The following is a 112,617-nucleotide window of genomic DNA, read 5'->3' as shown; positions in this document are numbered from 1 at the left end:
GTTCGTCTCAGTCACAGTCTTCTCGCTCATCAGACGCTCTCCACCGTCTCGATGCCCAGCTCGCGCTCGCGCATCAGGGTGTAGATCCGGGCGATGTCCTTACGGACGGACTTGAGCCGGCCGTGGTTCTCGAGCTGTCCGGTCGCCGCCTGGAAGCGGAGGTTGAACAGCTCTTCCTTGGCCTCGCGGAGCTTGTTGAGCAGCTCCTCGTTGCCCAGCTCGCGCAGCTCGGACGCCTTGGTTCCGGCCGACATCACGCCTCACCTGCCTCGCGCCGAACGATGCGGCACTTCATCGGAAGCTTGTGAGCAGCGCGGGTAAGCGCCTCACGAGCAATCTTCTCGTTCGGGTAGGACAGCTCGAACATCACCCGACCCGGCTTGACGTTCGCGATCCACCACTCGGGAGAACCCTTACCGGAACCCATGCGGGTCTCGGCGGGCTTCTTCGTCAGGGGACGGTCCGGGTAGATGTTGATCCAGACCTTGCCGCCACGCTTGATGTGACGGGTCATCGCGATACGAGCTGCCTCGATCTGACGGTTCGTCACATACGCCGGGGTCAGCGCCTGGATGCCGTACTCGCCGAACGCAACCTGCGTGCCACCCTTGGACATACCGCTGCGCTTCGGGTGGTGCTGCTTGCGGTGCTTGACCCTACGGGGGATCAGCATTTCGGTCAGGCCTCCGTTCCGGTGCTCTCAGCCGGAGCAGCGGCGGCGGGAGCGTCGGCCTTGGGGGCCTCGGCTGCCGGCGCGGACTGCTGCGGCTTGCGACCGCGACCGCCACGCTCGCCACCGCGGCCACCACGGCCGGCCGGGCGGTCAGCGCCGCCACGGGCCGGGCGGTTGCCAGCGCGGGCAGCAGCGTTCTCGGCGCGGACCTCGGCGATGTTCTTGACGTCGCCCTTGTAGATCCAGACCTTCACACCGATGCGGCCGAAGGTCGTCTTGGCCTCGAAGAAGCCGTAGTCGACGTTCGCGCGGAGCGTGTGCAGGGGCACACGGCCCTCGCGGTAGAACTCCGAGCGGGACATCTCGGCGCCGCCGAGGCGGCCACCGCACTGGATCTTGATGCCCTTGGCGCCGGCCTTCATCGAGCTCTGCATGCTCTTGCGCATGGCACGACGGAAGGAGACGCGGGAGGAGAGCTGCTCGGCGACGGCCTGGGCCACCAGCTGAGCGTCCACCTCGGGGTTCTTGACCTCGAGGATGTTCAGCTGGACCTGCTTGCCGGTCAGCTTCTCCAGCTCGCCACGGATGCGGTCGGCCTCGGCGCCACGGCGACCGATGACGATGCCCGGGCGGGCGGTGTGGATGTCAACGCGGACGCGGTCGCGGGTGCGCTCGATCTCGACCTTCGAGATGCCGGCCCGCTCCATGCCCTTCGTCATCATGCGACGAATGGCGACGTCTTCCTTGACGTAGTCCTTGTACAGCTTGTCGGCGTACCAACGGGACTTGAAGTCCGTGGTAATGCCGAGCCGGAACCCGTGCGGGTTTACCTTCTGGCCCATTACCGGGTTCCTTCCTTGCTGCTGACGACCACGGTGATGTGGCTGGTCCGCTTACGGATCCGGTAGGCACGGCCCTGAGCACGCGGACGGAACCGCTTCAGGGTCGGGCCCTCGTCCACGTACGCCTCGCTGATGACCAGCGAAGAGGCGTCGGTGTGGTCGTAGTTGTGTGCGGCGTTGGCGATGGCGCTGTCCAGCACCTTGCCAACCGGCACGCTCGCGGCCTGCGGGGCGAAACGCAGGACCGCCTGAGCCTCCGTGGCGTCCATGCCACGGATGAGGTCCACCACGCGGCGGGCCTTCATGGGCGTGACGCGGATGTACCGCGCCTGGGCCCTGGCTTCCATGGTTGTCCCTTCGGTGTAAGTCATAGTCGTTTCCACCCCGCGGTTAGCGGCGCTTCGACTTCCGGTCGTCCTTGACGTGGCCGCGGAAGGTGCGAGTCGGCGAGAACTCGCCGAGCTTGTGGCCGACCATCGACTCGGTGACGAACACCGGGACGTGGATCTTGCCGTTGTGCACCGCGATGGTGTGACCCAGCATGGCCGGGACGATCATCGAGCGACGGGACCAGGTCTTGATGACGTTCTTGGTGCCTGCCTCGTTCTGTACGTCCACCTTCTTGATGAGGTGGCCGTCGACGAAGGGCCCCTTCTTGAGACTGCGCGGCATCTAAACCCGCTCCTAGCGCTTCTTGTTCGTCTTGCGGCGGCGGACGATGTACTTGCTCGATGCCTTCTTCGGCGAGCGAGTACGACCCTCCTTCTGACCCCACGGCGAGACCGGGTGGCGACCACCGGAGGTCTTGCCCTCACCACCACCGTGCGGGTGGTCAACCGGGTTCATCGCGACACCGCGGACGGTCGGGCGAACGCCCTTCCAGCGCATGCGGCCGGCCTTGCCCCAGTTGATGTTCGACTGCTCGGCGTTGCCGACCTCGCCGATCGTGGCGCGGCAGCGGGCGTCGACCAGGCGGATTTCACCCGACGGCATACGAAGGTGGGCCATGGTGCCCTCCTTCGCCAGCAGCTGCACGGAGGCACCCGCGGAACGGGCGAACTTCGCGCCGCCGCCGGGCCGCAGCTCGATGGCGTGGATGGTCGTACCGACCGGGATGTTGCGCAGCGCCAGGTTGTTGCCGGGCTTGATGTCGGCGGCCGGGCCGTTCTCGACACGGTCGCCCTGCGTCAGGCCACGCGGCGCGATGATGTAGCGCTTCTCGCCGTCCGCGTAGTGCAGGAGTGCGATGCGCGCGGTGCGGTTGGGGTCGTACTCGATGTGCGCGACCTTGGCCGGCACGCCGTCCTTGTCGTGACGACGGAAGTCGATCACTCGGTAGGCGCGCTTGTGGCCACCGCCCTGGTGGCGAACGGTCACACGACCGGCGTTGTTACGGCCGCCCTTGCTGTGCAGGGGGCGGACCAGCGACTTCTCCGGCGTGGACCGCGTGATCTCGACAAAGTCGGCGACGCTGGAGCCACGACGGCCCGGGGTCGTCGGCTTGTACTTGCGGATACCCATTTCTCAGTCCTCGTCCGATTCCGGACGATCCAGACCGCCCTTAGGCGGTCGGACCGCCGAAGATGTCGATACGGTCGCCCTCGGCGAGGGTCACGATGGCGCGCTTGGTGTCAGCGCGCTTGCCGAAACCGGTCTTGGTGCGCTTGCGCTTACCCTGCCGGTTGATCGTGTTGACCCCGGTGACCTTGACCGAGAAGACCGCTTCCACGGCCTGCTTGATCTGGGTCTTGTTGGAGCCGGGCGCGACGATGAACGTGTACTTGTTCTCGTCGAGCAGCGCGTAGCTCTTCTCGGAAACAACCGGCTTGACGAGAACGTCGCGCGGGTCCGAGTAGGTCTTGCTGGTAACGGTCGCCTCGCTCATCAGGCGTCGCTCCCTTCGGTCTCAGCGGTCTGGGGGCCAGACACGAAGGACTCGAAGGCGGCCTGGGTGAAGACCACGTCGTCAGAGACGATCACGTCGTACGTGTTCAGCTGGCCCGGCTCCAGGATGTGCACCTGGGGCAGGTTGCGGGCGGACAGCCACGCGGCCTCGTCGGCGCGGTCGACGACCAGGAGCAGGTTCTTGCGCTCCGAGATCTTGCCGAACAGCGTCTTCGCGGCCTTCGTGGAGACTGCACCGTCGACCACGCCGGTGACGACGTGGATGCGGGAGTGGCGCGCCCGGTCGGAGAGGGCACCGCGCAGGGCGGCGGCCTTCATCTTCTTCGGGGTCCGCTGCGAGTAGTCACGCGGCTGCGGGCCGTGGACGACGCCACCGCCGGCGAACTGCGGCGCACGGGTCGAACCCTGGCGCGCGCGGCCGGTGCCCTTCTGGCGGTACGGCTTGCGGCCACCGCCACGGACTTCGCCGCGGGTCTTGGTCTTGTGCGTGCCCTGACGGGCAGCTGCCAGCTGTGCGACGACGACCTGGTGGATCAGCGGAACGCTGGTCTTCGCGTCGAAGATCTCCGAGGGGAGCTCGACGGTACCGGCCTTGTCGCCTGCCGGCGAAAGGATGTCAATGGTGCTCATTACCTCAAGCCCCCTTGGCCGCGGTACGGACCAGGACGAGGCCGCCGTTCGGACCGGGGACTGCGCCCTTGATGAGGAGCAGACCCTTCTCCGCGTCAACCGCGTGGATGGTCAGGTTCTGGGTGGTGACACGCTCGTTGCCCATGCGACCCGCCATGCGCATGCCCTTGAAGACACGGCCGGGGGTGGCACAGCCACCGATGGAGCCGGGCATGCGGTGCACACGGTGGGCACCGTGGGACGCCTTGCCACCCTTGAAGTTGTGACGCTTCATCACACCGGCGAAGCCCTTGCCCTTGCTCTTGCCCGTGACGTCGACCTTGACGCCGGACTCGAACACCTCGGCAGTGACCTCCTGGCCCAGCGTGTACTCGCTGGCGTCAGGGGTGCGGAGCTCCACCAAGTGGCGGCGCGGGGTCACGTCGGCCTTGGCGAAGTGGCCCTTGAGGGGCTTGTTCACCTTGCGCGGGTCGATCTCGCCGAAGGCGATCTGGACCGCCTCGTAGCCGTCGCTGTCGTTGGTGCGGACCTGGGTGACGACGCAGGGCCCGGCCTTGACGACGGTCACCGGGACGACCCGGTTGTTCTCGTCCCAGACCTGGGTCATGCCGAGCTTCTCGCCCAGGACGCCCTTAATGTTCTTAGCCATCTCGCGCGTCACCTCAGAGCTTGATCTCGATGTCGACGCCCGCCGGCAGGTCGAGACGCATCAGCGAGTCAACCGTCTTCGGCGTGGGGTCGAGAATGTCGATGAGGCGCTTGTGCGTGCGCATCTCGAAGTGCTCGCGCGAGTCCTTGTACTTGTGCGGCGACTTGATGACGCAGTACACGTTCTTCTCAGTGGGCAGCGGCACCGGGCCCGCGACCGACGCACCAGTGCGGGTCACCGTCTCGACGATCTTCTTCGCCGAGGAGTCGATGACCTCGTGGTCGTAGGCCTTGAGCCGGATGCGGATCTTCTGTCCCGCCATGGCTACTAGTAGTCCTGTCTCTCGTAACGCTCTGGAACCCGGGGGTTCTCAAGACTCCGTCTCCGACCCACGCGGTCGGGCGTGTCGCATCCCCTCTACGCAGATCTCCCGAAGGATTTCCCAACCAAGGGGGTGCGGGCCCGAGGACCGCGAGACCGGGGGCGGAACACCCACCGGGTGCCTGGCCGGTGCCCCACTGACGCTTCCCGGAAGATTCCCGTACGTCCGACCCGCAGGGGGTCGACGAGTACTGTGGGACTCGCTTCCGGTCCTCCCGGCGGGAGGCGCGCAGCATTGACACTCAACCGAGCAACCTGGTCAGTGTGCCATACGGGGTGTGAGCCTGGCCAATCGGGCGGAGGATCTTACCCCGCGTGCTCGCTCGGTCAAACGCGGGCGCGCAGCGGGAGCAGTGCCGGGCACCGCTCATCGTAATTCGGTCGAGCGTCGTACAACCCCACCCCTACAGTGACCGACCGGGCACGCCGTCGTCATCAGGGGCATCGATCATGCGTACGCACTATCCGCGCACCCCGCATCTGCCCTGGTCCCCGGGGGCCGCCTCGGACGACGTACGGATCGCGGACCTCTCCGGGCTGACCGGTCGCGAGATCGTCGTCACCGAGAAGCTGGACGGCGAGAACACCACGCTCTACGCCGACGGTCTCCACGCCCGTTCGCTCGATTCCGCCCATCACCCCTCGCGGGGGTGGGTGAAGGCGCTGCAGGGCCGGATCGGGGCCCGCATACCCGAGGGGTGGCGGGTGTGCGGGGAGAACATGTTCGCGCGCCATTCGATCCCTTACGACGGCCTGGAGAGCTTCTTCTACGGCTTCTCCGTCTGGGACGGGGAGCACTGCCTGGACTGGGACCGGACCGTCGCCTTCCTGCGCGAGCTGGGGATTCCCGTGCCGCCGGTGCTGTGGCGCGGAGTGTTCGACGCGCGGGCCGAGAAGGCGCTGCGGGCGTTGCGGCCGGACACCGGACGGCAGGAGGGGTACGTCGTACGGCCCGCGGGCGGCTTCGACGCGCCGGACTTCGGGCGCCGGGTGACGAAGTGGGTGCGGCCCGGCCATGTACGGACCGATACGCACTGGATGCACGCCTCCGTCGTGGAGAACGGACTCGGCCCGGCCGCCGCCCTGTGGGCCGTACGGTCGGGGGCACCGGTCGACGCGGCGGCACTGGCCGACGCGACGGGCACGGAACCTGGGGACGCCGGGGCTGCTGTCGCGATGGGTGATTCCCTCGACGCGTTGGGCCGGACGGGCGACGACCGGCTGACCGGCGTACTGGCCGCGCTGCTGCACCGCGGACGGCGTACCGAGCTGGCGCCCGCGCTGGCGGGTGCGCTGGGGATGCCATCGGCCCGGCGCATCGCGGATCTCGTCGGACTCCACCCCGCGCTGCATCGCCCGTACCCGGACGAGGAGCGCAGGACCGGCCTGGTCCGGATGTCGTTCGCCGCCGATCTACCGCTGCTCCACGCGCTGGCCGCCGCCGTGGCGGACACCGAAGGGACGCGCGAACAGGTGGAGTGGTCGGCGCTGCACGCACAGGACGTACGGGAACCGGACGGGCTGCACGAGGCATTCGCGGATCTGGAGCCGGCGGCCGCCGACCGCTGCCGGGCGCAGGCACGTGAGGCCTACGCCCTGAGCCGGGTCACCACAGCCGAGGAGGCCGTCGCCGCGACGTGGCGGTGGCGGACCGGGGACTTCCCGCGGCTGGTCCATCTGGTCGGCCCCTCCGGCAGCGGGAAGAGCACCTTCGCGCGCGCTCTGCCCGGTGTCGACACGTATCTCTCGCTCGACGATCTGCGGCTGGCCCGGGGATCGCGCGCCGACCAGAAGGCCAACGGGGAGGTGTTGCGCGAGGGGCTCGACCGGCTGGACACCGCGCTCGCCGCAGGTGGCACGGTCGTCTGGGACGCCACCTCGCTCAACGCGCACCAGCGCTCCCTGGTGCATGCGGTCGCCCGGCGCAGGGACGCGCTGCTCACCCACGCCGTGGCCCTGGTCGACGAGGCGGAACTGATCCGGCGCAACGGACGCCGCACCCACCCGGTGCCCCCTCAGGTGCTGACCTCGCAGCTGCACCGGTTCGTGCCGCCGTACCCCGGCCAGGCGCACCGCACCTGGTACATCGGCGCGAGCGGAACCGTGGAGGACAGGGCGTAGATGCGTACCAGCGAGGAGATCTACCACCGGGTCCGCTGGGACGCCCGGTTCGACCCGGCGCGCTTCGTGATGGGCGTGGCGCAGCGCGGGACCGTGCCCAAGCGGTTGCCGCTGCCCCGGTTCACGCCGGGCGGGGACATTCCCTGGCACCGGGTGCTGTTCTTCGAGGCCGACGGGGAGGTGGTGTGGGACCGGTCCTCGGGCGTGGACCGGATCGACGCGACGGACGCCGGACGGGTACGCACCCCGCGGCGGCTGCCGTCCCCGTACTTCACCTCTCTTACGCCGCACGCGTACCGCGTACCGGAGGCCGCCTGGTCACCCGTGCCCGGGGACGCACCGGCGCCCGCGCGGTCCGCTTCCCTGGCGCTGCTGACCTGGAACACCCTCTGGGACCGCTACGACAGCGACCTCATCGACACCGCCCGGCGGCGGCCACTTCTCCTCGACGCCCTGCGCGCGGCGGACGCGGATGTCATCGCTCTCCAGGAGGCCGAACCCGCTCTGCTCGGCCTGCTGTTGGCCACGCCCTGGGTCCGCGAGAGCTACATCCTCTGGACCGACCCGGCCGGCCGGGATGTTGCCGACTGCGGTCTGCTGCTGCTCAGCAGGGTCCCCGTGCGGGAGGCGGGCCTGCATGTCCTCGGCCCGCACAAGGCGGTCGCCGCCGTGGTCGTGGAGACCGCGGAAGGACCGGTCACGGTCGCCGTCACCCATCTCAGCAGCGACCACTCGGCGAACGGCGCCGCCCGGCGCGATGCCGAACTGGCCGATCTGGCAGCGGGGTTGGCCGCGATCGAGGGCGATGTGATGCTGCTCGGCGACTTCAACGACGGCGGCGACACTCCGCAGGACCGGCTGGGGATGGCGGACGCCTGGAGCCGGGTGCACGGCGCGGGCGACCGGACGCCGACCTTCGATCCGTCCGTCAATCCGCTGGCCGCCGTCTCCTCCCTGACGGGGCGTACGTCCCGGCTGGACCGGGTGCTGGTCCGCTCGGAGCGGCTGCGGCCCGTGTCGGCGGCGCTGCTGGGCGACGTACCGACACCGGACGGGCTGTACGTGTCGGACCACTTCGGGGTACGGGTGGCGCTGACCGGGGCGGCGGAGGACGGATCGGAAGCCGACGCGGCGGAGATCGTCCGCCGGGTGGCCGCGGCCCTGCCCGAGGGCCGCGTCCATCCGGTCGGCTCGCGGCGGATGGGCTGTGCGCTGCCCGGCGCCGATGTGGACCTGGTCGCGGCGCTGCCCGGTGACGGGGATCTCCCGGGGGTACGGGAGCGGCTGTCCGCTGCCCTGCCGCAGGCCGTCGATCTGCGCGAGGTGACCGGTGCGCGCGTACCCGGTCTGCGTTTCTGCCTCGACGGGCTCCGGGTGGACCTGGTGACCGTCGCGACCGGTGGCCTCTCCCCGGACGTGGCGGTCGCCCGCCGTGCCGAACTGGGCGAGGCGGCGGCCACTGCGCTCAGCGCGGTGAGCGACGCGGACGCGGTGCTCGCGGCGGCGGACCCGCACCGGGCCGCGTTCACCCGCCTCGCGCGCGAGGTGAAGGCCTGGGCCCGGGCACGCGGCCTGGACTCCGCACCGTGCGGCGGGCTGCCCGGCCTCGCCTGGTCCGTACTGGCGGCCCGCACCGCCCACGAGGCCGGTGATCTGCCGCCGCTCCCCCTGCTCCGGCACTTCTTCGCGACCTGGGCCGCGTGGGACTGGAACCGGCCGGTCGGCTCCGGGGAGGCGGGCGAACTCCCCCTCACCGTGCCGACCCCGACCGCCCCCGTCCGCTCCTGCACCTCACAGGTCTCCCCCGCGGGCCGCGACCTCATCGCCGAGGAACTCTTCCGCGCCTGGGAGATCCTGGAGTCCGCCGCCGTCTCCGACCCCGTACCCCACGCCCTGCTCTGCGCCCCGCCGCCGCTGCACCTCCGTCACGCCGCCTGGGCGATCGTCTCCGTACGCCCCGGCCCCGACGAGGGGCGGCTGCGCGGCCGTCTCCTCGCCCTGGCCGCCGCCCTCGCCGGGGCGGGCGCCCCGGGCTCCCGTATCTGGCCGCGCCCGCTCACCGCCGACGGTCTGGCGGGATACGCGATCGGCCTGGGCACTACGCCGCCCGACGGGCACCGGCTGGCGGAGATCGGGGCGGAGATTCTGCGCGGCATCCCGGACGCCTCGCTGGCCCGGGTCGAACTGTCCGATCTCCGGACGGCAGGAGACCCGGCGTTCGCCCTCTGACGGACTGGACGACGTCCCCTCGAACAGCGCAACGGCCGCATCGACCGGCACGGCCAGCGGGCGGACCAGCTGGAGGAGCCGCTGCTCCGGCGCGCGTTCGCCGCCCTGCTGCATGCCCGCCGGGCCGCGCTCCCCGCGCTGGACGCCGAGGGGAAGCACACCGCGGCGGAGGGCATCTCCGACAAGGAGGCGTCCGACCTCACGGGCGAGGAGAAGGTCGGCGGCAAGCGGGGCGCCGCGCAGTTCCGGGACGCGAAGGAGAGCGCGAAGGAACGGGCGTACCGGAACCGGCTGGAGTCGGTGGCGGGGCTGGTCGCCACGGCGTTGGAGGAGGAGCGGGCCGAGGACAGCCCCGGGGTCGGTTGGTCGTACGAGGGCCAGCAGGCCCGGGAGGTGGTGGACCGCTGGCTCACGGGTGAACGGGCTGCTGCGGTAAGGCCGTTGCACTGGCCGCTGGAGTTCCCGGAGATCATGGGGGTGGGGGGCGCGTCGGGGTTCGACGCGATCGTGGGGAACCCACCGTTCATCGGGGGCCAGAAGCTGACGGGTGCGCTGGGCACGGACTAGCGCGAGTACCTGTGGAGGCTGGGCTTCACGTGCCAGGAGCGAAGAAGAAGGCCGCCTCCAAGCGGGCGCCGAAGCCGAAGGCGGAGCCCAAGCCGGGGGACGGCATCCAGGACGGGTTCTTCTGACAGCAGCGCGCCCCCGGTCCGGCATCGGCCGGGCCCGGGGGCGCGACTACGCGCAGGGTCAGCGCCTGGCCGCGTACGAGACGAAGCCCGCCCAAGCACCTCGCGCGAAGGCAACCCGAGCTCCTTGCATGTTCTTCGAGTCGCGCACGAACACAGCGTCGGGGGCCGCCGCGACCTCGACGCAGTCACCTTCGTTACCGTCGCTGCTGTAGCTGCTCTTGAACCATGCCAACTCGGAAACGTTCTGCGCGGAAGTCCTGCGGATCATGTCTCTCCCAGCATTCGCTCGATGAGGGCCAGAGTCTCTCGGGGCGTAAGCGCCTCGGCCCGGATGATGCCATACCGCAGTTCAAGGGTGCGGAGCTGTTTCGGGTCGGTCACCCCGCGCCCATTGAACGCCCCGTGCGAACGCCCCACTGCCGAACCGTCCTTGAACTTCAGCACTCTGATGTCCCCGTCCATGCCAGGATGCGCCTCGCGATGGGTAGGCATCACCTGGAGAGTGACATTGCGCAACTGCCCGATCTCCAAAAGGCGTTCGAGCTGCCGCCGCCACTCCATTGTGCCTCCGATGGGCCGCCTGAGCGCCGACTCCTCTTGTACGAATCCGAGAGCAGGCGCGGGGGACCGCTCGAAGATCGACTGCCGCGCCATGCGCGCGGCCACCATCCGTTCCACCTCGTCCTGCGAGTACGGGGGTTGCCGAGCCTCGAACAGCGCCCGCGCGTGGCCCGGCGTCTGCAACAGTCCATGCAGGCCGTGCGCCACGTAGGCCGCAATCTCGACCGCCTTCGCCTCCAGCTTCGACAGATCCCGGATCTTCTTCGGGTACCGGACCTCCGCCACGTCCTGCTTCATCGCGGCGATCTTCCCGCCCGCCCCGAGCACCTCGTCCGCCCTGTCCAGGAGCTCCGGGCGGGGGATACGGCGACCGCCCTCCACCTTGTAGACCTGGTCCTCCCCGTACCCGATCGCGGCCCCGAACTCGCCGGCCCGCAACCCCGCCGCCTCCCGCCACGCCTTGATCTGGCGCCCCACCGCCGCGACCACGGCCGCCCCCGACTCGTCATCGGGATCGACGTCCCAGCCCGGCTCGTCCGCCCCGGCGTCCCCGCGCTCCGTTCCGGCCTCATCCACGCTCATCCGTGCCCCACTTCCGACGCGCTTACCGTTCTCGACCCAACCCCTGGCGTCCCCAACACGTCACCCGGACAGCCGGGACAACACCGGACAAGCCCCGGACAACACCCGTACACACAGGGCTCATCGCTCTTCACGGTACGCAGCTACGACCACGCTGAGCGGCGCCACCCAACACATCACCCGAACCGGATATTCCGCTCCCGCCCGGCACCGCCCCCGCCACCCCGAACTCGCCCCGCGCAACGCGATCCGTGCCGAACTCAACCTGGCGCCGAGCCCGTTCCACCGGGTCGCGGGAACCCGCGACCCGGTGAGCCACGTCCTCGTTTTCCGCGACGCATAAAGCTTTAAAGGACTTGGGGAAATTACTCTCCCCACCCAAACCCGACCCCGCCCCGCTCTCGTCACTCACTCGGGTGACACAGGGCAACTGGGCTGGATTTCACGCGGGTTGGCTGGCATATGCTCGCCGCGACAACTCCAGACATGCGACGGCCCCCGACCGAGATTCACAGTCTCAACCGGGGGCCTGACCACCGAGGAAGAAGAGACCTTCCCGATGGATACCCCGCAGATTACCGCGCCCCCGTGCGCCCCGCCCCCGTACCCGGAGACACCACACCGTCATCCGGTGTCATCCACATCAACTTCCGGCATGCCGCAGGCTTCACCGTCATCGGCAACCACCTCGCCCAGCACCGCGGACTCTCCCTCGCGGCGATCGGGCTCGCCGCCCACATCCAGTCGCTCCCCGCCGGAGCCAGGATCGGCATCAAGCGCCTCGCCGAACGCTTCCCCGAGAGCGAGACCCGCATCGCCGCCGCCCTGCGCGAACTCGAAGCCCACGGCTACCTCCACCGCAGCCGCGTACGCCTCGCCGACGGCCGCATCATCACCCGCACCGTCTCGTACAACCAGCCCGGCACGGTCGCACCCATCACCCCAACGCCCCGGCCCCAGACCAGGCACAGCAAACCGACAGCCCCGCTCCCCACCCCACCCCCGCCCTCGCCCTTGCCCGCTCCAGCCACCCCGGCACCCTCGCCGCCCGTCGAGGCCCCGCAGCCGCCCGCCCCACAGCGAACGACCACCCCGGCACCGGTACCCGCACCACCGCCCGCGTACATCTCCGTACCGCCACCCACGGCGCCCAGGACACCGCCCCCACCGCTTCCTCAGCCATACGCGCCCACCGAGGAACTGCGCCGGACGGCCGCCGCACTTCTCGCCGACCTCCGCCGCCACGCACCCGGGCTCACGCTCTCCGAAGGCGATGTCGCCGCCCTCACCCCCGGCGTCGCCACCTGGCTCGAACGCGACGCCCACCCCGACACCATCCGCCACGCCCTCACCACCGACCTCCCCGTCCCCCTCAAGCACCCGGCAAAGCTCCTCCGTCGCCGGATCACCACACTCCTGCCACCCCCGCTCCCCGGCACCGCGGACCTCACCCCGCCCCGCCGCAGGGTCGTCGTCATCCCGCTCCAGAACTGCGACACCTGCGACCGCGCCTTCCGCGCCGCCGACCCCGGAAACTGCCGCGAGTGCCGCGCCGAACAGGCAGCCCCGCACCGGGCGGCCTGACGTCCACCGAGCGGAAGACCCAATCGACTCGGGCACCAAATCTCATCGCTCAGACTCCCCAAGGAATGAGCCATTCCGTGATCACAATCAGCCTATGAGCGGCCACTACAGGAACTTACTCTTGCGTGACAGATACAAATGACACTGACCAGTCATGTTCAAAATCAGGGGGAACTTCCATGCGAACCGCCTACAGGAGACGGATAGTCGCCGCAATCACCATTGCGGCTGTGAGTGGAATATTAGGAGCAGCCCCGGCCTCGTCCCAGGACGACTCTCAGCCGGTCGGACTATCCGCGAGTGAGGTCGACGGGCTTTCGCAGCTTGCAGGGGGATATCTTCAAGCACGCGCAAGTATGGTCACCACCACTCCTCCCCAGGCAAGAATGTCGGTCATTTCCGCCACCCCGGCCATGGCGAATCGCACCTCGGATGAATTCGCCCTGCTCGCAGCAAAGGGCAAACGGTACGAACAGGTGGACGGCGGCTACACAAAGGCCGTCGTGGATGTGACCGTCACGGACTCATCACTGGAAGGTGCCACCGCCACTCTCCAACTCGCCGAGGACACCCGGCTCTACATGCCGTTCACGGCCGCAGAAGTCGCCGAGGGAGCACCCGAGTACGAAGAGTTCTCCCTCCCACACACGGTGACGTTCGACCGAACCGCCGACGGTACGTGGCTGCTTGCCTCGGACAAGGCCGACACAGGATCAGGCCCCGCGCCCAGTACACAGTTGACCGAACCCGATGCGACAGAAGACACGGGTGGCGGCACACCGGACGAGGAAGAAGGCGCCAAGGACACACCATCCGGCACGGACGAACTGCCGGACGGCAGCACAAAGGATGTGAAATTACAGGCCGGGTACGACTACGGAAAGATCGTCGCCTACGCCGATAAGTACTGGAAGAACCCCAACAAGGGCTCTTACCGCACATACGGCAACGACTGCACGAACTTCGTCTCGCAGGCAATGAAGGCCGGCGGCTGGGGTATCGTCGGGCCGACCGATGCCGGACAACGGTCGAACAACAAGAAATGGTTCTACACCATTTTCGTGGACAGAACGAGCTACACCTGGGCCGGGGCAGAGAATTGGTACTGGTTCGCGATAAAGCACTCGAAGCGGACCAAGGCACTCGACAACGTGTACAAGCTCGCCAGTTCCGACGTTCTTCAGGCCGACTGGGACCGTAACGGGAACATCAACCACACCATGGTCGTCACCAAGAAGTACAACGGAGTCCCGTACCTCACGTACCACACCACCAACACGCACAACAAGAGCCTGAAGAAGCTTGTGGCCGATCACGGGCGTGCCTGGTGGTACGCACACCGCACATGACAGGTTCGCCACGGGGGCCTCGCGTGACATTCCGGGGAGGAACAATGCAGCGACGGCAGCTCGTCACCGCGATATCGGCAGCACTGCTTTTGTCCGCGTGTGGCTCCAGTAACGGTTCAGACAGCATCGAAGAGGCCAAGAAAGGCGCCCGCAACGCGGTCGAGTCCTACGTGGATGCTTTGAATTCACGCGATGCGGATCACCTGATCGAAGTAGGTGGCGTTCCTGACGACTCCCGGGCCCGCCGGGAAGCCGGTCGGATCCTCGCCGACAAGGGCGGTCGAGGACTCTCGATCACGGAAGTTCAGATCGACCTCGACATGGGGCCAGATGCCGGATCGGCAAAGCTGACAGCGAAGGAGAAGTCCGGCAGGACAACGCAGGACTCCTTCAGCGTGGTGAGAGTGCACGGCACGTGGCACCTGACCGTCTTCACTGACAGGCCGGCTCCATCCGGCAAGTCGACATCGTCGACGGAGTAGCCGTACCGGATGCGCCGGAGTCGCCTCCCAGGGAGCCCTGCCCTGGGAGGCGACGCGGTGAGGGCCCGCTCTGCCACTGGGGTACTCCGCCCTCGACGACAAAGGGCTGACGCCGCACTGCGGTACCGCTCTCAGCCGAGTGGCCGGCCCTGTGTGTCCAGGATCGACCGCCACCGCTCCCGCACCGGCTCGGCCCACGCGGACTCCGTGCCGAGCGCGTAGGCGATGAGGCCATCGACGTGGTGCACCAGGCCCGCGAGGGACGCGAAGTCGCGGTGTTGCTGGTGGGCACGGAGCCCGAACTTCTCGATGCCGTACAGGTGGCCGAGGACCCGTGACTTGAAGTCGGGAGTGAGGCGCAGAGTGTCACCGTCGACCAGAATACCGAGCACCGACCGGCGGGCACCCGGCGGCACGATCCGGGTCTTGCGGACGTTGACGGTGAATCGGTACGCCTGCACGGCATAGCTGAGCGCTGAGACGGCCGACGGCCGTGAACAAGGGGTGCCCGCAGAGAAGACCACGTCGTCCGGTGGACGGACGGCACGGTCAGGTGTGCTTGAGGTTCGACGGATACACCTCGTGGAGCGGATCCCACCACAACACGTGGAAGATGTTGCCGGTCAGAAATCCGTATAACCGCTGGGTGCCGGTGAACCGCAGACGCTGGATCTTCGACGCGTCATCGAAGCCGATGGCAGCCAGCCGCGCCACGGCCTCCTTGCACAGGCCGCCGGGCAGTTCGTACTCCTTGAAGAAGTCACCAGTCCTGCGTAACTCGTTGAGAGTCATCGTCTCGCAGTCCCGAAGCTTGGCCAGCACCTCACACAACGTGGCCGAATCCATCCGGTCGAATCCCCAGGGACCGCCGTGGTCGACGTGGCTGAACCGCCAGCACACCCGGTCGTCCGAAGTGGCCGCGCCCGACAGAAGTAACCGGACACCACCGATCCGCTTCTCTCGCGCCGCCCCGCTGGGCGGGAGCGCCAATTTCTTCTTGGCCCCCCCCCCTTGGGCATCAGTCGTTGTGCTCCTCGTGCTCGGCCAGCGCACCGAAGAAGTCGGCGATGTCCTCATCGAGCAACGTCTCGTTGCTCCGCTCCAGATCCGGCGCCTGGGCCCGGCCGCGGGCCTCGACCCACGGGCCGGTCCGATGCGTCATCTCGGACAGCTCATGCGCGGAGTACACGCGCATGTTCTCCAGCACGATGTCGACCGATTCCTTCTCCTGGTTGTCCAGCTCGGCCGGATCACCCTCGATGTCCCCGCGCTTCAGCTCGAAGCGGCCGCGGTGCTTGCTGTACAGCTCCGGCGCGACCGGCCCGTTGGCCCACGCCTCGAAACGCTCGGCAAACAGCGGGCGGTCCTCCCAGGCCAGGTGATAGCCGTAGGAGAAATAGCAGAGTTTCTGCAGCTTCATGGCCGACATCGGTGCGGCCTTCAGCAGGATGTACGCGGCTACGTCGTGCACGGTTGCCATGGTCGGTCCCCTCTGGTCCTCGTCGCCACCCTAGAGCCGCACGCCCGCATCGACATCCTCGGAGCTCCCGGGCGGTGAGGATCCCCCCTGTCGGTCCAGCGTACGGGCGAGGTCGGACAACAGGAACGGAACGAGCCCGCCGTCTCACTCGGACACATGGTGCACCGTGAACGAAACGATGTTCTCCATCCCGGCGACCCCGCTCTGGGCCGTGACGTCACCCCGCACTATGACCTCGTCACCCCGGCGGTGGGCCTCGGCCGCCTTGCCGTAGTCGCGCTCGTCCAGGGACATCCTGACCCTGCGCGCCCTGCGGCCGTCCCGGTCGTCGAAGTACCCGGCGACGGTGACCGCGCCGGGCCCGTACGGAAGCTCACGGTGCAGGCGGACCACCGACCCCAGCAGTGCCATGTCCCTGTGCCCCAGCCGGGCCCGCAGGTCCTTGGCCCCGGCATCCAGGACCGCGAGCTGCACCTTCGCTGGCTGACCGGGCCCCGAGGGACTTCTCCGCAGATCCTGAGCCTGCCCGGTCAGTGCCCCGAATCGGCCCCAGCGTTCAGCCTCTGACAGACTCCGGCCATGCCCGCACGTACCACCGCGGCCTGGGCCCTGCGCCCCGCCCGGCTCAAGGACATCGAGGCGATTGCCGAGCTGAGGGCCACCGTGATGCGCCCCGACCTGGAGCGACTCGGGCGCTACGACGAGCACCGCGTACGGCAGCGGCTGCGGGACGTCTACGCACCGGAGCACACCTCGGTCGTCGTCGCGGACGGCGAGTTCGCGGGCTGCGTCACCCTGCGGCCGGTCGAGGACGGGCTGTGGCTGGAGAACTTCTACCTCTCCCCCACCCTCCAGGGCCGTGGCATCGGCACCGCCGTGCTGCGCTCGCTGCTCGCGCGGGCCGATGAGGAGGGCATGGCCGTCCGCCTGGACGTGCTGCAGGGCAGCGCCGCCCGCGCGCTCTACGAACGGCACGGGTTCACCGAGGAACGACAGGACCCGATCGACGTGTTCATGGTGCGCACGCCCACACGCTAGGCCGTCCGGGCCCTTCGGCCCACACCCGTAGAAACCCAGGCAACCCACCCCTGGGAATCTCCGTCTATCCCCCCGCAGCAGCGGCCGGCCCCCGCCGCCGTCTGCACGCATTCGGTACGCAGCACAGGGCCGCACCGCCGCCCGCTGCGGGGGAAGTGGACGGAGCACGGTGTGACGGATCGACCTGCGTTGCGCGCATCTCGCACAGGAGTGCCGCGGCGCACTCTGCTGACGGCGGCGGCCGTCGCAATGAGCCCGGCAGCCCTCAGCGCCTGCACCGCGCCTTCGCCGCCACGCCGCCGCAATCCCACCGCGGACCCGACGCCCGGCCTGCCGATCAGCACCTCGCACCGGGCCCTGATGATGCAGATCCTCGCCCACCCGGACGACGACCTGTACTTCATGAACCCGGACACGCAGCAGGCCCTCGACACCGGAACGCCGCTGGTCTGTGTCTATCTGACGGCGGGCGAGGCCACCGGCATCAACCGTGCGCCCGGCCGCCCGCAGCCCGCCCCCGACAAGGCCGCGTACTCCTCCTCCCGCCATCAGGGGCTCCGGCAGGCGTACGCGACGCTGCTGGGCCTGGGCAGGTTCACGGACTGGCAGAAGTCCGTCATCGGCCTGCACGGCAACCACCGCGCCGAGATCAACAGCCTCAGCAACGGCGGCCGCGAGGTGCAGCTGATCTTCATCAACACGGCCATGCACACCTCGTACGGGCGTCTCGGGCTGCCCAGCCTCTGGCAGGACAGGAGGCTCGTCCTGCCGACCGTCGTCGCCGACGGCTCCCCGTTGCAGCGGGTGGGTTCGTACACCTACGACGGGCTGATCGATGTCCTGGTCGGGCTGTTCGACCGGTTCCGGCCGACCGCCGTGCACACCATGGACCCGGACCCCGACATCCAGCACAGCAGCGAAGTCGTCCGCCGCCGGGACAGCGAGCAGCAGGGCTACTCCGACCACCCCGACCACACCGCGACCGCGCTGTTCACCTGGACGGCGCTGATCCGGTGGGTGGCGCGGGCCACCGAGGACGGTGGCGGGGTGCCGAGCTTCGCCACCACGGCGTTCCGCGGCTACTACAACCGGCACTGGCCGAAGAATCTGCCGCCCGCCGTGCTGGCGGAGAAGGCCTCGCACCTGGTGCCGTACGGGGGTTCGATCGACTGGCGCTGCGGCAACCCCGCGGGCTGCGGGGACTACGGCGTGGGCGGCAACCGACCGCTCACCAACCGCAAGGGCTGGGTACGGTCCACCCACTATCGCTACCCGGGACCCCGGCCCGCCGTCGGCGCCGAAGCGGACGGCAGGCTCGTCGCGTACGGGGTGCTGGGGCTGAGGGCGGTGCGCTGGCGCGAGAGCGCGCCGGACAGCGGGGTGTGGGACACGCCGGACGACCTCGGCGGCGGCCCGCTCGCCCCGATCCTGGGCAGCGCGACCCTGCCGGACGGGCGGCAGTTGCTCTTCGGTCTGCGGTTCGCGGCGCTCAGCGGGCACGGGGCGGACAACGAGCGCGAGATCGTCGCCCTGGAGCAGCGCTCTCCGGGCGGCGGTTTCCGTGCCTGGCAGGGCCTGGGGAACCCGGAGCGCGCCCATGACGCCGGGCGTCGGATCGGCGTCCCGGTCGCGGTCGCCGCCCCCGACGGGCGCGTCCATCTCTTCGTACGGAACGCGGAGAAGGGCCTCAGTACGCGGGTACGGGACACGGACGGCCGGTGGAGCGGGTGGCGGGACACGGGCGGGGGCGAGGTCCAGGACGGGCTGACCGCCGTGGTGGACGACACGGGGTGTGTCCATGTCTTCGCAGCGGGCCGTTACGCGGTGCATCACTGGACGCAGGACACGCCCGGGGATGAGGTCACCGCACGCACACAGATCAGCGGGGTACCGGTGCCGGGGGACGGCCCGGCCGCGCTGCCCGGTGCGGACGGGACCGTCGAGCTGTTCTACCGCGCGGCGGCGCAGGCCCGCCTGACGACCGTCATGACCGGGGAGGCGGCTGACGAGACCGGCATCGACGGATACGGGCGACTGGTCAAGGACCGGCCGGGCTTCGACGGGTACGGGCCGGTGTACGCCGCCGGGTCGCCGCACGCCCCGGTGCTGCTCGGCCGCACCGAGAAGGGCCGGATCCAGCTCCGTACGTCCGAGCGGCTCTCCGTACGGAAGCGGGGGTCGGTGGCGCTGGACGGGCCCGCGCTGCATGTCGGCAGGGACGGGCGGCCGACGGTGGTGGCGCTGGGGGTCGACGCCCTGCCGTGGCTCTGGCGCCCCTGAGAAGTCTCAGAACATGCCGAAGGGCCCCGGTCCACCGCTTGCGCGGCGGGCCGGGGCCCTTCTTGGTGCTCTGTGCGGAGCAACCAGGTCAGACAGTCAGGTAATTACTTGACGATCTTGGTGACCTGGCCGGCGCCCACGGTCCGGCCACCCTCACGGATGGCGAACTTCAGGCCCTCTTCCATGGCGACGGGCTGGATCAGCGAGACGTTCATGACGGTGTTGTCGCCCGGCATGACCATCTCGGTGCCCTCGGGAAGGGTCACAACGCCCGTCACGTCCGTGGTACGGAAGTAGAACTGCGGGCGGTAGTTGTTGAAGAAGGGGGTGTGACGGCCACCCTCGTCCTTCGACAGGATGTAGGCCTGGGCCTCGAACTCGGTGTGCGGCGTGACCGAACCGGGCTTGATGATGACCTGGCCGCGCTCGACGTCCTCGCGCTTGATGCCACGGAGGAGCAGACCGACGTTCTCACCGGCCTGGCCCTCGTCGAGCAGCTTGCGGAACATCTCGATGCCGGTGACCGTGGTGGTGGTCTTCTCGGTCTTGATACCGACGATGTCGACGGTCTCGTTGACCTTGAGGACACCACGCTCGATACGACCGGTGACGACGGTGCCACGACCGGTGATCGTGAAGACGTCCTCGATCGGCATCAGGAACGGCTTGTCGACGTCGCGCTCGGGCTGCGGGATCGACTCGTCGACGGCCTTCATCAGGTCGAGGACGGTCTGGCCCCACTCCTTGTCGCCCTCAAGAGCCTTGAGCGCCGAGACCTTGACGACCGGAAGGTCGTCGCCCGGGAACTCGTACTCGGAGAGGAGCTCACGGACCTCGAGCTCGACGAGCTCCAGGATCTCCTCGTCGTCCACCATGTCGGCCTTGTTCAGGGCGACGACGATGTACGGAACGCCGACCTGGCGGGCCAGGAGCACGTGCTCCTTGGTCTGCGGCATCGGGCCGTCGGTGGCGGCGACCACGAGGATGGCGCCGTCCATCTGCGCCGCACCCGTGATCATGTTCTTGATGTAGTCCGCGTGACCCGGGCAGTCGACGTGCGCGTAGTGACGCGACTCCGTCTGGTACTCGACGTGCGCGATCGAGATCGTGATACCGCGCTGGCGCTCCTCGGGAGCCTTGTCGATCTGGTCGAAGGCCGAGGCCTCGTTCAGGTCCGGGTACGCGTCGTGCAGCACCTTGGTAATGGCGGCCGTGAGGGTCGTCTTACCGTGGTCGATGTGACCGATGGTGCCGATGTTGACGTGCGGCTTAGTCCGCTCGAACTTCGCCTTCGCCACTGGGTCCTCCTGTGGAGTGGTTCTGTACGCCTTGCTTCATCGGCGCCAGGTGATCTTTGCTGGGATGCCGGGGCCGGGGGCATTCACCGCATTGCTTGCGCTCTGCGACGAATGCCCCACCAGGCTCCGGTGACAAGCCTAAAGCGTGAGCTCGGGAGAGTTACTCGCCCTTGGCCTTCGCGATGATCTCCTCGGCGACGTTCCGCGGAACCTCGGCGTAGGAGTCGAACTGCATCGAGTAGCTTGCGCGACCCGAGGTCTTGCTGCGGAGGTCTCCGACGTAGCCGAACATCTCCGAAAGGGGCACGAGGCCCTTCACGACGCGAGCGCCGCTGCGCTCCTCCATGGCCTGGATCTGGCCACGGCGGGAGTTGATGTCACCGATGACATCGCCCATGTAGTCCTCGGGCGTGGTCACCTCGATGGCCATCATCGGCTCAAGGAGCACGGGGGACGCCTTGCGGGCACCCTCCTTGAACGCCTGCGAACCGGCGATCTTGAACGCCAGCTCGGAGGAGTCGACCTCGTGGTAGCCACCGTCGAGAAGGATGACGCGGACGCCCACCATCTCGTAGCCGGCCAGGATGCCGAACTGCATGGCTTCCTGAGCACCCGCGTCCACCGAGGGGATGTACTCACGGGGGATGCGGCCACCGGTGACCTTGTTGACGAACTCGTACGAGGTCTCGCCGCTCTCGATGGGCTCGATCGCGATCTGCACCTTGGCGAACTGACCGGTACCACCGGTCTGCTTCTTGTGGGTGTAGTCGATACGCTCGACGGCCTTGCGGATCGTCTCGCGGTACGCGACCTGGGGCTTGCCGACGTTGGCCTCGACGCGGAACTCGCGCTTCATGCGGTCGACGAGCACCTCGAGGTGGAGCTCACCCATACCACCGATGATGGTCTGGCCGGTCTCCTCGTCCGAGTGGACCTGGAAGGAGGGGTCCTCCTCCGAGAGACGCTGGATGGCGACACCCAGCTTCTCCTGGTCACCCTTGGACTTGGGCTCGATGGCGACCTGGATGACCGGCGCCGGGAAGTCCATGGACTCCAGGATCACCGGGTTCTTGTCGTCGCACAGCGTCTCACCGGTGGTGGTCTGCTTCAGGCCCATGACGGCGATGATGTCGCCGGCGCCCACCGACTCGATCTCCTCACGCTTGTTCGCGTGCATGCGGTAGATCTTGCCGATGCGCTCCTTCTTGCCCTTGACGGAGTTCAGCACGGCGGTGCCGGACTCCAGGCGGCCCGAGTAGACCCGGACGAAGGTGAGCTTGCCGAGGTGCGGGTCGCTCATGATCTTGAACGCGAGGGCCGCGAGCGGCTCGTCGTCGGACGGCTTGCGCTTGACGACCTCCTCCGGGTCCTTGACGCTGTGGCCCTCGATGGCCTCGACGTCCAGGGGGGAGGGGAGGTAGCGCACGACGGCGTCGAGCAGGGGCTGGACGCCCTTGTTCTTGAACGCGGTGCCGCAGAACACGGGGGTGACGGTCGTCTCGCCGCCCTTGCCCGAGTTGATGGTGATGCGACGGATGCCCTCGTAGAGCTGCTCCACGGAAGGCTCTTCGCCCTCCAGGTAGAGCTCCATGAGCGCCTCGTCGTTCTCCGCGGCGGCCTCGAGGAGCTTGGCGCGCCACTCGTCGGCAGCCTCGGCCAGGTTGGCCGGGATGTCGACGATGTCGTACGCCTCGCCCTTGGTCGCCTCGGCGGGGTAGACGAACGCCTTCATCGTCACGAGGTCGACGACACCCGTGAAGTCGGCTTCGGCACCGATGGGGAGCTGCATCACGATCGGGGTCGCGCCGAGGCGGTCCGTGATCATCTGGACGCAGCGGAAGAAGTCGGCACCGGTGCGGTCGAGCTTGTTGACGAAGCAGATACGCGGCACGCCGTAGCGGTCCGCCTGACGCCAGACGGTCTCGGACTGCGGCTCGACGCCCGCCACACCGTCGAACACGGTGACAGCGCCGTCGAGGACGCGGAGCGAACGCTCCACCTCGACGGTGAAGTCGACGTGACCCGGGGTGTCGATGATGTTGATGGTGTGGTCAACATCATTGAGCGGCCAGTGACAGGTCGTCGCGGCGGACGTGATCGTGATGCCGCGCTCCTGCTCCTGCTCCATCCAGTCCATCGTGGCAGCGCCGTCGTGGACTTCACCGATCTTGTACGAAACGCCGGTGTAGAACAGGATCCGCTCAGTGGTGGTCGTCTTGCCCGCGTCGATGTGGGCCATGATCCCGATATTGCGGACCTTGGCCAGGTCAAGCGAAGTGGTGGCCATAAGGCTCAGTCTTCTCTCGGTCTCGATGTGGGTAGCGACTACCAGCGGTAGTGCGCGAAGGCCTTGTTGGACTCGGCCATCTTGTGGGTGTCCTCACGCTTCTTGACAGCAGCGCCAAGACCGTTGGAGGCGTCGAGCAGCTCGTTCATGAGGCGCTCGGTCATGGTCTTCTCGCGGCGGGCGCGGGAGTAACCCACGAGCCAGCGCAGCGCGAGGGTGGAGGCGCGACCGGGCTTGACCTCGATCGGCACCTGGTAGGTGGCGCCACCGACACGGCGGGACTTGACCTCGAGCGAGGGCTTGACGTTCTCAAGCGCGCGCTTCAGCGTGATGACCGGGTCGTTGCCGGTCTTCTCGCGGAGGCCTTCCATGGCGCCGTACACGATCCGCTCGGCAGTGGAACGCTTGCCGTTGAGCAGGATCTTGTTGATCAGCGAGGTGACAAGAGGAGAACCGTAGACCGGGTCGATGATGACCGGGCGCTTCGGGGCGGGGCCCTTACGAGGCATTCTTACTTCTCCTTCTTGGCGCCGTAGCGGCTGCGGGCCTGCTTGCGGTTCTTGACACCCTGGGTGTCAAGGGAGCCGCGGATGATCTTGTAACGAACACCCGGCAGGTCCTTCACACGGCCACCACGCACGAGCACGATGGAGTGCTCCTGCAGGTTGTGTCCCTCACCCGGGATGTAGGCCGTGACCTCGATACCGGAGGTCAGACGCACACGCGCGACCTTACGGAGTGCCGAGTTCGGCTTCTTCGGGGTGGTCGTGAACACACGCGTGCAGACGCCGCGGCGCTGGGGCGAACCCTCGAGTGCGGGCGTCTTGTTCTTCTCGACCTTGTCCTGCCGGCCCTTCCGGACCAGCTGCTGGATCGTAGGCACTACTTCTCCGGTTTCTGTGTGCCGTTCGTGAAACTAACCTGGAACGTCACCGACCCACGCGGTCGGGTGTGTCGAATGCTGCGGGCTCCTGCCGCAAGGCAGAAGGGAGCGCAGATTGCGGTGGCCACTGACGGACTCGCCATGCGGTTGAGGACACGCACACGAGCCCAGGCACACCCCAGGCACAAGGTCTGAGCGTACCTACCTCGTCGACTCCGGTCAAAACACATGCTGTCCACGGCGACACGCCGTGCGTCGGCGGCCTCAGCGCGTGACGAGTACCGCTGTGACGAACGCTGCCAGGAGCAACGCCCAGCCGACGATCGACACCCAACCCAGCACGAGCCCGGCGACCGCCAGGCCGTCGCCCTGCTCGTCGCCGCGGCGTATCTCCTTGCGCGCCATGTGCCCGAGAACCACCGCGGGCACGCCCGTCACCACGGTCACCGGAGCCAGTACGCCGAACATCATCGCACCCTTGGCCTTGCCGTTCGTCCTGGGCTGCGGCGCGGGCAGGAAGGTCGCCGGCACCGCGGCGCCGGAATATCCGGCGGGCGTGGGCTGGGCGAACGCGGGACCCTGCGGCAGGTCTCCGACGAGAAGGGTCAACTCCCCCACCGTACGAGCCGCGTGGGCCCGCGCGACCCGCTTCTCCAACTCGTCGCTCTCAAGACGCCCCTCCGCGAAACCGGCCCGCAGCACATCGACAGCGCGCTCGCGCTCCGCGTGCGAGGCCAGCATCGATGGGCTCTGCGCGGACAGCCGGTCGGGCTGCCTCGACGGATACGACACAAGCATCTCCCCCGGACGGTCGTTAATCCCCCATGCTCCGTCACCCATGCGTGACGGAATCGACTTTACGCCTGCTCGCACACGCCGAAGGGCGGCCACCCTGTGCATACGGGGTGGCCGCCCTCCGGTCGATCAAGCGACTCGCTTACTGGTTGTACGGACCGTAGTCGTAGTCCTCCAGCGGAACGGCCTGGCCGGAGCCCGTGCCGAACGGCGAGTAGTCGATGTCGTCGTAGCCGACGGCCGAGTACATCGCGGCCTTGGCTTCCTCGGTCGGCTCGACCCGGATGTTGCGGTAGCGGGACAGACCCGTACCGGCCGGGATGAGCTTACCGATGATGACGTTCTCCTTGAGGCCGATCAGGGAGTCCGACTTGGCGTTGATCGCCGCGTCGGTCAGAACCCTGGTCGTCTCCTGGAAGGACGCCGCCGACAGCCACGACTCGGTGGCGAGCGAGGCCTTGGTGATACCCATCAGCTGCGGACGGCCGGAGGCGGGGTGACCGCCCTCGGTGACCACACGACGGTTCTCGGTCTCGAACTTCGAGCGCTCGACAAGCTCGCCCGGCAGCAGCTCGGCGTCGCCGGACTCGATGATCGTCACGCGGCGCAGCATCTGCCGGATGATGATCTCGATGTGCTTGTCGTGGATCGACACACCCTGCGAGTTGTAGACCTTCTGGACCTCGCCGACCAGGTGGACCTGGACCGCGCGCTGACCGAGGATCCGCAGCACGTCGTGCGGGTTGGTGGCACCCACGGTGAGCTTCTGGCCCACCTCGACGTGGTCGCCCTCGCCCACCAGCAGACGGGCACGCTTCGAGATCGGGAACGGCGTCTCGTCGCTGCCGTCGTCCGGGGTGACGACGATCTTCTTGGTCTTCTCGGTCTCCTCGATCCGGACGCGGCCTGCCGCCTCCGAGATCGGGGCGACACCCTTGGGCGTACGGGCTTCGAAGAGCTCGACGACTCGGGGCAGACCCTGGGTGATGTCGTCACCGGCCACACCACCGGTGTGGAAGGTACGCATCGTCAGCTGGGTACCGGGCTCACCGATGGACTGGGCGGCGATGATGCCGACCGCCTCACCGATGTCGACCAGCTTGCCGGTGGCGAGCGAGCGTCCGTAGCAGAAGGCACAGGTGCCGACCGCGGACTCACAGGTCAGGACCGAACGGGTCTTGACCTCCTCGACGCCGGCGCCCACCAGGGCGTCGATCAGGACGTCACCGAGGTCGACGTTGGCAGGCGCGATGACCTTGCCGTCGACGACGACGTCCTCGGCGAGCATGCGGGCGTAGACCGAGGTCTCGACGTCCTCCGTCTTGCGGAGCACACCGTCCGCACCCTTGACGGCGATCTTCAGCTTGAGGCCGCGGTCGGTGCCGCAGTCCTCCTCGCGAATGATCACGTCCTGCGAGACGTCCACCAGACGACGGGTCAGGTAACCCGAGTCGGCGGTACGCAGGGCGGTGTCCGCCAGACCCTTACGGGCACCGTGCGTGGAGATGAAGTACTCCAGAACGGTGAGGCCCTCACGGAAGGACGCCTTGATGGGACGCGGGATCGTCTCGTTCTTGGCGTTGGACACCAGACCACGCATACCGGCGATCTGACGCATCTGCATCATGTTTCCTCGGGCACCCGAGTCAACCATCATGAAGATGGGGTTCGTCTTGGGGAAGTTCGCGTTCATCGCCTCGGCAACCTCGTTGGTCGCCTTGGTCCAGATCGCGATGAGCTCCTGCGTGCGCTCGTCCTTGGTGATCAGACCGCGCTCGTACTGCTTCTGGACCTTCTCGTCCTGCGCCTCGTAGCCGGCGACGATCGCCTTCTTGGCCTCGGGGACCACGACGTCGGAGATGGCCACGGTGACACCGGAACGGGTCGCCCAGTAGAAGCCTGCCGCCTTCAGGTTGTCGAGCGTCGCCGCCACGATGACCTTGGGGTAGCGCTCGGCGAGGTCGTTGACGATCTCGGAGAGCTGCTTCTTGCCCACCGAGTAGTCGACGAACGGGTAGTCCTCGGGCAGCAGCTCGTTGAAGAGCGCGCGGCCCAGGGACGTACGCAGCCGGAACGTGTCGCCCTGCTGGTACTCCTGCTCGCCCTCCTCGGCGACCGGCGGCACCCAGCCACGCGGCGGGATGGTGCCCACCGGGAAGCGGATGTCGACCTTGGCCTGGAGCGACAGCTCGCGGGCGTCGAAGGCCATGATCGCCTCGGCCGTGGAACCGAAGGAACGGCCCTGGCCGACGACCTTGCGCTCCTCCTCGTCCGTGGTGAGGAAGAACAGGCCCAGCACCATGTCCTGGGTCGGCATGGTGACGGGACGACCGTCGGCCGGCTTCAGGATGTTGTTCGAGGACAGCATCAGGATGCGGGCCTCGGCCTGCGCCTCCGCGGAGAGCGGCAGGTGCACGGCCATCTGGTCACCGTCGAAGTCCGCGTTGAACGCGGTGCAGACGAGCGGGTGGATCTGGATGGCCTTGCCCTCGACGAGCTGCGGCTCGAAGGCCTGGATGCCGAGGCGGTGCAGGGTCGGTGCACGGTTCAGCAGCACCGGGTGCTCGGCGATGACCTCTTCGAGGACGTCGTACACCACGGTGCGGCCACGCTCGACCATGCGCTTCGCCGACTTGATGTTCTGCGCGTGGTTCAGGTCGACCAGGCGCTTCATCACGAACGGCTTGAAGAGCTCCAGCGCCATGGCCTTGGGCAGACCGCACTGGTGCAGCTTCAGCTGCGGGCCGACGACGATCACGGAACGCGCGGAGTAGTCCACACGCTTACCGAGAAGGTTCTGACGGAATCGACCCTGCTTGCCCTTCAGCATGTCGCTGAGGGACTTGAGCGGACGGTTACCGGGACCGGTGACCGGGCGACCGCGGCGGCCGTTGTCGAACAGCGCGTCGACGGCCTCCTGCAGCATCCGCTTCTCGTTGTTCACGATGATCTCGGGGGCACCGAGGTCAAGGAGACGCTTGAGGCGGTTGTTGCGGTTGATCACACGGCGGTACAGGTCGTTCAGGTCGGAGGTCGCGAAGCGGCCACCGTCCAGCTGCACCATCGGACGCAGGTCCGGCGGGATGACCGGCACGCAGTCGAGCACCATGCCCTTGGGCTTGTTGCTGGTCTGCAGGAACGCGGAGACGACCTTGAGGCGCTTGAGCGCACGGGTCTTCTTCTGGCCCTTGCCGGTACGGATGATCTCGCGGAGGCGCTCGGCCTCCTCGTCGAGGTCGAACGACTCCAGGCGCTTCTGCAGAGCAGCGGCACCCATGCAGCCGTCGAAGTACGTGCCGAAGCGGTCACGCAGCTCGCGGTAGAGCAGCTCGTCGCCCTCCAGGTCCTGGACCTTGAGGTTCTTGAAGCGGCTCCACACCTCGTCGAGACGGTCGATCTCGCGCTGCGCACGGTCGCGCAGCTGCTTCATCTCACGCTCGGCACCTTCGCGCACCTTGCGGCGCACGTCGGCCTTGGCACCCTCGGCCTCGAGCTCGGCCAGGTCGGTCTCGAGCTTCTTGGCGCGGGCCTCGAGGTCGGCGTCGCGACGGTTCTCGACCTGCTGACGCTCGACGGAGACGTGCGCCTCCAGCGAGGGCAGGTCACGCGTACGGCGCTCCTCGTCCACGAACGTGATCATGTACGCGGCGAAGTAGATGACCTTCTCGAGGTCCTTCGGCGCCAGATCGAGCAGGTAGCCGAGGCGCGACGGAACGCCCTTGAAGTACCAGATGTGGGTGACGGGAGCGGCAAGCTCGATGTGGCCCATGCGCTCACGACGCACCTTGGCGCGCGTGACCTCCACGCCACAGCGCTCACAGATGATGCCCTTGAAGCGGACACGCTTGTACTTGCCGCAGTAGCACTCCCAGTCCCGGGTCGGACCGAAGATCTTCTCGCAGAAGAGTCCGTCCTTTTCGGGCTTGAGCGTGCGGTAGTTGATGGTCTCCGGCTTCTTCACTTCGCCGTGGGACCAGGTCCGGATGTCGTCCGCGGTGGCAAGGCCGATCCGCAGCTCGTCGAAGAAGTTGACGTCGAGCACTTGTCGTCAATCCCTCTTTCGGGGGTTCGAGCCCCCTCGCGTCACGCGAGAAATCGGGGCACTTCAGCAATGGTCTGAACGGGTCCGGGGAGAGCCGGCCGGATCACGGGGATCCGGCCGGCCAACCCGTCAGACCTCTTCGACGCTGCTCGGCTCGCGCCGGGACAGGTCGATACCGAGCTCCTCCGCCGCGCGGAAGACGTCCTCGTCCGTGTCGCGCATCTCGATGGACATGCCGTCCGAGGACAGCACCTCCACGTTGAGGCAGAGCGACTGCATTTCCTTGATGAGCACCTTGAAGGACTCGGGAATGCCGGGCTCGGGGATGTTCTCGCCCTTGACGATCGCCTCGTAGACCTTCACGCGGCCGGTCACGTCGTCGGACTTGATCGTCAGCAGTTCCTGGAGGGCGTATGCGGCGCCATAAGCCTCAAGGGCCCACACCTCCATCTCACCGAAGCGCTGTCCACCGAACTGAGCCTTACCACCCAGCGGCTGCTGGGTGATCATGGAGTACGGACCCGTCGAACGAGCGTGCAGCTTGTCGTCGACGAGGTGGTGGAGCTTGAGGATGTACATGTACCCGACCGAAACCGGGTCCGGGAACGGCTCACCGGAGCGGCCGTCGAACAGCTTGGCCTTGCCGGAGGGCTGGACCAGGCGGTCGCCGTCGCGGTTCGGGATCGTGGCCTCGAAGAGACCGGAGATCTCGTCCTCGCGCGCACCGTCGAAGACGGGGGTGGCGACGTTGGTGCCGGGGGCGACCTGGTCGGCGCCGATGGCCTGCAGGCGCTTGGCCCACTCGTCACCGAGGCCGGAGACGTCCCAGCCGCGGCTGGCGAGCCAGCCGAGGTGGATCTCCAGGACCTGTCCCGGGTTCATTCGGGACGGGACACCCAGCGGGTTGAGGATGATGTCGACCGGGGTGCCGTCCTCCAGGAACGGCATGTCCTCGATCGGGAGGATCTTCGAGATGACGCCCTTGTTGCCGTGACGGCCGGCGAGCTTGTCACCGTCGGTGATCTTGCGCTTCTGCGCGACGTAGACGCGGACCAGCTGGTTCACGCCCGGCGGCAGCTCGTCGCCCTCTTCGCGGTCGAAGACGCGGACGCCGATGACCTTGCCGATCTCACCGTGCGGCACCTTCAGCGAGGTGTCGCGCACCTCGCGCGCCTTCTCACCGAAGATCGCGCGGAGCAGGCGCTCCTCGGGGGTCAGCTCGGTCTCACCCTTGGGCGTGACCTTGCCGACGAGGATGTCACCGGCGACGACCTCGGCACCGATACGGATGATGCCGCGCTCGTCGAGGTCGGCGAGGACCTCTTCGGAGACGTTCGGGATGTCCCGGGTGATCTCCTCCGGGCCGAGCTTGGTGTCACGGGCGTCGACCTCGTGCTCCTCGATGTGGATCGAGGAGAGGACGTCGTCCTGCACGAGGCGCTGCGACAGGATGATCGCGTCCTCGTAGTTGTGACCCTCCCACGGCATGAACGCCACGAGCAGGTTCTTGCCGAGGGCCATCTCACCGTTCTCGGTGGCCGGACCGTCGGCGAGGACCTGGTCGGCGACGACCCGGTCGCCCTCGGAGACGACAACCTTCTGGTTGACCGAGGTGCCCTGGTTGGAGCGCATGAACTTGGCGATGCGGTACGTGGTGTACGTGCCGTCGTCGTTGGTCACGGTGATGTAGTCCGCGGAGACCTCCTGGACCACACCGTCCTTCTCGGCCTTCAGTACGTCACCGGCGTCGGTGGCGCAGCGGTACTCCATGCCGGTGCCGACGAGCGGGGCCTCCGACTTGATCAGCGGCACCGCCTGACGCATCATGTTCGCGCCCATGAGGGCACGGTTGGCGTCGTCGTGCTCCAGGAAGGGGATCATCGCGGTGGCGACGGACACCATCTGGCGCGGCGAGACGTCCATGTAGTCGACGTCCGTGCCGGGCACGTAGTCGACCTCTCCGCCACGGCGGCGGACCAGGACGCGGGGCTCGACGAAACGCAGTTCCTCGGAGAGGGTCGCGTTCGCCTGAGCGATGACGTAGCGGTCTTCCTCGTCGGCCGTGATGTAGTCGACCTCGTCGGTGACCTGGCCGTCGACGACCTTGCGGTACGGCGTCTCGATGAAGCCGAACGCGTTGACGCGGCCGTACGAGGCGAGCGAACCGATCAGACCGATGTTCGGGCCTTCAGGGGTCTCGATCGGGCACATGCGTCCGTAGTGGGACGGGTGCACGTCACGGACCTCGAAGCCGGCCCGCTCACGGGACAGACCACCGGGACCCAGAGCCGAGAGACGACGCTTGTGCGTCAGGCCCGACAGCGGGTTGTTCTGGTCCATGAACTGGGACAGCTGGCTGGTGCCGAAGAACTCCTTGATGGAGGCGACGACCGGCCGGATGTTGATCAGGGTCTGCGGCGTGATCGCCTCGACGTCCTGAGTCGTCATGCGCTCACGCACGACGCGTTCCATACGGGCCAGACCCGTACGGACCTGGTTCTGGATGAGCTCGCCGACGTTGCGCAGACGACGGTTGCCGAAGTGGTCGATGTCGTCGGTCTCGACGACGATCGAACGACCGGACTCGCCGACCGTCTCGGTCTCACCGGCGTGCAGCTTGACCAGGTACTTGATGGTCGCGATGACGTCGTCGGTGGTGAGAACGCCGGCGTCCAGCGGCTCGTCGGCGCCGAGCTTCTTGTTCACCTTGTAGCGGCCGACCTTCGCGAGGTCGTAGCGCTTCGGGTTGAAGTAGAGGTTCTCGAGCAGCGTCTGAGCGGCCTCGCGCGTGGGCGGCTCGCCCGGGCGGAGCTTGCGGTAGATGTCGAGCAGCGCGTCGTCCTGGCCCTGGGTGTGGTCCTTCTCCAGGGTGGCGCGCATGGACTCGTACTCGCCGAACTCCTCGAGGATCTGCTCGGTGGTCCAACCGAGAGCCTTCAGGAGAACGGTCACGGACTGCTTGCGCTTGCGGTCGATACGGACACCGACCATGTCGCGCTTGTCGATCTCCATCTCCAGCCAGGCACCCCGGGACGGGATGATCTTGGCCGAGAAGATGTCCTTGTCGGACGTCTTGTCGATGGAGGAGTCGAAGTAGACACCCGGCGAGCGGACCAACTGCGACACGACGACACGCTCGGTGCCGTTGATGACGAAGGTGCCCTTGTTGGTCATGAGCGGGAAGTCGCCCATGAAGACCGTCTGGGACTTGATCTCGCCGGTCTCGTTGTTGGTGAACTCGGCCGTGACGAAGAGCGGGGCGGCGAACGTGAAGTCGCGCTCCTTGCACTCGTCGATCGAGTTCTTCGGGGGCTCGAAGCGGTGGTCGCGGAACGTAAGCGACATCGACCCGGAGAAGTCCTCGATCGGTGAAATCTCCTCGAAGATTTCCTCCAGGCCGGACTTGGTGGGGACGTCTTGTCCACTGTCCAGAGCAGCCTCGACGCGAGCCTTCCAGGCGGCATTGCCGAGGAGCCAGTCAAAGCTCTCGGTCTGCAGCGCGAGGAGGTTCGGAACCTCGAGGGGCTCCTTGATCTTTGCAAAGGAGATGCGCAGCGGGGCGGTGCTGGCACCGTTGTTCGTATTCGCGGTCGAGGCGTTGCGCGAGGCGGCCAAGAGGGGGTCCTTCCGAGGGCTCGGACTCACTACGCGCGTACCGGTCCCAAGTTGGACACGGAGACAGAAATCCCAGGTCAGGGAGGATCGGCCATCGGTGCTCAAGCGTGGGCATGCCCCTGGTGACGGGCAGGAGGCAGCTAACAGGCAGCGCAAAGGGTCAGTGTAGCCAAACGGCACACTGATGTCCAGTCGGGGTTCTCAGAGACCCACGTTGCTCTCAACAGCTGTTCTCAACACCTATGGCTAGCCCTTGCGCGTGGTGCGCTCTTCTTTACTGCCCTCTTCGCCCACGATCCATGCCTCGGATTCGGATCGATGTGGCGACGCGTCCTGAGAATTGCGCGCCGCGTGCGGTTCGTCAAGGCCCCCCTGCCGGGACAACGCCTCGCGGCCCTCACCCGACCGCCTCCCGGCGCCGGCCGGCCGCCCCCGAGAGGCAACGGCGAAGATCACCATACTCGTCGCCACCGGAAGAGCAAGGCAGCCGCCGCGGGTACGCCGAAGGGCGACCACCCGGATGGGTGATCGCCCTTCGCGTTTTGACGTCCGTGCCGTGCGGCACAGGCAGTCAGAAGGAGTCAGCAGACTCCCTGAGTCACTTGACCTCGACGGAAGCGCCGGCGGCCTTGAGGGACTCGGCAGCCTTCTCGGCGGCCTCCTTGGCGACCTTCTCGAGAACCGGCTTCGGGGTGCCGTCGACGAGGTCCTTGGCCTCCTTCAGACCCAGCGAGGTCAGCTCACGCACGACCTTGATGACCTGGATCTTCTTCTCGCCGGCGCCGGTGAGGATGACGTCGAACTCGTCCTGCTCCTCGACGGCCTCAGCGGCGGCACCGGGGGCACCCGGGGCGGCAACGGCGACCGCGGCGGCGGCGGTGACGTCGAACTTCTCCTCGAAGGCCTTCACGAACTCGGAGAGCTCGATGAGGGTCATCTCTTCGAACTGCGCGAGCAGGTCGTCCTGGGACAGCTTCGCCATGATGGCGTCCTTCCACTAATTCGGCAGGTGCCGGAGTTACATGTAGGCGGGCGTACATTCGGCCCGCTGCGACCGTCGCCCTAGCGGGCGGCGATCATTGCGCGAGCCGAATTACTCGGCACCGCCCTGCTCGGCCTGCTTGGCACGAAGCGCCTCCGCGGTGCGGACGAACTTCGACGGGAGCGCCTGGAAGACCTGAGCAGCCTGAGTCTGCTTGCCCTTCATGGCGCCCGCCAGCTTGGCGAGCAGAACCTCGCGGGACTCGAGGTCCGCGAGCTTCTTGATCTCATCCGAGGTCAGTGCCTTACCGTCAAGGACACCGCCCTTGATGATGAGGTTCGGGTTCTCCTTGGCGAAGTCACGAAGACCCTTCGCCGACTCCACCGGGTCACCGGTGATGAAGGCAACCGCCGTCGGACCAGTGAACTGGTCGTCCAGCGAAGTGATCCCGGCCTCGTTGGCCGCAATCTTGGTCAGCGTGTTCTTCACCACGGCGTACTGGGCGTTCTCACCGAGCGAACGGCGCAGCGTCTTGAGCTGTGCCACGGTGAGACCCCGGTACTCGGTCAGCACGGCGGCGTTCGAGCTGCGGAACTGATCCGCGAGCTCGGCTACCGCGGCAGCCTTGTCGGGCCTTGCCATGAGCGTCGGCCTCCTTCCGGGTGATGAGGACCGCTCAGAAGGGGCCGGGAAAGACGAAACGCCCCGGCGCAGGCGCCAGGGCGTAGCTCGACCGAACGAAGTCCGGGAGCTTTCCACAGTCACCTGCGCAGGTCGCCCGTACTCAACGGATCCTTCGGTCGCTGTTCCCTCTTGCGAGAGCGCAGCAACGACCAGCGGTCTTTGGCTTCTGTAGGAGAGTACGCGACCGGGGTCGCGCCGAGCAAATCCGTCCCGCTTCGGGCGGTGCGGGAGGTTCAGTTCGTGCCCGAACCGGTCCGCTGCTGCTGCTTCACGAGATCGGTGAAGTCGACCGTGTCGCCGGCCGGAGGCTTCTCGACCGAGACGTCGGTGCCGTAGTCGCTGTAGTACACCGTCGAATTGAGCTCGCCTGTCTTCATCTGGCCGCGCTCGGTCTTCTTGACCAGCAGGTTGTTCTCGTCGACCCAGATGTCGACCTTCTCCGTGGTGATTCCGGCGGCGCTCAGCTGCTTCTTCAGCTGGTCGAGCTGGTCGGCATCGAGCGCGGAGTTCTTCGCGGTCAGTTCGGCGACGTCGAAGGTGCCGGAGTAGTGCGTGGCGGAGACCCCGCGTACGTCCTCCTGGCCGACCTTCTTCACGTCACCGGAGGCCAGCAGGGACTTCACGCCCTGGTCGGGGGTGGTGTTCTGCATCTGCTGCTTCATCGCCTCGCCGGAGGCGCCCGCGAGCTTGGCGAGGTCGGCGTAGCCGTAGCTGATCCAGTGCTTGCCGCCGGCCTGCCTGGCGAAGGTGTCGCCCATGTTGACGGCGTAGCCGTCCTTGAAATAGCGGGCCTGCGTCGTGCCACTGCCACCGTTCTGCTTCATGACGTCCGCCATGCTGCCGCCGGTGTACGTGATCTCCATGGTGCCGGTGAGACCGTCGGTCCAGTCGATGGTGCCGCTCTGCTTCATGGACATGGTGCTGCCCATCCGGATGGTGCCCTCGACCTTCGCCGAGCTCTCCCCACCGGTCTTCTTCTGCACGTCGCGCAACGCGGCGATGGGGTCGGCCTTCACCACGGCGCTGCCGCGGTTGTCGCCGCTGCCGTCCGATCCCCCGCAGGCCGCGACCGACGTCAGCGCCGCCGCCACCGCTATCGACAGACTCAAACGCCGCACGGTACTGGTCCTCATGTCCGCTTCCACCCCTCGTTCGGCTCTCGGAGCCTCACGCTAACGCACAGCTCCGACACAGCCACCGATCACGTACGGATACGAGGACGGGCCCCGCACCTCGAAAGGTTGCGGGGCCCGTCAATGTCACACGTGACGCGGCTTGCTGCCGAGCGCTGGGGCTCAGACGGCGGCCGGGTCCTCCTCGACGAGGAGGTTGCGGGTGCGGTTGGCGTCCAGCGGGATGCCGGGGCCCATCGTGGTGGCCAGTGCGGCCTTCTTGATGTAGCGGCCCTTGGCGGCGGACGGCTTCAGACGGAGGACTTCCTCCAGCGCCGCGGCGTAGTTCTCGACCAGCTTCGTGTCATCGAAGGAGACCTTGCCGATGATGAAGTGCAGGTTCGAGTGCTTGTCGACGCGGAACTCGATCTTGCCGCCCTTGATGTCGTTGACAGCCTTCGCGACATCGGGGGTGACCGTACCGGTCTTCGGGTTCGGCATCAGACCACGCGGACCGAGCACGCGGCCGAGGCGGCCGACCTTGCCCATGAGGTCCGGGGTCGCGACGACGGCGTCGAAGTCCAGACGGCCCTTCGCCACCTCGTCGATGAGCTCGTCGGCGCCGACGATGTCGGCGCCCGCGGCTTCCGCGGCCGCAGCACGGTCACCGGTCGCGAAGACCAGGACCCGGGCGGTCTTGCCGGTGCCGTGCGGGAGGTTCACGGTGCCACGGACCATCTGGTCGGCCTTGCGCGGGTCGACACCCAGACGGAAGGCGACCTCGACAGTGCCGTCGAACTTGGTGGTCGCGGTCTCCTTGGCGAGACGGACGGCCTCGAGCGGGGCGTAGAGGCGCTCCCGGTCGATCTTGGCGTCCGCAGCCCGGAGGTTCTTGCTGCGCTTCACTTCTACTCCTGTGGTTTCAGGGTGTGGAGTCGTGGTGCGGGCCAGCGCTTGGCCCTACCACTGAGGACGTGAGGGGCTGAATCAGCCTTCGACCGTGATGCCCATGGAACGGGCGGTGCCAGCGATGATCTTCGACGCGGCGTCGAGGTCGTTGGCGTTCAGGTCGGGGAGCTTCGTCGTGGCGATCTCACGGACCTGGGCAGCCGTCAGCTTGGCGACCTTGGTCTTGTGGGGCTCGCCGGAGCCCTTCTCCACGCCCGCGGCCTTGAGGATCAGCTTCGCGGCCGGCGGAGTCTTGGTGACGAAGGTGAAGGAACGGTCCTCGTAGACCGTGATCTCCACCGGCACGACCATGCCACGCTGCGACTCGGTCGCGGCGTTGTAGGCCTTGCAGAACTCCATGATGTTGACGCCGTGCTGGCCGAGCGCGGGGCCGACCGGCGGGGCCGGGTTGGCCGCACCGGCGTTGATCTGGAGCTTGATAAGCCCCGTGACCTTCTTCTTCTTGGGAGGCATTGCTCTCTCCGGGTCCTAGTGAGAGTGTTTCGCCGCCATCCGGTCATCCGGATGGAGGCATACCGCACAACGATAACGGGTATGGCTGCGCGACCAAAAACCGAGCAGGTCAGACAGGCTGTGAAGCCGGTCTGACCTGCTGGGTAGGCATGTGTCCAGAAACTGGCGGAAAGCCGCTAGTTCTTCTGGATCTGGTCGAAGCTGAGCTCGACCGGCGTCTCGCGGCCGAAGATCTCGACGAGACCCTTGACCTTCTTCGAGTCGGCGTTGATCTCGTTGATCGTCGCCTGCAGCGTCGCGAACGGGCCGTCGGTGACGGTGACCGAGTCGCCCACCTCGAAGTCGAGCACCTGCACCTCGACCTTGCGGGACGGAACCGGCTTGCCCTCGGCCTCGGCGGCCTCGCGGGCGGCCTTCTCCTCGGCCTCCGGGGCGAGCATCTTGACGATCTCGTCCAGGGTCAGCGGGTACGGGTCGTAGGCGTTACCCACGAAGCCGGTGACGCCAGGGGTGTTGCGGACGACGCCCCAGGACTCGTTCGTCAGATCCATGCGCACCAGGACATAGCCCGGGAGCTTGTTCTGGCGAACGTTCTTGCGCTCGCCGTTCTTGATCTGGACGATCTCTTCCTCGGGCACTTCGGCCTGGTAGATGAACTCCTCGACGTTGAGCGAGACGGCGCGCTGCTCCAGGTTGGCCTTCACGCGCTTCTCGTAACCGGCGTACGTGTGGATGACGTACCACTCGCCGGGAAGGCCGCGCAGCTCCTCGCGCAGCGCGGTGACGGCGTCGACGGGGGCGGCCGGCTCGGCCTCTTCCCCGGCTTCCTCGTCGTCGCTCTCGGAACCGGCGTCGGCCTCCGCGGCGTCGTCGTCCTCGGCGTGCAGAGCCGCCTGCTCGGCGGGCTCACCTACGGCGTCGTCGGCAGCTTCGGCCTGGTCCGGCTCCTCGGCGTCCGCCGCCTCGACGATGTCGAGCTCGTCCTCGGCGGACTCGAAGGCGCCCGCCTTCGGCTCGTCGGCGTCGTTCAGGTTCGGGTCAGACACGGTGGCTGCTTCTTCCTGGATACAAATGGGTGGAACATGCGAAAGGGGCGCCCATGAGGCGCCCTCCGCGGGATCAGCCGAAGACGTACTTGATGACCCGCTGGAATCCGAAGTCAATCACGGTCACCAGACCAATCATGACGACGACGAAGACAATCACCACTGAGGTGTATGTCGTCAGCTGATTACGAGTCGGCCAGACGACCTTGCGCAACTCGGCGACGATCTGGCGGTAGAACAGCGCGAGGCGGCCCAGAGGACCCTTCTTACCGCGCTTGCCGCCCTTCCGGGTCTTCTTCTTCGACTCGGGCACTTCATCCTCGGCATCAGGCATGTCGATGGAGCCCACGGCGTCCGTCACGCTTCTCACCTGATTCCGGGTCATGGCCGTGCCGCGCCCGGTGGAGCCGCACGGCGGTGCATTGAAGTACGTACATGCGCACACATCCTGGCGAAGGAGTGTGTAGCAGGGCCGGAGGGACTTGAACCCCCAACCGCTGGTTTTGGAGACCAGTGCTCTACCAATTGAGCTACGACCCTTTGTGGTTTCCACCAACCTACCGCATCTTCCCCGATGCTCCGGGTGTGGGAACGGTGTGGCTGGTGAAGGCCAACGACAGGTGAGTGTACGTGCTCAGCGGCCCGGCGTCGAACAGATAGCTCCCGACAACTCCTGGTCGCATGTTGTCCGCATGCTGTCCGAGTCCTGTCCGGTCCCTGAAACCCCTGTGCCGACAGGGATTGCGGTCTGGGACCATGGGGGTCATGAGCGCTGCAACTTCTCCCTCCGAGCGCCGGGTCTCCGCCCGCATCGGTGCAATCTCCGAATCCGCCACCCTCGCCGTCGACGCCAAGGCCAAGGCCCTCAAGGCCGCCGGCCGTCCGGTGATCGGCTTCGGTGCCGGTGAGCCCGACTTCCCGACCCCCGGATACATCGTCGAGGCCGCGGTCGAGGCCTGCCGCAACCCGAAGTACCACCGTTACACCCCGGCAGGAGGGCTCCCGGAGCTCAAGGCCGCCATTGCGGAGAAGACGCTGCGCGACTCCGGCTACGAGGTCGACGCCTCCCAGATCCTGGTGACCAACGGCGGCAAGCAGGCCATCTACGAGGCGTTCGCCGCGATCCTCGACCCGGGCGACGAGGTCATCGTCCCGGCTCCGTACTGGACCACCTACCCCGAGTCGATCCGGCTGGCCGGCGGTGTCCCGGTGGAGGTCGTGGCCGACGAGACCACCGGTTACCGGGTCTCCGTCGAGCAGCTGGAGGCGGCGCGCACCGAGCGTACGAAGGTCGTCCTGTTCGTCTCCCCGTCGAACCCGACCGGTGCGGTGTACAGCGAGGCCGACGCCAAGGCGATCGGTGAGTGGGCGGTCGAGCACGGCCTGTGGGTGCTCACCGACGAGATCTACGAGCACCTGGTCTACGGCACCGCGAAGTTCACCTCGCTGCCCGCGCTCGTGCCCGCCCTGCGCGACAAGTGCATCGTGGTCAACGGTGTCGCCAAGACGTACGCGATGACCGGCTGGCGCGTGGGCTGGCTCATCGGCCCCAAGGACGTCGTCAAGGCCGCGACCAACCTGCAGTCGCACGCCACGTCCAACGTCTCCAACGTCGCCCAGATCGCCGCGCTGGCCGCCGTCTCGGGGAACCTGGACGCCGTCGCCGAGATGCGTACCGCCTTCGACCGCCGTCGGCAGACCATCGTCCGGATGCTCAACGAGATCGACGGCGTGCTGTGCCCGGAGCCCGAGGGCGCGTTCTACGCGTACCCCTCGGTGAAGGAACTGCTCGGCAAGGAGATCCGCGGCAAGCGTCCGGCCACCGCCGTCGAGCTGGCGGCGCTCATCCTGGACGAGGCCGAGGTCGCGGTCGTACCGGGCGAGGCCTTCGGCACGCCGGGCTACCTGCGGCTCTCGTACGCCCTGGGTGACGACGACCTCGTCGAGGGCGTCTCGCGGCTCCAGAAGCTGCTGGGCGAGGCCAAGGCCTGAGCACGTCCTGAATTCAGTGGGCGACCCCCGGCTCCGGCCGGGGGTCGCTTTCTTGTTCGAGGGCCAATCCGATAGGTAAAGCGGCTACCGCTGAAGCCCACGTGTGCGGCAGGATCTTCGAATGGAGCGTGATGTACGGCTGTTGCCCAAGGCCCACCTGCACTTGCATTTCACCGGGTCGATGCGGCCCACGACCCTGCTCGAACTCGCCGACAAGTACGGCGTGCGTCTGCCGGAGGCCCTGACCAGCGGCGAGCCGCCCAGGCTGCGGGCCACGGACGAGCGCGGATGGTTCCGCTTCCAGCGGCTCTACGACATCGCCCGGTCCTGCCTGAGGGCCCCCGAGGACATCCAGCGGCTCGTGCGCGAAACGGCCCAGGAGGACGTCTCGGACGGCTCCGGCTGGCTGGAGATCCAGGTCGATCCCACGTCGTACGCCCCGCTGCTCGGCGGGCTGATCCCGGCGATCGAGATCATCCTGGACGCGGTGGACAGCGCCTCGCGGGAGACCGGTCTGCCGATCCGGGTGGTGATCGCGGCGAACCGTATGAAGCATCCGCTGGACGCCCGGACGCTGGCCCGGCTCGCGGTGCGGTACGTGGACCGCGGCGTCGTCGGATTCGGGCTCTCCAACGACGAGCGCCGGGGAATGGCCCGGGACTTCGACCGGGCCTTCGCCATCGCCCGCGACGGCGGTCTGCTGGCGGCCCCGCACGGCGGCGAGCTGGCCGGCCCTGCGAGCGTGCGGGACTGTCTGGACGATCTGGACGCGGCCCGGATCGGGCACGGCGTACGGGCCGCCGAGGACCCGAGGCTGCTGCGCAGGCTGGCGGAGCGCGGGGTGACCTGCGAGGTGTGCCCGTCGTCGAACGTGGCGCTGGGCGTCTACGAGAAGCCCGCCGATGTACCCCTGCGCACATTGTTCGAAGCCGGGGTACCGATGGCACTGGGTGCGGACGATCCGCTGCTCTTCGGCTCCCGGCTGGCCGCGCAGTACGACCTCGTGCGGCGCCACCACGCGTTCACGGACGAGGAGCTGGCGGAATTGGCCAGGCAGTCGGTGCGCGGCTCCGCAGCGCCGGCCACGGTACGGACGGAGCTCCTGGCGGGCATCGATGACTGGCTGTCGAAGCCGGCGGGCCAGGAACCTGGTCCGGGATTGATTCCCCCCGACCGCCGGACGGGCCCGGCCTACTCCCCGACGCCCTGCATCAGCGTCCTGGCCACGGACGCGGCGAACGCGTCGAGGGACTGCGGCGGCCCGCCGGCCTCCGTGGCCTCGTAGGCGAACGCCCGCTGCGCGCAGGCGCCGAGGAGCAGTGACGCGGCCGCATAGGTGTCCACGTCGGACCGCACCCGCCCGGCGGCCTGCTCGGAGCGCAGATACGCGTCCAGGCCGCGGATGGGCATGTGCGGGCCGGTGCCCAGCTCCCTCATCACCGCGTTGTGGCGTTCCTTGAGCCTGGGCTCGGCGTACAGCGAGGCGGCGATCGGGAAGCTCTGTTCGTAGAAGAGGGCGGCCTGGCGGGCGATCTCGGTGAGGTTCTGCTCGACGGTGCGCTCCCCCACCCCAGGGGTCGCGATGAGCCGCTTCAGCAGCGGGTTGAGCCTGGGCAGCCGCTCTTTGAGCACGGCCACGAACAGCTCTTCCTTGCTGGGGAAGTGCTTGTAGAGCGCGGCCTCCGAGCAGCCTGCGGCTCGGGCGATCTCCTTGGTGGTGGCGCGGGCCAGGCCGATGGTGAGCATCAGCTGATGGGCAGCGTCGACGATGCGGACGCGGGCCGGCTTCTGCTCCATGTGCACTCCAATGAAGCTTGACGAGGTGGTGAGTATCCACTCACTCTAGGGGTGAGTGAATACTTACCCACCCTGGGAGGGTGCGCAATGAGGATCACAGTGTTCGGTGCGACGGGCGGCATCGGCCGGGAGATCGTCCGCCAGGCGGTGGCGGCGGGCCATGAAGTGACGGCGGTGGTCCGTGATCCGGCGCGACTGCCCGTCCTGCTCTCCGACGTACAGGTCCTCACAGCGCCGCGCATCGACGACCCGGAGGCGCTGCGCGAGGCGGTCGCGGGCCGGGACGCCGTGCTTTCCGGCCTCGGCTCACGCGGCCGGAAGGCCGACGGGATCGCCGAGCGGCTCACCCGGTCGGTGCTGCGGGCGATGGAGGCCGAGGGGACGCGGCGGCTGCTGGTGGTCAGCGCGGCCCCGGTCGCACCGAAGCCGGCGGACGACCCGCTGCTGGACCGGATGATGCTGAAGGCGATCGGGGCGATCCTCAAGGAGGTCTACGCGGACCTGACGTTGATGGAGGCCGCGCTGGCCCGCAGCGCGACGGACTGGACGTCCGTACGGCCGCCGAAGCTCACCAATGGACCGCTCACGGGGACGTACCGCACGGTCTACGGCAGCAACCCGCGCAGCGGCCGGTCCATCTCGCGGGCCGATGTGGCGCACGCGATGCTGGCGCTGATCGACGATCCGGCGGCGGTGAAGCAGGGCGTGGGCGTGGCGTACTGAGCGGCGGGCCTGCTACAGGCTCACGCCGACCGTCACGGGTTCGTTGACGAGCGTGACGCCGAATGCCTCATGGACCCCGGCGACGACCTCACGGGCGAGCGCGAGGAGGTCCTCGGTGGTCGCGCCGCCGCGGTTGGTGAGCGCGAGGGTGTGCTTGGTGGAGATACGGGCCGGTCCCGTGCCGTATCCCTTGGTGAAACCGGCCTTGTCGATGAGCCAGGCCGCGGAGGTCTTGATGCGTCCCCCGCCCGCGGGGAAGGCGGGGGGCGTCACCTCGGAGCCGAGCCGGTCCTTGGCGCGGGCGAGGAACGCCTCGTACTCCGCCTCCTCCAGGATCGGGTTGGTGAAGAAGGAACCGGCCGACCAGGAGTCGTGGTCCTCCGGGTCCAGCACCATGCCCTTGCCGGCGCGGAGCCTGAGCACCGTTTCACGGGCGGCCGCGGCGGGCACGCGCTCGCCCTGTTCGACGCCCATGGCGCGGGCCGTTTCGGGGTACTTCAGGGGCGCGGACAGACCGCCCGCCTCTTCCAGCTCGAAGCGGACACGCAGCACGACGAAGCGGTCGGGTTCGGCCTTGAACCGACTGTGCCGGTACGAGAATGCGCACTCGGCGTTCGGGATGGTGACCGTTTCGCGGGTGTACCGGTCGTAGGCGACGACCTCCGTGATGGTGGAGGACACTTCCTGGCCGTAGGCGCCCACGTTCTGGATCGGCGTCGCCCCCGCGGAGCCCGGAATTCCGGCCAGGCACTCGATGCCTGCCAGACCGGCCTCGACGGTGCGGGCGACGGCGTCCGTCCAGACCTCCCCGGCGGCCAGTTCCAGCGTCCCGCCGTCCAGGGCGAAGCCCTTGGTCGCGATGCGCAGGGCAGTGCCGTCGAAGCCCTTGTCGCCGATGACCAGGTTGCTGCCGCCGCCGATGACGAGGAGCGGGGTGCCGCTCTCGTCGGCCTCGCGCACGGCTTCGATCACCTCGGCGTCGGTCGTCGCCGTGCGGAGGAGGGCGGCGGGGCCGCCGAGCCGGAAGGTCGTCAGGGGGGCGAGGGGGGCGTCGTGGAGTTCCTGCACGGGGACAAGAGTACGGTCCGTGGCCCCGCCGCTCGGGCGGGGCCACGGACCGTACGCACGGAGCCGTGGCTCAGGCTGCGGTCAGGATGCGCTCCTCGGCCACCTCGGGCTCCGGGGCCGCCGTGTGGCGGCGGCCCGGGATGAGCAGGGCGACCAGGGCGGCCAGCGCCACCACGCCGGCACCGATCCACACCGCCGGAACGGTCCCGTCCGTGAAGGACCGCGCGGATTCGTACCCGCCCTGCGAGGAGAAGACCGTGGCGAGCACGGCGACCCCGAGAGCTCCGCCGACCTCGCGCAGGGCGTTGTTGGCGCCGGAGGCGATGCCCTGCTCGCTGGGGCGGACGCTGGACATCACGAGGCTGGCGGCGGGCGCGAAGTACAGGGCCATGCCGACGCCGCCGACGATCAGACCGGGTAGTTGCGAGACGTACGAGGCATCGGGGCCGAGAACCGTCGCGAAGAAGGCGAGGCCGGCCGCCTGGAGCACGAGCCCGGCCACGACCACGGGCCGCCCGCCGAAGCGGTCGGAGAGCATCCCCGCGACGGGCGCGACCAGCATCGGCATTCCGGTCCAGGGCAGCATCCGCAGGCCGGCCTGGGTGGGCGAGTAGCCCAGCACGCCCTGGAAGTACTGGCTGAGCAGGAAGATCGACCCGAACATCCCGAGGAACATCAGCAGGCCAGCCATGTTGATCCCGAAGAACGCGCGGCTGCGGAAGAGCCGCATGGGCAGCATCGGGTTCTTCGCGTGGAAGCCGTGGTGGATGAACCCGCCGACGAGCGCGGCACCGACGATCAGGGCCGTGAGGACGGTGGGGCTGGTCCAGCCGTCGGAGTTGGCGTTGACCAGGCCGTAGACGATGCCGAAGAGTCCGCCGCTGACCAGGAGTGTGCCGGGTATGTCGAGACGTGAGTCCGGCGCGTACGACTCCCTCAGGCGCAGCCGCGCCAGCGGCAGCAGGACCAGACCGATCGGGACGTTCAGCCAGAAGATCCACTGCCAGGAGAGGTGTTCGGTGAGGCTGCCGCCGACCAGGGGGCCACTGGCCACGGCCAGTCCGGTGACGGCACTGAAGATGCCGAGCGCGGTACCGCGACGGGCGGGTGGCACGGCGGCCGTGAGCAGGGTGAGCGTCAGCGGCATCATGATCGCCGCGCCCACACCCTGGACAGCCCGGAAGGCGATGAGTTCGTTGATGCCGGGCGAGAGGGCGGCCGCGGCGGAGGCGCCGGTGAAGACGGTGAGCCCGGCGAGGAAGAGCCGGCGGCGGCCGAACCGGTCGCCGAGGGCGGCCCCGAGCATCAGCAGCACGGCGAAGGTGAGGGTGTAGGCGTTCACCGTCCATTCGAGCTCCGCCAGTTCGCCGCCGAGGCTCTTGCGGATGGAGGGCAGGGCGGTGGTGACGACGAGGTTGTCGAGGGCTGCCATGAATCCTGCGACGCTGGTGATGACAAGGGCCCAGACCGCTCCTGAGCGGCCCGTCGTGTGCTGGTTCACTGCTCCCCCTGGGGGTTAGTTATCAATGACTAACTTCTCTGGGCAGGAAACCGGGCAGAACCCGGGTCGCACTGTTCAGGCGTTCGGCTTGGCCGAGTCATAGAACCCCGACCAGATCCGGTGACCGGCCGGAAAACCGAGCGAGGCCAGGGTGTTGACGAGCATGCCGTACGCGAGAAACGTCGTCGTCTCACCAAGATCGGCACCGAGTGCGAGATGGATCTCGTCCCACATCCGCAGCCAGCCGGCCCGAATCGACTCGCCGAACTCGTGGTCCCCCGAGGCCTCGGCCGCCGCGACGGCCGCGTACACCTGCATCTGCATCAGCAGCTTGTCCGGATCGCCGACGATCAGGCGCTGATACGCCGCGGCCATGGCATGCAGCGCCTCGTCACCCTCCAGACCTTCGGCCGCGTCGGAGAAGACCTTCCGGGTGTCCACGAGGCAGCGCTCGGCGGCGGCGAGGAACATGGCCTGCTTGTTGGGAAAGAGGCGGAACAGGTACGGCTGCGAGACACCGACGCGCTTGGCGATCGCCTCGGTGGAGGTGGCGGCGTAACCACCTCGGGCGAACTCGGTGATAGCCGCGCGGATGACGCTCTCGCGCCGCTCGTCTGCACTCATCCTTGCCATGCAATAAAGTTAGTACTCAATCACTAACTTGGTCAAGCGGTCCGCCGGGCCTGTCGAACGACGCGCCGGGCGACCGCATGCGTGAGGGGCACCGCCCAAGGACAGTGCCCCTCACCCGCACACAACGGCCTCAGCCGAGCTGCACCACCGCACGGGACATGCCCAGCACCTTCTTGCCCTCACTCATGGCCGTCAGGTCCACCCGCACCTGCCTGTCGTCCAGCAGGGCGGCCACCTTGGCGCTGACCTCGATCAGGGCGCCCTTGTCGTCGTTCGGCACGACGACCGGCTTGGTGAACCGCACCCCGTACTCGACGACCGCCCCGGGGTCGCCGACCCAGTCCGTGACCACCCGGATCGCCTCGGCCATGGTGAACATGCCGTGCGCGATCACATCCGGCAGTCCGACCTCGCGGGCGAACTTCTCGTTCCAGTGGATCGGGTTGAAGTCACCGGAAGCGCCCGCGTACTGCACCAGCGTCGCCCGGCTCACCGGGAAGGACTGCGCCGGCAGCTCCGTACCGACCTCGACCGACTCGTAGGCAATCTTCGCCGTCATCACGCCTCCTCGGCGGCGCGCGCCACCAGCTTCGTCCACGCGGTCACGACGTGCTCACCGGATTCGTCGTGGACCTCGCCACGGATGTCCAGGACGTCGTTGCCCGCCAGGGACTTGATGCCCTCGATCGTCGAGGTGACCGTCAGCCGGTCCCCCGCCCGCACGGGGCGCACATAGGCGAACTTCTGGTCACCGTGCACCACGCGGCTGTAGTCCAGGCCCAGCTGCGGGTCCTGCACCACCTGTCCCGCGGCCTTGAAGGTGATCGAGAAGACGAACGTCGGCGGCGCGATCACATCGCTATGACCGAGCGCCTTGGCGGCCTCGGGATCGACGTACACCGGATTCGTGTCGCCCACCGCCTCGGCGAACTCGCGAATCTTCTCCCGGCCGACCTCGTACGGCGGGGTGGGCGGATAGATCCGCCCCACGAAGGACTGGTCGAGCGCCATGAGCTCGCTACCTCCTGATGAAAGATGAAAAGGCCGAAGGACAGCCTCCATACAACGACACGAGGCCGCCCCCAATGGGGACGGCCTCGTGTACGAGCCTGTTTCAGCGCGTTTCGCGGTGCGCAGTGTGCGAGTTGCAGCGCGGGCAGTGCTTCTTCATCTCAAGACGGTCCGGGTTGTTACGCCGGTTCTTCTTGGTGATGTAGTTCCGCTCCTTGCACTCCACGCAGGCCAGCGTGATCTTCGGGCGGACGTCGGTGGCAGCCACGTGAGTGCTCCTTGGACGGACGGATGGACGGATGAACGCAAAAAAGAGTAGCCGATCGAAGGACCGACCCCACAATCGGCTACCGTGAGTAGCGGTGACCGGACTTGAACCGGTGACACAGCGATTATGAGCCGCTTGCTCTACCGACTGAGCTACACCGCTTTGATGACGAGTCCCCCCACCGAAGCGGGGTTTCCCGATCACCAGAGCCCCAATGCGGAATCGAACCGCAGACCTTCTCCTTACCATGGAGACGCTCTACCGACTGAGCTATTGGGGCGAGCGATGAAGACATTACACGGTTGGTCGCCGATCGCCCAAATCCGTTTCGCAGCCCCGACCTGCGCCCTTGATCGAGACCCCTTCGACTCCTCGATCAGCGGCCTTCCGGCCCACCCACCAGCTGCTTGAACAGCGCCGCAGCCATCGCATGAGCCACCGCGGCCCCAGCCGTACACCCGTGCCCCGGATGCCCCTCAGGGCCACACCGGTACGACTATTTCGCTCCTCCTCGAACCGGACCGAACACGCCCCTAGGCTCGACTCACTCTGCGTGATCTTGTACCCCTTCCCAGGAGCGCGATGCCCGACAGCCAGCCGCGGCAGCCGGACGGCGACGCCGCCGACGCGGCCGACGCGACCAGCAGCCCCGACACCGCCGAGACCGGCACCCTGGTGCTCTGCGGCGCCCGTCTCACCGACGGCCGCATCGTGGACGTACGGCTCGGCGGCAGCCGCATCGAGGCCGTCGGCACCGCGGGCAGCCTGACCGCACCGGGTCCGCGGGTGGACCTGCGCGGCTATCTGCTGCTCCCCGCGCCCGCCGAGCCCCACGCCCACAGCGACACCGCGCTCACCGCCCACGCTGCGGGCCCCGACAGTCCGGGACCCGCGTCACACCGCCGGGAGGACATCCAGCGCCGCGCCACCGAGGCTTCCCTGCTGCAGCTCGGCCACGGCGCCACCGCGCTGCGCGCACACGTGCGGATCGGGGACGTCCAGGGCCTCACCTCCCTCGAAGCCGTATTGCAGGCCCGCCGTTCGCTGCGCGGACTCGCCGAGCTGACCACCGTCGCCGTACCCCGGCTGCTCACCGGCGTCGCGGGCGCCGACAACCTGGCCATGCTGCGTGACGCCGTGAAGATGGGGGCCGGCGCGGTCGGCGGCTGCCCGGACCTCGACCCGGATCCGGCGGGGTACGCGGAAGCCGTCCTGGAGATCGCCGCCGAACAGGGATGCCCCGTCGATCTGCACACGCACGGTGACAATCCGGCCCGGCTCGGCCGACTCGCCGCCATGGCGGGCGGGCTACGGCCCGGTGTCTCCATCGGCCCGTGCGCCGGCCTCTCCCGGCTTCCCCCTCAGGCCGCGGCCCGCGCCGCCGACCAGCTCGCCGCGGCCGGGGTGACGGTGGTCTGCCTCCCCCAGGGCGGCTGCTGCGGCGTGGAAGGCCGGGGCACCGCCCCCGTACGGCTGCTGCGTGCGGCCGGGGTGCGGGTCGCGGCGGGTAGCGGAGCACTGCGGGACTTCGCAAACCCCGTGGGCCGCGGGGATCCGCTGGAGGCCGCCTACCTGCTGGCCTCGCAGAGCGGGATGCGGGCCGATGAGGCGTACGGGGCCGTCTCCTCGGTCGCGAGGAAGGCGATGGGGCTGCCCGAAGTCAGGGTCGAGGCCGGCTTCCCGGCCGAGCTGCTCGCCGTACGCGGGGAGCAGCTCTCCGGCGTGCTGTCGCTCGCCTACAGCCGGGTCGTGGTGCATCGCGGCCGGGTCGTGACGCGGACGAGTGCGGTGCGCGAGTACTGCGACTCGGAGACCGTCGTCGCCCTGGGCCTGCCCCGCCAGGCCCGGCCGGATTCCGGTCCCTGCGGCGGGCCCTGAGCGCGTGGGCCCGCCGCGGCGTACGGTCGTGAACATGCGCATTGTCATCGCAGGTGGACATGGTCAGATCGCGCTGCGGCTGGAGCGGCTGCTCGCCGCGCGCGGGGACGAGGCCGTAGGCGTCATCCGGAATCCGGAACAGATCCAGGACCTCCGGGCGGCAGGCGCCGAGCCGGTCGTCCTGGACCTCGAATCGGCCTCCGTGGAGGAGGTGGCGGAGGTGCTGCGCGGCGCCGACGCGGCGGTCTTCGCGGCCGGCGCGGGCCCGAACAGCGGCTCGGAACGCAAGGAGACGGTGGATCGCGGCGCGGCGGTGCTGTTCGCGGACGCGGCGGAACGGGCAGGCGTACGGCGCTACGTAGTGGTCTCGTCGATGGGTGCCGACCCCGAGCACCCGGGCGACGAGGTCTTCGACGCCTACCTGCGGGCGAAGGGCGCCGCGGACGCGTACGTGCGCTCCAGGACCGCACTCGACTGGACGATCCTGCGCCCCGGAATGCTGACGAACGACGCGGGCACCGGGATGGTCCTCCTGACCGCCTCGACCGGCCGCGGACCGGTGCCGCGCGACGATGTGGCGGCAGCGCTGCTGGAGCTGCTGGAGACCCCTGCGACGGCGGGGCTGACCCTGGAACTCATCTCGGGCAACATGCCGGTGTCGGTCGCCGTGAAGGACGTGGCGGGGAACTGAGCCGTTGGTTCGGCTTTCCGACGACTGCACGCCCGGTCCGGGGCGGCGGCCCGCCGCCCCGGTTCAGCCGCCCGGCGCCGGGCGGACCGTGATGCCGTGACGCTCCAGCAGGGCGGCGGTGACACCGTCGCCCTCGCGGAGCTCGCCCGTGAACGTACCGTCATAGACCGTGCCACGCCCGCAGGAAGGGCTGCGCGCCATCAGCAGCGCTTCGGTGCACCCGGCCCTGCGCGCGGCCTCCAGCGCCCGCCGGGCGCCGTCCACGAACTCCTCCGTCACATCGTGCCCGGTGTCGTCGACGACGCGGGCGCGGCCGTCCAGCACGTCGTGGCCGTCGCCGCCGACGATCTCGGCGGGGCGGCGCGGGGTGGGCAGTCCGGCCGCGACCTCGGGACAGAAGGCGACGGGGCGGCGGTCTCCGACGGCCCCGGTCACTGCGGCGGAGGCCTTGCCGCGACCGTCGAAGCGGCAGGGCACGCCCTGCAGACAGGCGCTGACCAGCACAGGTTCCATGTTCACAAGCCTCTTCACGACCTCTCGCAGCAAAAACAAAGAAGGCCCCTGTCTTAGGACAGGGGCCTTACTATGTGGCGGCGCCAGGGTTCGAACCTGGGTAGGCTGAGCCGGCAGATTTACAGTCTGCTCCCTTTGGCCACTCGGGCACACCGCCGGGGATTGCTGCCGTGAGAACCGCTTTTCGGCGGTGCTCCGTGGCAACGACGTAAACGATACCCGATGCCCGGGGGTGCTACGCCACTGGATTGATCAGCGGCCCGATCGGGCGTGGGTGGCTAGGCTTTGATCGGCGGCGCGGGGCCGACAGGCCCGCAGCCGCCCGCATGCACCCCGTTTCCCAGCACCCCCGATACAAGGAGCCACACGTCATGGCCGACTCCAGTTTCGACATCGTCTCGAAGGTCGAGCGGCAGGAGGTCGACAACGCCCTCAACCAGGCCGCCAAGGAAATCTCGCAGCGTTACGACTTCAAGGGCACCGGCGCCTCGATCTCCTGGTCCGGCGAGAAGATCCTGATGGAGGCGAACGGCGAGGAGCGGGTCAAGGCGATCCTCGACATCTTCCAGTCCAAGCTGATCAAGCGCGGCATCTCGCTGAAGTCTCTGGACGCGGGCGAGCCGCAGCTGTCCGGCAAGGAGTACAAGATCTTCGCCACGATCGAGGAAGGCATCTCCCAGGAGAACGCCAAGAAGGTGGCGAAGATCATTCGCGATGAGGGCCCGAAGGGCGTCAAGGCGCAGGTCCAGGGCGATGAGCTGCGGGTCAGCTCGAAGAGCCGGGACGATCTGCAGGCCGTGCAGGCGCTGCTGAAGGGCCAGGACTTCGACTTCGCCGTGCAGTTCGTGAACTACCGGTAGGCCTCCGGCAGGCCGTGCGCCTTCCGGGCACGGGGTGGCGCGGAGCGGGATGCGCCGCCCCGCCCCGTACCCGGGACGCAATGTCCGAATACCGCCGGTCGCGGCGGAGCGGGGGACGCAGACTTGTCCATGCCGGACGACGATCCTGTCGATATCCGGCATGCCGGGCAAGGAGAGGGACGAGTCATGACCATGTACGCAACGGTCGACAGCCCGCTGGGTGAGCTGCTGCTGGTCGGCGAGAAGGCCACCGGCACGGACGGTGGAGTCGCGCTCGCCTCGCTCTCGCTGCCCGGCCAGAAGGGCGCCGCAGTCGTCCAGGACGGCTGGGTCCACGCGCCGGAGGCCTTCGCGGGGATCGCCGCACAGCTGCGGGAGTACTTCGAGGGGCGGCTGACCCGCTTCGACATCGTGTACGCGGACGGCCTGGGCACAGACTTCCAGCGCCGGGTCTGGGCGGCGCTGGACACTGTCCCGTACGGGGAGACCGTGTCGTACGGGCAGATCGCCGAACGGATCGGTACGCCGGGGGCGGGCGTGCGGGCGGTGGGTACGGCGATCGGGCGCAATCCCCTGCTGGTCGTGCGGCCGTGCCATCGGGTGATCGGCGCGGACGGGGCCTTGCGGGGGTACGCGGGTGGCCTGGAGCGCAAGGAACAGCTTCTGGGGCTGGAAGGCGCCCTGGCGGTGCGCTGACATGTCCGGGCTCTTTCCGAGGCCGCGGGCCGTCGTCGCGCCGGGGGCCGTGCATGTGCCCGAGTGGCTGCCGCCGGAGCGCCGAAGGAAGTTGGTGGCGGCCTGCCGGGAATGGGCGTGCGGGCCTGTGCCGCTGCGGCACACGGTGGTGCCGGGTGGCGGGGTGATGTCCGTACAGACGGTCTGCCTGGGGTGGCACTGGCAGCCGTACCGGTATTCACGCACGGCCGACGATGTGAACGGTGCGCGGGTCGCCGAATTCCCCGACTGGCTGGCGGAGTTGGGACGGGAGGCACTGGCAGAGGCGTACGGGGACGAGAGCGCGGCCCGGATGTACGCGCCGGACGCCGCCCTCATCAACTTCTACGACGGCGCGGCGCGGATGGGCATGCACCAGGACAAGGAGGAGCGGTCCGGCGCTCCGGTGGTCTCGCTCAGCATCGGAGACACCTGTGTCTTCCGCTTCGGGAACACGGAGAACCGCGGAAAGCCCTACACGGACGTGGAGTTGGCCTCCGGTGACCTGTTCGTCTTCGGCGGCCCTTCACGCTTCGCGTTCCACGGTGTACCGAAGGTCCGTCCGGGGACGGGCGATCCTGCGTCGGGGATGAGCCGTGGCCGGCTCAATCTGACCCTGCGCGAGACGGGGTTGGGCACCCCAGGCGCTGACGGGCGTCAGCGGCGTTCGCGGGAGTTCCCGAAGAGCAGCCGGTAGACGATCAGCAGGACCAGCGAACCGCCGATGGCCGCGACCCAAGTGGCCGTGTCGTAGAAGTCGTTGGAGATCGGTCGGTCGAGGAAGCGCGACGATATCCAGCCGCCGAGGAAGGCACCGATGATCCCTATGAGGGTGGTGCCGACCAGGCCGCCCGGGTCTCGGCCCGGGAGCAGGACCTTGGCGATGGCGCCGGCAAGCAGTCCGAGAATGATCCAGCCAATGATGCTCATGCGTGCGAACCTACCCGTCACTCGGTCTTGGAATCCAAGACGTTCCTGCCGGTCGGGCGGTTGCAGTGCGCGGTCCGCGAGTGCGCCACACCTGCCCGTCCATGGGTCATACGCGGGCGCTGAAATCCGGCCAGGGTGCCAGATCGGCCCCTTCGTCCTCGGACTCCTCGGAGTACCACGCGGTGCCGTCCAGCCAGCTGCGCAGCCGCTGTGCGAGGTCGGGCTGGTCCACGTACCAGGCGTGCTCCGGCTCGTCGGCGTTCGGCTCGAAGGACTCCTCCCCGTCCGGAGCCCGGTCGCCGATCAGTGGCTTCGGACCGTACTCCGGTCCGAAGCCGCCGTCGGCGATCCGGGTGTGCAGGGCGGTGAGCAGCGGCGGCAGGGCGAAGCCGAGGGCGGCCTCGGCACACGCGACGCCCTCGGCGGTCAGAGGCTCCGGGAGGGGGTACTTCTCCCAGCGCGGGGTGGTGCGTGCGGTCTTCTCCGCGGCTGCCGGCAACTGCTCGGTGTCGTTCATGGATTCATGGTGGACGCCGGCACTGACAGTCAGGCGAGCCCTCTCGGGTTCCGGGACCGATACTGGCTTTGAACAGCCCTGACAGGCGAAACTCGCGGAAGGCTAGTGATCATGAAGCTCGTACAGCTGATCCTGAACGTCTTGTGGGTGGTGTTCTGTGGGTTCTGGATGGCCCTTGGCTACCTGCTCGCTGCGATCATCTGCTTCGTCCTGATCGTGACGATCCCGTTCGGCATCGCCTCGCTGAGAATCGCCGGCTACGTGCTGTGGCCATTCGGGCGGACCACCGTGGAGCGGCCCGACGCGGGTGCGCCCTCGTGCGTCGGTAACGTGATCTGGCTCGTCTTCGCCGGGTGGTGGCTCGCGCTGGGGCACCTGATCACGAGCATCCCGCTGTTCGTATCGATCATCGGAATCCCTTTCGGCTGGGCAAACCTGAAGATGATCCCCATCTCGCTCATGCCGCTGGGCCGAGAGGTGGTCCCGACCGATGAAGCGTTCGGATCCCGCTAGGAACTGTCGTCGTCCCCTGGCAGGGGACGCGGTTCAATGGCGGCGTGGGGGACGACGATGAGTACGCGAGAACCAGCAACCGGCTGACGGGGTGCGGCTGCCTGGCCGGGCTGGCGATCACCGTGCTCGCCGTGCTCGGCATCCCTCTGTGGATTTTCTTCGGTCTGCTCTTCTCCGACTTCCACTAGGGGCGTCCGCACCGATCGTCCTCACGGACGACGACCTGCCATCTGCTCCAGGCGTGCGATGCGCTCCGCCATCGGCGGGTGTGTCGAGAACATCTTGGAGATGCCCTGGCCGGGGCGGAAGGGATTCGCGATCATCATGTGGCTCGCGGTCTCGATCCTCGGCTCGGGGGGCAGAGGGAGTTGTTTCGTACCGGCTTCGAGCTTCCGCAGGGCGCCGGCGAGGGCCAGTGGGTCGCCGGTCAGCTGGGCACCCGAGGCATCCGCCTCGTATTCGCGGGAGCGGCTTACGGCCAGTTGGATGACGGAGGCGGCCAGCGGGCCGAGGATCATGATCAGCAGCATGCCGAGGATGCCGGGGCCCTCGTCGTCCTCGGACCGGCCCACCGGGATCAGCCAGGCGAAGTTGACCAGGAACATGACGACGGAGGCGAGCGCTCCGGCGACGGACGAGATCAGGATGTCGCGGTTGTAGACATGGCTCAGCTCGTGGCCGAGGACTCCGCGCAGCTCTCGCTCGTCCAGAATCTGCAGGATGCCCTCGGTGCAACAGACCGCCGCATTGCGCGGATTGCGGCCGGTGGCGAAGGCGTTGGGGGCCTGTGTCGGGGAGATGTAGAGCCGGGGCATGGGCTGGCGGGCTGCTGTTGAGAGCTCGCGGACCATGCGGTAGAGCTGTGGCGCCTCGAATTCGCTGACGGGGCGGGCGCGCATGGCCCTGAGCGCCAGCTTGTCGCTGTTCCAGTACGCGTAGGCGTTGGTGCCGACGGCTACGAGAAGCGCGACGATCAGGCCCGTACGTCCGAAGAAGCTTCCGATGACGATGATGAGTGCGGACAGGCCCCCGAGGAGTACGGCGGTTCTCAGCCCGTTGTGCCGGCGGTGCACGGTACGCCCTCCAAATGGTGCGGCAGGGGAACCCTTTGCTTGGTGGTCTCCACTCCCCCAGTGGAGCCTCCCGTACTGGTCAACGCCAGGCGAGGAGAGCTAGTTCCCTTGTGCGCGTGGCCGTGGACACAGGGCCTGTCCGGCATGTGCGGCCGGATCAGGCCCTGGGCCGTACGGGTGGAGGGGTCGGCGTGTGCCGGTCGGCGCCGGGCCGCTCAGCGCTGGGCGGGGAGGCCGGCGAGTGCGAGGGCCTCGGGGTCCGGCTTGATCTCGCTGGTGCAGTGGGCACAGCGGGAGGCGATGGCCGGGATCTCGGTGTAGCAGCGGGGGCAGTCGCGCACGGCGGCCTTGATGTCGACCTTCTCGTCCGCCTTGGCGAAGCGGTTCTGCACCTTCGTCATGGGGACGACGACGCAGAAGTAGAGCACCGTCGCGGTGATCAGGAAGGCGATGGCGGCGGCGAGGAACTTCCCGTACGGGAAGATGGCGCCCTCGATCGAGAACTCCGCCGCGCTGAAGTCTCCGACGGAACCGGTTGCGAGGCCGATCAGCGGGGTGATGAAGGCGGTGCTGAATCCGGTGACGACTGCGGTGAACGCGGCTCCGACAGCCAGCCCGATGGCCATCGAGATGACGTTCCCGCGCAGGATGAAGTCCTTGAACCCGTTCAGCACTGCTCTTGCTCCTCTGGGACATGCGTACGTGTGTGGGGATGTGCGGGCATGACCTTGCCCTGTACGGGCCGTCCCGGGCAAACCGATCTTGCGTACGTCAGAAGAGATTGACGGCGGCGAACCTGAGGACCGTCTGCGGGGCACCGGAGAGTACGACGCCTGCGACGGCGGTGAGGGCGATCGCGGCGGTGAGGGAGGCCGGGGCGCGGTGCCTGGTGGGGGCGGGTGCGGCCTCGTCCGTCGCGGTCTCTTCCGGGGCACGGAAGAGCGCCGCGGTCCACTGCAGGTAGTAGTAGAGCGCGATCACGACATTGACGGCCATGACGACGGCGAGCCAGCCGAGTCCCGCGTCGACGGCCGCGGAGAAGACCGTGACCTTGGCGAAGAGGCCGATGATGCCGGGCGGCAGGCCGGCCAGGCAGAGCAGGAAGAAGGCCATCGCGAGGGCGGTCAGGGGGCGGGTGGCGTACAGGCCGCGGTAGTCGGAGATCCGGTTTCCGGGGTTCGTACGCGCGACGAGGGCCGCGACCGCGAATGCGCCGAGGTTCACGACGGCGTACATGAGGGCGTACGCGACGGTGGAGCCGATGTGCTCGTCGCTGGCGTACGCGGCGGCGGCGATCGGCACCAGGAGGTAGCCGGCCTGGGCGACGGACGACCAGGCGAGCAGGCGTACGGCGCTGCGGACGCGGGTGGCGTCCTGGCGCAGGGCGGCGACGTTCCCGGCCGTCATGGTGAGCGCGGCAAGGACGGCGAGGGCCGGTCCCCAGACGTCGGCGTACGCCGGGAACGCGATCACGGTGACGAGGATGAGGCCGGAGAAGCCGACCGCCTTGCCGACGACCGAAAGGTAGGCGGCGACCGGCAGGGGTGCGCCGACGTAGGTGTCGGGAACCCAGAAGTGGAACGGTGCGGCGGCCGTCTTGAAGGCGAAGCCGACCAGGGTGAGGACGACACCCGCCTTGGCGAGGGTGTCGAGCTGACCGGGTACGTCGTCGAGCCGGGCGGCGATCTCCGTGAGGTGCAGGGTGCCGGTGGTGGCGTACACGAAGCTGACGCCGAGCAGCATGACGGCGGTCGCGACGACGGAGGAGAGGAAGAACTTCAGCGCGGCCTCGGAGGAGCGCCGGTCGCCGCGCTTGATGCCGACGAGGGCGAAGGCGGGCAGCGAGGCGACTTCGAGGGCGACGACGAGGGTGGCGAGGTCGCGGGCGGCGGGCAGGAGTGCGGCGCCCGACGCGGAGGACAGCAGGAGGAACCAGAACTCGCCCGCGGGGAGCTTGCGTGTGTCGCCGAGGGAGAGCAGGGCGGTCAGCAGGGCACCGCCGAGTACGAGGGCCTGGATGACGAGGGCGAAGTGGTCGGCGGTGTAGCTGCAGGCCCCGGTGGTCCCGGTGCCGGTGGTTGCCGCGGTGAGGCAGAAGGTGGAGCGGTCGCCGTCGCGCAGCGGGACGAGGAGGGCGAGTGCGGCCACGAGTCCGGCGATGGTGACCCGGCCGAGGAGCGGCTTGCGCTCCTCGGGCAGGAAGAGGTCGGCGACCAGGACGATCAGGGCGACGGACGCGACGACGACCGGGGGCGCGATCGCGAGCCAGTCGACGGACTGGATGAGGCTGGTGGTGTTCTCGGCCGCTGTGGTGACGACGGCCGGGGTGACGACGGCTGTGGTCACGACTTGCCTCCTGCGAGGAGCTTCTGCACGGCCGGGTCGGTGAGGCCGAGGAGGACGGCGGGCCACAGGCCGGCGAGGACGGTGAGGGCGACGAGCGGGGTCCAGGCGGCGAATTCGTACGTCTGGACATCGGCCAGTCGCTGCGGCTCTTCCCGCTTCTCGCCCATGCAGACCCGGCGCACGACGATCAGCATGTACGCGGCGGTGAGCAGGGTGCCGAACGCGGCGATCGACATGAAGGTGAGGAAGGCGGGGCGGCTGAGGCCGTCGGCGGGGTCGAAGGAGCCGAACAGGGCGAGCATCTCGCCCCAGAACCCGGCGAGCCCGGGCAGGCCCAGGGAGGCGACGGCGGCGAAGGCGAGGAGGCCGCCGAGGCGGGGGGCGCGGCCGTAGAGCGCGGCCCCGGTGGCGCCGGAGAGGGTGTCGAGGTCGGCGGTGCCGTACCGGTCCTTGACCGCGCCGACCAGGAAGAACAGCAGGCCGGTGATGAGTCCGTGGGCGATGTTGGCGAAGAGCGCGCCGTTGACTCCGGTGGGGGTCATGCTCGCGATGCCGAGGAGTACGAAGCCCATGTGCCCGACGGAGGAGTACGCGATCAGGCGCTTGAGGTCGCCCTTGGAGCCCGGGCGGGCCAGCGCCAGGCAGGCGAGCGATCCGTAGACGATGCCGACGACCGCGAAGGCGGCGAGGTAGGGCGCGAAGGTGTGCATCCCGTCGGGGGCGATGGGAAGCAGGATGCGGATGAATCCGTACGTGCCCATCTTCAGCAGGACACCCGCGAGCAGGACCGAACCGACGGTCGGGGCGGCGGTGTGGGCGTCCGGGAGCCAGCTGTGCAGCGGCCACATCGGGGTCTTCACGGCGAGCCCGATGCCGATCGCCAGAACGGCGATGCCCTGCACGGACGAGGTGAGCCCACGGCCGTTGTCAGTGGCGAGTGCCACCATGTCGAAGGTGCCGCTCTTCAGTCCGATGAGGAGCAGGCCCAGCAGCATGACCACCGAGCCGAGCAGCGTGTAGAGGATGAACTTCCAGGCGGCGGCCTGCTTCTGTGCACCGCCCCAGCGGGCGATCAGGAAGTACATCGGGATGAGCACCATCTCGAACGCCAGGAAGAACAGCAGCAGATCGAGGACGGCGAAGGTCGCGAGGGTGCCGGACTCCAGGACGAGGACGAGTGCGACGAAGGCCTTCGGGGAGGGGCCCGCAGGCATCTTGAAGTAGCTGTAGAGCGCGCAGAGGAAGGTCAGCAGCGCGGTCATCACGACAAGGGGGAGCGAAATGCCGTCGATGCCGAGGTGGATGCGGACGTCGAGCGCCGGGATCCAGTTGATGTCGGTGGTGGCCTGCATCTTCGAGGGGTGGGCGTGGTCGAAGCCGACGGCCAGCACGATCGCGGCGATGAGGACCGCGCCGGTGACGGTCACGCCGTGGCGGAGCACGGCCTGGTCGGGGCTCTTTCCCTTCAGCCCGGGCGGGGCCGGCAACAGAGCGGCCACGGCGCCGACGATCGGGACGACGACGATGAACGCGAGAAGGAACTGCATCACGGATTCGCTGATATCGATCACGGCTCACGACCCGGCGTTGACGTTGGAAAAAACGACGGCGGCGATCGCCAGGACCAGGGAACCGGCGAGCAGTGCGCTGAGGTAGGTCTGCACGTTGCCGGTCTGGGCACGGCGGACGGCGGTGCCGAGCCAGCGCGCGCCGGTGCCGGAGCCCCGTACGTAGGTGTCGACGACCTCGCGGTCCAGGAAGCGGACGAGGCTCGCCGCGGCCTGGACGGGGCGGACGAACAGGGCCGTGTACAGGGCGTCCAGGTGGAAGCCCGTGGCGGCGTGGCGGTGGAGCGGGCCGAGCAGGAGGCGGCCCGGGTCGGCCGGGTCGGGGGTGCCCGGGGTGTCGCCGTAGCCGGCGGTGTGGTGGGTCATGGCCTCGGCCTCGACGAGAGCGGGTTCGGCGTCGGGGTGGGCGACGACGGTGCCGACGGGGGTGCGGGCGGCGAGTGCCGATGTGTGGCGCCAGGCGCCGTAGGTGACGAGGCCGCCGACGAGGCCGACGCCCGTAGAGAGGACGGCGGTGGTCAGGGACGGGGTGAGGCTGTGGCCGTCGAACCAGTCGGTGATCGCGCCGACGGTCAGTCCGAAGGCGATGGTGGGGACGGCGAGCACCCAGAGGACGGCGGTCATCGCGACGGGCTGCCTGCCGTGGTCGGGGACCTCGGCGCCGCGGCCCCGGAAGGCGAGGAGCCACAGACGGGTGGCGTACGCGGCAGTGAGGACGGCGGCGAGCAGCCCGGCGACGAGGACGGTCCAGCCGGCGGCGGCCGGGGCGACGTGCCGTTCCCCGAGTGCGGTGTGTTCGGCGGCGACGAGGACGGCTTCCTTGGAGAAGAAGCCGGCGAACGGCGGGATGGCGGCGAGCGCGAGGAGGGCGACGGTCATCGTCCAGTAGGCGTCCGGGATGCGCTTCGTCAGGCCGCCCATTCGGGACATGGCGGCCAGCGAGTTGGTCCCGGCGGCGTGGATGACGACGCCCGCCGCGAGGAAGAGGACGGCCTTGAACGCACCGTGGGAGAGGAGGTGGAAGACGGCGGCACCTCGGTCGCCGACGGCCAGGGCGCCGGCCATGTAGCCGAGCTGGCCGATCGTCGAGTAGGCGAGGACGCGCTTGATGTCGTCCTGGGCGAGGGCGGCGAGTCCCGAGCCGATCATCGTGATCGCCGCCATCACGGCGAGGACGACGAGGGCCGCGCCGGACTGGGCGAAGACGGGGAGGAGCCGGGCCACGAAGTAGATACCGGCGGCGACCATCGTCGCGGCGTGGATCAGCGCGGAGACGGGGGTGGGGCCGGCCATCGCGTCGGGCAGCCAGGTGTGCAGGGGGAACTGCGCGGACTTGCCCGCGACGCCCGCGAGGAGCAGCAGGGCGACGACGGTGGGGTGGTCCAGGCCGCCGTTCGCGACGGCGCCCAGGATGCCGGTGATGCGGAACGTGCCGGTGTCGGCGGCGAGCGCGAACAGACCGATCAGGAAGGGGACGTCGCCGAGCTTGGTCACCAGGAAGGCCTTGAGGGAGGCGGCGCGGGCTTCGGGCGTCTCCCAGTAGTGGCCGACGAGGAAGTAGGAGCAGATGCCCATGATCTCCCAGCCGACCAGGAGCACCATCAGGTCACCGGAGTAGACGACGAGCAGCATCGCGGCGGTGAAGAGGGAGACGAGAGCCGCGTACGAGGGGTATCGGGGGTCGTCGCGCAGATAGGCGGTCGAGTAGATCTGCACACAGGTCGCGACGAGCCCGACCAGGACGGCGACGAGGACCGCGAAGCCGTCGAGGTGCAGGGCGAGGTCGATCGGGACCGAGCCGGTGGGGGTGAGCCGGGTCGCGGCGTCGATGGCCCGGCCGCCGCCCTGGTCCGAGGCGACGACGACGGCGAGCACGAAGGCGGCGAGGGTGGGCAGTACGGCGAGGGGGCGTACGTATCCGGGGGCGTTGCGTCCGAGAAGGAGACCGGCCGCGGCGCCCAGGAACGGAAGGAGGGGGACGAGGACGGCGAGGGTCGTGGTCGTCACGTGGTGGCCTCTGCCTTCTTTGCCTTCCCTGCCGGAGCAGTGGCCTGGTCTTCGGTGCCGCGGTTCTCGTCGGCCTCATCGACGGGGAGGGTTTCGGCGGCGTCGGTCTCGGCGGTGTCGCGGAGGCGGTCGATGTCCGAGCTGCCTCGGTTGCGGTGGACGGCGAGGACGATCGCCAGGCCGATGCCGATCTCCGCCGCCGCGATGGCGATGGTGAAGAGGGTGAGGGCCTGGCCGGAGTGCAGGGTGTCGCGGAGCCAGACGTCGAAGGCGACCAGGTTGAGGTTGACGGCGTTGAGCATCAGCTCGACGGACATCAGGACCAGGATCGCGTTGCGGCGGGCGAGCACTCCGTACAGCCCGGTGCAGAAGAGGAGGGCGGCGAGCACGGCGGGATAGGCGAGGTGCATCAGCTCTGCTCCTTACTGCGCTTGCGGGACAGGACGATCGCACCGACGAGGGCGGCGAGCAGCAGGACGGAGAGTGCTTCGAACGGCAGCACCCAGTGCCGGAAGAGGAAGGCGCCGGTCACCTCGGTGGAGCCCTGGGCCGGTCCGTCCAGGTCGATCCAGGTGGTGCGGAAGGCGTCGACCACGACCCAGACGAGCACGCCTGCGGCGGCGACCGCCACGCCGAGGGCAGCCCAGCGGTTGCCCGAGTCGGCGTCCGGGGAGCGGCCGATGGGTGCCTTGGTGAGCATCAGCCCGAAGAGAAGGAGGACGACCACGGAACCGACGTAGATCAGTACCTGCACCCAGGCGATGAACTCCGCGGTGAGCAGGAGGTACTCGACGGCGAGGCCGCCGAGCGCCACGACCAGCCAGAGGGCGGCATGCACCAGTTGCCTGGTCGTGACCGTGACGAGGGCTGCGCCGAAGGTGGCGATGCCGACGAGGACGAAAGCGATCTCGATGCCGGTCGGGGAGAGGAAGCCTGAGTGGGCGGAGTGGGCCGCGGCGGCTGCGAGTGTCACTCCTCCCCCTCTTCTCTGCTCTGAACCTGCTGGGTCTCTTGGGCCTGCTGGGCCTGCTGGGCTTCCTGCGCCTCCTTGGCGCGCTGGGCTTCGAGTTTCTCCGCCGTCTTTCGGGCGGCGGCGATCTCCTTCGGCTCCTCGGCGCCGGGGTCGAGCGCGGGCGGCTCCGGCACCGTCCACATCCATTCGCGGAGCTTGTCGCGCTCATGAGTGAGTTCGAGGATGTCCGTCTCCGCGTACTCGAACTCCGGCGACCAGAACAGTGCGTCGAAGGGACACACCTCGATACAGATACCGCAGTACATGCAGAGCGAGAAGTCGATCGCGAAGCGGTCGAGGACGTTGCGGCTGCGCTCGCGCCCGCCCGGGGCGGCGGCAGGCACCGTCTCCTTGTGGGAGTCGATGTAGATGCACCAGTCCGGGCACTCACGGGCGCAGAGCATGCAGACCGTGCAGTTCTCCTCGAACAGTGCGATGACACCGCGGGAGCGGGGCGGGAGCTCGGGCTGGACGTCCGGGTACTGCGCGGTGACCGTCTTCCTCGTCATCGTCCGCAGGGTGACGGCCAGGCCCTTGGCCAGGCCTGTGCCGGGGATGCGGGGCCGCGAGGGCGGGAGCGATGCAGCCATCAGTTGATCGCCACCTTCACGATGCCGGTGAGCGCGATCTGCGCGAGAGCGAGCGGGATGAGGGTGGTCCAGGCGAGCTTCTGCAGCTGGTCCTCCCGGAGCCGGGGGTAGCTCACGCGCAGCCAGATGACGACGAAGGCGAGGACCGCGACCTTGAGGAGCGTCCAGACCCAGCCGAGTCCGTCGGCGCCGAACGGGCCGTGCCAGCCGCCGAGGAAGAGGACGGTGGTCAGTCCGCACAGGACGACGATGCCCGCGTACTCGGCGAGCAGGAACAGTGCGAAACGGAGGCCGGTGTACTCGGTGTACGCGCCGAAGATGATCTCCGAGTCGGCGACCGGCATGTCGAACGGCGGGCGCTGCAGCTCGGCGAGTCCGGCCACGAAGAAGACCAGGGCGCCGACGATCTGCCAGGGCAGCCACCACCACTCGAAGGCGTTGAGGATGCCCGGGAGGGAGACGGTGCCTGCCGCCATCGCGACGGACGCGGCGGCGAGCAGCATCGGCAGTTCGTACGCGAGCAGCTGGGCGGCCGTGCGCAGACCCCCGAGGAGGGAGAACTTGTTGGCCGAGGCCCAGCCCGCCATCAACGAGCCGAGCACTCCGACGCCCATCACGGCGAGCACGAAGAAGATGCCCGCGTCGACGATCTGTCCGACCGCGCCCTCGCTGGGGCCGATCGGGATGGCGACGAGCACGAGGAGGTACGGGAGCAGCGCGACGGCCGGCGCGAGCTGGAAGATACGGCGGTCGGCCTCGGCCGGGACGATGTCTTCCTTCTGCGCGAACTTCACGCCGTCCGCGACGAGCTGGGCCCAGCCGTGGAAGCCGCCCGCGTACATGGGTCCGAGGCGGCCCTGCATATGGGCCATCACCTTGTGCTCGGTCTGCCCCACGACGAGGGGGAGGACCATGAACACGGCGAAGACGATGACGAGCCGGAGGGCGGCGTCCAGTGCGTCGTTCACGCGGTATCGCCTCCGGCGGGACGGTCGGGGGCCGGCTCGGGTGTGGGGTCCTGGGCCGGGAGCTCGGGCTGGTCGGGGGTGTCCGTGGTGGTGTCGGGGGTGGGCGTGGTCGCGGGGACGGGGGTGTCGCTGCGCGGGGCCTCTCCCCGGGCCGCCCCCTCCCCGACCGGGGGCTCCGTCCCCGGGCCCTCGGTGGTGCCGAAGGCCGGGCGGGCGTGGTGCCAGGGAGCGTCGCTGCTTCTGGGGTTCGACTCTGCCGTCCCCGTCGCCGACGTGTTCGGTCCTGCCTGTTCCTGTGCCCCGGCCCCGGCCGTCCCCGGCTTCGCCGCCTCGCGCTGCTGGCTGGCCGAGCCCTGGGACGCGCTGCGGGTACGGCGCGGGGTTGCGGGAGGTGCGGGCTCGGTGGCCGCAGCTGCCGTCTTCGGCTGCTGGCCGGCCGAGCCCTCGCTCACGCTGCGGGCACGGCGTACCGGGCGGTCGCCCGCCGCACGCGGGGTGCGGGCCGGGCGGGACGGGGCGGGCGGGAGCTGGCCCTTGAGCGGGCCCCATTCGTTCGGGTCGGGGACGCCGGGCGGCAGCATCGTGCGCCGCTTCGGGCCGCCGTGCTCCGACTCGCCCGGCTCCTTCGCGCCCGGCCAGGCCTTCGCGACGCGTGCCGCCAGCACGAAGTCCTTGCGCAGCGGGTGGCCCTCGAAGCCTTCGGGCAGCAGCAGCGGCACCAGGTGCGGGTGGCCCTCGAAACCGATGCCGAACATCTCGTGTGTCTCGCGCTCGTGCCAGGCGGCGCCCGCGTAGATGTCGATGGCGGTGGGAAGGACCGCCGCCTCGTGCGGAACGGTCGTACGGATCAGGAGCCGACGGACCTTGCCCTCGGCCAGGGAGGCGACATGGGCACAGACCCGGAAGCCGGTGCCCGGTTCGTCGACAGCGCTCAGCCAGTCGAAATAGGTGCACCCCAGCCGGTCGCGGGCCGTTTCGAGAGCGGCGGTCCAGGAGGAGGCCGGTACGTCGACGGTCAGCAGGTCGTAGGCGTACTCGGCCGTCGCGTCCTCGCCGAAGAGCTCGGCGGCGGCGTCCGGAAGCCGGTCGTAGCTTTCCCGGCCCTGGCTGTCGGTGCCGGTCACTTCTGCCCCTCCCCCGGTGTCGGCGGGGCGGCGACCAGGCCGCTGCGCAGTGCGGCGGTGGAGGGACGGCTGCCGCCGCCCGTCGCGTACCGCTCACCCAGCGACTCGCGGGCGATCTTCTCCTGCAGCTTGAGGATGCCCTGGAGGAGCGCCTCGGGCCGGGGCGGGCAGCCGGGGACATAGACATCGACCGGAATGATCTGGTCGACGCCCTTCGTCACGGAGTACGAGTCCCAGTACGGGCCGCCGCAGTTGGAGCAGGCGCCGAAGGAGATGACGTACTTGGGCTCGGGCATCTGCTCGTACAGCCGCTTCACGGCCGGAGCCATCTTGTCCGTCACCGTACCGGAAACGATCATGAGGTCGGCCTGCCGCGGGCCGGGGGCGAACGGGATCACGCCGAGCCGGATGAAGTCGTGCCGGGCCATGGAGGCGGCGATGAATTCGATCGCGCAGCAGGCGAGTCCGAAGTTGAAGACCCAGAGGCTGTAGCGGCGGCCCCAGTTCAGGATCACCTTCATCGGCTCGGGAGCCAGGCGCGACAGGACACCGAGCCGCTTGGGCTCCGGCAGGAACGTCGGAACGGGCTGCGGTTCGGACCCCGGGCCGGGCTGCGGTCCGGACTCCGCCCCGGGCGTCGGCTCCGGTCCCGATTGCGCTGCGGGCCGATGCTCGGGGGGCGGCGGGCTCGTCACGTCCATTCGAGGACGCCCTTCTTCCATGCGTAGAGCAGTCCTACGGCCAGGAAACCGAGGAAGATGAACATTTCCGCCAGAGTCGTCGCCCCATATCCCGGTGCGGCGAATACGGTCGCCCACGGAAACAGGAAGATCGAGTCGACGGCGAAGATCACGTACAGGAAGGCATACACGTAATAACGGACCTGGGTATGTGCCCATCCTTCACCCACCGGGTCCACGCCGCACTCGTACGTCAGGAGCTTTTCCGGCGTGGGAACCACGGGTCGCAGCAGTCGGCCGGCGCCGAAGGCGACGGCGACGAACAGCACGCCGATCACAGCGAGCAGTCCGACCACTGAATAGCTGTGGAAGTAGTCCGACGCGAGAACGGTCGATTCCGGCAGGTCCGCCACGTCCGTCCCTCGCTCCCTCAAACCTGTTCGACGATCTGTACGCACGGGAGTCTAGGCCCTGTTAAAGAGAGGGTAAGCAGTCGCATCGGACAACGGGTGGGGTTATCCCTACTTCACCCCACCCACGAGCCCCATGGCGTGCGCAGGCCCCGCCCGGCAGGCTGGGGCGTATGACCATGAGCCCACTGGTGCCCGACAACGACCGGCCACCGCCCGCCCGCTTCGCCCTCGATCGGTGGACGTGGAAGGAGATCGCCCATCTCCTGGCCAATCTCCCCATGACCATCGCCGGGTTTGTTTGCACAGTGTTCATGATCGGCATCGGCGTGGGGCTTGCGGTCACGGTGATCGGTCTGCCTCTGCTCGCCGCCGGACTGCACGGGGCGCGGCTGATCGGGAGGGCCGAGCGGGGCCGGGCGCGGGCGATGCTCGGGGTGCGGATCGACGAACCGAGCCCCATGGTTCTGTCCCGCCGGGAACAGGGGTTCTTCCCCTGGCTGTGGTCGAGCCTCGCGGACCCGGTGGGCTGGCGGGCGGTGCTGTACTCCTTCGTACGCCTGCCCTGGGGCGTACTCACCTTCGCCGTGACGCTCGTGAGCCTCATCGTGCTGTGGCCGGTGCTCCCTTATATCGCGCGGCTTCTCACCCACGCCGACCGGGCGATGGTGCGCGGGCTGCTCTCGCCGTCCGACGAGCTGGAGCGCAGGATCGCCGAGTTGGAGTCGGACCGCGGGGTGGTCGTCGACACGGCCGCCGCCGACCTGCGCCGCATCGAACGCGACCTGCACGACGGCGCACAGGCCCGGCTCGTCGCCCTCGCCATGGATCTCGGCCTGGCGAAGGAGAAGCTGACCGACGACCCCGAGGCCGCCGCCCGCATGGTCGACGAGGCCCACGGAGAGGTCAAGGTCGCCCTCCAGGAACTCCGCGACCTCGCCCGCGGCATCCACCCCGCCGTCCTCACCGACCGAGGCCTCGACGCCGCACTCTCCGCCATCGCCTCCCGCTGCACCGTCCCCGTGACGGTGGGGGTGGATCTGCCTGCGCGTCCCGCGGAGGCGATCGAGGGAATCGCCTACTTCACGGTCTCGGAGCTGTTGCAGAACGTGAGCAAGCACAGTGCGGCACGTTCGGCGTCCGTCGAGGTGTGGCGGTCGGCGGACCGGCTGCTGATCCAGGTCACCGACGACGGACAGGGCGGGGCCCGGATGGACGGCGGTACGGGCATGGCCGGGCTGGCCGAACGGCTGGGCGCCGTGGATGGGCTGTTCGTCCTCGACTCGCCGGTCGGCGGTCCTACGACGGTCACCGCGGAACTGCCCTGGCGGGACCGGGAGAGGGAGCCGAACCGTACCGGGGCGGCCAAGCGTCCCTAGAGGCCCAGGACCCCAAAGGCCCAGCACACCTGGGCCCAGCGCCCCAGAGGACCGGCCCGCCGGGCCCAGCCCCCTGAGCCCCCTGGCAAGGTGGGGAAAACCCCCGGTCGAAGAGGGATACCGCCCTCATGGTCCGCCGACCCGCGACCCAGCACCCTTGATGTACCGGCCGGAACCCCGAAACCACCGGAGAAACCGGCTCCATGAGAAGAAACGGACTGCACCCATGGCCACGGCATATGGACCGGACACTCGGGACCACCAGCGGTCCGGAGCCGGTTTCGGGGACCCTCCCCCGGTGAAGCACTTCTTCCCGGCCGCGCTGCGCGCGCCTTTCGAGGGCAGGACCTGGCGCGAGTTCGGCTATCTGCTGCTGAGCCTGCCCATCAGCGTGGTCCTGTTCAGCCTCTCGATCACCCTGACGACGCTGGGCATCGGCATGCTGATCACCTTCCTCGGGGTTCCGATCCTGGCCGGCGCGCTGGCCATGTGCCGCGGTTTCGGCGCCATGGAGCGCGCCCGGGCGCGCGGGCTGCTGAAGCTGGACGTGGCGGACCCGGCACCGGTGCACGGCAGGACCGGCGGCCTGCTGTCCTGGGTGGGCGCGGTCCTCAAGAGCGGGGCGTCCTGGCGGCATCTGCTCTACGCGCTGCTGCACCTCCCGTGGGCGATCTTCGCCTTCACCCTTTCGCTGACGCTCTGGTCGTGCGGGTGGGCCACCCTCACCTACCCGCTGTGGCAGTGGGTCTTCCCGGCGTCCGTGGGGACCGGCGGCATCCAGCTGTACGGGGACGACGGCCACCACGTCTATCTCGACTCCCCCTTCGAGCTGGCTGCGACCAGCGTGTGCGGCCTGATACTCGTCCTCGTCACACCGTGGATCATCCGTGGTCTGGCGGGCGTGGACCGGGTGATGGTGGCGGGGCTCCTCGGGCCGTCCCGGCTGGCGACGCGCGTCTCCGAACTGGAGTCGGACCGCGGGGTGGTCGTCGACACGGCCGCCGCCGACCTGCGCCGCATCGAACGCGACCTGCACGACGGCGCACAGGCCCGGCTCGTCGCCCTCGCCATGGATCTCGGCCTGGCGAAGGAGAAGCTGACCGACGACCCCGAGGCCGCCGCCCGCATGGTCGACGAGGCCCACGGAGAGGTCAAGGTCGCCCTCCAGGAACTCCGCGACCTCGCCCGCGGCATCCACCCCGCCGTCCTCACCGACCGAGGCCTCGACGCCGCACTCTCCGCCATCGCCTCCCGCTGCACCGTCCCCGTGACGGTCGAAGTGGACCTGGCGTCCAGGCCGGCCCAGGCCATCGAGGGAATCGCCTACTTCACGGTCTCGGAGCTGTTGCAGAACGTGAGCAAGCATGCACGCGCGACCCGTGCGTCGGTCGATGTGTGGCGGTCGGCGGACCGGCTGATGCTCCAGGTCACGGACGACGGGCGCGGCGGCGCCGATGTGTCCTCGGGCAGCGGGCTGGCCGGGCTGACCGAGCGGCTGGACGCGGTGGACGGCGTACTCGTCGTGGATTCCCCGCAGGGCGGCCCGACCCGGATCACGGCCGAGCTGCCGTGGCGCGGCTGAACACACCCGCACGAACGGAGCCGTGACAGGAAGCCCCCACCCTCACTGCTCCCCCCCTCGTCCCCGACCGCCGGACCGGCTTGATCTCGAGCCGGTCCGGCGGCCGGGGACACGGCACTGCCGATACTGGGATGCTGGACGTCATACAAACGGGACCAGCGAGCAGTGGGGGATACAGCGTCATGGTGGAGGACAGGGTGCGAGTAGTCATCGCCGAGGATTCGGTACTGCTTCGGGAGGGGCTCACCCGGCTGCTGACCGATCTCGGGCATGACGTCGTCGCCGGGGTGGGGGATGCCGAGGCGCTGATCAAGACGGTGCATGATCTCGCCGGACAGGATGCGCTGCCCGATGTGGTGGTCGCCGATGTGCGGATGCCGCCCACCCACACCGACGAGGGCGTGCGGGCGGCGGTGCGGCTGCGCAAGGACTATCCCGGAATCGGGGTACTGGTCCTTTCGCAGTACGTCGAGGAGCAGTACGCGACCGAGCTGCTGGCCGGATCCAGCCGAGGTGTGGGGTACCTGCTGAAGGACCGGGTCGCCGAGGTCCGGGAGTTCGTGGACGCGGTGGTCAGGGTGGCGCAGGGCGGGACGGCACTGGACCCGGAAGTCGTGGCGCAGCTGCTGGGGCGAAGCCGTAAACAGGACGTCCTGGCCGGGCTGACGCCGCGCGAGCGCGAGGTGCTCGGCCTGATGGCGGAGGGCCGGACGAACTCCGCGGTGGCCAGGCAGCTGGTGGTGAGCGACGGGGCCGTGGAGAAGCACGTCAGCAATATCTTCCTGAAACTGGGCCTGTCCCCCAGTGACGGGGATCACCGCCGGGTACTGGCGGTGCTCACCTATCTGAACTCCTGACGAGCTGACACCCTGTCAGATGCCGGGTGGAGGTCACTGCGGGGCCGGATGCGGCCGTCGCGGTGACCCGCGCCCCGAACGAGGGCCGATCGGGGTCCTAGACCCAAAGAATGAGTGCACAGCGTCTTCACCGAACGGCTGAGGGGCTTGCGAAACATGACAAAGCGGCATCAAATCGCGTCTCAAAACGACGTCCACCATATGATCGGTCCAGGGAAGGCGACCCTTACCGACGTAGGGTGGGCCTTGGGACCGTCGGCGGGCCGGCCGGTCCCGAGCCGCCGCCCCGAGGGAGGTCCAGTTCAGTGACCAGCCAGGTCAGTAGCACAGCCGAACAGGCCGATGAGGCCAGCGAGGCGCTCGTCGGGGGGCCGCGTGCCTCCCATCCCGATCACGCGGGCGCCGGCGAGAAGGAGATCCGCCGCCTGGACCGGGTGATCATCCGCTTCGCGGGTGACTCCGGAGACGGTATGCAGCTCACCGGTGACCGGTTCACCTCGGAGACCGCGTCCTTCGGGAACGATCTCTCCACGCTGCCGAACTTCCCCGCCGAGATCCGCGCCCCCGCAGGCACCCTGCCGGGGGTTTCGTCGTTCCAGCTGCATTTCGCCGACCACGACATCCTGACGCCGGGCGACGCGCCCAACGTCCTGGTCGCGATGAACCCGGCCGCCCTCAAGGCCAACATCGGCGATGTGCCGCGCGGCGCCGAAATCATCGTCAACACCGATGAGTTCACCAAGCGCCCGATGGCGAAGGTCGGCTACGAGACCAGTCCCCTGGAGGACGGCTCGCTGGACGCGTACAACGTCCACCCGGTGCCGCTGACCACCCTCACGATCGAGGCGCTGAAGGAGTTCGGGCTCTCCCGCAAGGAGGCCGAGCGCTCGAAGAACATGTTCGCGCTCGGGCTGCTCTCCTGGATGTACCACCGGCCGACCGAGGGAACCGAGGCGTTCCTTCGCGCCAAGTTCGCGAAGAAGCCGCAGATCGCCGAGGCGAACGTGACGGCGTTCCGCGCCGGGTGGAATTTCGGGGAGACGACGGAGGACTTCGCGGTCAGCTACGAGGTGGCACCCGCCTCGCAGGCCTTCCCGCCGGGTACGTACCGCAACATCTCCGGGAACCTGGCGCTGTCCTACGGGCTGATCGCCGCAGGTCGGCAGGCGGATCTGCCACTCTACCTGGGCTCGTACCCGATCACCCCGGCCTCCGACATCCTGCACGAGCTCAGCAAGCACAAGAACTTCGGTGTACGCACCTTCCAGGCCGAGGACGAGATCGCGGGCATCGGTGCCGCGCTGGGCGCCGCGTTCGGCGGATCGCTCGCGGTGACGACGACGTCCGGGCCCGGAGTGGCCCTGAAGTCGGAGACCATCGGGCTCGCCGTCTCCCTCGAACTGCCACTGATCGTCGTCGACATCCAGCGCGGCGGCCCGTCCACCGGTCTGCCCACCAAGACCGAGCAGGCCGACCTGCTCCAGGCGATGTACGGGCGCAACGGCGAGGCCCCGGTCCCGATCGTGGCCCCGAAGACCCCGGCGGACTGCTTCGACGCCGCGCTCGACGCCGCCCGGATCGCGCTGACGTACCGCACTCCGGTGTTCCTGCTCTCGGACGGCTATCTCGCCAACGGCTCCGAGCCGTGGAAGATCCCCGAGATCGACGAACTCCCCGACCTGCGCGTCCAGTTCGCCACCGGTACGAACCATGAACTGGCCGACGGCACCGAGGTCTTCTGGCCGTACAAGCGCGACCCGCAGACCCTGGCCCGCCCGTGGGCCGTCCCCGGCACCCCCGGTCTCGAACACCGCATCGGCGGCATCGAGAAGCAGGACGGCAGCGGCAACATCTCGTACGACCCCGCGAACCACGACTTCATGGTCCGCACCCGTCAGGCCAAGGTCGACGGCATCGAGGTCCCCGACCTCGAAGTCGACGATCCGGGCGAGGCGCGGACACTCGTCCTCGGCTGGGGTTCCACCTACGGCCCCATCACCGCCGCCGTCCGCCGGCTGCGCGCCGCCGGACAGCCCATCGCCCAGGCCCATCTGCGCAACCTCAACCCCTTCCCGAGGAATCTCGGCGAGGTGCTGAAGCGTTACGACAAGGTGGTGGTACCGGAGATGAACCTCGGCCAGCTGGCCACGCTCATCCGGGCCAAGTACCTGGTGGACGCGCGCAGTTACAACCAGGTCAACGGTATGCCGTTCAAGGCCGAGCAGCTTGCGACGGCTCTCAAGGAGGCCATCGATGCCTGACACCAATGAACTCCTGCAGCTGGTGCCCAAGGCCGAGGCCAAGCAGTCCATGAAGGACTTCAAGTCCGACCAGGAAGTGCGCTGGTGCCCCGGTTGCGGTGACTACGCGGTCCTCGCCGCCGTGCAGGGCTTCATGCCCGAGCTCGGGCTGGCGAAGGAGAACGTCGTCTTCGTCTCCGGCATCGGCTGCAGCTCCCGCTTCCCGTACTACATGAACACCTACGGGATGCACTCGATCCACGGCCGCGCCCCGGCCATCGCCACCGGTCTCGCCTCCTCCCGCCGCGACCTGTCCGTCTGGGTCGTCACGGGCGACGGCGACGCGCTGTCCATCGGCGGCAACCACCTCATCCACGCGCTGCGCCGCAATGTGAACCTGAAGATCCTGCTCTTCAACAACCGGATCTACGGGCTCACCAAGGGGCAGTACTCCCCCACCTCCGAGGTCGGCAAGATCACCAAGTCGACGCCGATGGGCTCGCTCGACGCCCCCTTCAACCCGGTGTCCCTGGCCATCGGCGCGGAGGCGTCCTTCGTCGCCCGCACGATCGACTCCGACCGCAAGCACCTCACGAGCGTGCTGCGCGCGGCGGCCGACCACCCGGGCACGGCGCTGGTGGAGATCTACCAGAACTGCAACATCTTCAACGACGGCGCCTTCGAGGTCCTCAAGGACAAGGACCAGGCGCAGAACGCGGTCATCCGGCTGGAGCACGGGCAGCCGATCCTCTTCGGCGCGGACGACGACAAGGGTGTCGTGCGCGACCCGGCCACGGGTGACCTCAAGGTCGTCGCGGTCACCGAGGAGAACCGGTCGCAGATCCTCGTCCACGACGCCCACGCCGCCAGCCCCACCACGGCCTTCGCGCTGTCCCGGCTCGCCGACCCCGACACCCTGCACCAGACCCCCATCGGGGTACTGCGCAGCGTCGACCGGCCGGTCTACGACACGCAGATGGCCGAACAGCTCGAGACCGCGGTCGAGAGAGACGGCAAGGGCGACCTGGCCGCGCTGTTCGCGGGCAACGACAACTGGACGGTCGTCGGCTAGCCGATACCCCAGGGGTACGTCGACCGACGGCACCCCTCAGGGGTACTTCCCCTCGCCGGACGGGCTGAATTTCGGCCCGTCCGGCGATTGCGGTCAGTCGTGCGACCGGTCACCGCGCACCATGTGGCCATGGCCCTGGACCGCCCCGCGTACCGCATCAAGCGGCGTCTGCTCGGCAGAGCGCTCACCACCGAGCGCATCAGCGAGGAGAAGCTGAACAACCGGACGGCGCTCGGGGTGCTCGCCTCCGACTGCATCAGTTCGTCCGCGTACGGCTCCGAGGAGATGCTCCGGGTCCTCGTACCCGTCGTCGGCGCCGCCGCGTTCACCCTGCTCATGCCGGTGACCGGCGCGATCCTGCTCGTACTGCTGCTTCTCACGCTCTGCTACAGCGATGTCGTGATGATCTACACCCGGGCGGGCGGGTCGTATGTCGTCGCCCGGGAGAACTTCGGGCCCAACATCGCGCAGATCGCCGCCGTGGCACTGCTCGTCGACTACATCGTCACCGTCGCCGTGCAGGTCTCGGCCGGCACCAACGCCCTGATCTCGCTCGCCCATCTGGTCGGCGGCAACTTCACCGGGCTCGACCATCTCCAGCTCCCGGTCTCCGTCGCCGTCATCGTGCTGCTCGCATACGGAAATCTGCGCGGGGTCCGCGAGGCGGGCCGGGCCTTCGCGCTGCCCGCCTATCTCTTCATGGCCGCCGTCGGCCTCGTGCTTCTCGTCGCGGCGGTGCGCGGGCTCACGGGCGAGCTGCCGCGCGCCGATCTGCACGCCGCCGGGGTCGTGCCGGTCGGCACCCCGGGCAACGGCTGGCTCTACGGCGCCTCGCTCTTCATCGTGCTGCGCTCGTTCGCCAACGGCGGCTCGTCCCTCACCGGGCTCGAAGCGATCTCCAACGGCATCTCCACGTTCCGTGAACCCCAGGGCCGCAACGCCCGCCGCACCCTCATCGTCATGAGCACGGTGCTCGGCATTCTCGTGCTCGGCGTCTCCACGCTGGCGCACTTCACCCATGCCGTCCCGTACACCGACGGCACACCCACCGTCATCGCGCAGGAGGCCCATCTCGCGTTCGGCGGCGGGCCGCTCGGTACGGCCGGGCTGGTCTTCGTGCAACTGGCGACCGCGCTGGTCCTCTACACCGGCGCCAACACCCCGTTCACCGGCTTTCCGTACCTGGCGAGTTTCGTCGCCAAGGACCGGTTCCTGCCGCGGGTGCTGACCCGGCGCGGGCACCGGCTGGCGTTCTCCAACGGCATCATCTCGCTGGCCGTCGTCTCCCTGGCGCTGCTGCTGGTGACCGGCGCCAGCGTGGACAAGCTGGTGGCGCTGTACGCGATCGGCGTGTTCACCGCCTTCACCATGGCCGGGGCCGGCCTCACCGCGTACCACCTGCGGCGTCGCGAGCCGTACCGCCGGCTCAAGATCGCGGTCAATGGGACCGCCGCGGGCATCTCCGCCGCCGTGGTGCTGATCTTCGCCGTCACCAAGTTCACGGAGGGTGCCTGGCTGGTCGTGGTGGTCTTCCCGCTCGGGGTGTGGGCGCTGATGCGGATCAACCGCGAGTACCGGCGCGAGGCCGCCGTGCTGCAGAGCATCCAGGCCCCGGGCGCCGACCGGGCACGGTTCCGCCGCCACCTGGTCTTCGTCCTCGTCGAGACGCTCGACCTGGCGACACTGAAGGCCCTGCGGTACGCCCATGAGCTGCGCCCGGACGAGATCCGGGCGGTGCACTTCGCGATCGACGAGGCGTACGGCCGGCGGCTGGCAGCCCGGTGGGAGGCGACGGCCGCCACATCCGTGTCCCTGGAGCTGGTGCAGTGCCCGGACAGGAGGCTGCGCCATGCGATGAAAGAGCTCGCATCCCGGACCACGGAGGACGGGAACACCTGGCTGACGGTGCTGGTGCCCCGGCGGACGTACAGGAACGTGCTCGGGAAGATGCTGCACCGGGGCACGGGTGAGCAGATGGCGAAGACGCTGGCGCAGCTGCCGCATGTGGCGGTGACGATCCTGCCGTTCGATGTCTCGCGGGCGCTGCGGACGCTGGAGGAGGGGGGCGCGCCTCAGCCGGACTGAACCTGCTCCTTCTTCTCGGCGTCATACGTCTCGCGCGCCGCGTGCACGGCGTCCAGGCGCCGCTCCGTCCAGCGGGCCAGCGCCCACACCTGCTCGGCGGCCTCCCGGCCCAGCCCGGTGAGCGAATAGTCCACCCGCGGCGGGATCACCGGCTTCGCGTCCCGGTGCACGAAGCCGTCACGCTCCAGCGTCTGGAGGGTCTGGGCCAGCATCTTCTCGCTGACGCCGCCGACCTCGCGACGCAGTTCGCTGAAGCGGTACGAGCGCTCCAGCAGGGCGGCGAGGACCAGGACGCCCCAGCGGCTGGTGACATGTTCGAGCACCAGCCGGGAGGGGCACATCTGCCGGTTCACATCGGGCTTCCTGCTCAGGTCACTCACGCTCATGCCAGTACCTTACTTCAAAGTGGGTACTTTCGAATGGTTAGTGCACCCCGTACAGTGAGTCTGCGAACCCAAACAAGGACCAGTGCCACCAAAGAGGAGAAACCCCCCATGAGCATCGTTGTCACCGGAGCCACCGGAGAACTCGGCCGTCTCGTCATCGACCAGCTGCTGACCGCCGTGCCCGCGACCGAGATCGCCGCCGTCGTCCGCAACGAGGAGAAGGCCGCCCCGCTCGCCGCCCGCGGCGTCGAGCTCCGCGTCGCCGACTACGACCGCCCCGAGTCCCTCAAGGACGCCTTCCGGGCCGGTGACCGGGTCCTGCTCATCTCCGGCAGCGAGGTCGGCAAGCGCGTACCGCAGCACGCCGCCGTCATCGACGCGGCCAAGGCGGCGGGCGTCGCGCAGCTCGCGTACACCGGCGTGCTGGGCGGCCCCGACGCCGACTTCGAGCTGGCCGACGAGCACAAGACCACCGAGCAGCTGATCCTCGACTCCGGGCTGCCGCACACCTTCCTGCGCAACGGCTGGTACACCGAGAACTACACCGCCAACCTCGCCCCCGTCCTGGAGCACGGCGCCGTCGTCTCCAACGCGGGCGACGGACGGGTCGCCTCCGCCACCCGCGCCGACTACGCCGCCGCAGCAGCCGCCGTACTGACCGGCGAGGGTCACATCGGCGCGGTCTACGAGCTGAGCGGCGATGTCGCCTGGTCGTTCGCGGACTACGCGGCGCAGCTCGCCAAGGCCACCGGCAAGGAGATCGTGCACAAGAACGTCCCGGCCGCCGTACACCAGGAGATCCTGGTCGGCGCCGGTCTGCCCGAGGGTTTCGCGGCGATCCTCGTCGACGTCGATGCCGCGATCGAGCGCGGACTGCTCGCCGGTACGAGCGGTGACCTGGCCCGGCTGATCGGCCGGCCGACGACGCCGCTCGCCGAGACGGTGGCCGCGGCGGTGGCCGCGGCGTAACTCCGCCCCGTCACCGGGACGGCGGATGCGCCGCAGCTCCGCTCCCCGCACCCCGCGGGCCCCATGTCATGACCGTATGGCGATACGGCTATGACATGGGGCCCTCCCGGCGCTACCGTCGTGCAGTCGGCGGAGCAGTTGACACAGACATGCCGGGAGGGCCCGTGAAGGGAACAAATGAACAACGGGCCGGACTGCTGTCCGGCATCGGCGCCTACGGCCTGTGGGGCATCGTCCCGCTGTTCTGGCCGCTGCTGAAGCCCGCCGGCGCGATCGAGATCCTCGCCCACCGCATGGTCTGGTCCCTCGGGGTCGTCGGCATCGCACTGCTGGTGCTGCGCCGCTGGTCCTGGATCGGTGAGCTGATACGGCAGCCGAAGAAGCTCGGCCTGATATCGGTCGCCGCGGCCGTGATCACGGTCAACTGGGGTCTGTACATCTGGTCCGTGAACAACGGCCATGTCGTCGAGGCCTCGCTCGGCTACTTCATCAATCCGCTGGTCACCATCGCCATGGGCGTTCTGCTCCTCGGTGAACGGCTGCGCCCCGCGCAGTGGGTGGCGGTCGGCACCGGTGTCGCGGCGGTGCTCGTGCTGGCGATCGGTTACGGACGGCCGCCGTGGATCTCGTTGACGCTGGCGTTCTCCTTCGCGACATACGGCCTGGTGAAGAAGAAGGTCAACATGGGCGGCCTGGAGTCGCTCACCGCCGAGACCGCCGTGCTGTTCGTGCCCGCGCTCGGCTATCTGCTGTGGCTGGGCGCGCAGGGCGATGCGACGTTCACCTCCGAGGGCTTCGGCCATGCGGCACTGCTGGCCGCGACGGGTGTCGTCACGGCCACGCCCCTCGTCCTTTTCGGGGCGGCGGCCATCCGCGTACCGCTCTCCACACTGGGCCTGCTGCAGTATCTGGCGCCGGTCTTCCAGTTCATCCTCGGAATCCTGTACTTCCACGAGGAGATGCCGCCGGAGCGGTGGGCCGGGTTCGCCCTGGTGTGGCTGGCGCTCACCCTGCTGACGTGGGACGCGTTCCGGGCGGCGCGGCGGACGAGGGCGCAGGCGCAGACTCGTGCGGTGCGGCTGGCGGCGCAGCAGACACCGACGGCCGGGGATTCCGCTTCGCCTTCCTCCGCCGCAACCCCAGCGAAGTGACCGGCGCCCCCGCCGCCACCATCACCACCGGGACGACGAGCGCCGCCCGACAGGCCGCCAGGGTGGCTCCGGGCGAGCCGTCCGTACCCGCCTACGCGATCCCGTGCACCGCCGTCACCGCCGAGATCCCGACCGCGGAGCCGAACCGGGTCGAGGTGTGCAGCAGCCCGGACTTTAGTTACTGAGTTGCTTTTTTAACCTGGTTGCGATTCTCTGAAGGTCCACGGAACCGCAGCCGAGGAGCCTCCATGCCCGCATCCGCGCCCACCACCCATGTACTGATCGTCGGCTCGGGGCCGACCGGCCTGACCCTGGCCTGCGATCTGGCCCGGCGCTCCATCGACGTACGGATCATCGACAAGTCCCCGGACTTTCCGCGCAGTTCACGGGCCAAGGGCCCCAACCCCCGCTCCCTTGAGGTCCTGGAGGACCTCGGCGTCGTGGACAGGGTTCTGGCCGCGGGCTCGGCGCCGCTGCCCATGCGCAAGTACCGGAACGGGCTGCCGATCGCCGACACCGACCCGTTCGAGGCATCACACCCGACGCCGGACACCCCGTACGACCGTGGGTGGCTGATCGCCCAGTGGCGGCTGGAGGAGATCCTGCGGGACCGCCTGGCGGAGTACGGAGTACACGTCGAACTCGACGCGGAAGCCGATCGGTTGACGGCAGGCTCCGACTCGGTGACGGTCGGGCTCGCAGACGGCCGGAGCATCGAGGCGCGGTACGTGGTGGGCTGCGACGGCGGCCACAGCCCGGTGCGCAAGTTGCTCGGCGTCCCATTCGAGGGGAAGACGACCGAGGAGCAGGTGATGGTCTGCGGGGACGTGGAGGCGGACGGCCCCGACCGCGGCTACTGGCACCAGTGGTTCGACGAGGACGGCGCCGTGATGATGTGCCCGATCCCGGGTACGCGGTCGGGCTGGTGGTTCCAGGCGGGGCCGGAGCGGGACCGGGCGGGAGCCCCCGTACCGCCCTCGCTGGAGAGCTTCCGGCGGCTCTTCGCCAAGCACACCGGACTGCCGGCCACCCATCTGACGCAGGCCACCCTGCTGTCCACGTACCGGGTCAACGAGCGCATGGCCGACCGCTACCGGGTGGGTCGCGTACTGCTGGCCGGGGACGCCGCGCATGTGCACTCCATCGCGGGCGGACTGGGCATGAACACCGGAATCCAGGACGCGTTCAACCTGGGCTGGAAGCTCGCCCGGGTCGTCACCGGCCAGGCTGATCCCGGCCTGCTGGACACGTACGAGGAGGAGCGATTGCCCGTGGCCTCCTGGGCGCTGGACATCAGCTCCGAGCGGCTGCGGGTCACGCTCGACGCGATCAGACGGCCGGGCGGCGGCCTGGACTCGGCGGTCACCGGGGAGACCACGGGCCTGGGCCTGGGCTACCGCTGGAGCTCGCTCTCCCCCGCAGGCTCCACCGCCCGTCTGCGAGCGGGCGACCGCGCCCCGGACGCCCCCTGCCGCGACGCCGGGACGGGCGCACCGGCCCGGCTGTTCGAGGCGTTCGCCGGACCGCACTTCACCCTGCTGGGCTTCGGCCCGGCCACGACGGACGCGCTGCGGGCGACGGAAGCGACGTACGGCAACGCGGTGCGGGCGTACGGGGTGGACGCGGAAGCACGGCACGGCCTGACCGACGACGAGGGCCACGCCCGCTCGGCGTACGGCATCGAGACGGGCGCCGACACCCTCGTCCTGGTCCGCCCGGACAACCACGTGGGGCTGATCGCGCCGGCCGACGACGGCCGGGCTGTCATGGACTACCTGGACCACCTGAGCGGTACGGCATTCAGGCGGCTTTGAGCGCGTCACGGCGGGCAATCCCGGAACTACCGCATGCTCATATTTTCCTGACATGTTATGAGCCGATTTACGCGCACGTCCGGGAACTCCCGCGTGCTCCTGCGCACCGCCACCGCGGCCCTGTCCACGCTGTCCTTCTTCGTCTGCGGAACCTCGCCCACCACGCACACGGACGACAGCGTGGAGCAGGTCCACCCGTCCGGCCCCGATTCCCTGCGCTCCGGTGCGACGGCCGACGTACGCCGCACCGATCACACGATCGCTCTGTATCGCGTCCACGCCGTCGATTAGCCACCGGCCGAGCTCCGTCCGCCTGCCGCCCACCCGGACGGCAGGCGGGTGGGTCAACAGCCCCTGCGCAACGGGGTGAAGGACAGCTTGCTGCCTTCCTCGATCTGCGTGGCCTTGTGGTAGACGGCCGATTCGACCTCGTACCAGACATCGTCCTCGGCGGGGTTGCCCCCGACATTGTCGAGTTCGACGCACCAGCGTGCCGGACGCACGACGCGGGTGTAACTCCTGGTGCCCTGCTGGACTTTCTCGCAGTCCTTGTAGGAGTCGTTGGTGTACCAGGTCCGGGTCTTCCTGGTGCTGCCGGTGCTGGAGGTGTGCTTGACCTTCCTGACGCGCGTGGTGCAGCGCTCGACCGTGCGCGGCCGGGTACCCGTGGCGGTCTTCCGCGTGATGTGGCGGATGTCGTCGCGCAATCCCGAGACGGTGCGGTCGGGCGGGCTCGATGCGGTTCCGTCGCGCAGCCCCGAGTCGGCGGGGCTGCCGCCGTCGACGGGTACGGCCGGACCACTGGGCGCGGCGGAGCCGCTGGGCGCGGCGGGGCTGCCGCAGGCGCTGAGCAGAGCGGCCAGAAGGACGGCGGTGAGGGCCGGGCCCCTACGGGTCCGGGACGTCGAGGTCTTGGCGGAACGTATGGACCGGCTGAGGCCGGGCGGGTTGGTCACAGGGCGCCTGTTCTGAACGGCGGGGCAGTGGGTGTTGTCGTCACCACTGGCTGACCTGCGCGAAGGTACCTCACGGCCGACAGTGTCGGTGCAGTGGCCAACGATCTGGACCACCTGCGGTTGATGCGGGTCTCGCTCTCGACGCCGTCGGCCGTACGGCACGGAGCACTCTTCTCCGCCGGCAGCTCGGCGTCCAGGCCGAGTCAGAGGCGTACACCCTCCGGGCCGGTGATGACCTCCCCATGCCCGTCCGCCGACTCGGTGCGCCGGTTCCGCCACCACGGCACGAGCTGAACGATTCCGAATGCCACCTCGACACCGAGGAACAGCCACAGCAGCTGCGTGGCGCCGTGGGCGAGCGCGTAGGCCTGCCACGCCGCAAACAGTGTGCGCGCGATGCCGTCGAGCAGTCCGTGCACCGGCAGCGGCCTGACGATGCGCAGGACGGCCCAGACGACCACGACCGAACCCATCAGATTCGCGTACAGGGTCTGCACCGGGTCGAGTTCGGGCAGGACACCCAGCCCCCATGCGTGACCCAACGAAGACAGCGCATCGTGCACCAGCGCATACGTCCACGGCGTCGCGAATCCCGCCGTGACTACGAGGTCGTACCAAGCGCTCGCGCGCACTTCGCGGAGACGGGCGGGACGCGAGGGGGCTGGGAGACGGATCACTGTGAGGCTCCTGTTGGTCTCGGGGCAGCGATGCGCCTCACGGTAAACAGTGGAGTACGCTCCAAGGTCAAGCCCATCGTCCGACGGAGGGTCATGCGTATCGGGGAGTTGGCCGCACAGGCGGGCATGACCAGGGACGCCATCCGGTTCTACGAGAAGGTCGGCCTCGTCACAGGCCGGCGGCTGGCCAATGGCTACCGTGACTTCCCGCCCGAGACACTGGCCTGGCTGCAGTATGTCCGCACCGCGCAGACACTCGGATTCTCACTCGCGGAGATCGCGCGGCATGGCGAGGAGCTACGCGAAGCGCCGGACACCGCGGAAGCGCTGTCCGCGCTGTTCGAGGAGAAGATCCAGGTCATCGACGCACGCATGGCCGAACTCGCCACCCTGCGAACCGAACTCACCGCGCGCGTCGGCACCGGTTGCCCGTTGCGGACAGCCGACCGACCCGCCCTCGCGCGAAAACGTGACACATAAAGGGCCGACCGTCACATTCGCACACGGCGCGAGGTGCCTCCAGGGCCCGGCTGAACGGCGTAGGACAGCCGAGGCATCGGCATGAGTCCTCAGTCGGTCCCGGCATGCCTGGCGCGGTGGGCCCGTACCTTGTGGAGGTTTCCGCAACGCTCCATCGCACACCACCGCCGCCTGCCCGGCCGTGAGGTGTCGACGAAGGGCAACTTGCGGCTCTCGGAGCCGCATTCACGGATGCGGTCGGCGTACGGGCCGACGAACAGCTCCACCGCATCGCGGGCGACGGTCGGCAGAAGGGCCGTTCCCGTGACATCCGGGCCCCAGGCGAGGGTGCCGGAGTCCACGGCGACACTGATCGCGCTGCGCACGGAACGGAGCCACCGCACGGCCGACCGCCGGACTCGGCCCGGCGGCAACTACGGTTCGCGATCACCGGACTTGGCGTCGGGGCGGCGCACATGACGGCGCCGGGACGTGCGAACGGCAGATGATGGCGTGCGGCTGCTGCGCTACGTCATGTACAGGGCGCGGAGTATGAACTCATCACGGACCCCTCGGATGAAGGGTGTTCGCCCGACCACCGGCCGGCCCACTGCTCTTTGGCCAGCGTCACGCGACACCGATCTCATTACACGCAGTCGGCCATCGCCTGTCAACGCCGAAGTGCGCGCCCCCGGGCGGACCTTAGGCTTGATCCATGACCATCCCACCCGCATATGCCCTCGTCGCCACGGACCTGGACGGCACCCTGCTGCGCCGCGACGACACCGTGAGCCCCCGCACCCGCGCCGCGCTCGCCCTGGCCGTACGGGCCGGGGCGCGGCATCTCGTGGTCACCGGGCGGCCCGTGCCCGGCATACGGGGGCTGCTCGACGGGCTGGGCTACCGGGGGCCGGTGGTCTGCGGGCAGGGGACTCAGCTGTACGACGCCGGGTCCGGGCGGATGGTACGCACGCTCCCCCTGGACCGGGAGGCGGCCGACACCGCGCTCGGCAAGATCGAGGCCCAGGTGGGACCGGTCCACGCGGCCGTGGACCAGGACGGGACCGAGGGCCGGACACTGATCGAGCCGGGATATCGGATGCCCCACCCCACGCTTCCCGCCCAACGGACGCGTCATCGGCACGAGTTGTGGTCCGCACCCGTCATCAAGGTCCTCATCCGGCACCCGGAGCTCACGGACGACGCGCTGGCCGAGGCGGCCCGTACGGCGGTCGGTGATCTCGCCTCCGTCACGCTCTCCGGCCCCGGCACCGTCGAACTGCAGCCGTACGGTGTCGACAAGGGCAGCGGGCTCGCGCTGGCGGCCGAGTTCCTGGGCGTGGACGCGGGCACCACGATCGCCTTCGGGGACATGCCCAACGACCTGCCGATGTTCCGCGCGGCCGGTTACGGCGTCGCCATGGCCAACGCCCATCCGGACCTCCGGGCCGCGGCGGACGAGGTGACGTCGTCGAACGAGGGCGACGGGGTGGCGGAAGTGCTGGAGCGGGTGTACGGATCCCGTTGATCGTTCCGCAAGCAGTTCTCAGCAGTTCCCGCCCCCCGGCGGGAGCACCTCCGGCGCCCCCAGCGCCCGCAGCACATGCGCGACCAGTGCCGCGATCGTCTCCTCGTCCTGCACCGGCTTGCGCAGCACATGGCGGTAGTACACCGGGCCGTACAGCATCTCCACCGCCAGCGGAAGATCGGCGCCCGGTGGGATCTGGCCCTGCTCCTGGGCCCGGCGCAGGCGGGCGACCGCCTCGTCGAAACGGGGGTCGATCAGCTTCGTTCTGACCGTTTCCGCGAGTGCGTCGTCGTGGTGGACCTCGGAGAGAATCCCGGCGTACGCGGGGCCGTAGGGCGGTGTGGAGAGCAGCTTCACCGCGCCCATCACATTGGCCCGCAGGTCGGCGGCGATGTCGCCGGTGTCGACGAACGGCGTCGTGCCGACCAGCGCGTCGGTGAAAGCCTCCAGCATCACCGCACTCTTCGAGGGCCACCAGCGGTAGATCGTCTTCTTGCTGACACCCGCCCTGGCCGCGATGGCCTCGACCGTGACCCGGCCGTACCCCTTCTCCGTGCACAGTTCGAGGGCGGCCTCCAGGATCGCCCGTCGTGATCTCTCGCTGCGACGCAGTGAACTCGGCGATGTGATCATTCGGTGAGCATAGGTGTATTTGAGCCAATCCTTGTTGACAGTCCGTCGCCAGAAGTCGAACAATACTGAGGCGGAAACGGAACGTGCCGTGTCGTATCGTTCCTGCTGTTCGCACCATTCGTGCCGTTCGTGCCGCGACGAGCCGATCGGGGGACGGCTCGCCCGGCCGACGGCACGAGTGCGAAGCGCCGCGCGTCAGGCGGTGATGTCCTTCGCCGTGAAGCGGGCCCAGGCCGCCGAGCCGAACACCACCGCGTACAAGCCCTGCAGTCCCAGGTTCTTGACCACCTCGTCCCAGTACACGGGGTCGCGCAGCAGGTCCGCGTACGACATCCAGTAGTGCGGGAAGAGATACGGATGGATGCCGCTCAGTTGCGGGATCGTGTCCACGATCTGCACGGTGATCAGCATCCCGACAGTGGCGGCCATGGCCGCGATCCCACTGCTGGTGAGAGTCGAGATGAACAGGCCGATCGCCGCGAATCCGATCAGTGACGCCGCGACCACCACCGCGATCAGTCCGGCCCGCAGCAGCCCTTCGCCGAACCCGATCCGGGTCCCCGAGATGGTGGTGACCTCACCCACCGGGAACAGCAGCGCGCCCACGGCGAGCGCCGAGAGGGCCACGACCAGGGTCGCGACCAGGCAGAACGTGAGGACGGAGGCATACTTCGTCAGCAGCAGCCGGGTCCGGCCCGCCGGGGCGACCAGCAGATAGCGCAGGGTGCCGGCGTTGGCCTCGCCCGCGATCGAGTCGCCCGCGACGACGCCGACGGCCATCGGCAGGAAGACCGGGAGCGTCACGGCCAGGGCCGCGAAGACCAGGAACAGGCCGTTGTTGGTGACCTGGGAGAGGAAAGCGGGGCCTCCCCCGCCACCGCCCGGTCCGGGCGAGGAGCCGTGATTCGTCTCGATCTTCACCGCGATCCCGATCAGCACGGGAACGGCGGCCAGCACCCCGAGCAGTGCGAGGGTGCGCCAGCGGCGGAGCGTGGTCGTCAGTTCGGAACGAAGGATTCCGAAGGTCCACAGCGGATTGCGCGTGCCCGCCCCTACGATTCCGGCTTCAGCCTGCGACATCGAAACCCTCTCCGGTGAGTGCGACAAAGGCGTCCTCCAGCGAGGCCCGTTCGACGCCGAAGGACCGCAGGCGTACACCGGCGTGCACCAGCGCCGCGCTGAGGTCCGCGAGCTCGACGTCGCCCGGCGGGGCCTCGGCGCTCACCCGGTCGCCGTCGACGGTGATACCGGTGACACCCAGCTCCTTGAGGAGGCGGGCGGCTTCCCCCGGGTCGGGGGTGGTGACGGCCAGCCGGCCGTGCGCCCCGGCCGCCAGATCCGCGACCGCGCCCTGGGTGATCAGCCGGCCCCTGGCCATCACCGCGGCATGTGTGCAGACCTGCTCGATCTCGTCGAGGAGGTGGGAGGAGAGGAAGACGGTGGTGCCCTCCGCCGCCAGTTCTCTGACCAGGGCACGGATCTCGCGCATGCCCTGCGGGTCCAGGCCGTTTGTCGGCTCGTCCAGGACGAGCAGGCGACGTGGCTGGAGCAGGGCGGCGGCGAGACCGAGGCGCTGCTTCATGCCGAGCGAGTACGCCTTGGCCTTCTTGCCGGCCGCCGCGGCGAGCCCGACCCGGTCCAGGGCCTGCCCGACCCGGTCCCGGCGGGTGCGCGGATCGGCGGTCGGGTCGGCGGAGTCGTAGCGCAGCAGATTGTCCCGGCCACTCAGGAAGCCGTACAGCGCGGGCCCCTCGATCAGGGCTCCGACCTGCGGGAGTACGGCACGGGCCGCGCCCGGCATGGGGTGGCCGAGGACCTGCGCGGTGCCGGACGTCGGGTCGATCAGACCCATCAGCATCCGGATGGTCGTGGTCTTCCCCGAGCCGTTGGGGCCGAGGAATCCGAAGACACTGCCGCCGGGGACGCTGAGGTCGAGGCCGTCGACGGCGAGTTGGCCGCCGCGGTACCGCTTGGTGAGGCCCCGTGTCTCGATCACGGCCCCGGGGCCGGTCACCGCCCTCGGTTCGGTCACGGTCCCAGGCTCTGTCATGCGTACTCCCCCATGGGTCGGGTGGGTAGGGCCTGTCCGGCGGATCAGGGCCGGACGGTGCCTCAGCGGACCGCCCCGCCGTACGGAGGGTACGGCGGGGCGGTCGGCGGCGGGAAGCGCGACGCACCCCGGCGTCAGGCGGCGTTGTCAGCCGCCTTGACCAGCGCGTCCGGCGTGACCGCGCCGACGTACACCTTGCCGTCGTCCGTCATCAGCGCGTTGACCAGGCGAGTCTTGAAGACCGTGCCCGAGCCGAACTTTCCGGAGACCTTGTCGCCCAGCGAGTCCAGGAACTGCTGCGCCTCGGCCGGTACGTCACCCGACGACTTCGTGGGGAGTCCGGTGCCGCCCGGGGTCCTGATCTCGGCGATCGCGTTCCAGCCCTCGCCGATGACCTTCGTGTCCTTGGAACCCCGACCCCCGGCGCCCAGTCCCTCGGCGCCCGGGAACATCCCCAGGCCACCTGCCCCGTCGGTCTTCTGCGGTGCCTTCGCGTCGTCGGCCTCGGTCACCTCGGCACCCTTGGGCGGGCTGAACGTGAACGAGGAGGCGGCCGGCTTCGCGAAGTCGACCTGGGTGAAGCCGGCGTCGACCACGGCCTTGCCACCGCTGCTCGGAAGCAGCGTGAACTTCAGCGGCACACCGTTCTTCGCGTCGACCGCGACCGTGACCGAGCCGATCGTGGAGCCGCTCTGCCTGGGCTTGATGAGCAGCTTGTACGCGTCACGTCCGGCGACCTGCGCCGTGCCGTCGACCGTCACCGATGTGGTGGGGCCCGCAGCCTTCAGGACCTGTTCGGCGAGCGCCTTCGGCGTGGTCGGCACGCCCTCGGGGGCCCTGGTCGAGTGCCCGGACTCCTTCCCGCTCCCGTCCTCGGTGGCGTGGTAGGCCTGGTTGGTCCTGCTGTCGTACGCCCAGACCTGATCACCGTTGCGGATCAGGCTGTACTCCGCCGCGTTTTCCAGGATCGACACCCGCTGCTTGTCGGGGCCGTCGCCGGCCACCCGCAGGGTGTGCGTGCCGGACGCCAGCTCCGTCATCTTCGTCTGCGGGTCGGCGGTCGAATCGCCCTTGTCGCCGCCGGTGTCGCCGTGGCTGCCGCCGGGGGCGAAGGAGCCGGCCAGACCGCCGAGCGACGGGATACCGAGGTCCGTGCTGATCTTCACCGTGCCGGAGAGCTGCTGGGTGTCCGAAGCGGCGATCTTCTCGATGAGCTGCTGTGCGGTGATCTCCGGCAGATCGGGGTCGCCGGTGCTCGCGAGCGCCGGAACGAGCCCGATCGTCGCGGCCGCCACTCCCGCCACCGCGACCGGGACGATGTAGCGTGCCGCCTTTCGACGGCCGGCGGTGGTGTTCCCGCCGTTGGTCTCTTCGCTGTCGTTCGGTGCCATGTGTGCCCTACCTCCGTGGTCGGCGGCTTCCGTCCGGATGCACTCGTCCACTCCGTGCCGCCATTCTCACCGATTTGTTCAGGAGTGGTTGTTCTCCATCTGACCAAACCTGCGGCGCGGAATCGTCACTCCCGGGGAGCAACTCCGCCTACCTCTTCGGTATGACGCCACCCACCCGGGCGCCCACCGTCCCGTAGGGGTGGACACCCGACCCCAGGACCGACACGCCGGCCGGGCCGGGCCGGGGGGAACCGCGTCACATGCCCGCCAATCGGGTCACGGCGCGGGGAGACAGGTGATTTACACCCCAACTCTTGACGATTTTCGGTCACGCATCCACACTTTCAGGCATCTCCAGTCACTTTTCCACGAAACCAGTCAGCGAGGTTGCCGGGATGCTGCCAGCCGAACGTCACCGTCGAATCTCCACCGCCGTGGAGCGCATCGGCACGATCAGCACCGAAAGCCTGGCGGAGCAGCTCGGCGTATCGGCCGAGACCGTGCGCCGGGATCTGGCGCAGATGGAGAAGCAGGGGCATCTCATGCGGGTGCGCGGCGGCGCGGCAGCGCTGTCCGTCGTCCGCGGCCTGAGCGGCGAAGAGGCATCCTTCACGGAGCGGTCCGCCTCGCAGCAGCAGGCCAAGACGGCGATCGGGCGGGCCGCGGCGGACCTGGTCCGCTCCGGCATGACCGTCGTGATCGACGTCGGCACGACGGCTCTGCAGGTCGCCTGCGCCCTGGCGCCGGACTTCCGGGGGACGGTGGCGACCCCGTCCCTGCTCGTCGCGGCCGAGCTGTCCACCCGTCCCCATGTCGACGTGCTGGTTCCCGGCGGACGGATCCGGGGCGGCGACCTGGTCTGCTCCGGCCCGCTGACAGTGGACTTCTTCAACGGCCTCTACGCCGACATGGCGTTCCTCGGCTCCGGCGGTGTCGACAGCTCCGCCGGGATGACCGACTTCTACTTCGAGGAGAACGCGACCAAGCGCGCGATCCTCGCTCGCAGCGCGCTCACCTATGTGCTGGCCGACGGAAGCAAGCTCGGCCGGGTGGCTCCGCACCGCGTCTGTGGATTCGACGACTGCACCGGCCTGATCACCGATCAGACCCCCGAACCGTCGCTGGCTTCGGCCATCGAGCAGTCGGGCGCAGTGGTGATCTCGGCCTGACACTCCTGAGCGCCGCGGCGCTCTCTCCCCGGCGATGTCTCCGTGTGAGACCCGCCCCGTGCAACGAACGGCAGTTTCTGTAACGAGCGGCAGTTTCTGAAAGGACAGCACCGCCATGGCCACGACGAACACCGATGTCGTACAAGGTGACGACCCCCAATCCACGCCGGGCTCCGGCTACAAGCAGGAGATGCGCCGGGAGCTGAGCCGGTACGCCTCTTTCGCCATGGCCTTCGGCTTCGTCTCGATCGCCACGGGCATCTTCACGACCTACGGCTCCGTGCTGAACAGCTCGGGCCCGCGCGGCATCTTCGCCTGGCCGGTCAGCGTCATCGGCCAGCTGTCGGTCGCGCTCGTCTTCGGCGCTCTCGCCGCCCGTATCCCCATCAACGGATACGCCTACCAGTGGGTTTCCCGACTGGTGAACCCGGTCTGGGGCTGGGTCATGGGCTGGATCTCGTTCTCCTTCCTCGGAGTCGTGGTGGTCGCGGTGGACTACACCGTCGCCGCGACCATCCTGCCGGAGCTTCTCCAGTACCGGGGGACGACGCAGAACGCCTGGGCGATCACCGCCGTCGTCATCCTGCTCCAGGCGATCCTCGTAGCCGCCTCGACGCATCTGACACACCGGGTCAACAAGGTCGCCGTGACCGTGCAGCTCGTCGGCATGATCTCGTTGACCGTGCTGCTCTTCGTCGTCGGAGCGTTCACGGGCAAGCTCGACTTCTCCACGCTGTTCAGCGCCGCGCCCGCCGCGAACGACGGCTACTACAGCCTGGGCACCGCCACCGAGGCGGGTCCGTTCGCCCTCGCGTTCCTCCTGGGCGCCTTCACCATCGTCGGGTTCGAGTCCGCGGCCAACCTGGCGGAGGAGACCAAGGACCCGGCACGGGTGATCCCCAAGGCCATGGCCCAGGCCGTGCTCTCCCTCGGCGTCCTCGGATTCCTGTTCCTCGTGGCCATCACCGCCCTCATCGACGACCCGGCGAAACTCGCCACGTCCGCCACCCCCGTGGCGACCGTGATCACCGCCGTGCTCGGATCGACGGTCGGCAAGGCGCTCCTGGTCCTCGTCGTGGTCTCGATCTTCTCCTGCGGTCTGGTCATCACCATGAGCGGCACCCGGCTGGTGTGGGCGATGTCCCGCGACGAGCGCTTCCCCGGGTGGCAGGCGCTGCGCAAGGTCAGCCCCTCCCGTGGCACCCCGCTGAACGCCACGCTGTTCATCTTCGTCATCGCGCAGCTGATCCTCGCCAGCTTCTCCGGCTCGACCGACGCTCTGTTCTCGCTCTTCTCCGCCGCCACTCTGCTGCCCGCCATCATCTACGCCGGCACGGTGCTCATGTACATCGTCAAGCGGAAGTCGCTGCCGCCGACGCAGGGTTTCTCCCTCGGCCGCTGGGAGATACCGGTCATCGTGGTCGCGTCCGTGTGGCTGGGATACGAACTCCTCATCTTCCGTGACCAGTCGTTCCGCGACCCCTGGCTGTACGTCCTCGTCCTCTTCGCCCTCGGGGCCGCCTACCTCGCTTGCCTGCTGGTCCGGCGCGGCGTGTCCGGCATGTCGATGCCGGACATGATCAACATCGACGAGACCCTCGACGTCACCGCAGACCCCGCTGCGCCGGGCGCGGTGGGCACGACCGCCAAGGAAAGCAACCGATGAGCACCATTCTGGCCATCGACCAGGGAACCTCCGGTACGAAGGCAATCGTGGTCGACGAGCGGGGCGAGACCATCGCCATCGCCGAGGAGGAGCTGCGGCCGGCCTACCTCGCCGGCGGGGGCGTCGAACAGGATCCGCAAGAACTGCTCGACTCGGTCCTCACCGCCGGGCGGCGCGCCGTCGCCGCCTCGGGCCGGTCCGTCGACGCGGTGGCCCTGGCCAACCAGGGCGAGACCGTACTTGCCTGGGACCCGCACACCGGCACCCCGCTGTCCCCGGCGATCGTCTGGCAGGACCGCAGGGCGGAAACGATCTGCACCGGTCTGGCCGAGCACGCCGCGTGGGTGGCCCGGCGCAGTGGGCTCGTGCTCGACTCGTACTTCTCGGCGCCGAAGATGGCCTGGCTGCGACGACACGTCACCACCGAAGGGGTGGTGACGACCACCGACACCTGGCTGCTGCACCAGCTGACCGGCGAGTACGTCACCGATGCCTCGACCGCGAGCCGGTCGCTGCTGATGGACCTCGACCATGTCTCCTGGGACCCGGAGCTGCTGGATCTGTTCGGTCTGGGCGCCGAGAAGCTGCCACGGATCGTGGGCTGCGACGAGATCATCGGCACGACCGGTGCCTTCGGACGCGAGGTACCGGTCGCCGGCCTGATCGTCGATCAGCAGGCCGCGCTGCTCGCCGAGGGCTGCCTGGAGCGGGGAACCGCGAAGTGCACCTACGGCACGGGAGCGTTCCTGCTGGCCAACACCGGTGACACCGCCCTGCGTTCACGGGCCGGGCTCACCTCCTCGGTGGCCTGGCGGACCGCGGCGCAGACGCCGTACTGCGTGGACGGCCAGGTGTACACGGCGGCGTCGGCCGTCCGCTGGATCCGGGACCTGGGATTCATCGGGTCCGCGAGCGAACTGGATGCCGTAGCGGCGAAGGAGTCCGACGGCACCCTGTGCGTACCGGCCCTGGCGGGCCTCGCGGCACCGTGGTGGCGTCCCGACGCGACCGCCACGTTCACCGGAATGACCCTGGCCACCGGCAGGGAGCACCTGGTCCTCGCCGTACTGCAGGGCATCGCCGCCCAGGTCGCCGCCCTGTGCGGCCTGGTCGAGTCCGACCTCGGTACGCCGCTCAGCCGACTGCGCGCGGACGGCGGGCTGACCCGCAGCCGCACCCTGATGCAGGCCCAGGCCGATCTGGCCCAGGTACCTGTCGACATCTACCCGTCCTCGCACGCCACCCCGCTCGGCGCGGCCGCGCTGGCCAGGCTGGCCCTCACCCCGGGCATGGACCTGGCGGAAGCCGTCGGTGACTGGAACCCGGTCACCGTCTACGAACCGGTCTGGTCGGCCGACCGGGCCGCGCACTACCGCAGTACATGGGCGGCGGCCGCCGAGGCCACCGCCCGCAAGGGAGAACTCGGATGACCGACACCACACCACGCGAGCCGGACCATGTCTACGACGTCGTCGTCATCGGCGCAGGCATCGTCGGCTCGGCAATCGCCCGCGATCTGTCCGGCCACCAGCTGTCGGTCGCGCTCGTCGAGGCGCGCGACGACGTCGGCGACGGAACCAGCAAGGCGAACACCGCGATCCTGCACACCGGATTCGACGCGAAGCCGGGCACGCTGGAGTCCAGGCTCGTCAAGCGCGGATATCACCTGCTGTCGGAGTACGCCCGCTCGACCGGCATCCCGGTCGAGCACACGGGCGCGATCCTCGTCGCGTGGAACGCGGAGGAGCTGGCCGCCCTGCCCGGCCTCAAGGAGAAGGCCGAGCAGAACGGTTACGACCGGTGCCGGCTCGTCGGCGCCGACGAGGTCTACGAGCTGATCCCTTCCCTCGGCGAGGGAGCGCTCGGCGGACTCACGGTCCCCGACGAGTCGATCATCTGCACCTGGACCACGAACCTGGCCCTGGCCACGGACGCGAGGCGGCGCGGCGCCGAGGTCCTGCTCAACCACGCCGTCACCGCGGTGTCGGTGAACACCCGGTCCACCACGCTGACCACCACGGGCGGCTCCGTACAGGCCCGTTGGGTGGTCAACGCGGCGGGCCTCGGTGCCGACCGCATCGACCGGCTCTTCGGCCACGAGCGGTTCACCGTCACCCCGCGCCGCGGTGAACTGTTCGTCTTCGACAAGCTCGCCCGCCCGCTGGTCGACAAGATCGTCCTGCCGGTGCCCACGTCCCGGGGCAAGGGGGTGCTCATCTCTCCCACCATCTACGGCAACGTCATGCTGGGGCCCACCTCGGAGGACCTCACCGACCGCACCGCGACCGGAACGTCCGAGGACGGATTCGCCTTCCTGCTGGACAAGGGCGAGCGCCTCATGCCCCGGCTGCTCGCCGAGGAGGTGACCGCCTCCTACGCGGGACTGCGGGCCGCCATCGACCACGGGGACTATCTCATCGAGCCCACCCCCTCGCAGCGGTACCTCCTCGTCGGCGGAATCCGCTCGACCGGGTTGACCTCCGGCATGGCCATCGCCGAGCACGTCCACGAGGTGCTCGAAGAGGCCGGACTCGTCCTCACCGCACGCACCGACCTGCCCGGCCCTCCGCGGATGGCCAACATCGGCGAGGCGACCGTACGTCCCTACCAGGACGCCGACCGCATCGCCGCCGATCCCGAGTACGGCAAGGTCGTCTGCTTCTGCGAGCGCGTCACCGCCGGTGAGATCCGCGACGCCTTCCGGTCTCCGCTGCCCGCACGCAACCTGGAGGGCCTGCGCCGCCGCACCCGGGTCATGAACGGCCGCTGCCAGGGCTTCTTCTGCGGCGCGGCTGTCAACCGACTCCTGAACGAAAACGGTTGCGGCGGCACTGCCGCCGCGCCGACGCGGCCCGAGGTGAACTCCTGATGACCACCACCACACTCACACCGGACGTCCTGATCATCGGGGGCGGCCCCGCCGGGCTCACGGCTGCCGCCGCCCTCGCACCCCGCATCCGCGGCGAGGTCCTGGTGCTCGACCGGGAGAAGGACGCCGGAGGCATCCCCCGCCACAGCGACCACACCGGATACGGCCTGCGGGACCTGCGCCGGGTCATGACCGGTCCGAAGTACGCACGCCACCTCGTCGAACAGGCCACTTCGGCCGGGGCCACCATCCGCACCGAGACCATGGTCACCCACTGGGCGGGCGACCGGGCCGTGGAGGTCACCGGTCCGCAGGGGCGGCTGCGCGTGGAGGCCAAGGCCGTCGTGCTCGCGACCGGCGCCCGCGAACGGCCCCGCGCGGCCCGGCGCATCCCCGGCGACCGGCCGCAGGGCGTCTACACCACCGGCCAGCTGCAGAACGCCGTCCACCTCCACCACAGCGAGGTCGGCAGCCGGGCCGTCATCGTCGGAGGGGAACTGGTCAGCTGGTCCGCCGCCGTCACCCTCCGCGAAGCCGGCTGCGCCACCGGGCTGATGGTCAGCCAATACCCCAGGACCGAGTCGTACGCAGCTTTCAACGTCGCCGGCCGCGCACTGCTGCGCGTTCCCGTCGCCAACCGCAGCCGGGTCACCCGCATCATCGGCAAGGGCCGGGTCGAGGCCGTCGAGATCGAGAATCTCGACACCCACGCCCGGCGCACCGTCGCCTGCGACACCGTGGTCTTCACCGGAGACTGGATCCCCGACCACGAACTCGTCCGCAGCGGCGGACTCGACCTGGACCCGGGAACCCTCGGCCCGCTGACCGACACCGCCCTGCGGACCAGCCGCCCCGGCGTCTTCGCCGCGGGCAACCTCCTCCACCCGGTCGACACCGCCGATGTCGCAGCCCTCGACGGCCTGCACGTCGCGGACCAGGTCGAGGCCTGGCTGACCGGGGCCGGCGAGCCTGCCCCGGGCCTGCGCATCCTCGCCGAGGCGCCGCTGCGCTGGGTGGCGCCGGGGCTGTTGCGCCCGGGTGACCCGGCTCCCCCGCGTGGGCGCCTGCTGCTGTGGACGGACCGGTCCATCCGGTTCCCGCACGTGATCGTCAGCCAGAACGGGCGGGTCGTCTCGGAACGGACCCTGCCCTGGCCTGCCGCGCCCGGCCGCGTCTTCCGCGTGCCGTGGTCCGTGATGAAGGGCCTCAGCGCCCAGGGCGGCCCGGTCACCATCGGCCTGCGCTGACCCGAGCGGCCCGCACCGGGGTACGAACGTGCCCGGGTGCGGGCTTTCTCAGTTGCCGCCCGGGACATCCGCGGACGACCGTCGGCAAGGACCGCGTACGCCCTCGGCGCACCTGGGGCGACACAACCCGCAGCCCCCGGTGCGCCGCGCCGCGGGCAACGGGGGAGGTTCCGCCGGGCCGGGGCCGAGGTACGGATGTGCCCGGGATGCGGCGCCAGGGGCGCCCTCTTCCGGGCGGGTCGTACCAGCGGGACCTGCCGGGCCCCGGCCCGGGACGGGCGAGGCGCCACCGGCCCGGATCCGGTTCGGCCGAAGGCACCTCCGGACCGCGTCCCGGGCCGGTGACCAACACGTTCGGTCTCGGGGCTCACCCGACCACCGCGTAGGCGGCACGCCAAAAGCAAAGACGGGCTCAGCCCGCCCGGTGCACCACCGCGTCGCACAGCTCCTCCAGCGCGGCCTTCGCGTAGCCCGCGGGCAGCGGCGCCAGCGTCGCACGCGCCTCCTGCGCGTACCGGACGGCGTCCCGTCGCGCCTGCGCCAGCGCCGGGTGCGCGCGCAGCCTGCGCAGCGCCTCGGCGTGCCGGGCGTCGTCGCTCAGGTCGCCGTCGAGCAGCTCGACGAGTTCCAGGTCGTCCGGCTTTCCGTCGGCCGCGGCCCGGGCCCGCAGATGGAGCACGGGGAGCGTCGGGATGCCTTCGCGCAGGTCGGTGCCGGGGGTCTTGCCGGACTCGTGGGAGTCGGAGGCGATGTCGAGCACATCGTCGGCGAGCTGGAAGGCGACGCCGAGCCGCTCCCCGTACTGGGTGAGGATGTCGACGGCCGACTCGTCCGCGCCGGCCGTCATCGCGCCGAACCGGCAGGCCACCGCGACCAGCGAGCCGGTCTTGCCGCGCATCACTTCGAGGTAGTGCTCGACCGGGTCGCGCCCGTCGCCCGGGCCCGCGGTCTCCAGGATCTGGCCGGTGACCAGCCGCTCGAACGCCTCCGCCTGGATGCGTACGGCCTCCGGACCGAGGTCGGCCAGTATGTGCGAGGCGCGGGCGAAGAGGAAGTCGCCGGTCAGGACGGCCACCGAGTTGCCCCAGCGGGTGTTGGCGCTGTCGACGCCGCGGCGTACGTCCGCCTCGTCCATCACGTCGTCGTGGTAGAGCGTCGCGAGATGGGTCAGCTCGACGACAACGGCGGCGGGCACGACGCCCGGCGCGTCGGGGTCGCCGAACTGGGCGGCCAGTATGGCCAGCAGCGGCCGGAATCGCTTGCCCCCGGCGCGTACGAGATGCTGCGCGGCCTCCGTGATGAAGGGCACGCCGCTCTTGGTGGCATCGAGCAGCCCCGACTCGACAGCAGCCAAACCGGCCTGGACATCGGCCTCAAGAGCGTGGTCCCGCACGCTCAGTCCGAACGGCCCGACGACGGTCACGAGGGGATCTCCTGTCTGCTGACGATCACACGGAATGTCGATCTGTCGCTGTCATCACTCAAGTCAGCGTATCCGGTCCCCTTTCGATCACCGTGGGCGCCTTCCCGCCACCGCCGGTATGTTCGGGATCAGCTCATACGATCAGGAGTTCTCCCTTTGTCCCTCACGGCAACCGACACCGAACCGACTCAGCCGCCGCCCGGCGACGACCATGCCTTTTTCGGCCAGCCACGGGGCCTGATGACCCTGTCCGGCCTGGAGGTCTGGGAACGGTTCTCGTTCCTCGGCATGCAGGCGATCCTGGTCCTCTACTTCGCCGACACCGTCGCCCACGGCGGCATGGGTATGGATGTGGGCACCGCGGCGTCCGTCTCGGCCGCCTACGGCACCCTGGTCTACCTGGTCTCCGTGGCCGGCGGCTGGCTGGCCGACCGGATCCTCGGCTCGTACCGAGCCGTCCTGTACGGCGGAATTCTCATCGCGTGCGGGCATTACGCCATGGCGGTGCCCACCGACGTCATGACCTGGACCGGCCTCGGTCTGATCAGCGCCGGAACCGGTCTGCTCAAGCCCAATGTGGCGACCATGGTCGGCAAGCTCTACCGCACCGAGGACGAGCGCCGCGACGCCGGCTTCGCGCTCTACTACATGGGCATCAACATCGGGGCGTTCCTCGGCCCGCTGGTCACCGGCTGGCTCGGGGACCATGCGAGCTGGCACTGGGGATTCTCGGCCGCCGCCTTCGGTATGACGCTCGGTCTGATCCAGTACGTACTCGGCCGGCGTCACCTGGCCGGGCGAAAGCACAGCGCCGAATTCGCGCTGGCTCCGGAGCCGATGCGCCGCGCCGTCCGGCTGATCGTGGCCGGTGCCGTCGTGGTCGCCGCCGTCGCCACCGCGCTGGCCCTTGCGGGGTGGCTGACCATGGGCCGTTTCGTCGACCTGCTCACGCTCGTCTCGGTGATCGCACCGGTCGTGTACTTCGTGGTGATGTTCCGCAGCCCGCGGGTCACCGGCGAGGAACGTGGCAGGCTGCGCCCGTACGTGGTGCTGTTCCTGGCCTCCGTCGTCTTCAACTTCATCCTCTTCCAGGCGTACTCGACGATGATTCTGCTCGCGTCGACCAACGCCCGTACCGAGATCCTCGGCTTCCACTTCCCGGCGAGCTGGTACGCCTCCGCGCTCGGCGCCTTCGAGGTCGCGCTCGCCCCGGTGGTCGCCGCCGTCTGGGCCCGGATGGGCCCGCGTCAGCCGCACGCCTCCAACAAGATCGCGATCGGGGTGATCCTGGGCGGACTGTCGTTCCTGCTGATGGTGCTGCCGACCTCCGGACACTCCGGCGACACCTACAGGATGGCCGCCTGGTGGATCGTCGGCTCGTATCTGCTGCTCGGCCTCGGCGACATCCTGCTGGAGACCTCCGGCATGTCCGCGACCACGAAGCTCGCACCCAAGGCGTTCGCCAGCCAGACCATGGCGCTCTGGTTCCTCTCGCTGGCCCTCGCCAACGGCATCCAGGCACAGGTCGTGAAGCTGTACGGCGAGGTGTCCAACCCCGCCTACTTCGGTATCAATGGTGCAATCGCAGTGGTGGCCGGTGTGGCCGTCATCGCCGCCGCACCCTGGCTCAAGCGCACCATGCACCCCGTCCACTGAGGTACCGCCATGCACATCCGCACCACGTTTCCGTATGACACCACCCATGAGGACGTCTACATCCCGCTGCCGGACGGCACCCGGCTCTACGCCCGGATCTGGCGGCCGGTCACCGACGAACCCGTCCCCGCGCTCCTCGAATATCTGCCGTACCGGCTGAGCGACTGGACGGCGCCACGCGACTGGCAGCGCCACCCCTGGTACGCGGGCCATGGCTACGCCTCCGTCCGGGTCGACGTACGCGGACACGGCAACAGCGAGGGGATGCCGGGCGACGAGTACGACGCGACGGAGCTGGCCGACGGGGTCGCCGTCATCCACTGGCTGGCCGAGCAGGAATGGTGCTCCGGCCGGGTCGGCATGTTCGGCATCTCCTGGGGCGGCTTCAACTCGCTCCAGATCGCGGCGCTGGCCCCCGAGCCGCTGAAGGCCGTCGTCACCGTCTGCTCGACCGACGACCGCTACGACAACGACGTCCACTACATGGGCGGCTCGGTCCTCGCCGTCGACATGCACGCCTGGGCGGCCACCATGCTGGCCTTCGTCGCCCGGCCGCCGGATCCGGCACAGGTCGGCGAGGGCTGGAAGGACATGTGGCTGAATCGGCTGGAAAAGGTCGAACCATTCATCCACACCTGGCTGGCGCACCAGACCCGCGACGACTACTGGAAGCACGGCAGCGTCTGCGAGGACTACTCCGCGATCACAGCGAACGTCCTCGCGGTGGGCGGCTGGCACGACCCGTACCGCGACACCGTCCTGCGGCTCGTCGAACACCTCCGCCCGGACAAGGTCCGCGGGCTGATCGGGCCCTGGTCGCACCAGTACCCCGACCGGGGTCTGCCGCCCGGTCCGGCGATCGGCTTCCTCCAGGAGACGCTGCGCTGGTGGGACCAGCACCTGAAGGACAAGGACACCGGCATCATGGCCGAGCCCCTGCTGCGGTCCTGGATCAGCGAGTCCCACCGGCCCGCCACGGTGTACGAGACGCTGCCCGGCCGCTGGGTCGGTGAGACCGGCTGGCCCTCGGAGAACATCGCGCCGGTCGCGTACGCCCTCCAGGGCGGTCCGCAGATCGTCGACTCGCCCCAGCAGACCGGTCTGGACGCCGGGCGCTTCTTCCCGTTCGGCAACGACGCCGACCTGCCGCCCGACCAGCGCGACGAGGACGCCAAGTCGGTCTGCTTCGAGTTTCCGGTCGAGGAAGCCCCGATCGAGATCCTGGGCCGCCCCCGGGTGAAGCTGCGCATCCGGATGGACGTGCCGCGCGGCCAGGCGATCGCCCGGCTCTGCGACATCGCACCGGACGGCTCCTCCACCCTGGTGACCCGCGGCGCGCTCAACCTCTCCGCACGGCACGGCCGCGACCGTGCGGACGACTGGCCGGTGGGCGGGACCGAGGACGTGACCTTCGACCTGAACGGCATCGGGCACACCTTCCCGCCCGGCCACCGGATCAGGCTCGCGGTCTCCTCCTCGTACTGGCCGTGGATCTGGCCGCAGGCCGGGTCGGTCGGCTTCACCCTGGACGCCGACGGCAGCTTCGTCGAACTGCCTGTGCGCCGGCACACCGAGGACCCCGCGATCCGGTTCGAGGAACCGGAGCAGTCGGAGCCGCTCGGTGTCGTCCACCCGGTGACACTCGACGGACAGCGCCCCGAGCGCCTGGTGGTCCGCGATGTCGCCAAGGGCGAATGGCGGCTGGAGGTCGACCCGCGCTACGGCGGCACCCGCGTCTACCCGGACGGCCTGGAATTCACCGAGGACGCCATGGAGACGTACACGATCCAGGAGAACGAACCGCTCTCCGCACGCACCCGCTCCGACTGGTCGATCCGGCTGCACCGGCCGGAGATGGCGTGGGACGTACGGATCGAGACCCGGTCCGAAATCAGTGTGGACGAAACCGACTTCATCACGTCCGACGAGGTGCTGTGCAAGGACGGCGGCGAGGTCGTCTTCCACCGGACCTGGGAGAAGCGGATCCCGCGCACGGCCGGGTGAACCCACCGCCGTGCCCCCGCACAGCAGGGGGCACGGTGGAACTTTCCGGGCATCAGGAGCAGTTGGGACACTCCCGCGGGGTAGCAACACCGACGTAACGTGTCCCCCAAGCGACCTGGAAAGCGAGGCAGCAACACATGCCCGAGCAGAGCAGCCCGCTCGATCTGGCCGAGGGCGACCCCTTCGGTCCGCACAACCTTCCGTACGGTGTGTTCTCCACCCCCGACCACCCCGAGGACCGCCGGGTCGGCGTCCGCATCGGCAGCCACGTACTGGACGCCGGAGCGGCGGCACACGCCCTCGGATCGCCCTACGCGCAGCTTCTCGCCCAGCCGGACCTGACCGCGCTGCTGGCCGCCGGCCGCACCGCCTGGCGGGACGTCCGACGGGCGCTGACCGCATGGGTGACGGTCCCGGCACACCGCGCGGACATCGAACCGCTGCTGCACCCGGTCGAGTCCGTGACGCTCCATCTGCCGTACGAGGTCGCGGACTACGTCGACTTCTACGCGAGCGAGAACCACGCCACCAACGTCGGAAAGATCTTCCGGCCGAACGGTGACGCGCTGACGCCCAACTGGAAGCACCTCCCGATCGGCTACCACGGCAGGTCCGGCACCGTCGTCGTCTCCGGCACGGACGTGGTGCGCCCGTCCGGACAGCGCAAGGCGCCCGCCGATGCGGCCCCCGTCTTCGGTCCTTCCATCAAGCTCGACATCGAGGCCGAGGTCGGCTTCGTCGTCGGAGTGGGCTCCGAGCAGGGCCGCCCGGTCCCGCTCGGCGACTTCCGCGACCATGTCTTCGGACTCTGCCTGCTCAACGACTGGTCGGCACGGGACATCCAGGCCTGGGAGTACGTCCCGCTCGGCCCGTTCCTCGGCAAGTCCTTCGCCACGTCCGTATCCGCCTGGGTGACGCCGCTGGAAGCCCTGGAGGCAGCCCGGATCGCACCCCCGGCCCGCGACTTCCCGCTGCTCCCCTACCTGGAGGACGCGGCCGAGGAGGAGGCCGGCGGCCTCGACCTGCGGATCTCCGTCACGATCAACGGACAACTGGTCGCCGAGCCGCCGTTCGCCACCATGTACTGGACGGCGGCCCAGATGCTGGCCCAGATGACGGTGAACGGCGCGTCGCTGCGCACCGGTGATCTGTACGGCTCCGGCACGGTCAGCGGCGCCGAGCCCGGACAGCGCGGCTCGCTCCTGGAACTGACCTGGAACGGCCGCGACCCGCTGGACCTCCCGGACGGCAAGCGGACGTTCCTGGAGGACGGCGACACGGTGACGATGACGGCCTGGGCACCGGGCCCGGACGGCACGCGGGTCGGCCTCGGTGAGGTCACGGGACGGATCGTGCCCTCGTCGTGAACCCTGCTCTCCCGGAGCCCACGCTCCCCGAGGAACTGCTCCTGCTCGCCCTGGATCCGCGGCGCGGCAAGCCGTACTGCCGAAACCGTTTCCTGGAGTACGGGGTGGCGGGCGCGGTCCTCGCGGAGCTGGAGCTCCACGGCCGGATCGCCGAACAGCTCGGCCGGATACGGGTGATCAGCCCGCAGGCTCCCCAGGACCCGCTCCTCGCGCAGGTCCTGGGGAGCCTGCCGGCCCCGGACCAAGGCGGGCTCGCGGGCGGCGTCGGCGCGAAGCCGTGGATCCGGCGGACCGGCCGGTACGTCGAGGAGCTGTGCCTGGAGCATCTGGTGGGCCGCGCGGTTCTGCGCAGGGAGACCCACCGGCTCCTCGGTCTGCTCCCCTACCACCGTCACCCGGCGGCGGACCCGGCCCTCCCGGCCGCGGTCCGGGAACGCTTCGCGGCCGCCGAGGCAGCCGGCTTCCCGGACCGGCGCAGCCGCACCCTGGCCGCGCTGGTCTCGGCCACCGGCCTGTCGGGCGCGGTGGCACAGGGCGGCTGGAGAAGCCGTTCGACGATGCGCGACCTGGTGCGCGACGAGTGGACCGCGTACGCGGTGCACCAGAACGTACGCCAGGACAAGGCCAACCGGAGCGGCGGAGGCGCGGGAGGCGGCGGAGGCGGGGACGACTGACCCGGGCGGCATGACCGGGTCGGCGACCGACCGGTGTCCGGCTGACCAGGGCAGACACCGGCCGGGGCGCGGGCGCCCGGCGGTCAGCGGTCAGCGGTGCGCAGGGTGTTCACACGTTCGGGGGAGCCATATCCCATTCCCGGCAGATACGCTGGAAAGTCCCGCCAGACTCTGCGTCATGGGAGCACTGATGAGCGTCGAACCCGAGGCCTCGGAGCCGCGGTGGGCGGTTCCGCCCGTGGGCGGCTGGACCGCCGATGACCTGGACACACTCCCGAATCTGCCTCCGCACACGGAGCTGATCGACGGGAGCCTTGTTTTCGTGAGTCCGCAGACCCTGTTCCATTCACGGGCGGTCAGCTTCTTCGAATGGCAGTTGCAGTCGCTGGTGCCACATGATCTGGAAGTCGTGCGTGAGTTCACCATCGACATCGACCGCTACAACCGGCCCGAACCCGATGTGATCGTCGTGGACGGCGAGATCATCCAGGACCCGAACCAGACTCGCTTTCCCGCCGAGTCCGTACGGCTGGCGATCCAGGTCGTCTCCCCGGAGTCCCTGACCCGGGACCGGGAGACCAAGCCCGTGAAGTACGCGCGGGCCCGGATCCCGCACTACTGGCGGGTGGAGAACCACGACGGCAGGGCGGTGGTCTATGTCTTCGAACTGGAGCCGTCGACCGGGGCCTACACCTCCACCGGCATCTTCCACGACCGGATGAAGGTCTCCGTCCCCTTCCCGGTCGATCTGGACCTCACCGCCATCACTGCGCGCCGCCGGGCAGCGGCCCCGGAGTAGCTCCGGCGCCGCCACCGATCCCCGCACTCACTCGTACTCGGGCGGTTCCTCGTCCCAGCCGAACTCCGGATCGGCGTCAAGAGCCGCCGACGCGCCCCGGCCCGGAGCCGCGGACTCCGTCGGGGCCGGTGCGGCGGGGGCCACCGCAGGGCCGGACTCCGGGCCCGCCGCGACATCTCCGAACGACGCGAGCACCTCCAGCACCCCCTCCCCGTACGTCGCCAGCTTCTTCTCGCCCAGGCCGCTGATGCCGCCCAGCGCGGACACCGAGTCCGGCCGCACCGTGGCGATCTCGCGCAGCGTCGCGTCGTGGAAGATGACGTACGCCGGGACGCCCTGTTCCTTCGCCCGGACGCCGCGCCACGCCCGTAGCGCTTCGAAGACCGGGACGGCCTCGGGCACCAGCTCGGCGGCGGCCGCCTGGGGCTTCGCCTTGCGTTCGCCCTTCGTGGAGCGCGACGCCGGCTTCGGCGCCTCCTTGCGCAGCAGCACCTCGCGCTCCCGGCCGAGCACCGAGCCGCTCTCCTCGGTCAGCACCAGCGTGCCGTACTCGCCCTCGACCGCGATCAGCCCCTGGGCGAGCAACTGCCGTACGACTCCGCGCCATTCGGCCTCGGCCAGCTCCTCTCCGATGCCGAAGACCGAGAGCTGGTCGTGGTCGAACTGGATGACCTTCGCCGTCTTGCGGCCGAGCAGGATGTCGATGATCTGGCCCGCACCGAACTTCTGCCCTCGCTCCCGCTTCAGCCGCACGACGGTCGACAGCAGCTTCTGCGCGACCACCGTGCCGTCCCAGGTCTCGGGCGGGGTGAGGCAGGTGTCGCAGTTGCCGCAGGCCGCCGCGGTGGGCTCCTGGCCGAAGTACGTCAGGAGCTGGGCGCGGCGGCACTGGACCGTCTCGCACAGGGCCAGCATCGAATCGAGGTGGGAGGCCGCGCGGCGGCGGAACGCCTCGTCGCCCTCACCGCCCTGGATGAGCTTGCGCTGCTGGACCACGTCCTGGAGTCCGTACGCCATCCAGGCCGTGGACGGCAGCCCGTCACGCCCGGCGCGGCCGGTCTCCTGGTAGTAGCCCTCGACCGATTTCGGCAGGTCCAGGTGGGCGACGAAGCGTACGTCCGGCTTGTCGATGCCCATGCCGAAGGCGATGGTCGCGACGACGACCAGGCCCTCCTCGCGCAGGAAGCGGGACTGGTGGACGGCGCGCGTGCCCGCGTCCAGACCGGCGTGGTACGGGACGGCCTCGATGCCGTTGCGGCAGAGATACTCGGCGGTCTTCTCGGTCGAGTTGCGCGACAGGCAGTAGACGATGCCCGCGTCCCCGGCGTGCTCCTCCTTGAGGAAGGAGAGCAGCTGTTTCTTCGGGTCGGCCTTCGGCACGATCCGGTACTGGATGTTGGGCCGGTCGAAGCTGGCGACGAAGTGCTTCGCGTCGGGCATGCCCAGGCGCTGCGTGATCTCCTGGTGCGTGGCGTTGGTCGCGGTGGCCGTCAGGGCGATGCGCGGTACGTCGGGCCAGCGCTCACCGAGGACGGAGAGGGCCAGATAGTCCGGGCGGAAGTCGTGGCCCCACTGGGCCACGCAGTGCGCCTCGTCGATCGCGAAGACGGAGATCTCGCCGCGCGAGAGCAGACTGAGCGTGGTGTCCAGGCGGAGCCGCTCCGGGGCCAGGTAGAGCACGTCGAGCTCGCCGGCGACGAACTGGGCCTCCATCGAGCGGCGCTCGTCGAAATCCTGCGTGGAGTTGATGAAGCCGGCCCGCACGCCGAGCGCCCGCAGCGCGTCCACCTGGTCCTGCATCAGTGCGATCAGGGGTGAGATGACGATGCCTGTACCGGCTCTGACCAGGGCCGGGATCTGGTAGCAGAGGGACTTTCCGCCACCGGTCGGCATGAGCACGACGGCGTCCCCGCCCGCCACCACATGGTCGACGATCGCTTCCTGCTCGCCGCGGAACGCCTCGTACCCGAACACCCGGTGCAGCGTCTGCCGCGCGTCGCTCTCGGTCACATCCATGGTCCCGCCCGTCGCGCTCATTGCCCTGTCCCCCGAAGTCGTGCCGTTCTGTCCTGCCGCCGTCCCCTGCCACGATAGGCGCCGCCTACGACAACGCCGGACGGGCTTGACTTCTCGGGCCCGTCCGGCGTTGTTCCAGCTGGTGTGCGTGTGCGCTACCTCACGAACACTCCCGCCTGGCTCGCCAGGTCCAGGAAGTACTGCGGGGCCAGGCCCAGCACCAGCGTGACCGCGACCCCGACCCCGATCGTCGTCATCGTCAGCGGGGACGGGACGGCGACCGTCGGGCCGTCCGTCTTCGGCTCGCTGAAGAACATCAGCACGATGACCCGGATGTAGAAGAACGCGGCGATCGCCGACGAGATCACACCGACCACGACCAGGCCGCCCGCGCCCCCGTCCGCCGCGGCCTTGAAGACGGCGAACTTTCCGGAGAACCCTGAGGTGAGCGGGATACCGGCGAAGGCCAGCAGGAACACCGCGAAGACCGCGGCGACCAGCGGCGAGCGCCGGCCGAGCCCGGCCCACTTCGACAGATGCGTCGCCTCGCCGCCCGCGTCGCGCACCAGGGTGACGACGGCGAACGCGCCGACCGTCACGAAGGAGTACGCGCCCAGGTAGAAGAGGACCGACGAGATGCCGTCCGGGGTGGTCGCGATGACACCGGCGAGGATGAAGCCGGCGTGCGCGATCGAGGAGTAGGCGAGCAGCCGCTTGATGTCGGTCTGGGTGATGGCGACGATCGCACCGCCCAGCATCGTGACGATCGCGACGGCCCACATGACCGGGCGCCAGTCCCAGGCGAGGCCCGGCAGCACCACGTACAGCAGACGCAGCAGCGCACCGAACGCGGCGACCTTGGTGGCCGCGGCCATGAAGCCGGTGACCGGGGTCGGGGCACCCTGGTAGACGTCCGGGGTCCACATGTGGAACGGGACGGCGCCGACCTTGAAGAGCAGACCGGTCAGGATCATGGCCCCGCCGATCAGGAGCAGCGCGTCGTTGCCCATGGTGTCGGCGAGCGCCGGGTCGATCTGTGTGACGGAGCCGTCGACCACGTTCGCGATGGTGGCGTAGGAGACGGAGCCCGCGTACCCGTACAGCAGGGCGATCCCGAAGAGCAGGAACGCCGACGAGAAGGCGCCGAGAAGGAAGTACTTCACCGCGGCCTCCTGCGACATCAGCCGCTTGCGACGGGCGACGGCGCACAGGAGGTAGAGCGGGAGGGAGAAGACCTCCAGGGCCACGAAGAGCGTCAGCAGATCGTTGGCCGCCGGGAAGACCAGCATGCCGGCCACCGAGAAGAGGACCAGCGGGAAGACCTCGGTGGTGGTGAATCCGGCCCTGACCGCGGCCTTCTCGCTGTCGCTGCCGGGGACCGACGCCGCCTGTGCGGCGAACGAGTCCACGTGGTTGCCGTGCGCGGCGGGGTCGAGCCGCCGCTCGGCGAAGGTGAAGACGGCGACCAGTGAGGTCAGCAGGATGGTGCCCTGCAGGAAGAGCGTCGGCCCGTCGATCGCGATGGCGCCCATCGCGGCGATGTGCGCCTTCGTCGTGCCGTACCCCCCGGCCGCCAGGCCGATGACCGCGGCGAACGCGGCGGCGAGGGCGACGACCGTCAGGAAGACCTGCGTGTAGTAGCGGGCCCGGCGCGGCACGAAGGCCTCGACGAGTACGCCCACGACGGCGACACCGATCACAATGAGGACCGGGGTCAGCTGGGCGTACTCGATGACCGGTGCCTTGAACTTCTCGACCGGGGCGGCCGATGTCACCCCGCCCGCCATTGTCCACAGGCTGTGGACAGCTGTTGCGCTCACTTGGCGGCCTCCACCTCAGGCTGGGGGTCCTTCTTCTGGACGTCCGACATGGTGTGCTGCACCGCCGGGTTGACGATCTCCGTCAGCGGCTTCGGATAGACACCCAGGAAGAGCAGCAGCGCGATCAGCGGGAGGACCACCGCCAGCTCCCGGACCTTGAGGTCCGCCATGCCCTGGACTTCGGCCTTCACCGGTCCGGTCATCGTCCGCTGGTAGAGGACGAGGACGTACAGCGCGGCGAGCACGATGCCGGTCGTGGCGATGATGCCCGCCGCCGGATACGCGCTGAACGTGCCGACAAGGACCAGGAACTCACTGACGAACGGGGCGAGCCCGGGCAGCGACAGGGTGGCCAGACCTCCGATCAGGAAGGTGCCGGCCAGGACCGGCGCCACCTTCTGCACCCCGCCGTAGTCGGCGATGAGCCGCGAACCGCGCCGGGTGATCAGGAAGCCCGCCACCAGCATCAGCGCGGCGGTCGAGATCCCGTGGTTGACCATGTAGAGCGTGGCGCCCGACTGGCCCTGGCTGGTCATCGCGAAGATGCCCAGGATGATGAAGCCGAAGTGCGAGATCGACGCGTAGGCGATCAGCCGCTTGATGTCGCGCTGGCCGACGGCGAGCAGCGCCCCGTACACGATGCTGATCAGCGCCAGGACGACGATCACCGGCGTCGCCCACTTGCTGGCCTCCGGGAAGAGCTGGAGGCAGAAGCGGAGCATCGCGAAGGTGCCGACCTTGTCGACGACCGCGGTGATCAGGACGGCGACCGGGGAGGTCGCCTCGCCCATCGCGTTGGGCAGCCAGGTGTGCAGCGGCCACAGCGGGGCCTTCACCGCGAAGGCGAAGAAGAACCCGAGGAAGAGCCAGCGTTCCGTGCTGGTCGCCATGGAGAGCGAGCCGTTCGCGCGGGCCTCGGCGATCTCGGAGAGCGAGAACGTCCCCGCGACGACGTAGAGCCCGATCACGGCGGCCAGCATGATGAGCCCGCCGACCAGGTTGTAGAGCAGGAACTTGACCGCGGCATAGGAGCGTTGCGCCGCCGCGTTCTCGTCGCTGCCGGTGTGCGCCCGGTCCCCGAAGCCGCCGATGAGGAAGTACATCGGGATGAGCATGGCTTCGAAGAGGATGTAGAAGAGGAAGACGTCGGTGGCCTCGAAGGAGAGGATCACCATGGCTTCGACCATCAGGATCAGGGCGAAGAAGCCCTGAGTCGGCCGCCAGCGCGAGGACGTGGTCTCCAGGGGGTCGGCGTCGTGCCAGCCGGCCAGGATGACGAAGGGGATCAACAGGGCGGTGAGCGCCATGAGCGCCAGCCCGATGCCGTCCACGCCCAGTTCGTACCGGACGCCGAAGTCCTTGATCCAGGCGTGTGATTCGGTGAGCTGGTAGCGGGCGCCGCCGGGCTCGAAGCGGACGAGCGCGATGCCCGCCAGTACGAGCGTGGCCAGCGAGAAGAGCAGCGCCAGCCATTTGGCGGTGGTGCGCCGGGCGGCCGGGACGGCGGCGGTGGCGATCGCGCCGATCGCCGGAAGCGCCGCCGTCGCTGTCAGGAGGGGAAAGGACATGGGATCAGACCGCCCTCATCAGCAGGGTCGCGGCGATGACGACCGCCGTACCGCCGAACATCGAGACCGCGTAGGAGCGGGCGTAGCCGTTCTGCAGTTTGCGCAGCCGGCCGGAGAGCCCGCCCATCGAGGCGGCCGTGCCATTGACGACGCCGTCGACCAGGGTGTGGTCGACGTAGACCAGGGAGCGGGTGAGGTGCTCGCCGCCGCGGACCAGGACCACATGGTTGAAGTCGTCCTGGAGGAGATCGCGGCGGGCGGCCCGGGTGAGCAGCGAGCCGCGCGGGGCGACGACCGGTACCGGGCCTCGTCCGTACATCGCCCAGGCGATGGCGACGCCGACGACGAGCACCACCATGGTGGCCGCTGTGACGGTCGCGGCGCTGACCGGGGCGTGTCCGTGGCTGTGTCCGGTGACCGGCTCCAGCCAGTTCAGGAAGCGGTCGCCGATGGAGAAGAGACCTCCGGCGAAGACCGACCCGAACGCCAGAATGATCATGGGGATGGTCATCGACTTCGGGGACTCGTGCGGATGCGGCTCGCGCCCCTCCGCGTCGGGCTGCCAGCGCTTCTCGCCGAAGAACGTCAGCAGCATCACGCGCGTCATGTAGAACGCGGTGATCGCGGCGCCCAGCAGGGCGACCGAGCCGAGGATCCAGCCCTCGGTGCCGCCCTTCGCGAAGGCCGCCTCGATGATCTTGTCCTTGGAGAAGAAGCCGGACAGACCGGGGAAGCCGATGATCGCCAGATAGCCGAGGCCGAAGGTGATGAAGGTGACCGGCATGTACTTCCTGAGGCCGCCGAACTTCCGCATGTCGACCTCGTCGTTCATGCCGTGCATGACCGAACCGGCGCCGAGGAAGAGCCCGGCCTTGAAGAAGCCGTGCGTCACCAGGTGCATGATCGCGAAGACGTAGCCGATCGGGCCGAGCCCGGCGGCCAGGATCATGTAGCCGATCTGCGACATCGTCGACCCGGCGAGGGCCTTCTTGATGTCGTCCTTCGCACAACCGACGATCGCACCGAAGAGCAGCGTGACCGCACCGACGACCACGACGGCCAGCTGTGCGTCCGGCGCGGCGTTGAAGATCGCGCCGGACCGGACGATGAGGTAGACACCCGCGGTCACCATGGTCGCGGCGTGGATGAGGGCCGAGACCGGGGTCGGGCCCTCCATCGCGTCACCGAGCCAGGACTGCAGGGGCACCTGGGCCGACTTGCCGCAGGCCGCGAGCAGCAGCATCAGGCCGATCGCCGTCAGCTTGCCCTCGCTCGTCTGACCGGTCGCCCCCAGTACGGGACCGAAGGCGAAGGTGCCGAATGTGGTGAACATCAGCATGATCGCGATCGACAGGCCCATGTCGCCGACCCGGTTGACCAGGAATGCCTTCTTGGCGGCCGTCGCCGCGCTGGGCTTGTGCTGCCAGAAGCCGATCAGCAGGTACGACGCCAGGCCGACGCCCTCCCACCCGACGTACAGCAGCAGGTAGTTGTCGGCGATGACCAGGATCAGCATCGCCGCGAGGAACAGGTTCAGATAGCCGAAGAAGCGGCGCCGGCGCTCGTCGTGCGCCATGTAGCCGATCGAGTAGATGTGGATCAGCGTGCCCACACCGGTGATCAGCAGCACGAACGTCATCGACAACTGGTCGAGCTGGAAGGCCACATCGGCCCGGAAGCCCTCGACCGGAATCCAGCTGAACAGCTTCTGGTGCAGCGCCCGGTCCTCCGCGCCCTTCCCCAGCATGTCGAGGAAGAGCACGACACCGATGACGAACGACACGGCGGCGAGCAGGGTTCCGACCCAGTGTCCGGCGCGGTCCAGCCGTCGGCCGCCGCAGAGCAGGACCGCGGCTCCGAGCAGAGGCGCCGCGACGAGCAGCGCAATCAGGTTCTCCACGATTCAACGTCCCCTTACAGCTTCATCAGGCTGGCGTCGTCGACCGAGGCCGAGTGGCGGGAACGGAACACCGACACGATGATCGCGAGCCCGACCACGACCTCGGCGGCGGCGACGACCATCGTGAAGAAGGCGATGATCTGCCCGTCGAGATTGCCGTGCATCCGGGAGAAGGTCACGAACGCGAGATTGCAGGCGTTGAGCATCAGCTCCACGCACATGAACACCACGATCGCGTTCCGTCGGATCAGCACCCCGGCCGCACCGATGGTGAACAACAGGGCGGCGAGATAGAGGTAGTTGACCGGATTCACTTGGCGACCCCCTCGTCTTCGTTGTCACGGCCGAGCCGCTCCTCGGAGCGCTGCTCCAGCGCCTTGAGCTGGTCCAGCGACTCCTTCGACACATCGCGGATCTGCCCGCGATTGCGCAGCGTCTGCATGACGGTGAGCCCGGACGGTGTGCCGTCCGGGAGCAGACCCGGGATGTCCACGGCGTTGTGCCGGGCGTAGACACCGGGGGCGGGCAGCGGCGGCAGCTGCTTGCCGCGTACGCGCTCCTCGGACATCTCCCGCTGGGTCTTGGCCCGTTCGGTGCGCTCCCGGTGGGTGAGCACCATCGCGCCGACCGTCGCCGTGATCAGCAGGGCGCCGGTGATCTCGAAGGCGAAGACGTACTTGGTGAAGATGAGGCTGGCCAGCCCCTCGACGTTTCCGCCGTGCTCGGCGTTGGCGGTGCCGAGCCCGTTGAAGCTGTGCAGCGAGGCGTTGCCGATGCCCGCGATGAGCAGGATGCCGAAGCCGATCCCGCAGCCCGCTGCCAGCCAGCGCTGCCCCTTGAGGGTCTCTTTCAGCGAGTCGGCCGCCGTGACTCCGACGAGCATGACCACGAAGAGGAACAGCATCATGATCGCGCCGGTGTAGACGACGATCTGGACGACACCCAGGAAGTAGGCACCGTTGGCGAGGTAGAACACCGCCAGGACGATCATGGTCCCGGCGAGGCTCAGAGCACTGTGCACGGCCTTTTTCATCAGCACGGTGGACAGCGCGCCGATCACGGCGACAGTGCCGAGCACCCAGAACTGGAAGGCCTCACCGGTCGAGGTCTGGGAGGCCGCTGCGGCCAGGCCGGTCATGCGTCCACCTCCTGCGCAGTGCCGCATCCGTGCCCGTTGTCCTGCTTGGACTCGCCCTTGGAGACCGCGGCCTGGCGCTCCGTACCGGGCGCAGCCTCGGTGACCAGCCCCCGGTAGTAGTCCTGTTCGTCCATCCCGGGGTAGATCGCGTGCGGAGTGTCGACCATGCCCTCCTCCAGGCCCGCGAGCAGCTCGTCCTTGGTGTAGATGAGGCTCTCGCGGGTGGTGTTGGCGAGCTCGAACTCATTGGTCATCGTCAGCGCCCGGGTCGGGCACGCCTCGATGCACAGTCCGCAGAGAATGCAGCGCGCGTAGTTGATCTGATAGACGCGGCCGTAGCGCTCACCCGGGGAGTAGCGCTCCTCGTCGGTGTTGTCCGCGCCCTCCACATAGATCGCGTCCGCCGGACATGCCCAGGCGCACAGCTCGCAGCCGACGCACTTCTCCAGACCGTCCGGGTGACGGTTGAGCTGATGCCGGCCGTGGAAGCGCGGCGCCGTCACCTTCTGCGTTTCCGGATACTGCTCGGTCAGCCGCTTCTTGAACATGGCCTTGAAGGTCACGCCGAAGCCGGCGACAGGGTTCTGGAACTTCTCTCCCGAGGACTCTGATGACTCAGACACCGTCAGCCTCCTTTCCGTCACTCGAATTTCCGTCACTCTCAGTGTCCGACCCGCCACTGACAACGAGCTCCCGCTCGCTGCGCGGCCTGCGGCGCGGCACCGGCGGCAGGGTCTGTCCGGGCAGCGGCGGCACCGGGAATCCGCCCGCCATCGGGTCGAACGCCGGCTTCGGTCCCGCGTCCGCCTCGGCGGCGCGGCCCTTCTTGTCGCGGAAGATGTCGGCGACGAAGGAGATCAGCAGGATCGCGATCACTGCCCCGGCCACGTACAGCACGATCTTCGAGAAGTCGTACCCCTCGTTGCGCAGCGCCCGCACCGTCGCGACCAGCATCAGCCAGACCACGGAGACCGGGATCAGGACCTTCCAGCCGAGCTTCATCAGCTGGTCGTAGCGGACCCGGGGCAGCGTGCCGCGCAGCCAGATGAAGAAGAACAGCAGCAGCTGGACCTTGATGACGAACCAGAGCATCGGCCACCAGCCGTGGTTCGCGCCCTCCCAGAAGGTGCTGATCGGCCACGGGGCCCGCCAGCCGCCCAGGAACAGAGTCGTGGAGACCGCGGAGACGGTGACCATGTTGACGTACTCGGCGAGCATGAACATCGCGAACTTGATCGATGAGTACTCGGTGTTGAAGCCGCCGACCAGGTCGCCCTCGGACTCAGGCATGTCGAACGGGGCCCGGTTGGTCTCACCGACCATCGTGACGATGTAGATGATGAAGGAGACCGGCAGCAGGATGATGAACCAGCGGTCCTGTTGCGCCTCCACGATCTTCGAGGTCGACATCGACCCGGAGTAGAGGAAGACCGAGGCGAACGCGGCGCCCATCGCGATCTCGTAACTGATCATCTGCGCGCACGAGCGCAGACCGCCCAGGAGCGGGTACGTCGATCCGGACGACCAGCCCGCCAGCACGATGCCGTAGATCCCGACCGAGGCGACCGCGAGGACGTAGAGCATCGCGATCGGCAGGTCGGTGAGCTGCATCGCCGTACGGTGCCCGAAGATCGAGACCTCGTCGGACGGGCCGAACGGGATCACCGCGATCGCCATGAACGCGGGGATGGCGGCGACGATCGGCGCGAGCACGTACACGACCTTGTCGGCGCGCTTGACGACGACGTCTTCCTTCAGCATCAGCTTGATGCCGTCGGCGAGCGACTGGAGCATGCCCCAGGGGCCGTGCCGGTTGGGGCCGATGCGCAGCTGCATCCAGGCGACGACCTTGCGCTCCCACACGATGGAGAACAGCACGGTCACCATCAGGAACGCGAAGCAGAACACCGCCTTGATGACGACGAGCCACCACGGGTCGGTGCCGAACATCGACAGATCCTCGGCGGCGAGTACGGCACTGTGCGGTGCCGCGGCCAGTTGAGCGAAGGCAGTCACGCCCCCACCTCCGGTGTGACGTCGGGAGTGCCCGGTGCGGCGGGGCCGATCCGGACCAGACCGCCGGGCTGGGCGCCGGTGTCGGCCGGGACGCCCCGCCCGACGGAGTTCAGCGGCACCCAGACCACCCGGTCCGGCATGTCGGTGACCTTCAACGGGAGTTCGACGCTGCCCGCCGGCCCGGTGACGGCCAGCAGATCGCCGTCCTTCACGCCCGTCTCGGCCGCGGTGACGGCGGAGAGCCGGGCGACCGAGGCGTGCCGGGTGCCGGCCAGTGCGTCGTCGCCCTCCTGGAGCCGGCCCAGGTCGAGCAGCATCCGGTGGCCCGCGAGGACCGCCTCGCCGTCGCCGGGCCTGGGCAGCGGCTGCGCCGGCTCGTTCGGGTCGGTGGCGTGCTCACCGGTCCAGCCGCCGAGCCGGTCCAGCTCACGGCGTACGGACTTCAGATCCGGCAGCGCGAAGCGACCGACTTCATCAGCGCCTCCGGCGTGGGCCAGCGCGTCGGCCAGCATGTGCAGCACCCGCGCATCGGTCGGCGCGAGCGTCCGCGTCATCTGCTCGGGCTTCAGCGCCGCCTCGAACATCCGCGCCCTGCCCTCCCAGTTGAGGAAGGTGCCGGCCTTCTCGGCCACCGCGGCAACCGGGAAGACCACATCGGCCCGCTCGGTCACCTCGCTGGGCCGCAGCTCCAGCGAGACCAGGAAGCCGACCTGATCCAGAGCCTCCAGGGCCCGTGCCGGGTCCGGCAGGTCCACGGTCCCGACCCCGGCGACGACCAGCGCGCCCAGTTCGCCGGTGGCCGCGGCCTCCACGATCTGGCCGGTGTCGCGGCCGAAGCGGGACGGGAGCTCGGCGACGCCCCAGACGGCCGCCACCTCGTCCCTGGCCCTCGGGTCGGTCGCCGGACGGCCGCCGGGCAGCAGCGACGGGAGCGCGCCCGCCTCCACCGCACCGCGCTCGCCGGCCCGGCGCGGAATCCACACCAGCGTGGCCCCGGTCGCGGTGGCTGTCCGTGCCGCGGCCGT

109 protein-coding genes, 4 tRNA genes and 2 pseudogenes (1 of these 115 only partly in view) are annotated in these 112,617 nt (G+C 69.0%); 40 read left to right on the top strand and 75 right to left on the bottom strand.

What is annotated here, in order from left to right; translation table 11 throughout:
- The 11 genes in view from rpsQ to rpsJ are tightly spaced (at most 43 nt apart) and all read right to left on the bottom strand, a layout consistent with a single transcriptional unit that may run on beyond the window.
- A protein-coding gene (gene rpsQ / locus GA0115254_RS23475) for a 30S ribosomal protein S17 (protein WP_030977953.1) crosses the window boundary here: on the bottom strand, positions 1 to 30 show its 5' end (the start). It extends 255 nt beyond the left edge of the window; only the first 30 of its 285 coding nucleotides appear in the window; the start codon lies at positions 28 to 30; the stop codon falls past the left edge of the window.
- Positions 30 to 254 (bottom strand): 50S ribosomal protein L29, encoded by a 225-nt coding sequence (gene rpmC / locus GA0115254_RS23470; RefSeq protein WP_014047786.1) that lies wholly within the window; start codon positions 252 to 254, stop codon positions 30 to 32. The genes rpsQ and rpmC overlap by 1 nt, the downstream gene beginning before the upstream one ends.
- On the bottom strand, positions 254 to 673 hold the full coding sequence (gene rplP / locus GA0115254_RS23465) for a 50S ribosomal protein L16 (RefSeq protein ID WP_072485538.1): 420 nt from the start codon (positions 671 to 673) through the stop codon (positions 254 to 256). Before rplP ends, rpmC begins: the two co-directional genes overlap by 1 nt.
- A 5-nt stretch (positions 674 to 678) precedes the next feature.
- Positions 679 to 1,515 carry a 30S ribosomal protein S3 gene (rpsC, locus tag GA0115254_RS23460; RefSeq protein WP_037688007.1) on the bottom strand — a complete coding sequence of 279 codons (837 nt, stop codon included), beginning with the start codon at positions 1,513 to 1,515 and terminating at the stop codon, positions 679 to 681.
- Positions 1,515 to 1,862: a 50S ribosomal protein L22 gene (rplV, locus tag GA0115254_RS23455; protein ID WP_004571827.1), complete on the bottom strand. Its 348-nt coding sequence runs from the start codon at positions 1,860 to 1,862 to the stop codon at positions 1,515 to 1,517. The genes rpsC and rplV overlap by 1 nt, the downstream gene beginning before the upstream one ends.
- A 43-nt stretch (positions 1,863 to 1,905) precedes the next feature.
- Positions 1,906 to 2,187 (bottom strand): 30S ribosomal protein S19, encoded by a 282-nt coding sequence (rpsS, locus tag GA0115254_RS23450; RefSeq protein WP_003966956.1) that lies wholly within the window; start codon positions 2,185 to 2,187, stop codon positions 1,906 to 1,908.
- 12 nt (positions 2,188 to 2,199) lie between these two features.
- Complete coding sequence (gene rplB / locus GA0115254_RS23445; RefSeq protein WP_093773282.1) at positions 2,200 to 3,036, bottom strand: 50S ribosomal protein L2; 837 nt, start codon at positions 3,034 to 3,036, stop codon at positions 2,200 to 2,202.
- A gap of 40 nt (positions 3,037 to 3,076) precedes the next feature.
- A complete protein-coding gene (gene rplW / locus GA0115254_RS23440) occupies positions 3,077 to 3,400 on the bottom strand; it encodes a 50S ribosomal protein L23 (protein ID WP_093897250.1) in 324 nt (107 codons plus the stop codon).
- Positions 3,400 to 4,050, bottom strand: coding sequence for a 50S ribosomal protein L4 (gene rplD, locus GA0115254_RS23435; RefSeq protein WP_093897249.1), 651 nt, complete (start codon positions 4,048 to 4,050; stop codon positions 3,400 to 3,402). The genes rplW and rplD overlap by 1 nt, the downstream gene beginning before the upstream one ends.
- Before the next feature lie 4 nt (positions 4,051 to 4,054).
- The gene (rplC, locus tag GA0115254_RS23430) at positions 4,055 to 4,699 is read right to left on the bottom strand and encodes a 50S ribosomal protein L3 (RefSeq protein ID WP_093897290.1); all 645 of its coding nucleotides are present in this window, start codon (positions 4,697 to 4,699) and stop codon (positions 4,055 to 4,057) included.
- 13 nt (positions 4,700 to 4,712) lie between these two features.
- Positions 4,713 to 5,021, bottom strand: a complete 309-nt coding sequence (gene rpsJ, locus GA0115254_RS23425) for a 30S ribosomal protein S10 (RefSeq protein ID WP_003948644.1) — start codon at positions 5,019 to 5,021, stop codon at positions 4,713 to 4,715.
- Positions 5,022 to 5,530: 509 nt separating this feature from the next.
- Between rpsJ and GA0115254_RS23420 the strand changes: the two genes are divergently transcribed.
- From GA0115254_RS23420 to GA0115254_RS23410, 3 genes are all read left to right on the top strand, one after another.
- A complete protein-coding gene (locus tag GA0115254_RS23420; protein WP_093897248.1) occupies positions 5,531 to 7,201 on the top strand; it encodes an RNA ligase family protein in 1,671 nt (556 codons plus the stop codon).
- Positions 7,202 to 9,430 carry a poly(A) polymerase gene (locus GA0115254_RS23415; RefSeq protein WP_093897247.1) on the top strand — a complete coding sequence of 743 codons (2,229 nt, stop codon included), beginning with the start codon at positions 7,202 to 7,204 and terminating at the stop codon, positions 9,428 to 9,430. It begins immediately after the preceding gene.
- A 300-nt stretch (positions 9,431 to 9,730) separates the two neighbouring features.
- On the top strand, positions 9,731 to 9,997 hold the full coding sequence (locus tag GA0115254_RS23410; protein ID WP_093897246.1) for an Eco57I restriction-modification methylase domain-containing protein: 267 nt from the start codon (positions 9,731 to 9,733) through the stop codon (positions 9,995 to 9,997).
- 183 nt (positions 9,998 to 10,180) lie between these two features.
- Here GA0115254_RS23410 and GA0115254_RS23405 read toward each other — a convergent pair whose 3' ends face one another.
- Positions 10,181 to 10,390 carry a DUF397 domain-containing protein gene (locus tag GA0115254_RS23405; RefSeq protein ID WP_093897245.1) on the bottom strand — a complete coding sequence of 70 codons (210 nt, stop codon included), beginning with the start codon at positions 10,388 to 10,390 and terminating at the stop codon, positions 10,181 to 10,183.
- The gene (locus GA0115254_RS23400) at positions 10,387 to 11,265 is read right to left on the bottom strand and encodes a helix-turn-helix domain-containing protein (RefSeq protein WP_093897244.1); all 879 of its coding nucleotides are present in this window, start codon (positions 11,263 to 11,265) and stop codon (positions 10,387 to 10,389) included. Before GA0115254_RS23400 ends, GA0115254_RS23405 begins: the two co-directional genes overlap by 4 nt.
- Positions 11,266 to 11,853: 588 nt before the next feature.
- Here GA0115254_RS23400 and GA0115254_RS23395 point away from each other — a divergent pair.
- From GA0115254_RS23395 to GA0115254_RS23385, 3 genes are all read left to right on the top strand, one after another.
- Positions 11,854 to 12,849, top strand: a complete 996-nt coding sequence (locus GA0115254_RS23395; protein WP_107451374.1) for a helix-turn-helix domain-containing protein — start codon at positions 11,854 to 11,856, stop codon at positions 12,847 to 12,849.
- Positions 12,850 to 13,028: 179 nt separating this feature from the next.
- A complete protein-coding gene (locus GA0115254_RS23390) occupies positions 13,029 to 14,198 on the top strand; it encodes an amidase domain-containing protein (protein ID WP_093897243.1) in 1,170 nt (389 codons plus the stop codon).
- A 44-nt stretch (positions 14,199 to 14,242) separates the two neighbouring features.
- The gene (locus GA0115254_RS23385; protein WP_093897242.1) at positions 14,243 to 14,680 is read left to right on the top strand and encodes a hypothetical protein; all 438 of its coding nucleotides are present in this window, start codon (positions 14,243 to 14,245) and stop codon (positions 14,678 to 14,680) included.
- Between the two features lie 131 nt (positions 14,681 to 14,811).
- Here GA0115254_RS23385 and GA0115254_RS23380 read toward each other — a convergent pair whose 3' ends face one another.
- From GA0115254_RS23380 to GA0115254_RS23365, 4 genes are all read right to left on the bottom strand, one after another.
- Positions 14,812 to 15,141, bottom strand: a complete 330-nt coding sequence (locus GA0115254_RS23380) for a hypothetical protein (RefSeq protein ID WP_141720900.1) — start codon at positions 15,139 to 15,141, stop codon at positions 14,812 to 14,814.
- Between the two features lie 88 nt (positions 15,142 to 15,229).
- Positions 15,230 to 15,670: a hypothetical protein gene (locus GA0115254_RS23375; protein ID WP_141720899.1), complete on the bottom strand. Its 441-nt coding sequence runs from the start codon at positions 15,668 to 15,670 to the stop codon at positions 15,230 to 15,232.
- A 28-nt stretch (positions 15,671 to 15,698) separates the two neighbouring features.
- Positions 15,699 to 16,160 (bottom strand): Panacea domain-containing protein, encoded by a 462-nt coding sequence (locus GA0115254_RS23370; protein WP_093897239.1) that lies wholly within the window; start codon positions 16,158 to 16,160, stop codon positions 15,699 to 15,701.
- 144 nt (positions 16,161 to 16,304) lie between these two features.
- Positions 16,305 to 16,634, bottom strand: coding sequence for a hypothetical protein (locus GA0115254_RS23365; RefSeq protein ID WP_093897238.1), 330 nt, complete (start codon positions 16,632 to 16,634; stop codon positions 16,305 to 16,307).
- A gap of 105 nt (positions 16,635 to 16,739) precedes the next feature.
- Here GA0115254_RS23365 and GA0115254_RS23360 point away from each other — a divergent pair, with 105 nt between their 5' ends.
- On the top strand, positions 16,740 to 17,198 hold the full coding sequence (locus GA0115254_RS23360) for a GNAT family N-acetyltransferase (protein WP_093897237.1): 459 nt from the start codon (positions 16,740 to 16,742) through the stop codon (positions 17,196 to 17,198).
- 249 nt (positions 17,199 to 17,447) lie between these two features.
- Positions 17,448 to 19,478, top strand: a complete 2,031-nt coding sequence (locus tag GA0115254_RS23355; RefSeq protein ID WP_093897289.1) for a PIG-L family deacetylase — start codon at positions 17,448 to 17,450, stop codon at positions 19,476 to 19,478.
- A gap of 104 nt (positions 19,479 to 19,582) precedes the next feature.
- On the opposite strand, the gene tuf is transcribed toward GA0115254_RS23355, so the two are convergent.
- The 15 genes from tuf to GA0115254_RS23275 all read right to left on the bottom strand — a co-directional run bounded on the left by tuf (position 19,583) and on the right by GA0115254_RS23275 (position 38,184).
- The gene (gene tuf / locus GA0115254_RS23350) at positions 19,583 to 20,776 is read right to left on the bottom strand and encodes an elongation factor Tu (RefSeq protein ID WP_093897236.1); all 1,194 of its coding nucleotides are present in this window, start codon (positions 20,774 to 20,776) and stop codon (positions 19,583 to 19,585) included.
- Positions 20,777 to 20,936: 160 nt separating this feature from the next.
- A complete protein-coding gene (gene fusA, locus GA0115254_RS23345; protein ID WP_093897235.1) occupies positions 20,937 to 23,063 on the bottom strand; it encodes an elongation factor G in 2,127 nt (708 codons plus the stop codon).
- A gap of 38 nt (positions 23,064 to 23,101) precedes the next feature.
- On the bottom strand, positions 23,102 to 23,572 hold the full coding sequence (gene rpsG / locus GA0115254_RS23340; protein ID WP_093897234.1) for a 30S ribosomal protein S7: 471 nt from the start codon (positions 23,570 to 23,572) through the stop codon (positions 23,102 to 23,104).
- Between the two features lie 2 nt (positions 23,573 to 23,574).
- Entirely contained in the window at positions 23,575 to 23,946 is a 372-nt protein-coding gene (rpsL, locus tag GA0115254_RS23335) for a 30S ribosomal protein S12 (RefSeq protein ID WP_003948652.1), read from the bottom strand.
- 264 nt (positions 23,947 to 24,210) lie between these two features.
- Positions 24,211 to 24,744: a DUF1707 and DUF4190 domain-containing protein gene (locus tag GA0115254_RS23330; protein WP_256102740.1), complete on the bottom strand. Its 534-nt coding sequence runs from the start codon at positions 24,742 to 24,744 to the stop codon at positions 24,211 to 24,213.
- Between the two features lie 139 nt (positions 24,745 to 24,883).
- Positions 24,884 to 28,783 (bottom strand): DNA-directed RNA polymerase subunit beta', encoded by a 3,900-nt coding sequence (locus GA0115254_RS23325; RefSeq protein ID WP_093897233.1) that lies wholly within the window; start codon positions 28,781 to 28,783, stop codon positions 24,884 to 24,886.
- Positions 28,784 to 28,912: 129 nt separating this feature from the next.
- Positions 28,913 to 32,398, bottom strand: a complete 3,486-nt coding sequence (rpoB, locus tag GA0115254_RS23320; RefSeq protein ID WP_093897232.1) for a DNA-directed RNA polymerase subunit beta — start codon at positions 32,396 to 32,398, stop codon at positions 28,913 to 28,915.
- Positions 32,399 to 32,996: 598 nt separating this feature from the next.
- Positions 32,997 to 33,380: a 50S ribosomal protein L7/L12 gene (gene rplL, locus GA0115254_RS23310; protein ID WP_093897231.1), complete on the bottom strand. Its 384-nt coding sequence runs from the start codon at positions 33,378 to 33,380 to the stop codon at positions 32,997 to 32,999.
- Positions 33,381 to 33,491: 111 nt separating this feature from the next.
- Positions 33,492 to 34,022 (bottom strand): 50S ribosomal protein L10, encoded by a 531-nt coding sequence (gene rplJ, locus GA0115254_RS23305; protein ID WP_093897230.1) that lies wholly within the window; start codon positions 34,020 to 34,022, stop codon positions 33,492 to 33,494.
- 275 nt (positions 34,023 to 34,297) lie between these two features.
- The gene (locus GA0115254_RS23300) at positions 34,298 to 35,197 is read right to left on the bottom strand and encodes an SCO4651 family lipoprotein (RefSeq protein WP_093897229.1); all 900 of its coding nucleotides are present in this window, start codon (positions 35,195 to 35,197) and stop codon (positions 34,298 to 34,300) included.
- A gap of 162 nt (positions 35,198 to 35,359) precedes the next feature.
- Positions 35,360 to 36,082 carry a 50S ribosomal protein L1 gene (gene rplA, locus GA0115254_RS23295; protein ID WP_093897228.1) on the bottom strand — a complete coding sequence of 241 codons (723 nt, stop codon included), beginning with the start codon at positions 36,080 to 36,082 and terminating at the stop codon, positions 35,360 to 35,362.
- An 81-nt stretch (positions 36,083 to 36,163) separates the two neighbouring features.
- Positions 36,164 to 36,598 (bottom strand): 50S ribosomal protein L11, encoded by a 435-nt coding sequence (rplK, locus tag GA0115254_RS23290; protein ID WP_006126872.1) that lies wholly within the window; start codon positions 36,596 to 36,598, stop codon positions 36,164 to 36,166.
- A gap of 176 nt (positions 36,599 to 36,774) precedes the next feature.
- A complete protein-coding gene (gene nusG / locus GA0115254_RS23285) occupies positions 36,775 to 37,644 on the bottom strand; it encodes a transcription termination/antitermination protein NusG (RefSeq protein ID WP_093897227.1) in 870 nt (289 codons plus the stop codon).
- 73 nt (positions 37,645 to 37,717) lie between these two features.
- Complete coding sequence (secE, locus tag GA0115254_RS23280) at positions 37,718 to 38,005, bottom strand: preprotein translocase subunit SecE (protein WP_073732696.1); 288 nt, start codon at positions 38,003 to 38,005, stop codon at positions 37,718 to 37,720.
- 106 nt (positions 38,006 to 38,111) lie between these two features.
- Positions 38,112 to 38,184: transfer RNA gene (locus tag GA0115254_RS23275), tRNA-Trp, on the bottom strand.
- 225 nt (positions 38,185 to 38,409) lie between these two features.
- Here GA0115254_RS23275 and GA0115254_RS23270 point away from each other — a divergent pair.
- Together GA0115254_RS23270 and GA0115254_RS23265 are read left to right on the top strand one after the other, a co-directional pair.
- On the top strand, positions 38,410 to 39,636 hold the full coding sequence (locus tag GA0115254_RS23270; protein ID WP_093897287.1) for a pyridoxal phosphate-dependent aminotransferase: 1,227 nt from the start codon (positions 38,410 to 38,412) through the stop codon (positions 39,634 to 39,636).
- A gap of 121 nt (positions 39,637 to 39,757) precedes the next feature.
- Positions 39,758 to 40,765: pseudogene (locus tag GA0115254_RS23265) on the top strand (adenosine deaminase); the annotation flags it as partial.
- 62 nt (positions 40,766 to 40,827) lie between these two features.
- Here GA0115254_RS23265 and GA0115254_RS23260 read toward each other — a convergent pair.
- On the bottom strand, positions 40,828 to 41,433 hold the full coding sequence (locus GA0115254_RS23260) for a TetR/AcrR family transcriptional regulator (protein ID WP_093897226.1): 606 nt from the start codon (positions 41,431 to 41,433) through the stop codon (positions 40,828 to 40,830).
- A gap of 87 nt (positions 41,434 to 41,520) precedes the next feature.
- Here GA0115254_RS23260 and GA0115254_RS23255 point away from each other — a divergent pair, with 87 nt between their 5' ends.
- The gene (locus GA0115254_RS23255) at positions 41,521 to 42,156 is read left to right on the top strand and encodes an NAD(P)-dependent oxidoreductase (RefSeq protein WP_093897225.1); all 636 of its coding nucleotides are present in this window, start codon (positions 41,521 to 41,523) and stop codon (positions 42,154 to 42,156) included.
- Positions 42,157 to 42,168: 12 nt separating this feature from the next.
- Here GA0115254_RS23255 and GA0115254_RS23250 read toward each other — a convergent pair whose 3' ends face one another.
- From GA0115254_RS23250 to GA0115254_RS23215, 8 genes are all read right to left on the bottom strand, one after another.
- On the bottom strand, positions 42,169 to 43,224 hold the full coding sequence (locus GA0115254_RS23250) for a UDP-N-acetylmuramate dehydrogenase (protein WP_093897224.1): 1,056 nt from the start codon (positions 43,222 to 43,224) through the stop codon (positions 42,169 to 42,171).
- Between the two features lie 70 nt (positions 43,225 to 43,294).
- Positions 43,295 to 44,725: an MFS transporter gene (locus GA0115254_RS23245; RefSeq protein WP_093897223.1), complete on the bottom strand. Its 1,431-nt coding sequence runs from the start codon at positions 44,723 to 44,725 to the stop codon at positions 43,295 to 43,297.
- A 75-nt stretch (positions 44,726 to 44,800) separates the two neighbouring features.
- Positions 44,801 to 45,349 (bottom strand): TetR/AcrR family transcriptional regulator, encoded by a 549-nt coding sequence (locus GA0115254_RS23240; RefSeq protein ID WP_093897222.1) that lies wholly within the window; start codon positions 45,347 to 45,349, stop codon positions 44,801 to 44,803.
- 139 nt (positions 45,350 to 45,488) lie between these two features.
- Positions 45,489 to 45,917 (bottom strand): MaoC family dehydratase, encoded by a 429-nt coding sequence (locus GA0115254_RS23235; protein ID WP_093897221.1) that lies wholly within the window; start codon positions 45,915 to 45,917, stop codon positions 45,489 to 45,491.
- A complete protein-coding gene (locus GA0115254_RS23230; protein WP_093897220.1) occupies positions 45,917 to 46,369 on the bottom strand; it encodes a MaoC family dehydratase N-terminal domain-containing protein in 453 nt (150 codons plus the stop codon). Before GA0115254_RS23230 ends, GA0115254_RS23235 begins: the two co-directional genes overlap by 1 nt.
- A 103-nt stretch (positions 46,370 to 46,472) precedes the next feature.
- Positions 46,473 to 46,637 (bottom strand): 50S ribosomal protein L33, encoded by a 165-nt coding sequence (gene rpmG, locus GA0115254_RS23225; protein ID WP_003956487.1) that lies wholly within the window; start codon positions 46,635 to 46,637, stop codon positions 46,473 to 46,475.
- Between the two features lie 89 nt (positions 46,638 to 46,726).
- Positions 46,727 to 46,799: transfer RNA gene (locus GA0115254_RS23220), tRNA-Met, on the bottom strand.
- A gap of 45 nt (positions 46,800 to 46,844) precedes the next feature.
- A tRNA-Thr gene (locus GA0115254_RS23215) sits at positions 46,845 to 46,917 on the bottom strand.
- Between the two features lie 302 nt (positions 46,918 to 47,219).
- Between GA0115254_RS23215 and GA0115254_RS23210 the strand changes: the two genes are divergently transcribed.
- Positions 47,220 to 48,515, top strand: coding sequence for an amidohydrolase family protein (locus GA0115254_RS23210; protein WP_093897219.1), 1,296 nt, complete (start codon positions 47,220 to 47,222; stop codon positions 48,513 to 48,515).
- A 34-nt stretch (positions 48,516 to 48,549) separates the two neighbouring features.
- The gene (locus tag GA0115254_RS23205) at positions 48,550 to 49,206 is read left to right on the top strand and encodes an SDR family oxidoreductase (RefSeq protein WP_093897286.1); all 657 of its coding nucleotides are present in this window, start codon (positions 48,550 to 48,552) and stop codon (positions 49,204 to 49,206) included.
- Between the two features lie 63 nt (positions 49,207 to 49,269).
- On the opposite strand, the gene GA0115254_RS23200 is transcribed toward GA0115254_RS23205, so the two are convergent.
- Together GA0115254_RS23200 and GA0115254_RS23195 are read right to left on the bottom strand one after the other, a co-directional pair.
- Positions 49,270 to 49,719: a 2-thiouracil desulfurase family protein gene (locus tag GA0115254_RS23200; protein ID WP_093897285.1), complete on the bottom strand. Its 450-nt coding sequence runs from the start codon at positions 49,717 to 49,719 to the stop codon at positions 49,270 to 49,272.
- 75 nt (positions 49,720 to 49,794) lie between these two features.
- A tRNA-Tyr gene (locus GA0115254_RS23195) sits at positions 49,795 to 49,876 on the bottom strand.
- Positions 49,877 to 50,090: 214 nt separating this feature from the next.
- Between GA0115254_RS23195 and GA0115254_RS23190 the strand changes: the two genes are divergently transcribed.
- From GA0115254_RS23190 to GA0115254_RS23180, 3 genes are all read left to right on the top strand, one after another.
- A complete protein-coding gene (locus GA0115254_RS23190; RefSeq protein ID WP_030926258.1) occupies positions 50,091 to 50,579 on the top strand; it encodes a YajQ family cyclic di-GMP-binding protein in 489 nt (162 codons plus the stop codon).
- A 186-nt stretch (positions 50,580 to 50,765) separates the two neighbouring features.
- Positions 50,766 to 51,275: a methylated-DNA--[protein]-cysteine S-methyltransferase gene (locus GA0115254_RS23185; protein ID WP_093897218.1), complete on the top strand. Its 510-nt coding sequence runs from the start codon at positions 50,766 to 50,768 to the stop codon at positions 51,273 to 51,275.
- Position 51,276: 1 nt separating this feature from the next.
- On the top strand, positions 51,277 to 51,990 hold the full coding sequence (locus GA0115254_RS23180) for an alpha-ketoglutarate-dependent dioxygenase AlkB family protein (protein WP_093897217.1): 714 nt from the start codon (positions 51,277 to 51,279) through the stop codon (positions 51,988 to 51,990).
- Here the strand turns inward: GA0115254_RS23180 and GA0115254_RS23175 are convergent.
- Together GA0115254_RS23175 and GA0115254_RS23170 are read right to left on the bottom strand one after the other, a co-directional pair.
- On the bottom strand, positions 51,951 to 52,223 hold the full coding sequence (locus GA0115254_RS23175) for a GlsB/YeaQ/YmgE family stress response membrane protein (protein WP_093897216.1): 273 nt from the start codon (positions 52,221 to 52,223) through the stop codon (positions 51,951 to 51,953). The two genes, GA0115254_RS23180 and GA0115254_RS23175, sit on opposite strands and share 40 nt — an antisense overlap.
- Before the next feature lie 106 nt (positions 52,224 to 52,329).
- Positions 52,330 to 52,740, bottom strand: a complete 411-nt coding sequence (locus tag GA0115254_RS23170; RefSeq protein ID WP_093897215.1) for a hypothetical protein — start codon at positions 52,738 to 52,740, stop codon at positions 52,330 to 52,332.
- A gap of 111 nt (positions 52,741 to 52,851) precedes the next feature.
- On the opposite strand from GA0115254_RS23170, the gene GA0115254_RS23165 reads away from it, so the two are divergent.
- Positions 52,852 to 53,253 carry a YccF domain-containing protein gene (locus GA0115254_RS23165; RefSeq protein ID WP_093897284.1) on the top strand — a complete coding sequence of 134 codons (402 nt, stop codon included), beginning with the start codon at positions 52,852 to 52,854 and terminating at the stop codon, positions 53,251 to 53,253.
- 44 nt (positions 53,254 to 53,297) lie between these two features.
- Positions 53,298 to 53,441 (top strand): hypothetical protein, encoded by a 144-nt coding sequence (locus tag GA0115254_RS44665; RefSeq protein ID WP_176740259.1) that lies wholly within the window; start codon positions 53,298 to 53,300, stop codon positions 53,439 to 53,441.
- A gap of 21 nt (positions 53,442 to 53,462) precedes the next feature.
- On the opposite strand, the gene htpX is transcribed toward GA0115254_RS44665, so the two are convergent.
- From htpX to GA0115254_RS23105, 12 genes are all read right to left on the bottom strand, one after another.
- A complete protein-coding gene (gene htpX, locus GA0115254_RS23160) occupies positions 53,463 to 54,326 on the bottom strand; it encodes a zinc metalloprotease HtpX (protein ID WP_093897214.1) in 864 nt (287 codons plus the stop codon).
- A gap of 215 nt (positions 54,327 to 54,541) precedes the next feature.
- Positions 54,542 to 55,000: a large conductance mechanosensitive channel protein MscL gene (gene mscL, locus GA0115254_RS23155; RefSeq protein WP_093897213.1), complete on the bottom strand. Its 459-nt coding sequence runs from the start codon at positions 54,998 to 55,000 to the stop codon at positions 54,542 to 54,544.
- Between the two features lie 97 nt (positions 55,001 to 55,097).
- Positions 55,098 to 56,672 (bottom strand): NADH-quinone oxidoreductase subunit N, encoded by a 1,575-nt coding sequence (locus GA0115254_RS23150; protein ID WP_093897212.1) that lies wholly within the window; start codon positions 56,670 to 56,672, stop codon positions 55,098 to 55,100.
- Positions 56,669 to 58,219 (bottom strand): complex I subunit 4 family protein, encoded by a 1,551-nt coding sequence (locus GA0115254_RS23145; RefSeq protein ID WP_093897283.1) that lies wholly within the window; start codon positions 58,217 to 58,219, stop codon positions 56,669 to 56,671. The genes GA0115254_RS23150 and GA0115254_RS23145 overlap by 4 nt, the downstream gene beginning before the upstream one ends.
- A gap of 27 nt (positions 58,220 to 58,246) precedes the next feature.
- The gene (locus tag GA0115254_RS23140) at positions 58,247 to 60,247 is read right to left on the bottom strand and encodes an NADH-quinone oxidoreductase subunit 5 family protein (RefSeq protein WP_093897211.1); all 2,001 of its coding nucleotides are present in this window, start codon (positions 60,245 to 60,247) and stop codon (positions 58,247 to 58,249) included.
- Entirely contained in the window at positions 60,244 to 60,657 is a 414-nt protein-coding gene (nuoK, locus tag GA0115254_RS23135; protein WP_093897210.1) for an NADH-quinone oxidoreductase subunit NuoK, read from the bottom strand. Before nuoK (GA0115254_RS23135) ends, GA0115254_RS23140 begins: the two co-directional genes overlap by 4 nt.
- Complete coding sequence (locus GA0115254_RS23130; protein WP_093897209.1) at positions 60,657 to 61,220, bottom strand: NADH-quinone oxidoreductase subunit J family protein; 564 nt, start codon at positions 61,218 to 61,220, stop codon at positions 60,657 to 60,659. Before GA0115254_RS23130 ends, nuoK (GA0115254_RS23135) begins: the two co-directional genes overlap by 1 nt.
- Complete coding sequence (locus GA0115254_RS23125; RefSeq protein WP_093897208.1) at positions 61,217 to 61,849, bottom strand: NuoI/complex I 23 kDa subunit family protein; 633 nt, start codon at positions 61,847 to 61,849, stop codon at positions 61,217 to 61,219. The genes GA0115254_RS23130 and GA0115254_RS23125 overlap by 4 nt, the downstream gene beginning before the upstream one ends.
- Positions 61,849 to 62,817 carry a complex I subunit 1/NuoH family protein gene (locus tag GA0115254_RS23120; protein ID WP_093897207.1) on the bottom strand — a complete coding sequence of 323 codons (969 nt, stop codon included), beginning with the start codon at positions 62,815 to 62,817 and terminating at the stop codon, positions 61,849 to 61,851. The genes GA0115254_RS23125 and GA0115254_RS23120 overlap by 1 nt, the downstream gene beginning before the upstream one ends.
- Positions 62,814 to 63,941 carry an NADH-quinone oxidoreductase subunit C gene (locus GA0115254_RS23115; RefSeq protein ID WP_093897206.1) on the bottom strand — a complete coding sequence of 376 codons (1,128 nt, stop codon included), beginning with the start codon at positions 63,939 to 63,941 and terminating at the stop codon, positions 62,814 to 62,816. Before GA0115254_RS23115 ends, GA0115254_RS23120 begins: the two co-directional genes overlap by 4 nt.
- Complete coding sequence (gene nuoB / locus GA0115254_RS23110) at positions 63,938 to 64,642, bottom strand: NADH-quinone oxidoreductase subunit NuoB (protein WP_176740258.1); 705 nt, start codon at positions 64,640 to 64,642, stop codon at positions 63,938 to 63,940. The genes GA0115254_RS23115 and nuoB overlap by 4 nt, the downstream gene beginning before the upstream one ends.
- Positions 64,633 to 65,034 carry an NADH-quinone oxidoreductase subunit A gene (locus GA0115254_RS23105; protein WP_093897205.1) on the bottom strand — a complete coding sequence of 134 codons (402 nt, stop codon included), beginning with the start codon at positions 65,032 to 65,034 and terminating at the stop codon, positions 64,633 to 64,635. The genes nuoB and GA0115254_RS23105 overlap by 10 nt, the downstream gene beginning before the upstream one ends.
- Positions 65,035 to 65,204: 170 nt before the next feature.
- On the opposite strand from GA0115254_RS23105, the gene GA0115254_RS23100 reads away from it, so the two are divergent.
- The 6 genes from GA0115254_RS23100 (at position 65,205) to GA0115254_RS23075 (ending at position 74,246) form a co-directional block, all read left to right on the top strand.
- On the top strand, positions 65,205 to 66,410 hold the full coding sequence (locus GA0115254_RS23100; protein ID WP_093897204.1) for a sensor histidine kinase: 1,206 nt from the start codon (positions 65,205 to 65,207) through the stop codon (positions 66,408 to 66,410).
- A 226-nt stretch (positions 66,411 to 66,636) separates the two neighbouring features.
- Entirely contained in the window at positions 66,637 to 67,992 is a 1,356-nt protein-coding gene (locus GA0115254_RS23095; RefSeq protein ID WP_093897203.1) for a sensor histidine kinase, read from the top strand.
- 182 nt (positions 67,993 to 68,174) lie between these two features.
- Entirely contained in the window at positions 68,175 to 68,849 is a 675-nt protein-coding gene (locus GA0115254_RS23090; RefSeq protein WP_305137553.1) for a response regulator transcription factor, read from the top strand.
- A gap of 305 nt (positions 68,850 to 69,154) precedes the next feature.
- The gene (locus GA0115254_RS23085; protein WP_093897202.1) at positions 69,155 to 71,110 is read left to right on the top strand and encodes a 2-oxoacid:acceptor oxidoreductase subunit alpha; all 1,956 of its coding nucleotides are present in this window, start codon (positions 69,155 to 69,157) and stop codon (positions 71,108 to 71,110) included.
- On the top strand, positions 71,103 to 72,161 hold the full coding sequence (locus tag GA0115254_RS23080) for a 2-oxoacid:ferredoxin oxidoreductase subunit beta (protein WP_093897201.1): 1,059 nt from the start codon (positions 71,103 to 71,105) through the stop codon (positions 72,159 to 72,161). The genes GA0115254_RS23085 and GA0115254_RS23080 overlap by 8 nt, the downstream gene beginning before the upstream one ends.
- Before the next feature lie 129 nt (positions 72,162 to 72,290).
- A complete protein-coding gene (locus tag GA0115254_RS23075) occupies positions 72,291 to 74,246 on the top strand; it encodes an APC family permease (RefSeq protein WP_093897280.1) in 1,956 nt (651 codons plus the stop codon).
- Here the strand turns inward: GA0115254_RS23075 and GA0115254_RS23070 are convergent.
- Complete coding sequence (locus GA0115254_RS23070) at positions 74,234 to 74,632, bottom strand: winged helix-turn-helix transcriptional regulator (RefSeq protein ID WP_093897200.1); 399 nt, start codon at positions 74,630 to 74,632, stop codon at positions 74,234 to 74,236. The two genes, GA0115254_RS23075 and GA0115254_RS23070, sit on opposite strands and share 13 nt — an antisense overlap.
- A gap of 108 nt (positions 74,633 to 74,740) precedes the next feature.
- Here GA0115254_RS23070 and GA0115254_RS23065 point away from each other — a divergent pair, with 108 nt between their 5' ends.
- The 4 genes from GA0115254_RS23065 (at position 74,741) to GA0115254_RS23045 (ending at position 78,857) form a co-directional block, all read left to right on the top strand.
- Positions 74,741 to 75,601, top strand: coding sequence for an SDR family oxidoreductase (locus tag GA0115254_RS23065; protein ID WP_093897199.1), 861 nt, complete (start codon positions 74,741 to 74,743; stop codon positions 75,599 to 75,601).
- Between the two features lie 164 nt (positions 75,602 to 75,765).
- Positions 75,766 to 76,752: an EamA family transporter RarD gene (gene rarD / locus GA0115254_RS23060; RefSeq protein WP_093897198.1), complete on the top strand. Its 987-nt coding sequence runs from the start codon at positions 75,766 to 75,768 to the stop codon at positions 76,750 to 76,752.
- A gap of 248 nt (positions 76,753 to 77,000) precedes the next feature.
- Positions 77,001 to 78,566 (top strand): FAD-dependent monooxygenase, encoded by a 1,566-nt coding sequence (locus GA0115254_RS23050; RefSeq protein WP_093897196.1) that lies wholly within the window; start codon positions 77,001 to 77,003, stop codon positions 78,564 to 78,566.
- 93 nt (positions 78,567 to 78,659) lie between these two features.
- Positions 78,660 to 78,857 (top strand): hypothetical protein, encoded by a 198-nt coding sequence (locus GA0115254_RS23045; RefSeq protein ID WP_093897195.1) that lies wholly within the window; start codon positions 78,660 to 78,662, stop codon positions 78,855 to 78,857.
- A gap of 53 nt (positions 78,858 to 78,910) precedes the next feature.
- On the opposite strand, the gene GA0115254_RS23040 is transcribed toward GA0115254_RS23045, so the two are convergent.
- Complete coding sequence (locus tag GA0115254_RS23040) at positions 78,911 to 79,522, bottom strand: hypothetical protein (protein WP_256102739.1); 612 nt, start codon at positions 79,520 to 79,522, stop codon at positions 78,911 to 78,913.
- A gap of 203 nt (positions 79,523 to 79,725) precedes the next feature.
- Positions 79,726 to 80,199, bottom strand: coding sequence for a hypothetical protein (locus tag GA0115254_RS23035; RefSeq protein ID WP_093897194.1), 474 nt, complete (start codon positions 80,197 to 80,199; stop codon positions 79,726 to 79,728).
- Positions 80,200 to 80,292: 93 nt separating this feature from the next.
- Here GA0115254_RS23035 and GA0115254_RS23030 point away from each other — a divergent pair, with 93 nt between their 5' ends.
- A complete protein-coding gene (locus tag GA0115254_RS23030) occupies positions 80,293 to 80,679 on the top strand; it encodes a MerR family transcriptional regulator (RefSeq protein ID WP_093897193.1) in 387 nt (128 codons plus the stop codon).
- An 89-nt stretch (positions 80,680 to 80,768) separates the two neighbouring features.
- On the opposite strand, the pseudogene GA0115254_RS23025 reads toward GA0115254_RS23030, so the two are convergent.
- Positions 80,769 to 81,011 (bottom strand): annotated as a pseudogene (locus tag GA0115254_RS23025) (CGNR zinc finger domain-containing protein); the annotation flags it as partial.
- 362 nt (positions 81,012 to 81,373) lie between these two features.
- Between GA0115254_RS23025 and GA0115254_RS23020 the strand changes: the two are divergent.
- Positions 81,374 to 82,186: an HAD family hydrolase gene (locus GA0115254_RS23020; RefSeq protein WP_093897191.1), complete on the top strand. Its 813-nt coding sequence runs from the start codon at positions 81,374 to 81,376 to the stop codon at positions 82,184 to 82,186.
- Between the two features lie 18 nt (positions 82,187 to 82,204).
- Here GA0115254_RS23020 and GA0115254_RS23015 read toward each other — a convergent pair whose 3' ends face one another.
- The 4 genes from GA0115254_RS23015 to GA0115254_RS23000 form a co-directional block, all read right to left on the bottom strand.
- On the bottom strand, positions 82,205 to 82,819 hold the full coding sequence (locus GA0115254_RS23015; RefSeq protein WP_093897190.1) for a TetR/AcrR family transcriptional regulator: 615 nt from the start codon (positions 82,817 to 82,819) through the stop codon (positions 82,205 to 82,207).
- 195 nt (positions 82,820 to 83,014) lie between these two features.
- The gene (locus tag GA0115254_RS23010) at positions 83,015 to 83,899 is read right to left on the bottom strand and encodes an ABC transporter permease (protein ID WP_093897189.1); all 885 of its coding nucleotides are present in this window, start codon (positions 83,897 to 83,899) and stop codon (positions 83,015 to 83,017) included.
- Positions 83,886 to 84,869 carry an ABC transporter ATP-binding protein gene (locus tag GA0115254_RS23005; RefSeq protein ID WP_093897188.1) on the bottom strand — a complete coding sequence of 328 codons (984 nt, stop codon included), beginning with the start codon at positions 84,867 to 84,869 and terminating at the stop codon, positions 83,886 to 83,888. Before GA0115254_RS23005 ends, GA0115254_RS23010 begins: the two co-directional genes overlap by 14 nt.
- Before the next feature lie 134 nt (positions 84,870 to 85,003).
- Positions 85,004 to 86,260 carry a LolA family protein gene (locus GA0115254_RS23000; protein ID WP_093897187.1) on the bottom strand — a complete coding sequence of 419 codons (1,257 nt, stop codon included), beginning with the start codon at positions 86,258 to 86,260 and terminating at the stop codon, positions 85,004 to 85,006.
- Between the two features lie 395 nt (positions 86,261 to 86,655).
- Here GA0115254_RS23000 and GA0115254_RS22995 point away from each other — a divergent pair, with 395 nt between their 5' ends.
- The 5 genes from GA0115254_RS22995 (at position 86,656) to GA0115254_RS22975 (ending at position 93,211) form a co-directional block, all read left to right on the top strand.
- The gene (locus tag GA0115254_RS22995) at positions 86,656 to 87,429 is read left to right on the top strand and encodes a DeoR/GlpR family DNA-binding transcription regulator (RefSeq protein WP_093897186.1); all 774 of its coding nucleotides are present in this window, start codon (positions 86,656 to 86,658) and stop codon (positions 87,427 to 87,429) included.
- A gap of 115 nt (positions 87,430 to 87,544) precedes the next feature.
- Positions 87,545 to 89,095, top strand: a complete 1,551-nt coding sequence (locus tag GA0115254_RS22990) for an APC family permease (RefSeq protein ID WP_176740257.1) — start codon at positions 87,545 to 87,547, stop codon at positions 89,093 to 89,095.
- Positions 89,092 to 90,525: an FGGY family carbohydrate kinase gene (locus GA0115254_RS22985; protein WP_093897185.1), complete on the top strand. Its 1,434-nt coding sequence runs from the start codon at positions 89,092 to 89,094 to the stop codon at positions 90,523 to 90,525. The genes GA0115254_RS22990 and GA0115254_RS22985 overlap by 4 nt, the downstream gene beginning before the upstream one ends.
- Complete coding sequence (locus GA0115254_RS22980) at positions 90,522 to 91,964, top strand: NAD(P)/FAD-dependent oxidoreductase (RefSeq protein ID WP_093897184.1); 1,443 nt, start codon at positions 90,522 to 90,524, stop codon at positions 91,962 to 91,964. Before GA0115254_RS22985 ends, GA0115254_RS22980 begins: the two co-directional genes overlap by 4 nt.
- A complete protein-coding gene (locus GA0115254_RS22975) occupies positions 91,964 to 93,211 on the top strand; it encodes an NAD(P)/FAD-dependent oxidoreductase (RefSeq protein WP_093897277.1) in 1,248 nt (415 codons plus the stop codon). The genes GA0115254_RS22980 and GA0115254_RS22975 overlap by 1 nt, the downstream gene beginning before the upstream one ends.
- A gap of 412 nt (positions 93,212 to 93,623) precedes the next feature.
- Here GA0115254_RS22975 and GA0115254_RS22970 read toward each other — a convergent pair whose 3' ends face one another.
- The gene (locus tag GA0115254_RS22970; RefSeq protein WP_093897183.1) at positions 93,624 to 94,634 is read right to left on the bottom strand and encodes a polyprenyl synthetase family protein; all 1,011 of its coding nucleotides are present in this window, start codon (positions 94,632 to 94,634) and stop codon (positions 93,624 to 93,626) included.
- A gap of 156 nt (positions 94,635 to 94,790) precedes the next feature.
- On the opposite strand from GA0115254_RS22970, the gene GA0115254_RS22965 reads away from it, so the two are divergent.
- The 5 genes from GA0115254_RS22965 (at position 94,791) to GA0115254_RS22945 (ending at position 101,134) form a co-directional block, all read left to right on the top strand.
- A complete protein-coding gene (locus GA0115254_RS22965; protein ID WP_093897182.1) occupies positions 94,791 to 96,290 on the top strand; it encodes a peptide MFS transporter in 1,500 nt (499 codons plus the stop codon).
- A gap of 9 nt (positions 96,291 to 96,299) precedes the next feature.
- On the top strand, positions 96,300 to 98,294 hold the full coding sequence (locus GA0115254_RS22960; RefSeq protein WP_093897181.1) for a CocE/NonD family hydrolase: 1,995 nt from the start codon (positions 96,300 to 96,302) through the stop codon (positions 98,292 to 98,294).
- A 137-nt stretch (positions 98,295 to 98,431) separates the two neighbouring features.
- On the top strand, positions 98,432 to 99,661 hold the full coding sequence (gene fahA, locus GA0115254_RS22955; RefSeq protein WP_093897180.1) for a fumarylacetoacetase: 1,230 nt from the start codon (positions 98,432 to 98,434) through the stop codon (positions 99,659 to 99,661).
- Positions 99,658 to 100,335, top strand: a complete 678-nt coding sequence (locus tag GA0115254_RS22950; RefSeq protein WP_093897179.1) for a GOLPH3/VPS74 family protein — start codon at positions 99,658 to 99,660, stop codon at positions 100,333 to 100,335. The genes fahA and GA0115254_RS22950 overlap by 4 nt, the downstream gene beginning before the upstream one ends.
- Before the next feature lie 190 nt (positions 100,336 to 100,525).
- Positions 100,526 to 101,134, top strand: coding sequence for a Uma2 family endonuclease (locus GA0115254_RS22945; protein WP_093897276.1), 609 nt, complete (start codon positions 100,526 to 100,528; stop codon positions 101,132 to 101,134).
- Positions 101,135 to 101,161: 27 nt separating this feature from the next.
- On the opposite strand, the gene recQ is transcribed toward GA0115254_RS22945, so the two are convergent.
- The 9 genes from recQ to GA0115254_RS22900 all read right to left on the bottom strand — a co-directional run.
- A complete protein-coding gene (gene recQ, locus GA0115254_RS22940) occupies positions 101,162 to 103,171 on the bottom strand; it encodes a DNA helicase RecQ (protein ID WP_370740930.1) in 2,010 nt (669 codons plus the stop codon).
- A 134-nt stretch (positions 103,172 to 103,305) separates the two neighbouring features.
- On the bottom strand, positions 103,306 to 104,970 hold the full coding sequence (nuoN, locus tag GA0115254_RS22935; RefSeq protein ID WP_093897177.1) for an NADH-quinone oxidoreductase subunit NuoN: 1,665 nt from the start codon (positions 104,968 to 104,970) through the stop codon (positions 103,306 to 103,308).
- On the bottom strand, positions 104,967 to 106,538 hold the full coding sequence (locus GA0115254_RS22930; protein ID WP_093897176.1) for an NADH-quinone oxidoreductase subunit M: 1,572 nt from the start codon (positions 106,536 to 106,538) through the stop codon (positions 104,967 to 104,969). The genes nuoN and GA0115254_RS22930 overlap by 4 nt, the downstream gene beginning before the upstream one ends.
- Before the next feature lie 4 nt (positions 106,539 to 106,542).
- Positions 106,543 to 108,438, bottom strand: a complete 1,896-nt coding sequence (gene nuoL, locus GA0115254_RS22925; RefSeq protein WP_093897175.1) for an NADH-quinone oxidoreductase subunit L — start codon at positions 108,436 to 108,438, stop codon at positions 106,543 to 106,545.
- Positions 108,439 to 108,452: 14 nt separating this feature from the next.
- On the bottom strand, positions 108,453 to 108,752 hold the full coding sequence (gene nuoK, locus GA0115254_RS22920; RefSeq protein ID WP_093543641.1) for an NADH-quinone oxidoreductase subunit NuoK: 300 nt from the start codon (positions 108,750 to 108,752) through the stop codon (positions 108,453 to 108,455).
- Positions 108,749 to 109,576 carry an NADH-quinone oxidoreductase subunit J gene (locus tag GA0115254_RS22915; protein ID WP_093897174.1) on the bottom strand — a complete coding sequence of 276 codons (828 nt, stop codon included), beginning with the start codon at positions 109,574 to 109,576 and terminating at the stop codon, positions 108,749 to 108,751. The genes nuoK (GA0115254_RS22920) and GA0115254_RS22915 overlap by 4 nt, the downstream gene beginning before the upstream one ends.
- Positions 109,573 to 110,199: an NADH-quinone oxidoreductase subunit NuoI gene (gene nuoI / locus GA0115254_RS22910; protein WP_093897173.1), complete on the bottom strand. Its 627-nt coding sequence runs from the start codon at positions 110,197 to 110,199 to the stop codon at positions 109,573 to 109,575. The genes GA0115254_RS22915 and nuoI overlap by 4 nt, the downstream gene beginning before the upstream one ends.
- Positions 110,192 to 111,592 (bottom strand): NADH-quinone oxidoreductase subunit NuoH, encoded by a 1,401-nt coding sequence (nuoH, locus tag GA0115254_RS22905; RefSeq protein ID WP_093897172.1) that lies wholly within the window; start codon positions 111,590 to 111,592, stop codon positions 110,192 to 110,194. The genes nuoI and nuoH overlap by 8 nt, the downstream gene beginning before the upstream one ends.
- A partial coding sequence (locus tag GA0115254_RS22900) for a molybdopterin-dependent oxidoreductase (protein WP_176740256.1) occupies positions 111,589 to 112,617 on the bottom strand: 1,029 nt, incomplete at its 5' end. The genes nuoH and GA0115254_RS22900, both read right to left, overlap by 4 nt.

Origin of the sequence: Streptomyces sp. Ncost-T10-10d, from assembly GCF_900091955.1 — a bacterium.
Lineage (GTDB): Bacteria > Actinomycetota > Actinomycetes > Streptomycetales > Streptomycetaceae > Streptomyces.
Note: the sequence above shows the minus strand (reverse complement) of the source record. Positions and strands in the feature narration are given on the sequence as shown.

Excerpts from the sequence above, each read along its gene's own strand:
- rpmC (WP_014047786.1), bottom strand. The coding sequence starts at position 254 with ATGTCGGCCGGAACCAAGGCGTCCGAGCTGCGCGAGCTGGGCAACGAG.
- rplP (WP_072485538.1), bottom strand. The coding sequence starts at position 673 with ATGCTGATCCCCCGTAGGGTCAAGCACCGCAAGCAGCACCACCCGAAG.
- rpsC (WP_037688007.1), bottom strand. The coding sequence starts at position 1,515 with ATGGGCCAGAAGGTAAACCCGCACGGGTTCCGGCTCGGCATTACCACG.
- rplV (WP_004571827.1), bottom strand. The coding sequence starts at position 1,862 with ATGGAAGCCAGGGCCCAGGCGCGGTACATCCGCGTCACGCCCATGAAG.
- rpsS (WP_003966956.1), bottom strand. The coding sequence starts at position 2,187 with ATGCCGCGCAGTCTCAAGAAGGGGCCCTTCGTCGACGGCCACCTCATC.
- rplB (WP_093773282.1), bottom strand. The coding sequence starts at position 3,036 with ATGGGTATCCGCAAGTACAAGCCGACGACCCCGGGCCGTCGTGGCTCC.
- rplW (WP_093897250.1), bottom strand. The coding sequence starts at position 3,400 with ATGAGCGAGGCGACCGTTACCAGCAAGACCTACTCGGACCCGCGCGAC.
- rplD (WP_093897249.1), bottom strand. The coding sequence starts at position 4,050 with ATGAGCACCATTGACATCCTTTCGCCGGCAGGCGACAAGGCCGGTACC.
- rplC (WP_093897290.1), bottom strand. The coding sequence starts at position 4,699 with ATGGCTAAGAACATTAAGGGCGTCCTGGGCGAGAAGCTCGGCATGACC.
- rpsJ (WP_003948644.1), bottom strand. The coding sequence starts at position 5,021 with ATGGCGGGACAGAAGATCCGCATCCGGCTCAAGGCCTACGACCACGAG.
- GA0115254_RS23420 (WP_093897248.1), top strand. The coding sequence starts at position 5,531 with ATGCGTACGCACTATCCGCGCACCCCGCATCTGCCCTGGTCCCCGGGG.
- GA0115254_RS23415 (WP_093897247.1), top strand. The coding sequence starts at position 7,202 with ATGCGTACCAGCGAGGAGATCTACCACCGGGTCCGCTGGGACGCCCGG.
- GA0115254_RS23405 (WP_093897245.1), bottom strand. The coding sequence starts at position 10,390 with ATGATCCGCAGGACTTCCGCGCAGAACGTTTCCGAGTTGGCATGGTTC.
- GA0115254_RS23400 (WP_093897244.1), bottom strand. The coding sequence starts at position 11,265 with ATGAGCGTGGATGAGGCCGGAACGGAGCGCGGGGACGCCGGGGCGGAC.
- GA0115254_RS23390 (WP_093897243.1), top strand. The coding sequence starts at position 13,029 with ATGCGAACCGCCTACAGGAGACGGATAGTCGCCGCAATCACCATTGCG.
- GA0115254_RS23385 (WP_093897242.1), top strand. The coding sequence starts at position 14,243 with ATGCAGCGACGGCAGCTCGTCACCGCGATATCGGCAGCACTGCTTTTG.
- GA0115254_RS23370 (WP_093897239.1), bottom strand. The coding sequence starts at position 16,160 with ATGGCAACCGTGCACGACGTAGCCGCGTACATCCTGCTGAAGGCCGCA.
- GA0115254_RS23360 (WP_093897237.1), top strand. The coding sequence starts at position 16,740 with ATGCCCGCACGTACCACCGCGGCCTGGGCCCTGCGCCCCGCCCGGCTC.
- GA0115254_RS23355 (WP_093897289.1), top strand. The coding sequence starts at position 17,448 with ATGAGCCCGGCAGCCCTCAGCGCCTGCACCGCGCCTTCGCCGCCACGC.
- fusA (WP_093897235.1), bottom strand. The coding sequence starts at position 23,063 with ATGGCCACCACTTCGCTTGACCTGGCCAAGGTCCGCAATATCGGGATC.
- rpsG (WP_093897234.1), bottom strand. The coding sequence starts at position 23,572 with ATGCCTCGTAAGGGCCCCGCCCCGAAGCGCCCGGTCATCATCGACCCG.
- GA0115254_RS23330 (WP_256102740.1), bottom strand. The coding sequence starts at position 24,744 with ATGCTTGTGTCGTATCCGTCGAGGCAGCCCGACCGGCTGTCCGCGCAG.
- rplL (WP_093897231.1), bottom strand. The coding sequence starts at position 33,380 with ATGGCGAAGCTGTCCCAGGACGACCTGCTCGCGCAGTTCGAAGAGATG.
- rplJ (WP_093897230.1), bottom strand. The coding sequence starts at position 34,022 with ATGGCAAGGCCCGACAAGGCTGCCGCGGTAGCCGAGCTCGCGGATCAG.
- GA0115254_RS23300 (WP_093897229.1), bottom strand. The coding sequence starts at position 35,197 with ATGAGGACCAGTACCGTGCGGCGTTTGAGTCTGTCGATAGCGGTGGCG.
- rplK (WP_006126872.1), bottom strand. The coding sequence starts at position 36,598 with ATGCCTCCCAAGAAGAAGAAGGTCACGGGGCTTATCAAGCTCCAGATC.
- GA0115254_RS23270 (WP_093897287.1), top strand. The coding sequence starts at position 38,410 with ATGAGCGCTGCAACTTCTCCCTCCGAGCGCCGGGTCTCCGCCCGCATC.
- GA0115254_RS23260 (WP_093897226.1), bottom strand. The coding sequence starts at position 41,433 with ATGGAGCAGAAGCCGGCCCGCGTCCGCATCGTCGACGCTGCCCATCAG.
- GA0115254_RS23255 (WP_093897225.1), top strand. The coding sequence starts at position 41,521 with ATGAGGATCACAGTGTTCGGTGCGACGGGCGGCATCGGCCGGGAGATC.
- GA0115254_RS23240 (WP_093897222.1), bottom strand. The coding sequence starts at position 45,349 with ATGAGTGCAGACGAGCGGCGCGAGAGCGTCATCCGCGCGGCTATCACC.
- GA0115254_RS23235 (WP_093897221.1), bottom strand. The coding sequence starts at position 45,917 with ATGACGGCGAAGATTGCCTACGAGTCGGTCGAGGTCGGTACGGAGCTG.
- GA0115254_RS23230 (WP_093897220.1), bottom strand. The coding sequence starts at position 46,369 with ATGGCGCTCGACCAGTCCTTCGTGGGGCGGATCTATCCGCCCACCCCG.
- GA0115254_RS23210 (WP_093897219.1), top strand. The coding sequence starts at position 47,220 with ATGCCCGACAGCCAGCCGCGGCAGCCGGACGGCGACGCCGCCGACGCG.
- GA0115254_RS23205 (WP_093897286.1), top strand. The coding sequence starts at position 48,550 with ATGCGCATTGTCATCGCAGGTGGACATGGTCAGATCGCGCTGCGGCTG.
- GA0115254_RS23200 (WP_093897285.1), bottom strand. The coding sequence starts at position 49,719 with ATGGAACCTGTGCTGGTCAGCGCCTGTCTGCAGGGCGTGCCCTGCCGC.
- GA0115254_RS23190 (WP_030926258.1), top strand. The coding sequence starts at position 50,091 with ATGGCCGACTCCAGTTTCGACATCGTCTCGAAGGTCGAGCGGCAGGAG.
- GA0115254_RS23185 (WP_093897218.1), top strand. The coding sequence starts at position 50,766 with ATGACCATGTACGCAACGGTCGACAGCCCGCTGGGTGAGCTGCTGCTG.
- GA0115254_RS23180 (WP_093897217.1), top strand. The coding sequence starts at position 51,277 with ATGTCCGGGCTCTTTCCGAGGCCGCGGGCCGTCGTCGCGCCGGGGGCC.
- GA0115254_RS23175 (WP_093897216.1), bottom strand. The coding sequence starts at position 52,223 with ATGAGCATCATTGGCTGGATCATTCTCGGACTGCTTGCCGGCGCCATC.
- GA0115254_RS23170 (WP_093897215.1), bottom strand. The coding sequence starts at position 52,740 with ATGAACGACACCGAGCAGTTGCCGGCAGCCGCGGAGAAGACCGCACGC.
- GA0115254_RS23165 (WP_093897284.1), top strand. The coding sequence starts at position 52,852 with ATGAAGCTCGTACAGCTGATCCTGAACGTCTTGTGGGTGGTGTTCTGT.
- GA0115254_RS23145 (WP_093897283.1), bottom strand. The coding sequence starts at position 58,219 with ATGCAGTTCCTTCTCGCGTTCATCGTCGTCGTCCCGATCGTCGGCGCC.
- nuoK (WP_093897210.1), bottom strand. The coding sequence starts at position 60,657 with ATGCACCTCGCCTATCCCGCCGTGCTCGCCGCCCTCCTCTTCTGCACC.
- GA0115254_RS23125 (WP_093897208.1), bottom strand. The coding sequence starts at position 61,849 with ATGGCTGCATCGCTCCCGCCCTCGCGGCCCCGCATCCCCGGCACAGGC.
- nuoB (WP_176740258.1), bottom strand. The coding sequence starts at position 64,642 with ATGGACGTGACGAGCCCGCCGCCCCCCGAGCATCGGCCCGCAGCGCAA.
- GA0115254_RS23100 (WP_093897204.1), top strand. The coding sequence starts at position 65,205 with ATGACCATGAGCCCACTGGTGCCCGACAACGACCGGCCACCGCCCGCC.
- GA0115254_RS23095 (WP_093897203.1), top strand. The coding sequence starts at position 66,637 with ATGGCCACGGCATATGGACCGGACACTCGGGACCACCAGCGGTCCGGA.
- GA0115254_RS23090 (WP_305137553.1), top strand. The coding sequence starts at position 68,175 with ATGGTGGAGGACAGGGTGCGAGTAGTCATCGCCGAGGATTCGGTACTG.
- GA0115254_RS23080 (WP_093897201.1), top strand. The coding sequence starts at position 71,103 with ATGCCTGACACCAATGAACTCCTGCAGCTGGTGCCCAAGGCCGAGGCC.
- GA0115254_RS23075 (WP_093897280.1), top strand. The coding sequence starts at position 72,291 with ATGGCCCTGGACCGCCCCGCGTACCGCATCAAGCGGCGTCTGCTCGGC.
- GA0115254_RS23070 (WP_093897200.1), bottom strand. The coding sequence starts at position 74,632 with ATGAGCGTGAGTGACCTGAGCAGGAAGCCCGATGTGAACCGGCAGATG.
- GA0115254_RS23065 (WP_093897199.1), top strand. The coding sequence starts at position 74,741 with ATGAGCATCGTTGTCACCGGAGCCACCGGAGAACTCGGCCGTCTCGTC.
- GA0115254_RS23050 (WP_093897196.1), top strand. The coding sequence starts at position 77,001 with ATGCCCGCATCCGCGCCCACCACCCATGTACTGATCGTCGGCTCGGGG.
- GA0115254_RS23030 (WP_093897193.1), top strand. The coding sequence starts at position 80,293 with ATGCGTATCGGGGAGTTGGCCGCACAGGCGGGCATGACCAGGGACGCC.
- GA0115254_RS23020 (WP_093897191.1), top strand. The coding sequence starts at position 81,374 with ATGACCATCCCACCCGCATATGCCCTCGTCGCCACGGACCTGGACGGC.
- GA0115254_RS23015 (WP_093897190.1), bottom strand. The coding sequence starts at position 82,819 with ATGATCACATCGCCGAGTTCACTGCGTCGCAGCGAGAGATCACGACGG.
- GA0115254_RS23010 (WP_093897189.1), bottom strand. The coding sequence starts at position 83,899 with ATGTCGCAGGCTGAAGCCGGAATCGTAGGGGCGGGCACGCGCAATCCG.
- GA0115254_RS23005 (WP_093897188.1), bottom strand. The coding sequence starts at position 84,869 with ATGACAGAGCCTGGGACCGTGACCGAACCGAGGGCGGTGACCGGCCCC.
- GA0115254_RS23000 (WP_093897187.1), bottom strand. The coding sequence starts at position 86,260 with ATGGCACCGAACGACAGCGAAGAGACCAACGGCGGGAACACCACCGCC.
- GA0115254_RS22995 (WP_093897186.1), top strand. The coding sequence starts at position 86,656 with ATGCTGCCAGCCGAACGTCACCGTCGAATCTCCACCGCCGTGGAGCGC.
- GA0115254_RS22990 (WP_176740257.1), top strand. The coding sequence starts at position 87,545 with ATGGCCACGACGAACACCGATGTCGTACAAGGTGACGACCCCCAATCC.
- GA0115254_RS22985 (WP_093897185.1), top strand. The coding sequence starts at position 89,092 with ATGAGCACCATTCTGGCCATCGACCAGGGAACCTCCGGTACGAAGGCA.
- GA0115254_RS22980 (WP_093897184.1), top strand. The coding sequence starts at position 90,522 with ATGACCGACACCACACCACGCGAGCCGGACCATGTCTACGACGTCGTC.
- GA0115254_RS22975 (WP_093897277.1), top strand. The coding sequence starts at position 91,964 with ATGACCACCACCACACTCACACCGGACGTCCTGATCATCGGGGGCGGC.
- GA0115254_RS22960 (WP_093897181.1), top strand. The coding sequence starts at position 96,300 with ATGCACATCCGCACCACGTTTCCGTATGACACCACCCATGAGGACGTC.
- fahA (WP_093897180.1), top strand. The coding sequence starts at position 98,432 with ATGCCCGAGCAGAGCAGCCCGCTCGATCTGGCCGAGGGCGACCCCTTC.
- GA0115254_RS22945 (WP_093897276.1), top strand. The coding sequence starts at position 100,526 with ATGAGCGTCGAACCCGAGGCCTCGGAGCCGCGGTGGGCGGTTCCGCCC.
- recQ (WP_370740930.1), bottom strand. The coding sequence starts at position 103,171 with ATGAGCGCGACGGGCGGGACCATGGATGTGACCGAGAGCGACGCGCGG.
- GA0115254_RS22930 (WP_093897176.1), bottom strand. The coding sequence starts at position 106,538 with ATGTCCTTTCCCCTCCTGACAGCGACGGCGGCGCTTCCGGCGATCGGC.
- GA0115254_RS22915 (WP_093897174.1), bottom strand. The coding sequence starts at position 109,576 with ATGACCGGCCTGGCCGCAGCGGCCTCCCAGACCTCGACCGGTGAGGCC.